The organism is Paenibacillus sp. FSL K6-1318, from assembly GCF_037976905.1.
Classification (GTDB): Bacteria; Bacillota; Bacilli; order Paenibacillales; family Paenibacillaceae; genus Paenibacillus; species Paenibacillus amylolyticus_A.
Window position 1 is genome coordinate 1 of sequence record NZ_CP150270.1, and the last position, 115,343, is coordinate 115,343.

Consider the following 115,343-nt stretch of genomic DNA (forward strand, 5'->3'; position numbering starts at 1 on the left):
GTGGACAGCCATACTTCTGATTTATGGCAGCAAATTTTATCAATCATACAAAACAAACTCAGCAAACCCAGCTTTGACACCTGGTTCAAAGCAACCAAAGCCACAAAGCTGAATGACCGTTCAATCGTCATTTCCGCACCAACCACATTTGCCGTCGAATGGCTGGAGAGCCGTTACACCAAATTGGTTGGCTCGACGGTATACGAGCTACTTGGCAAACAAGTCGATGTGAAATTTGTCATCGAAGAGAACAAGCCTGCTGAACCGGACCCGCAACTGCCGGCGCCAACGCCTACAGTCGTACAGGAAGAAGCGGTACTCAGCATGCTGAATCCGAAATATACGTTCGATACATTTGTCATCGGGCCGGGCAACCGTTTTGCCCATGCCGCATCGCTGGCGGTCGCTGAAGCGCCCGCCAAAGCTTACAATCCACTCTTTCTGTATGGAGGAGTAGGTCTCGGTAAAACTCACTTGATGCATGCGATCGGACATTATGTTCTGGAGCATGATCCGGGCAGCAAAGTCGTTTATTTGTCGTCTGAGAAATTCACGAACGAATTCATTAACTCGATCCGTGACAACCGCGGGGAGAGCTTCCGTAACAAATACCGGAGCGTCGACATTCTGCTCATTGATGATATTCAGTTCTTGGCGGGAAAAGAATCGACACAAGAGGAATTTTTCCATACGTTTAATGCGCTGCATGAGGAACGGAAGCAGATCATCATCTCCAGCGACAGACCACCGAAGGAAATTCCGACATTGGAAGAACGACTTCGTTCTCGCTTTGAATGGGGGTTAATTACGGATATCCAGCCTCCAGATTTGGAGACACGGATCGCTATTCTGCGGAAAAAGGCACGTGCGGAAAACTTGGATATTCCGAATGAAGCGATGATGTACATTGCCAACCAGATTGACACCAACATCCGAGAACTGGAAGGCGCCCTGATTCGCGTCGTTGCTTATTCTTCGCTGACTAATCAAGATGTAACCACTCATCTGGCAGCTGAAGCACTGAAGGATATTATTCCTTCCAGTCGTCCCAAAATGATCACTATTCATGACATCCAACAAAAGGTCGGCGAGTACTATAGCCTTAAGCTTGAAGATTTCAAAGCACGGAAACGGACCAAGGCAGTTGCTTTCCCAAGACAGATTGCCATGTATCTCTCTCGTGAACTGACAGACTTTTCTCTGCCCAAAATCGGGGAAGCATTCGGAGGACGAGATCACACCACTGTCATTCACGCTCACGAAAAAATCTCCCAAGCGATTAAAAACGATCAGGATCTCTATAAAGTTATCAACAACTTAACCGAAAAAATTAAGAATCCAACCTGAACAAGTCCCAAGCCTATGCACAACGTATACACATGTGGATAGGCTTGGGTGTACGGGTTTATACCCACTTATCCACATATTCAGTGCCCCTATTACTATTATTACTAAAAAGATCTTAAAGATATCATCTCCAAAATAGCCATTTCGGAGCTTAGCCTTCGGCCTTTGAAAAACACCTTTCAACACCCCAACACCCAAAAAATCAGCTAGGAGTGAAACCATGAAAATCAGCATAATGAAAAACTACTTAAACGATTCCATACAGCAAGTATCCAAAGCGATCTCGAGCCGTACAACGATTCCGATTCTGAGCGGTATCAAATTCGACGTGAATCATCAAGGTATAACGTTGACTGCAAGCGACACCGATATATCCATTCAATCCTTCATCCCGCTTGAAGATGGAGATAAAAGCGTGGTTCAGGTAGAACAACCGGGCAGTGTAGTTTTGCCAGCCAAGTTTTTCGTGGAGATCATCAAGAAGCTGCCATCCCAAGAAGTGCACATGGAAGTCAAAGAGAACTTCAACACCTTTATCTCTGCAGGTGCTACCGAGATTCAACTGGTAGGTCTTGATCCGGAAGAATTCCCGGTACTGCCGAGCATCGAAGAAAACCAAACCGTCTCCATTCCAGGAGATTTGCTGAAAAATATGATCAAACAAACGGTCTTCTCCATTTCCACACATGAGACAACGCCAATCCTTACAGGCGTACTCTGGAGTTTGGGTGACAACGAATTGAAATTTGTGGCAACAGACCGTCACCGTCTTGCTACTCGATCAGCAATGCTGGATAATGCAGAAGGTATCCGCTTCAACAACGTGGTCATTTCCGGTAAAACGCTGAACGAGCTCAGCAAAATTGTTCCGGATCAAAATACCCTTGTGGATATCGTTGTTGCAGATAACCAGGTCCTGTTCAAAATTGACCGTGTATTGTTCTACTCTCGTATTCTGGACGGAACATATCCGGATACTTCTAGAATTATTCCAACGTCATACAAAACAGAACTCGTTTTAGATACAAAAAAATTAAGTGAATCCATTGACCGGGCTTATTTGCTGTCGCGTGAAGAGAAAACAAACATCGTGCGTATGCAAACGATGGATTCGGGAACAGTCGAAATTTCCTCAAGCTCTTCCGAGCTAGGTAAAGTAAGAGAAGAAATCGAACCTGCCGAGTTTACAGGAGATCCGTTAAAAATCTCGTTCAACTCCAAATATATGCTGGATGTGCTGAAAGTTGTTGAAAGTGAGCAGCTGATGATCGCTTTTACAGGTGTCATGAGTCCAATCATCTTGAAACCGCTGGATGACAGTCACAGCCTTTACGTCATATTGCCATACCGGACGACCAACTAACGAAAGGAAGATCACAGTGAACCAAGTTACGATTCGAACGGAATATATTAAGCTTGATCAATTTTTGAAACTGGCTGATTGCATCCCAACCGGAGGTATGGCCAAAGCTTTGCTTCAGGAAGGACTTGTACGTGTGAACAAAGAGCCTGAGGAACGCCGGGGACGTAAGTTATACCCTGGGGATATCGTTGAAGTGGACGGAGAAGGCACATTCGAAGTTGCCGCAGAATAAGAAGACCAGTTCGATCCTGCTGCCTCCTGACGGACGGGATAAAAGGGAGGTTACCGCGTGTTTGTGAACAGCATTGATCTGCAGAATTTCCGCAATTATGAACATCTGAGACTGGACTCTTTTGGTCCTGTAAACTTGTTGATCGGGCAAAATGCTCAAGGCAAGACCAATCTTGCAGAGGCGATTTTTGTACTTGCACTCACCAAGAGCCACCGTACCTCCCGTGACAAGGAGTTAATCCGTTTTGGTGAGGAACGTGCCAGACTTGCAGCAGAAGTCGACAAAAAGTACGGATCGGTCAAGCTTGAACTGTCTTTGTCACAACAAGGCAAAAAAGCGAAGATTAACGGACTGGAGCAGCGCAAGTTAAGTGATTTTGTCGGCGCGCTTAATGTCGTGATGTTTGCACCGGAAGATCTGGAGATCGTAAAAGGCACACCGGGGGTCCGCCGCCGGTTTCTTGACATGGAGATCGGACAGGTTGCACCAGGCTACCTGTATCATCTGCAGCAATATCAAAAAGTGCTCGTCCAACGAAACAATTTGCTCAAGCAGCTATGGGGACAAGGGGCATCGGCCCAGACCATGCTTGAGGTATGGAACGAACAACTGGTTGAGCATGGTGTTAAAATCGTCAAAAAAAGGAAACAATTCATAAAGAAACTGCAAAAATGGGCAGAAACGATTCATCAAGGGATCACCGGAGGCGGAGAAGTCTTGCGGCTGGCCTACCTTCCTTCCTTCAGCGAAGCCGCTGAAGAAGATGAAGCTGTCTTAATGGACCAATTTATGATAAAATTATCACAAATGAAAGAGCAGGAGATTCGCCGAGGCACAACCCTTAGTGGGCCGCATCGGGATGACCTGTCCTTTTTCATTAACGATCGGGAAGTACAAACATATGGCTCGCAGGGGCAGCAGCGCACAACGGCGTTGTCCCTTAAACTTGCGGAAATTGAACTGATTCACGAAGAAATCGGAGAATATCCGGTCCTGCTGCTCGACGACGTCCTGTCCGAACTGGATCCTTTTCGCCAGACACAGCTGATCGAAACGTTCCAGAGCAAGGTGCAAACCTTTATTACGGCTACGGGGATCGAGAGCCTGAACGTTGACAAGCTCAAAGATGCCAGTATTTATCACGTTCATGCCGGACAGGTTGAACGCTAAGGAGTGAGGGCTTATGTACATTCATCTGGGCGGTGAGAAGATTATCCGTTCTTCCGAATTGGTCGCTATTTTTGATATATCGATTGAAAAATCCTCAAAGATCTCCAAGCAGTATGTCACGCATGCCGAACAGGAAAAAACAGTGGAACACATCGGCGAAGAGGAAGCCAAGTCCATTGTGGTGACCAAAAACATTGTGTACTACTCGCCTATTTCCTCAGCCACGCTGAAGAAGCGGGCTCACATTTTCCCTGATCTTTAGCATTGGCTTGGCATAAAAGGTGTGTCTTTTGCTGCTTGTCTTTATGTGGACAGCTGGCTGAAATGAACGACGTTGCCTATTTCAGCAAACATTCTTAGTTAACGCATATTTACGATATTGAATCTATAGAAGTAGGTGAAAGGCATGTCTATGAATCAACCGTCATATGATGCGAATGAAATTCAGGTCCTTGAAGGATTGGAAGCCGTACGGAAGCGTCCGGGGATGTATATCGGTTCCACCAGTTCCAAGGGCCTGCATCATCTGGTCTGGGAAGTAGTGGACAACAGTATCGACGAAGCGCTTGCAGGTTACTGTGACCACATTGAGGTCAGTATCCATGAAGATAACAGCGTAACTGTAGTCGATAACGGACGGGGTATTCCTGTCGGCGAACATGCCAAAATGAAACGTCCTGCACTTGAGGTAGTTATGACTGTACTCCACGCAGGGGGGAAATTTGGCGGCGGCGGATATAAAGTATCCGGTGGTTTGCATGGTGTTGGTGTGTCCGTTGTAAATGCTCTCTCTGAAAAAGTGGTTGTAACGGTTAAACGTGAGGGACATATCTACCAACAGGAATATCGTCGTGGAGCTCCACAGTATGACCTGAAAGTGATCGGTACAACCGACGAAACAGGAACAACGGTTAGGTTCCATCCAGACCCTGAAATTTTCACAGAAACGAGAGTTTATGAATATGACATCTTGCTTGCCCGTATTCGTGAGCTGGCGTTCCTGAACAAGGGTATTGGTCTTACTTTGACGGATGAGCGTACAGGTGCAACCAACTCGTTCTTGTACGAAGGCGGCATTATCGAATACGTCTCCTTCCTCAACCAGAAGCGCGAAGTATTGCATGAAAATCCAATTTACGTTGAAGGTTCCAGAGATAACATCCAGGTGGAAGTTGCCCTGCAATACAATGACAACTATACCGAGAACATCTATTCCTTCGCGAACAATATCAACACGCATGAGGGCGGAACGCATGAATCAGGCTTCAAGAGTGCCCTTACACGGATCATCAATGACTACGCCCGCAAGGCGGGAGTAATCAAGGACAGCACCGGTAACCTTTCTGGAGATGACGTGCGTGAAGGTTTGACGGCTATTATTTCGGTCAAGATTCCGGAACCGCAATTTGAAGGACAGACGAAGACCAAGCTTGGTAACAGTGAAGTGCGTGGTATTGTCGAATCCTTGTTTGCCGAGAAGCTGCAGGAGTTCCTGGAAGAGAATCCTTCCGTATCCCGTCGCATTTTGGAAAAAGGTCTGCAAGCAGCACGTGCCCGGGAAGCGGCCCGTAAAGCACGGGAACTGACACGTCGTAAAGGTGCACTGGAAGTAAGCTCACTTCCAGGTAAACTGGCCGACTGTTCATCCAAGGATGCTTCAATCAGCGAATTGTACATCGTCGAAGGTGACTCTGCGGGCGGATCAGCGAAGCAAGGTCGGGATCGTCATTTCCAAGCGATTTTGCCGCTCCGTGGTAAGATTCTGAACGTGGAAAAAGCTCGTCTGGACCGGATCTTGGGTAATGCGGAGATTAGAGCAATTATTACGGCGATGGGTACAGGTATTGGTGATGACTTTGATATTGCCAAAGCCCGTTATCATAAAATCATTTTGATGACCGATGCCGACGTCGATGGTGCTCATATCCGAACACTGTTGCTGACATTCCTGTATCGGTATATGCGCAAAATCATTGAGGCAGGCTATGTGTACATTGCGCAGCCGCCATTGTTCAAGATTGAGCGTAACAAAGTGATTCGCTATGCTGGTTCCGAGAAAGAACGCGATGAAATTATTGCAACGCTCGGTGAAAATGCGAAATTCAACGTTCAGCGTTACAAAGGTCTCGGTGAGATGAATGCCGGACAATTGTGGGAAACGACGATGGATCCGGAGAGCCGGACCATGATGCAAGTATCGATCAACGATGCGATACTTGCTGATGCCATGTTCGACACCCTCATGGGGGATAACGTTGAACCGCGTCGTGACTTTATCCAGGAAAATGCGAAATACGTGAAAAACCTCGACATTTAACGATATTCGAAGAGGCGCCTGAGAGGGCGCCTTTTTATATTATTGGAATTATCGAAGAGGGAGACTAATAGACTCCCGTATTGGTTTTTATCGACGTACACGTCTTTTGGTAGCTGAGGCCTGTGCTTTAGGGGATGGACGAGAGCTTTTGCTCTTTTTGGAGGGTAGACGACCGTAGGCAATCGCATAACGTTTGATCTTCCGGTAGGTCTCCTTGTCCGGTAGTAAGCCAAAAGCATAAATGCCTGGCAGTGTATTGACTTCAAGAATCCAGGGGCGTCCTTCTTCGTCTAGTGCAATATCTATACCAATCTCCTTGAGCCTTGGAAATGATGTTTGCAATTGCACGGCAGTATGAATGCCTAATCGGTACAGCTCATGGCGAAGCTTCTTGAAGCCATCCTGATGCAGATGGGGGAGTACGAGTTCTTCGAACGTGGCCAATCGTCCACCACCATGGATGTTGGTGATGATTTTGCCCGGGGCGGCAACCCGTCCCAGTACACCTGTTGTCTCCCAGTTGTGTTGCAGATTTTTCTGGGTCAACACGCGCAAGTCAAAAGGCAAACCTTCATGCTTCATCAGCGGGATCCCTTGTTGAATGATATAGTTACGTTTCTGTATACGATCATTCAGTGCCCGTTCGAGATCGTCCAGGGAATGAAATGACCTTTCCTCTGTTCCATATTTGAGTTGATATGTTGTTGTGAGTTGGGTAGCTCTGGAGGTAACAACACTTGCTTCGGTATCTTCAGATAGGTTCCGATCATTGTGTTCTTCGGTAACCTCTGCATCTGTGGTGGAATCTTCGGAATAAAACACAGGTTGGTACATACGGGTGGTTTTCACCCGCATAACTCCATTGCCGTAAGTGCCACGGTCCGGTTTGATATAGTTCGACTCGAATAATTCAGTCATTCGTTCCAGGGTTTGACGGCTATATTTTCGGGTCACAGGGATATATTCATTCACATTGCGACTGCGTTGTAACACAGCTGTTTTGGCCCATTTGCTGGAGACACGCTGGATACCCAAGATTCATCAGTCCTTTCATGTTTTGCTCAGTTCTCAAGAGGGGAAGACACGGAGAAATCGAAGGACAAGAGACGATTTCAGTGGTATAATAGAGAAATATGGCGTTTTGTGCGATGAGCTGCACAATTTGCAGTTTGATCGTAGAACGGGAACGGCTTTAGCCTCGGTGGGCACAGTACATATGCCGCTTTTTCTAGCATTGTATGTGCAATTGGGGAGGAAGGCAGGGCGAATCCCCAGAGACGCAGAAGTTCCCGGAAGAAAGGCTATTGCCCAGCGGACGTTTAATTGTGTAACTTTTGTGAAAGTAATATAATAAAGAGTAGCGTTCTTGCGCGGTTTTAGCCTTGTTAGGCTTTTCACATATAATCAATTTTTTTAGCATGACGGAATGGAACGTTTGTTTAGGACAAGAAGGAGGTCCAGCATGGCGGAAGAAATGAACTCGCAGATTACAGATCGGGATATTGGCGTCGAGATGCGTGAATCGTTTATGGATTATGCGATGAGCATCATTGTTAGCCGTGCCTTACCTGACGTGCGTGATGGATTGAAGCCGGTTCACCGGCGTATACTGTACGCAATGTCAGAGCTCGGCATGACACCCGATAAACCACATAAAAAATCAGCCAGAATCGTCGGCGAAGTTATCGGTAAGTATCACCCGCACGGTGACTCTGCTGTTTACGAGACGATGGTACGGATGGCACAGGATTTCTCCCTGCGTTATATGCACGTAGATGGACATGGTAACTTTGGATCGGTCGATGGCGATATGGCAGCAGCGATGCGTTATACCGAAGCTCGTCTGTCCAAGATTGCAATGGAAATGCTCAGAGATATCAACAAGGATACGATTGACTTCCAGCCGAACTATGACGGTGAAGAACATGAACCAATCGTTCTGCCTGCTCGTTTCCCCAACTTGCTTGTCAATGGGGTCGGCGGGATCGCGGTAGGTATGGCGACCAATATTCCTCCTCATAATCTGGGAGAGGTCATTGACGGCGTACAGGCCATGATTCAAAATCCGGATATTACATCCATGGAACTGATGGATTACATTCAAGGGCCAGATTTCCCAACGTCCGGTTACATTTTGGGACGCTCCGGCATTCGTCAAGCGTATCAGACCGGACGTGGTTCAGTAACGATGCGGGCCAAAACCAACATCGAAGAAAATAACAATAAAGCGAGAATTATCGTTACAGAGCTCCCTTATCAGGTGAACAAGGCGAGACTCGTTGAGAAAATCGCTGAGTTGGTACGTGATAAAAAGATTGATGGCATTACAGACCTTCGTGATGAGTCTGACCGTAACGGTATGCGGGTTGTAATTGAGCTTCGCAGAGACGTGAATCCGGGGGTTGTTCTGAACAACTTGTACAAACATACATCGATGCAATCCACTTTCGGAATTAACATGCTTGCGATTGTAAATAAAGAGCCTAAAATCCTGAACTTGCGTGAAGTGTTGTATCACTATCTGCAGCATCAGATTGAGGTTATTCGCAGACGTACGCAGTTTGAACTGAAGAAGGCTGAAGCTCGTGCACACATTTTGGAAGGCTTGCGCATTGCGCTGGATCATATCGATGAGATTATTACGTTGATTCGTTCATCCAGTAATGCAGATGCAGCCAGAGAAGGTTTGATTGAGCGTTTCTCACTCAGTCATGATCAGGCTCAAGCGATTCTCGATATGCGTTTGCAACGCCTCACAGGTCTGGAACGCGAACGTATTGAAAACGAGTATAACGAACTGATGGTCAAAATCAGAGAGTATCGTGAAATCTTGGCCAATGAGCATCTGGTGCTTGAGATTATCAGTACGGAGCTGCAAGAGATTCGCGACCGCTTTAGCGATGATCGCCGTACAGAGATCACAGTAGGTGAAGAGAGCATTCTGGATGAGGACCTGATTCCACGTGAAGAGGTTATTATCACGATTACCCATACAGGCTACGTAAAACGTCTGCCGGTATCCACATACCGCAGCCAGAAGCGTGGTGGACGTGGCGTTGTAGGGATGGACACCAAAGATACCGACTTTGTTGAGCATCTATTTGTGACCAACTCTCACAATTACCTCATGTTCTTCACTGACAAAGGTAAAGTGTATCGTCTCAAAGCTTACGAGATTCCAGAGCTTGGACGTACCGCACGGGGAACACCAATTATCAACCTGATCCAGATCGAGCAGGGTGAATCGGTTAATGCCGTGATTCCAGTTCAGGAATTTGAAAGTGACAGATACTTGTTCTTTGCTACCCGTCAAGGGGTTGTGAAGAAGACGCCACTTGAGGATTACACCAATATCCGCAAAGGCGGTCTGATCGGTATTTCCTTGCGTGATGATGATATCCTGATTGATGTTAAGCTGACCGATGGACAGCAAGAGATCATAATGGGTACAGCTCACGGGATGTCTATTCGATTCTCGGAAGGAAATGTACGTTCCATGGGACGTAGTGCAACCGGGGTTAAAGGGATCACATTGGATGAACAGGATGCCGTTATTGGCATGGATGTAGTCGATAAAGAGCTTGATGTTCTGATCGTTACAGCCAAAGGTTATGGTAAACGTACACCTGTCAGTGATTATCGGATGCAGACTCGTGGTGGTAAAGGGATCAAAACCATCAATGTCACAGAGAAGAACGGCGCTGTAGTCAGCCTCAAAATGGTTAAAACCGAAGAGGATCTGATGATTATCACGTCTAGCGGTACTTTGATCCGGATGAGCATGGAAGGCATATCCACCATGGGTCGATATACGCAAGGTGTGAAGCTGATTCATATTCGTGATGAGGATTCGGTGGCCACAGTCAGCCGAATTGATAAGAATGAAGAAGAACCAGACGACGAATTGCTTGAAGGCTCGGAAGGCGGGGAGACCCAAACTCCGGCAGTAAGCCTGGAAGAAGATACTGTTGCTGACGCGGAAGCTGATGCTGAAGTTGAGGGCGACGATTCCGGTTCGGAAGCATAAGAATAGAATTTCAGAAAACCAATCTCTTGGAGATTGGGAAAGATTAAGAGGGCTCCCACTGGGGGCCCTTTTGTTGTATAAAGGAACCATCACTTTGATTAATCAGAATCTGGGATGTACAGCCTGATTTTTGAGTAATATAATGGGAAATATCATGAAAAAACCGGGACTATGGTCTTGTTTTGTTATTAACATAGAAGAACGATGAGTGAGGGGAATAAACATGGGATTAATCACCCTGTCAGAAGTCAAACCAGGACTCAAACTTGGAAGTGATGTGCAAACGCTTCGCGGCAACGTTCTGCTTCAGAAGGGCAAAGTCATTTTACCCAAGGATATGGAAGTACTCAAAGCCTTTATGATTCACCAGGTAGATATTGAACAAGAAAGAATGGTATCGGGCAGTACAGGCACCAAAGGTGCATCTGGGTCCGCAGGAAGTACAACAAATGAGAATAATGGTGAACGGGCAGGGAAGACAGGGAACGTCACCACAGCTCCTGTAGTAACGTCTCTACAGGATGAGTATGAGAAGATGGTCGGACTAACCAAAAATGCATTTCTGTCCTCTCTGGCGGCTGAATTGCCTGTATATGAGTTGCGTACACAGTTGGAGGCTGTGTTTGTACATCTCAAACAATATAATGTGCTCACCTTCAGTCCACGAGTAATGCAAGAACATGATTATGTATATCACCATGCTGTACTGAGCGCGATCACATCGTATCAATTGGCCCAATGGATGGATCTCCCCTCTAAGGACTGGATGCAGGTTGCTTTTGCAGGCCTGTTCCATGATATTGGTAACAATAAAGTAGATCCGCAGATTCTCCATAAGCCATCCACATTGACGGCAGCAGAGCAGGAAGAGATCCGCCAGCATACCAAATACGGTTATCAGGTGCTTAAACAGGCAAAAGCCATTAATGAGGGGGCTAGACTTGCAGCCTTGCAACATCACGAAAAAGTGGATGGATCGGGCTACCCATTGCAGCTTAGCGGAACGCAGATTCATATTTACGCCAAGATTGTAGCTATCGCTGATATTTTCCACGCCATGACGTTAGAGAAGATCTATCGCAAGGCACAATCACCGTATCTGGTCCTGGAACAGATCCAGAGTGAAGCGTTCGGGAAATTAGATCCTGCAATTGTAAGTGTATTTGTTCAACGGTCGACCCAGATCCATAATGGCATCCGGGTAAAACTCAGCAATAACCAAATTGGAGAGATCGTATTCTCTGATCGGGATCATCCTACGCGGCCTATGGTGTCAGTAGAAGGAACCATCATTAACTTAATGCAGCAACGGCAACTTCACATTCAAGAGGTTATCGGTTAATTATAGATATTAGAGAAACTTGATGAGAGGGTCTTTCTTTTATAGAGAGGCCTTTTTATGTGAATTAAGTGTAGTCATGTAGATATATCACGATGATTATAGAAAAATTAATAATTAAATAAAAAAAGACTTGCAATCAAAATCTGTACATGGTATATTCTAATTCCGGCCAAGAAAACACGGTTTACACGGTGCGGCAAGCGAAACAAATAAGCTTCGAAAGAAACTTAAAAAAAGAGCTTGCAAAGTTGGTTTGGATGTGATAAGATATAAAAGTTGCTGAAGAGAACAGCATTCGGTAACGAAACAAGTTTGATCTTTGAAAACTGAACAACGAGTGAGTAACGATCTTGCTTGCAAGATCGACGCTGAGAAATTGGTACAAGTCTTCGGACTGTATGATTTCGAAGCAAAAAAAGAGATTTTTAATCTCGTCAGATTCAAAATGAGCTTATCGCTCTTTTCAAATACTGAGATGATTTTCATAGCGTTTAACCGCGCTACTGAAATTCATCTTTATTGGAGAGTTTGATCCTGGCTCAGGACGAACGCTGGCGGCATGCCTAATACATGCAAGTCGAGCGGACTTGAAGAGAAGCTTGCTTCTCTGATGGTTAGCGGCGGACGGGTGAGTAACACGTAGGCAACCTGCCCTCAAGTTTGGGACAACTACCGGAAACGGTAGCTAATACCGAATAGTTGTTTTCTTCGCCTGAAGAGAACTGGAAAGACGGAGCAATCTGTCACTTGGGGATGGGCCTGCGGCGCATTAGCTAGTTGGTGAGGTAACGGCTCACCAAGGCGACGATGCGTAGCCGACCTGAGAGGGTGATCGGCCACACTGGGACTGAGACACGGCCCAGACTCCTACGGGAGGCAGCAGTAGGGAATCTTCCGCAATGGGCGAAAGCCTGACGGAGCAATGCCGCGTGAGTGATGAAGGTTTTCGGATCGTAAAGCTCTGTTGCCAGGGAAGAACGCTTGGGAGAGTAACTGCTCTCAAGGTGACGGTACCTGAGAAGAAAGCCCCGGCTAACTACGTGCCAGCAGCCGCGGTAATACGTAGGGGGCAAGCGTTGTCCGGAATTATTGGGCGTAAAGCGCGCGCAGGCGGTCATTTAAGTCTGGTGTTTAATCCCGGGGCTCAACCCCGGATCGCACTGGAAACTGGGTGACTTGAGTGCAGAAGAGGAGAGTGGAATTCCACGTGTAGCGGTGAAATGCGTAGATATGTGGAGGAACACCAGTGGCGAAGGCGACTCTCTGGGCTGTAACTGACGCTGAGGCGCGAAAGCGTGGGGAGCAAACAGGATTAGATACCCTGGTAGTCCACGCCGTAAACGATGAGTGCTAGGTGTTAGGGGTTTCGATACCCTTGGTGCCGAAGTTAACACATTAAGCACTCCGCCTGGGGAGTACGGTCGCAAGACTGAAACTCAAAGGAATTGACGGGGACCCGCACAAGCAGTGGAGTATGTGGTTTAATTCGAAGCAACGCGAAGAACCTTACCAGGTCTTGACATCCCTCTGATCGGTACAGAGATGTATCTTTCCTTCGGGACAGAGGAGACAGGTGGTGCATGGTTGTCGTCAGCTCGTGTCGTGAGATGTTGGGTTAAGTCCCGCAACGAGCGCAACCCTTATATTTAGTTGCCAGCACTTCGGGTGGGCACTCTAGATAGACTGCCGGTGACAAACCGGAGGAAGGTGGGGATGACGTCAAATCATCATGCCCCTTATGACCTGGGCTACACACGTACTACAATGGCCGGTACAACGGGCTGCGAAATCGCGAGATGGAGCCAATCCCAACAAAGCCGGTCTCAGTTCGGATTGCAGGCTGCAACTCGCCTGCATGAAGTCGGAATTGCTAGTAATCGCGGATCAGCATGCCGCGGTGAATACGTTCCCGGGTCTTGTACACACCGCCCGTCACACCACGAGAGTTTATAACACCCGAAGTCGGTGGGGTAACCGCAAGGAGCCAGCCGCCGAAGGTGGGATAGATGATTGGGGTGAAGTCGTAACAAGGTAGCCGTATCGGAAGGTGCGGCTGGATCACCTCCTTTCTATGGAGAATCGTTTCCTGCAACGGAAACATTCAAATAAGCAGGTTTTAAGAACCTGCACCAGCGATTCATTTTGGTCCATCACTTCGGTGTGGATGAAATGAAGAGCACAACACTCACTCGTTGCTCAGTTTTGAGAGCTCAAACTCTCAAACAGCTTGCTTTTGCATGGAGCTTGTTCTTTGAAAACTAGATATCGAAACGAAACAAACGCGAATTAGAACATTCCTTTTAGCTAAACTTGTGTTAATCAAGTTTAAATAAAACGGTAGATTGCTATTGCTCAATATGAGCAATTGGTTAAGCTACTAAGAGCACACGGAGGATGCCTAGGCGCTAGGAGCCGATGAAGGACGTGGCGAACAACGAAACTGCCTCGGGGAGCTGTAAGCAAGCTTTGATCCGGGGGTGTCCGAATGGGGAAACCCAGCTGGGGTAATTTCCAGTTACACCTAACTGAATACATAGGTTAGTGTGAGGCATACCAGGGGAACTGAAACATCTAAGTACCCTGAGGAAGAGAAAACAATAGTGATTCCGTCAGTAGCGGCGAGCGAACGCGGAGAAGCCCAAACCAGAGAGCTTGCTCTTTGGGGTTGTGGGACGTCTCACATGGAGTTACAAAGGAACCGGTTAAGCGAAGAGGTCTGGAAAGGCCCGCCAAAGAAGGTAAAAGCCCTGTAGTTGAAAGTCTGTTCCCTCCGAGACGGATCCCGAGTAGTGCGGGGCACGTGAAACCCCGTATGAATCCGGCAGGACCATCTGCCAAGGCTAAATACTTCCTAGCGACCGATAGTGAAGCAGTACCGTGAGGGAAAGGTGAAAAGCACCCCGGAAGGGGAGTGAAATAGAACCTGAAACCGTGTGCTTACAAAAAGTCAGAGCCCGTTTTAGGGGTGATGGCGTGCCTTTTGTAGAATGAACCGGCGAGTTACGTTCCCGTGCAAGGTTAAGGTGAAGAGCCGGAGCCGCAGCGAAAGCGAGTCTGAATAGGGCGACTTAGTACGTGGACGTAGACCCGAAACCGGGTGATCTACCCCTGTCCAGGGTGAAGGTGCGGTAACACGCACTGGAGGCCCGAACCCACGCATGTTGAAAAATGCGGGGATGAGGTGGGGGTAGCGGAGAAATTCCAATCGAACTCGGAGATAGCTGGTTCTCCCCGAAATAGCTTTAGGGCTAGCCTCGGAAAACAGAGTCGTGGAGGTAGAGCACTGATTGGGTGCGGGGCCCGCAAGGGTTACCAAGCTCAGTCAAACTCCGAATGCCATAGACTTACTTCCGGGAGTCAGACAGTGAGTGCTAAGATCCATTGTCAAAAGGGAAACAGCCCAGACCATCAGCTAAGGTCCCCAAGTGTGTGTTAAGTGGGAAAGGATGTGGAGTTGCACAGACAACCAGGATGTTGGCTTAGAAGCAGCCACCATTGAAAGAGTGCGTAATAGCTCACTGGTCGAGTGACTCTGCGCCGAAAATGTAACGGGGCTAAACACACCACCGAAGCTATGGCTTGATGCTTTGCATCAGGGGTAGGGGAGCGTTGTATAAGGGTTGAAGGTGTACCGTAAGGAGCGCTGGACATTATACAAGTGAGAATGCCGGTATGAGTAACGAAAAGATCAGTGAGAATCTGATCCGCCGAAAGCCTAAGGGTTCCTGAGGAAGGCTCGTCCGCTCAGGGTAAGTCGGGACCTAAGGCGAGGCCGAAAGGCGTAGTCGAAGGACAACAGGTCGAAATTCCTGTACCACCGTAAGCCGTTATGAGCAATGGGGGGACGCAGTAGGGTAGTGACGCAGACTGATGGATGTCTGTCCAAGCAGTAAGGCTGATGTGTAGGCAAATCCGCACATCATTAAGGCTGAGCTGTGATGGGGAGTGAAAATTACAGTAGCGAAGGTCATGATCTCACACTGCCAAGAAAAGCCTCTAGCCAGGTGATGGTGCCCGTACCGCAAACCGACACAGGTAGGCGAGAAGAGTATTCTAAGGCGCGCGGAAGAACTCTCGTTAAGGAACTCGGCAAAATGACCCCGTAACTTCGGGAGAAGGGGTGCCCCGGTAGTGTGAATAGCACGAGGGGGCCGCAGTGAAAAGGCCCAAGCGACTGTTTAGCAAAAACACAGGTCTGTGCGAAGCCGTAAGGCGAAGTATACGGGCTGACGCCTGCCCGGTGCTGGAAGGTTAAGGGGAGTGGTTAGGGAGCAATCCCGAAGCTGTGAACCGAAGCCCCAGTAAACGGCGGCCGTAACTATAACGGTCCTAAGGTAGCGAAATTCCTTGTCAGGTAAATTCTGACCCGCACGAATGGCGTAACGACTTGGGCGCTGTCTCAACGAGAGATCCGGTGAAATTTTAATACCTGTGAAGATGCAGGTTACCCGCGACAAGACGGAAAGACCCCATGGAGCTTTACTGCAGCTTGATATTGAATTTGGGTACGATCTGTACAGGATAGGTGGGAGCCTTTGAAGTGGGAGCGCAAGCTTCCATGGAGGCAACGTTGGGATACCACCCTGATCGTATCTAGGTTCTAACCTGGTACCGTAATCCGGTGCGGGGACAGTGTCAGGTGGGCAGTTTGACTGGGGCGGTCGCCTCCTAAAGAGTAACGGAGGCGCCCAAAGGTTCCCTCAGAATGGTTGGAAATCATTCGAAGAGTGCAAAGGCATAAGGGAGCTTGACTGCGAGACCTACAAGTCGAGCAGGGACGAAAGTCGGGCTTAGTGATCCGGTGGTACCGCATGGAAGGGCCATCGCTCAACGGATAAAAGCTACCCTGGGGATAACAGGCTTATCTCCCCCAAGAGTCCACATCGACGGGGAGGTTTGGCACCTCGATGTCGGCTCATCGCATCCTGGGGCTGAAGTAGGTCCCAAGGGTTGGGCTGTTCGCCCATTAAAGCGGTACGCGAGCTGGGTTCAGAACGTCGTGAGACAGTTCGGTCCCTATCTGTCGTGGGCGTAGGAAATTTGAGAGGAGCTGTCCTTAGTACGAGAGGACCGGGATGGACGTACCGCTGGTGTACCAGTTGTTCCGCCAGGAGCACCGCTGGGTAGCTATGTACGGACGGGATAAACGCTGAAAGCATCTAAGCGTGAAGCCCCCCTCAAGATGAGATTTCCCAGTATGTAAGACCCCTTGAAGACGACGAGGTAGATAGGCTGGGGGTGGAAGTGCAGCAATGCATGGAGCTGACCAGTACTAATCGGTCGAGGGCTTATCCAATAGCAAGTGATAATTCGCGTGTTTCGTTTCGAATCTAGTTTTCAGAGAACAACACTCTGGGCATGGAGATTTAGTTCATTCATGGACTGATATTTTCTTGCAGAGATTTCGAGAAGCTTAGCTTCGAAAAATCATGTTTGGTGGCGATGGCGGAGGGGTTCCACACGTACCCATCCCGAACACGACCGTTAAGCCCTCTAGCGCCGATGGTACTTGGACCGCAGGGTCCTGGGAGAGTAGGATGCCGCCAAGCAATTAACCACTGCCGATGTTATTCGGTGGTGGTTTTTATTTGTTTATAAGAATTAAATCTAATGATTAGAAGCTCTGATATGATCGATAGTGGAAGGTAACATTTTTGTTACGGATAACAGCGGTAAAACCAGTATAATAGGACTATGTTAAATATGCTAAAAGTACCTGACCACAGAGCTGGAATGTGCAGCTGTGAAAAGGAGGGTGTGTGTGTTAAGTTGGCGGAGACTTGGACTACAATCATTTCTGTTGCTTTGTCTGACTGTTGTTCTGGCAGGATGCGGTGAAGCTTCAGGAGCTGTATGGACTTCATATGAAGGTGCGGTTAACGAGAAGAGTTTTCCGGTACCTAAAGTAGCGAATAAATCTGACCAGTCCGAAAACAATTCGGATATGGATTATGTTCGATATACGCTGTCTGGTATTAGTGAAAGCACTAGCTTGCCTGAGGTATATCTAGACGAGATTAAAAGCTGGGGTTGGACAGAGAGGCAAGCCAAGGGTACATCCAATGAATCCAGTACCTTGCGTGTATTTGCAAAGGAAGGGCATACTGTGCATTTAGCGGTACATGATGGTTCCTTTACACTAATGGTTCCTAGAAATGATGCTACTCAAACGACAGTTAAATCATTGGCTGAAGACGATTGAGCTGTTACGGGTAAGGTTGGATATGATTAATTAACGCTGTGATGTTCCTTATATAGTAAAGCTCCCGTGTACTTGATCGGGGGCTTTTTGTTATTTGCGAAGTAGGCTTTAGTAGTGATGGGAGAAACGATCGCTCGCGTAAAGCGCAGGAGAGGGTATGAAAGTTACAGAGAAAGTGTATTAGAACATATGGAACAGGGATAGGCGGTATGTGTGTTTGAACTATAGGGGATTGCGAGCTTTAAAAAGTAGAGGTGTAGAGATATAAAGTTCTATAAAAGCATTGTGAGTTAATGAATGACTGGTGGGACGGCTTAACTAGAAAGATGGATAGAGCTGAGACTGAGTGAGAGATCGCTCAATGCGTAAGTTCTACGAAACAAATGGGGTTATGAGATATGTAACAACAGGCGAAAAAGAGATAATTAATGGAGCCTGGCGTGGGGATAACTCATTTAACTATACCCATGCTGTGGATAATGGATGAGAAAGGACGACAAATAAAGGTTATCCACAGTGGATAACCTTTATTTGAGCAAGTGAAGCTGAGTTAAATGTACGATACGACGACCCTGTTTTGTATCAGAATATCCAAAGAACTCAGCCATTATGTATTACAGGTAATTGAGGTACATGTTCTACTGATGAATGAAGGGCAATTATTGCAGATAGTATGAGACATCTTGTTCATTCAATTTGATGAGTCCATCTTTGCGCTCGCGGGAGAGAACCATGACAACATATAAGCGAGGGCCCAGCAACCACAGATGCCAGAAGATCAGCGAGAGGGTGAAGGACAATGGCGACCATATCAAACATACTGTAATGATACATAGCCCAATCCAGCTCATGTTTAGATGTACCCGTACAAACATACGGAAACTGAAATGCTGATCAGGGATGTAACCTAACCAGGGCATACGCAGATTCCAGCGCCAGCGTTTGGCATAAGAGGTACGGACCAGAAGTAATATGGTTCTGGCGATGACATAATGAATCCAGATGGTAATTGGGCCTGCCAGTACAAAAAAGAAGAGGCCAGTCCAGGAGAATGCGAGTAGATTGAATAAGAGCATGATGACCGGCAGACACAGATAGCTATAAATGACACTGCGGGCGATAGCCTTTTTTTTCAGAAGCCGGTATTGATAAAATGTTGCCTTATTCTCCGGTTCGGCGATCATACGATTATATATCCTCCTTCGGATTCACGTTTGTGTGGGGTAGTTATTCGTTTTATATACGTGTAAAAGGGAATGAATCATGTATGTATATATGAACCTTGTATCTCACGCCATGACGATTGTACAAGATATTGAGATTCAACGGAGCTTATCTCAGTATACTCCCGAATGCACGGACTGTCAGGCTTTGATATCGTTATCATGTATTATATATCGGCTGAGAATCGAAGTTTTTTTAAGGAAATTGAATATAAGTTTGAGACAGACCAAGGGATACGTGATTTAGAGGGAAATACGATGGAATGCAGGATAACGGTGCAGACATAAGCAGGTGAATGTTCTTTTAACAAAAATGAATGTATTTTTCGGTACAGACACCCACGAGGGGGTGGGCGAATATATATATTTTATAGAAAGAAAGCACTATGAAAATGTTTAAAATAATAGAAACTGTGCAATACTGATAGTAAACGTAAAACAAGGTGGGATGGTTCATGGAAGAACATGCCGAACACACATGTATTATCTGCGAGCAAAGAAAAAGAGAAGGCATTTTTATTGTATCTGAATTCATATGTGACACTTGTGAAGCAGAAATGGTTCATACCGATGCGCAGGATGCCAAGTACAATTATTTTATCAATCAGATGAAACAGATTTGGGTACAAAAGAACGCATAATCAATGTTGCCATAGAAGTAGAAGCTAAACATCGCATTGCAATGATGCTGATGTGTATAGAGGCCCAATGGGCCTTTTTCTGTTTTTATGAGGAGAGATTGTCTTGTCTGCCATCCAAGGAAGGCGTATGCTGATATAATGATATGGGAAATTTGCAGTAACGCGTGTGAAAATGGGGAAGAAGGGCGTTGCTTAGATTAGAATGCATTTTGGAACACATCAAGCGCACATTATATATGTACAGGATGGTACTTCATGGATCATAAAAATAAATCAAGTCGAGCCCCTTTATATGAAGCGTTGCTTGCATATCGTGATTCGAAGCAGCGTTCTTTTCATGTTCCTGGGCATAAGAATGGACAAGCTTACCGACATTTGGTGGAAGAAGCAGAAACGGGACAACCTCCTATTAAGGATATCGTTAATGAGGAACACCAGCAAAACGGAGAGACTCAGAGGGATGTAGGAAAGAATGCTAACCATAGGGTAGAGCGTTTCAGTTCGGTGGATGAACATGGGGCTGATCTGGAGAGTGGGAAACGTTCTGGCGATGAAGGGGCTTGTTCGGAAATAGAACTGGTACCGGTGCGTTCATTTCTGGAGATGATGGAGATCGATGTTACGGAGATTACGGGCACCGACGATTTGCATCATCCTGAAGGTGTGATCCAGGAAGCGCAGGAGCTTGCGGCAGATTGTTTTGGTGCCGAGGAAAGTTTCTTTCTTGTGGGAGGCAGTACGGCAGGTAATCTGTCCTTATTGCTCACTGTGTGTGATGAGCCGAACAGTATTGTACTAGTACAGCGGAATGTACACAAATCCGTTATTCACGGGTTAATGCTGGCAGGCGCAAGAGCTGTCTTTCTGGAGCCATGGGTTGATTCTGTGTCTGGACTTGCGGTCATGCCGTCGGTAGAGACGGTTGAGGCTGCTGTCCAGTCCTATCCTGAGGCAAAGGGAGTACTGGTCACTTTGCCCAATTATTACGGCATGGGCGCTGATCTGACGCCCATAGCCGAGGTATGCCACGCTGCTGGCATGCCATTGCTCGTGGATGAAGCGCATGGCGCGCATTATGGGCAGCATCCGGAGCTGCCTGTCTCTGCACTGTCTTGCGGAGCAGACGGTGTCGTGCAGTCGACGCATAAGATGCTGACGGCCTTCACCATGGGTGCCATGCTGCACATTCAGGGGCCGAGGTTAAATCGGTCCCTGTTAAGGCAGCGCCTGGCCATGGTGCAAAGCTCAAGCCCATCATACCCCGTGATGGCTTCGCTCGATCTGGCGCGCCGCCTGCTGCATGTGCAGGGCGCGAACACCTTCACGGCGGGGCTCGCCGCCGTGGATGCCTTTAAGCGCGGCCTCGCGGAGCTGCCGCGCTTCCAGTTGCTGCAGCCTGCACAGCCGCTGCAGCAAGAACCGCCAGCCGGAACAGCGAAGCCGGCTGGCATGTCCGTGTCCGCTGCGCAGCAGACACGGGAAGGCCTGACCGCGGCGGCAATGCCAGCTGCCGCGGGGTATACCGCTCAGGACCCATTCAAGGCCGTCATCTATGACGGCACAGGGGTGCTGAGCGGTTATGGGCTACAGCAGCTGCTGGAAGCATGCGGCTGTGTGCCTGAGATGAGCGACGAACGGTACGTCGTCTTGCTCTTCAGCCTGGGCTCAACGGTGCAAGATGCTCAGCACCTGTTGCAGGCTTTACACCACATCAGCTCTGCCAATGGGCATGAGCAGATCCAATCCAATGCAGAGCGAGCGCAACAGCTTACGAAAGGTTCCGCGCAATATATTTCCACGTGGAACAATTTACAAGAAAACACTCGCTACTCAGAACCGATCTCCTTTACACTACAACCGATTGTGGAGACGGATACGATCAATGTCCCGATAGAAGAAAGTGCAGGCTGTCGATCAGCTGAGATGGTTGTTCCATATCCTCCAGGGATTCCGATTGTATATCCGGGTGAACGCCTAAGTCCATCGATGGTGGCACGTATACAACTTCTGCGGGGTGAAGGAGCAAAGTTTCACGGAGTATCAGATGCATCTCTACAGGTATTGAAGGTCATGAAGGATTGAAAGGAACATATGGAATCTTTGAATGCACACGCCAATAGGTAGTCTATATGACCAATACTATAGTGATACTGGACCCTACACATGTGTGGGTCTTTTGGCCATTAACCCACTTGCTATATCAGTGAACGAATCATTTACAAGTAACAGCGATGGGAAGATTATTCTGTCATCGTAGTGTCTATGTAAATAATCTCTAGTTTAACTTATACAGATAGACATAAGAAAGAAGGGACCACTTTGGGTATTCCGCTAAAAAAATATACAGGAATAGTCCTGCAAGTTTTGTTGATGTACGGTTTTTATTGGATTGGAAACTTGATTCAAGCTTTATTACATTTGCCCTTAACAGGCAGTATTGTGGGCATGCTGGTATTGTTTATTGCCATTCAACTGGGATGGATCAAAATGAGTTGGGGAGAAGAAGGGTCAACGTGGCTTCAATCGCATCTGCAATTGTTGTTCATCCCACCCACTGTAGGCATTATTAATCATTTTGATTTTTTTAGAGCCAACACATTGTTATTGGTCCTAGGTTTGATCGTTAGCACATTAATTACATGTCTGATATCTGCCAAATTGAGTGAGTGGCTCATGACATGGAGATCGTCTCATGCAGGTAAAAAGGAGGCGATCCCTTGTCAGCATTCATCCTCGGAATTGGAATGATCGCGCTAACCATTGCTGTATATATTCCAGCCACTCGTCTATATAAAAGGCTAAAATGGCCGATACTTATGCCTGTACTTACAACGACTGCCATCCTGATCCTGATCTTGGTGATTTCCGGTATAAAGCTGGATACCTACATGCTGGGTGGGAAATGGATACAGGAGCTTTTGGGCCCAGCAGTCGTTTCTCTCGCTTTTCCTTTGTCCAGACATCTGCATGTGCTGAAGAAAAATATCATTCCAATTGTGGGTGGAACGATCGGAGGCAGTATTACAGGTATTGCCACAGGCGCTTTAATCGCCATTCTGCTCGGGTATCCTAAAGAGATGGTCATCGCTTTATTGCCAAAATCCGTGACAACTCCTGTGGCTATTCAACTTGCAGATCAGGTTGGAGGCAACGCCTCATTTACATCGCTGTTTGTGATGATTGCAGGTTTCTCGGGGATATTACTAGGGCCGATGCTGTTGAAATGGGCCAAGATTCGCAGTGAACATGCCTATGGAATTGGACTGGGTTCAGCTTCTCATGCCCTCGGCATGGCAAGGTCTTTCGAATATGGAGAGAATGCGGTAGCCCTCAGCTCAGTATCCATGATTGTCAGTGCTATTGCCGGATCCATCATGCTTCCATTATGGGTATGGATCATCTACGGTTGAACGCTTTACTTTGTTGTTCATCTTGGAGTAAATGCTGACCTATAGTATTATAGAAAGAAAACAAGCTTGTATTATTTTTGTGTTATTATTACGTACCAGTATAGCTGTAGCTATACACCTCTGGGCGGGGTATATCATATCCTGTAGCAAGAGGGTCTAAGCATATTTGTTAATGCAGCAATAGATGCAATTATCGACATAGAAAGCAGGGAAGCATATGCAGGGCAGAGGTAAATTCATTACGCTGGAAGGGGGAGAGGGGTCCGGTAAAACGACGATGATCGGTAGAATAGGTTCTTATTTTGAAGAACGGGGTATACCTTACGTAGTTACGCGAGAGCCTGGCGGGATTGAGATTGCCGAGAAAATACGTTCCATTATCCTGGACCCTCTTCATACGGCAATGGATGCTCGAACCGAAGCGCTATTGTATGCAGCTGCACGCAGCCAGCATCTGGCGGAGAAGGTAGAGCCTGCACTGCGAGCTGGAAAAGCAGTCATCTGTGACCGATTTGTCGATAGCAGTCTGGTCTATCAAGGATACGCCCGTGGACTCGGGATAGAGAATGTATGGGCCATTAATCGCTTTGCAATTGGTGATCTCATGCCGAATGTTACTTTATATCTGGACATTGAGCCTGAAGTGGGTCTTGCTCGCATCGACGCTCATGATGGTCGTGAAGTAAACCGTCTGGATCTGGAGAACCTGGAGTTTCACCGTAAAGTGCGAGAGGGTTACTTCCTATTAAAAGAGCAGTTCCCGGAACGAATCAGAGTTATCGATGCATCCATGAAGCAGGAGGATGTCTTGGCAGCAATGATTTTGTCGCTGGAGACAGGGATTTTGAAGGATTTTGACGAGTAATTGTCTAATATATAGACAGGGCATTTAGTAAAGGTGCTTATTCTGAAGGAGGTTATGCAGGATGAAACTGATTGTTGCGATTATACAGGATAAAGACAGCAACCGATTATCCAGCGCATTGGTCAAAGCAAACTTTCGGGCAACCAAGTTGGCCAGTACGGGTGGATTTTTGAAGGCAGGCAACACGACGTTTATGATCGGTGTCGATGATGGTCAAGTCGAGTCCGTAATGAACGTCATTCGCAGCAGCTGTAAGGTTCGTGAACAGCTCGTGACTCCGGTCACACCGATGAGTGGAACAACCGACTCTTACCTGCCGCTACCTGTTGAAGTTCAAGTAGGTGGAGCGACTGTATTTGTTCTCCCGGTAGATCGCTTCGAACATTTCTAATTAAACCTTTTGCATGGATCCCATGAGGATCTTTCATGATCGATAGCATGTTCGAAACGATGGATGCAGGAAGATTTAAACAGAGTTCGTGCGTGCCGCTGATGGAACGCCTTTCTTGATCAGAAGAATAGGCACACTCTTTCCGGATGAGCATTTCCTGGCTGGGGAATGCTCATCCGGAAAGAGGTTGACTATAAACAAACAAGTCCTTGATGGTAACGTGTATCTACCATTATATATAGAGTGTGATCAGCATATATAAAAGCCTCATCCTCACGCACAGGCGCAACGCGCACTGTGCTGATGGGCGATTGGCTAACTATGATAGAAAGCGGGCGTATCCATGAAAATCAATCCTGGATTCAGACCGATTCAGAGCGGGATCAGTTCTACTGATTCAGGCTCCAAACCGGTTCAATCCAAAAATTTCTCTGATATGATGAACCACCAGGGGGAACGAGCCTCACAAGCTGAACTGAATCGCCGGTTTAGTGAAATCCAGCTTCAGGGCGATCGCTTGGCACGTTCCATGACGATTCGTGAACTGAAGGCGTATAAGCAACTTGTGAAAAGGTTCCTGGAAGAGACCGTTCGTCGCGGTGTATCCATGAAAGAGACAAGGGGTTGGGATCGTCGCGGCAGAGGTAAGCGGTACAAGTTGATTGATGAAATTGACTCCGCTCTGTTATCCATGGCTGATGAACTGCTGGATACAGAAGAAGGAAAAATCTCTCTATTACAACAAGTAGGCGAAATTCGGGGGATGCTTATTAATTTAAGCTTCTGAGGAGGAAGTATGTCCTTTCAACAAATTATGGGTCAACAAGCGGCCAAGCAAATGTTACAGAGCAGTTTGAGACGTCAGGCCATAAGCCATGCGTATTTGTTTAGCGGGCCATCGGGTAGCGGGCAACGGAAGACGGCAATTACCTTTGCCAAGGCAATATTCTGTACAGAGCTTGAAGATGACGCGTGCGGGCAGTGTCTTGAATGTCGTAAGGTGGAACATGGTAACCATCCGGATCTAACCATGCTTGCACCAGATGGAAATAACATTAAAATAGATCAAATCCGGGATCTGCAGCGTATCTTTTCATATCGATCCGAGGCTGGCCATCCCAAAGTATATATTATAGAACAAGCCGAGAAAATGACGGTGCAGGCAGCGAATAGTTTGCTGAAGTTTCTAGAGGAACCGCAGGTTCCAGCAGTCGGCATCCTGATTACAGATAATGGACAGGCCATGTTGCCTACGATCCGTTCACGCTCCCAATTGGTGCCGTTCAGTGCACTGAATCCGGAGGAGATGTTGCAATCTCTGATTGAAGAAGGGCACCCTGCCAATCTGGCTCGCTCTGCCGTCCATTTAGCGTCAGGATTGGAAGCATGTAGAGAAATTCTCCAGCAGAATTGGTTTGCAGAAATTAGAAACGTAATGTTACAATTAGGGAAGGAGTCCCTGGGTAGAGGAAGTACATCATTGATCTCTGCACAGCAGAAGCTTTTTAAAACCGGACTCTCTGAACACCTGGACATGTTACTAAGTTTGTTCCATCTATGGTTTAGGGACATGCTGTATGTTCAGTACGATAGGCATGAACATATCGTTTTTATAGATCAGTTAGACATGCTATCTCAGTTGGCACATACCCGCAGCACAGAGCAGTGGGTTTCCTATATGGATATGGCCGCGGCATGCAGAAAAAAATTGCGTTTCAACGTCAATGGCCAGCTTTGTCTGGAGCAATTTTTGATCGGTTTGGCATAAGACTGGGAGAGGGCAAAGTTAGCTCCAATCATATGCAAACGGTTATAACTTCGGCCGGGTTCCCTAAGAAGACAGGGCTTCAGACGAAGTGGGGTTGGCTTACAAGGGGGTTAATTTTTTGTACAGTGTAGTGGGTGTCCGTTTCAAAAAAGCGGGCAAAATTTATTACTTCGATCCCCTGGACCTTCCCATTGAGAAAGAAAACTGCGTTATCGTGGAGACAGCGCGGGGGGTTGAGTACGGTAAGGTTGTCGTAGGTAAGAAGGAAGTGGGCGAGTCCGATGTGGTGTTGCCGCTGAAGAAAGTCATCCGCGTTGCGGGCGAGACAGATGCCCGTGTGGTTGATGAGAACAAGCGTGCAGCCAAAGAAGCATTCGGTACTTGTTTAAATAAAATCAAAGACCATGGCCTCAAAATGAAGCTGGTCGATGTGGAATTTACGTTTGATCGCAATAAAATCATATTTTATTTTACAGCTGAAGGAAGAGTCGATTTCCGGGAGCTGGTCAAGGATCTGGCAAGTATTTTCCGGACACGAATCGAGCTGAGACAGATTGGTGTACGTGATGAAGCGAAGATGCTTGGTGGAATCGGACCTTGCGGCCGCGTGTTGTGTTGTTCTTCCTGGCTGGGAGACTTTGAGCCGGTATCAATCAAGATGGCTAAAGATCAGAGCCTGTCACTGAATCCGACGAAAATTTCAGGGTTGTGCGGAAGACTCATGTGCTGTCTGAAATTTGAGCATGATAACTATGAAAGTGTGAGAGAAGAACTTCCGGCTGTAGGCAAATTGGTCGTCACCTCATTGGGTGAAGGAAAAGTTGTCGGAATTAATGCCGGTAGCCGCACAGTCCATGTTCAACTGTTCGACATCAGTAAAGTCAAAGAACTTCCGCTGGATGACGTCGTTATCAAGTAAACCATAAAGGTTGCTTCGGGGTGGAAACTTGGAAAAGAAAAATCTGTTTACGCACATTCATGAAATGGAAACCCAATTGGGTCAGTTGCACGGTGATTTAGGAGAGTTAAAAATGATTGTGAAGGAGCTGCTTGAGGATAATCAGCGGCTTACCATCGAGAATGAGCAGTTACGCAAGCTGCTCAAGCGTGAGGCTCCGGCAGACCTGCCGATTTCCTCAGCACTCGCTCCCGTAGCTAGACCAGCAGGTCCGGCTACAGGTGAAGATGTTGTGGGTGAAGGGTATGATAACCTGGCCCGGTTGTATCACGAAGGCTTCCATATCTGCAACGTCTATTATGGACATCTGCGGACGGAAGGCGATTGTCTGTTCTGCCTGTCTTTTTTGAATAAATGAAGTGGCCGTAGGGATCCCCTACGGTTTTTTTTCAAGGTTACAAACCTAAACTTAACGAGCATGAGATATAGAGTACCGGAGGATGAGCGTAACATATGAAAGCAAATGAAGTAGTGTTACATGAGTCAGAGCGGATTGATGATCTGCTCTCTCATGATCTGAGAATCATTCAAAGTGATGAAGTATTCAGTTTTTCAATGGATGCGGTATTGTTGGCTCGGTTTGCTTCCGTACCCAAACGGGGACGTGTACTTGATTTGTGTACAGGTAATGGGGTAGTTCCCATTCTGCTTACAACGCGTACGCAGGCTAGTCTGGAAGGGATCGAAATTCAGCCACGTTTGGCTGATATGGCGCGTCGCAGCGTGCAATTAAATGAACTGGACGAGTCGATTATGATTCGTGAAGGTGATTTGCGAGAACTGGTGAAAGAAACGGGTCACGCTGTCTATGATGCAATAACGGTTAATCCCCCATACATGCCTCTGAATGGCAGTGATCTCAAGATGAATACACACCAGGCAATGGCACGTCATGAGATCGGATGTACGCTGGAAGAAGTAATCCAGGCTTGCAGTCGACTTGTACGTAATGGAGGCAAAGTATCGATGGTTCACCGTCCGCAGCGCCTTGCAGAGATTATCTCGCTCATGCGTGAGTATAAGCTGGAGCCAAAACGGATTCGGATGGTACATCCCCGTGCTCATCTGGAAGCCAACATGGTATTAATTGAAGGCATGAAAGATGGTAAACCCGAAGTAAGGATGCTTCCTCCACTCATTGTCTACAATGAAGAGGGGAAATACTGCGAAGAGATTATGGATATTTACTATGGTCAGCAACATGCTGAGCGCACAACGAAGGGAGGACTTTAGATGACTTTGCATATTCAGAAAAGCTATGCGGAGCAGCCTGAAGGCTCGGGCAAGCTATATCTGGTTGGAACACCTATTGGTAATCTGGAGGATATGACCTTCCGGGCGATCAAGACATTGCAGAGCTGTGACATCATTGCAGCAGAAGATACACGCCAGACTCGAAAGCTGCTTACCCATTTTGAAATTACACCGTCCATGTTGTTTAGTTATCACGAGCATAATAAGGGAGCAAGTGGCCCTGAACTGATACGCTATATAATAGAAGGAAAAAATCTGGCACTGGTCAGTGATGCCGGTCTGCCGGCTATTTCGGACCCTGGTTCCGACCTTGTACAGCTTGCGCTGGAAGCCGGAATAACGGTCATTCCCATCCCTGGACCCAATGCTGCGTTGTCTGCTCTGATCGTGTCCGGATTACCGACGGAGCGTTTTACATTCGGCGGTTTTTTGCCGCGGGAGAAAAAGGACATGCGAAAAGTGCTGGAGGCTTTTGACGAATCCAACGGGACTTTGTTATTTTATGAATCACCTCACCGTATTCGAAAAACATTAGTCCACCTCGAAGAAATTTTGGGTGACCGCTCGATTGTCCTGGCTCGTGAACTAACCAAGCGTCATGAGGAGTTCGCAAGGGGCAGTGTGAAGGAATGCATAGACTGGCTTGAAGAGCACCCACCTCTTGGCGAGTACTGTTTGCTGGTAGAAGGCATTAAGGAAGAGGAGCGCAAGGCTGAGCGCGAAGCATGGTGGCAGCTCATGTCGCTTGCGGATCATGTCAGCCATTATGAGGGTGAAGGACATAACCGCAAAGAGGCGATGAAAAAAACGGCAAACGATCGTGGTCTGACGAAGCGGGATGTCTATAATGCGTTAATCGAGTAGCTAATCTAACCAAATATCTTCTGTAATGGGGAACATAACCTGAAAAGAACCTTATACCCAACCTTAGTGGAATCTTAAAAAGCAGAGCGGTTCAAAAAAACTCCAAATAAAATTTACCGCTCTCTCCCAGTTGGCGTGTGACAGACCCATTTTGGTTAATGGAATCCATAACAGGACAAAAAAATACCTTCCACGGTGGGGTTCACACCGGGAAGGCCATTAAGGAATATTAAAAAGGTTAGAAATAACAATTTAGATAAGTCCAGTATACCTGGTTTTTCTTATTTTGTCACAGGTGCAGGGATTTCGGAAATACATTCGTTACAAACAATTTTACCTTTGAAGTAAGTAACGTTCTCTGCATTACCACAGAAGATACAAGCAGGCTCGTATTTTTTCAACATGATGCGCTCGCCGTCAACATAGATTTCCAGAGCATCTTTTTCACCAATACCGAGCGTACGGCGCAATTCAATTGGAATAACTACCCGTCCCAGTTCGTCCACTTTTCTTACAATACCTGTTGATTTCATCATTATAATCAGTGCTCCTCTCAGCTAACTATCATTGTCATTATTCGACATTATTTTATGTTTTATGATACTCATCATACCAACGATTCCCAAAACAGTCAACCTTAAAATTAGCTTAAAATTAAGGCTGTTTTTCACAAGGTTACTGGTGGTAAGGGATTGAAAGCCGTTTTTCGTATTTAAACATCAATGTCAGCTTTGTCGATTTGGAAAACGACAAAACTACGTTATTCGACAAAGTTCGTCATGTCGTGTCGAATCTTTGATGAATTGTAGAGATCAAAGCGTTAATATAAGAGAAATTAAAGGAGTGAGTCGATATGGAACAACGTTTAACGGAAGAGAAAGTGTTTAAAGATCCGGTACATAATTATATTCACGTGCAAGATCCAGTTATATGGGAGTTAATTAACACCCCCGAGTTTCAGCGTTTACGTCGGATTCGGCAGTTGGGAACTTCTTACCTTACCTTTCATGGGGCAGAGCATAGTCGTTTCTCACATTCATTAGGTGTTTATGAGATTACGCGCAAGATCATTTCTCAATTTGAAAGAAGTCATTATTCGGATTGGCCGAAGGAAGAAAAGATTGTAGCTCTGTGCGCGGCTTTACTTCATGATCTTGGGCATGGGCCATTCTCTCACTCCATCGAGGAAGCTTTTGACATGAATCACGAAGATTGGACTTGTCGCATCATTACAGGTGATACCGAAGTAGGGGCGATCTTAAGACGGTATGCTCCTGATTTTCCTGAGAAAGTGGCTTCTGTAATTCAAAAAACGTATGAGCAGCCGATTGTGGTCAATCTGGTGACCAGTCCTCTTGATGCGGACCGAATGGATTATTTGCTCAGGGATGCTTATTTTACAGGAGTAAATTACGGAACAATCGACCTTGATCGTATCCTTCGCATGCTGCGCCCTTATCATGGACGGATTGTAGTCAAAGATTCAGGCATGCATGCTGTAGAGGATTACTTAATGTCTCGGTATCAGATGTATTGGCAGATTTACTTTCATCCGGTAACCCGCAGTTCCGAAATCATATTGCGACAAATATTCAAGCGAGCGAAAACACTGATACAGGAAGGGTTTCAATTCCGCTTCATGATCGATCCACTACCTCAATTATTTGAAGGAGAACTTTCGGTAGAGGAATATTTACAGTTGGATGAAGCTTTGATTCAGACGGCATTTACGCAGTGGCGCAAGGAGGACGATGCTGTTCTGAGTGAGTTATGCGAACGTTTTATGGATCGCAAGTTATATAAGTATGTAGAGCTTGAACAGACCGACTTGACAATGATGGAAGAGATTCGGGAAGCTTTTGTTCAGGCAGGTCTCAATCCCGAATATGATCTTGAAATTGATTTTCCGTCGGATAATCCGTATGATGTGTTTCGTCCGGATGAATCCACGGATAAGCAGATTCTTCTGCTCGATCGACAGGACAAGTTACATGAGTTGTCAGAGGTATCCGACATTGTCCGTTCCATCAGTGGGCTGCATCGGGGAAAACATCATTTGTATTACCCGCAAAACAAGGTGGATGCGATTATTCACGAATTACCGTCTCATATACGCCCCTATTTCTTGTAATGATGAAGATAAAACTTGGTGAAGAATTTCGATATCAAAACACTTTCTAAAAGAGCTATTTTTCATGATACAGTAATCTGCTTTAATGGGGAGTATATGTAGATCGACATAATTTTGTAAAAGAAAGTAGGTTGAGTCATCATAAATAGCGATATATAGATCTAAATATCCATGTATCTTCTATATATTGTAGTTTGTGAAGAAATGAGTGTAATGATGGGCAATCCACGGATTTTTAAAATTTTCTTTACGAAGCAATAAAATATTGGATTTTCTAAATTAAATTTCCAAGAGAAGATAGTCGTTAGTTCGACATGAAGGGAGATACAAACATGATGCTGTTCGACACACATACACATCTGGATGCACCACAATTCGACGAGGACCGCGAGGACATGATCCAGCGTGCTGTAGACGCCGGGGTTGGTCGCATGATCAACATTGGCTTTAACCGGGAAACCATTCCAACGACAATGAAACTGGCTGAAACGTATGACTTTATATATGCAGCTGTAGGGTGGCATCCGGTAGATGCGATCACGATGCAGGAGGGCGATCTGGAGTGGATTGCATCTTTATGCAAGCATGAAAAAGTAGTTGCGATCGGTGAGATCGGATTGGATTATCACTGGGATACTTCACCGAAGGAAGTACAACATCGCGTATTACGACAACAGATTGCATTGGCTCGTGAAGTGAACATGCCAATTGTCATCCATAATCGGGATGCGCACGAGGATATTATAAGAATTTTGCGTGAAGAGAAGGCGGGCGAGGTTGGTGGTGTGATGCACTCGTTCTCCGGTAGCTGGGAAACCGCGAAAAGTTGTCTCGATATGGGCTTCCATCTGTCCTTCGGAGGTCCAATCACATTCAAAAATGCAAAGCAGCCAAAAGAGGTGCTAGCGAAGGTTCCTATGGACCGATTTTTCATTGAAACAGATGCTCCATATTTAACACCTCACCCTTATCGTGGAAAACGAAATGAGACAGCGCATGTACGTCTGGTTGCAGAGGCAGCTGCGGAAATTAAAGGCATTTCGGTAGAGGAAATTGCTGCAATAACAACCAAAAATGCCATGGAACGATTTGGTATTCGTTAAAAAAACGAGTAAATCAGGTGAAAAAGGCAGGTAAGCAGAGGTAATTTGCCCTTTGATCCAAATAAATCAAGAATATTACAATATTTTAACCAAATATTCAGAAAAACGTACTTGATCAACGCTTTACAACATGCATCAAAACAGGATATCATCTTTTCAGTGAATTGTTGTGCGGAAAATTGGACAGATGTTCGGGGGATGAACAAAGGGACACTTTCCGAGGAAGCAACATTACTTTCATGAATCAGTCTCGCTGAGTCTCCGTTAACGGAGAGCGGGGGAACCAATAGGGCTTAAACATCGGTGTATTTGGCCGATGCGCAACGTTCGCTGACCCAAAAGCAGCGAAGGGAACTGCGAAGCCGTATTTGATTTCTTCTTTGGGTCTCGGGGTGAATTCAAGGGCGTCCGCCATGAGCGGGTGACCCAAGATAGGGCGGCTCTCTTTCGCCCGAACCCGACAGCTAACCTCGCAAGCGGAAAAAGAGAGGCAACCTCGTGCATGAATTTCCGATATTCAGAATCATTCGGAAGCCACGAAAGAGTTCCTCTTACACTCTTTCTTTGGCTTTTTTGTTTTTGAATAAAAGAAATGTTGTCATCATACGGTAGGTATTCAGGAGGATGACATCATGTTGCGAAGATTGATTCATGGTGCAGAACCGGATTATGTAGGTCCGATCTGTGTTCTGTAGAAAATTTGGTATAGTCACGTCAAAGACATCATGCATTACTTTAGACGACGAGGCTATGAAGGAGGACGGAGAAGTGGGCACATTCCAACCAGAAGAGACCCATGAGTCACGATCATCCAGTAAGTCTTTCGCGTTGCGGTGGAAGCATGAGAACATGCGTCAAATGGCATTGATCGCGATTTTCTCAATTGCGCTTACAATCATGATCTTGTTAGTCGTTTACGGTCAGGCCGGGAAACAAATTTCACTGGTTATTGATGGCAAAGCTCAGGTGGTAGAGACTCGTACAGGAATGCTTCAGGAAATGCTGGAGGAGCAGTCAATCACAGTCAGCCCTCACGATAAGGTATCCATGTCCATGAACGGGGCGATTACAGATGGAGACCGAATTGTTATTGAGCGGGCCGTTCCAGTTAACATTACGGCAGACGGAGACACCAAGACTCTGTATACAACCGATTCATCGGTACAAGAGGCAATTCAAAAATCAGGTATTCAAGTTGCAAGTAATGACAAAGTGTATCCGGCGCTTGGAACTACAGTCAAAGCGGATATGAAAATCCGTGTAGTGCGGGTAACAAAGCGTACAGTGGATGTCGAACAACCGATCGCTTACAAAGTGATTAAAACGGCTGACCCTAGCTTGTACAAAGGGGATAACCGTGTTGTTGTAAACGGCAAAGAAGGCACACTTGTCCAGCATATCGAAAAGGTATTTCAGGATGGAGAATTAGTCTCCAAAAAAATGGTCGGCAAATCCGTCGCGAATAATCGTGTAGATAAAGTGATCGCTGTCGGCACCAAAGCAAAACCGGTCGTAAAAGAGCCTGTGATTCAGACCGTATCGGCTCAAACTTCAACAACCAAACAGGCAACAACAACGAACTCGAAGAAAACCTCTGCCTCGGGCAGCAAAGTGATTACCGTATCCGGAACTTCTTTTAAATACTCCAAAGTACTTAAAAATGTATCGATGACTGCCTACTCTTCCGAAGAGCCTGGCATTGGCACTAAAACAGCTTCCGGTACTCGTGTAACGGAAGGGCGCACCATTGCGGTTGATCCCAAAGTCATTCCAATTGGCTGGTGGGTATATATCGAAGGTCTGGGCTTCCGTCGTGCGGAAGATACAGGCGGTGCCATTAAAGGCAACAAAATTGATGTATATTATGACAGTGTGAAGCATGCCCTGAATTTTGGACGCAAGAAAGGCAAGACGGTCTACGTGATCGGTCCGGTGAAGCCGGAAGCGAACTAAAATCGTTTTACTTTGAAATGGGAATGCTATAAAATAGTTGCATGAATGATTCATGCGGAATATGCGGCGGAGGGGTCTGAAATTCAGTCTCCCCCGCCGTTTGGCAGAGAAGAGGATATTCCTCTTCTTTTTGCGTTAGAAAGGAAGAAATGGAACATGATAAAAGAAGTCATAGTGGTGGAAGGCCGTGACGATACGGTAGCCATTCGTCGGGCCGTGGAAGCCGATACAATTGAAACAGGTGGATCAGCCATCAACCAGCGCATTTTGAAGCGGATTGCGCTTGCTCAGGAGAGACGGGGAGTCATCGTACTGACAGATCCGGATCATGCCGGCGAACGCATTCGTAAAATTATTGCGAACAAGGTCCCTGGCTGCAAGCATGCCTTCATTCCAGAAGCGGATGCGACGCGCAAAGGGGACATTGGAGTGGAGAACGCCTCACCGGAGGCGATTCGGCACGCGCTGGAACGCGTACATACTTCATACGAAGGTGCTCCGAGCCTGATCGATTGGGAGGACCTGATCGCGGCAGGACTTATCGTGCATCCGCAGGCTGCCGCACGTCGTATGGAGATGGGCAATCTGCTGGGCATCGGATATTGTAACGGGAAGCAGTTCCACAAGCGTCTCAGTGTATTTCAGATTACACGGGAAGAGTTCTCTACAGCATTAGCGCAAATTGAACGTGAAGGATTGTGAGCATATGAAGGACATGGAAGAGACGATAGAAATTGCAACGCCCAAGCGAACCAAAGAGATTATTCAAAGACACGGATTCTCATTCAAGAAAAGTCTGGGTCAGAACTTTCTGATTGATCAAAATATACTGAACAAAATTGTTAATGCAGCCGATTTGGATGAGTCCAAGGGCGCGTTGGAGATTGGGCCGGGTATTGGAGCCCTTACGGAGCGTTTGGCTCGGGTAGCTGGTCCTGTCACAGCTGTAGAGATTGATCAGCGCTTGATCCCAATCCTGGGAGAAGTGATGCAGCCTTATTCGAATGTACGTGTTCATCATGGGGATGTGCTGAAGCTTGATCTGGCTGAGTTGTTTAATACGGATTTTGCATCCGTGGACAAAGTTAGTGTCGTGGCTAACCTGCCTTACTATGTAACGACCCCAATCATGATGAAACTGCTGGAAGAGAAGCTGCCAGTAGACAGCATCGTTGTCATGATTCAAAAAGAAGTGGCTGAACGCATGGCTGCTGCACCTGGATCGAAAGACTACGGCAGTCTGAGCATCGCGGTTCAGTACTACAGTATGCCGGAGCTTGTGTGTATTGTGCCTCCTACGGTCTTCATTCCGCAACCTAATGTGGAGTCGGCTGTTATTAAGCTGAAGGTGCGTGAGCAACCGCCCGTGGAGATCCCTGATGAAGCACACTACTTCGAAGTGGTACAGGCTTCTTTTGCCCAGCGGAGAAAAACAATCTCGAACAACCTGAAAGCACGTTTCTTCACGAAGGAGAACCGGGAACAGGCAGACATTCTGCTGGAGCAGGCAGGTATTCAACCGTCCCGACGCGGAGAGACGTTAAGTCTGCAGGAGTACGCTACACTCAGCACCGTGATGTGGGAAGCAGGGATACGCGCCGCGCTGTAAAATTCGAATGAACCAAACCGGGTCTCTGCCCATACGATGGGGTAGAGGTGATTACGTTGATGAATATCGGAGACTTGGTCGTTCGGAAGTCATACGGCGGCGATGTGACTTTTCGGGTGGAAGGCCTCCAGTTGGATGCTGCGGTCATTAAAGGGACTGAGTTCCGGCTGATTGCCGATTCCCCGGTGGACGATTTGATACAGGTTCCCTACGAACCACAAAGCGCCAAGACCAGACAGGCGCATATTAAGGCACATCAGACCCTGTCCCGCCTGCAGCAGAATCGTATGGAACAGGCTGAACGGAATCGTGAAGGTCTGGTTCAGGATTGGTCTGCGCAGCAGGAACCGGCTTATTTTGAAATGCCTGGTAAGGTGCTTCATCTGGACGGAGATCCGAATTATTTGAAAAAAAGTATGGATCTCTATGAGCAACTTCGTGTTCCCGCAGAGGGACAATATGTCCATGAATCGGCAATGGCAGATACCTTATACCGTTTATTACCCAAAGTACGTCCGGATATCGTGGTCATTACGGGTCATGATGGGGTACTTAAGACACGTCAGCCCTACGACTTATATAGTCTTGGTAGCTACAAGAACTCGCAAAATTTTGTGTCGGCCATTCAGGTGGCCAGACAATACGAACGCCATCTGGACGCACTCACCATTGTGGCAGGAGCCTGTCAGTCCCATTTTGAGGCACTGCTGCGTGCTGGAGCGAACTTTGCCAGTTCTCCGGGCAGAATTCTCATTCATGCACTTGATCCGGTCTATGTGGCAGCCAAGGCTTCCTTCACATCTGTTAGGGATACCGTCAACATGAACGATGTCCTGCACAATACCATCAGTGGTAGCCAGGGTGTGGGTGGTGTGGAGACACGCGGGAGTTACCGGGTAGGTCTGCCGGGATTGAATGATTTATCAACGCTAAAAGTTAACCCATCGGCAGTCTGATGTAGGCCATTTAAAGTCCCAATTTGGGGCTTTTTTTGTTTGCAAAAAAATTCATTGACAACAACTTTTTGATGCTGATATAATAATTAGTTTTGATTTGACAATGACTGTAAAATCCGGTATAATGGACAAGAAAAGAGGTGGTCGTCGACAATGGCTAAAAACACGCTGTTGGATATCAAACGCAATCTCGACGCACATATAGGTCAGAAAATTATGTTGCGGGCTAATGGTGGCCGCCGTAAGACCATTGAGCGTACGGGTGTATTGGAAGAAACGTACCCTTCTGTTTTTATCGTTAAGCTTGATGAGGAGCAAGAAACCTTCAAGCGAGTATCTTATAGTTATGCGGATATACTTACGGAATCGGTGGAAGTCATGGTCTTTGACCCGGGCAGCCAGACGCATAGCTCCTACATGGAGACGTAAGTATCGTTTTACAGGCGATTCGCCCCACAAGGCGGATCGCTTTTTTGTTTTTACTAAACCCCCAATTCGCCTCCAAAGGTAAACGATACATACGCAGGAATGAGCGAGGAACGGTCGCGGCATACTACTTGGACAGGTGAAGGAACAGTTTCCTAAAGCAAATGCAGGAGCTGAACCTGGCCTGATGCTAAAATGTCCAAAACGTGAACGAACTCATCACATCATGAAATTACTTTGGAGGAGGATGGTTCATGAGTCGGAGAAGAAGAAGTGTCATGTCAGAGGATCTGAAGAATGAGCTGGCAAAAGACCTGGGTTTCTATGATACGGTGCAACAGGAAGGCTGGGGCGGAATTAAAGCCAAGGATGCAGGAAACATGGTGAAAAGAGCCATTCAACTGGCTGAGCAGGCTGCGCGCAAATCTTAATCCGGTTCAAGCAGACTGAAAAGCGGGGAAATCCGTCAGGAATAACCCCGCTTTTTCCCCTTAGATGCGGAATAGAAATGACTTGACAGCCCCATTTTGATATAATATGTTAAGTTGTCTTAGGGAAAAGGTGAGGACGGGTGAACGCCTTGAAAATTTACGAAAAAGCGCCTGCTAAAATTAATTTGATGCTGGACGTTTTACATAAAAGAAGCGATGGATTCCATGAAGTTGAAATGATCATGACCATGGTCGATCTGGCTGATCGACTGGAAATGTCGGAGCTGCCGCGAGATACCATTTTCATCTCCAGTCAGGCTGGATATATTCCGCTGGACGAGAAGAATCTGGCCTTCCAGGCAGCCAGGCTCATTAAGGAGCGCTATAACGTGCGTACCGGCGTCCATATTCATCTGGATAAAAAGATTCCGGTTGCAGCGGGACTTGCTGGTGGCAGCAGTGATGCAGCAGCAGCGCTGCGTGGATTGAACCGTCTGTGGCGGCTGAATATACCGGATCACGAACTTCAGGAGCTTGGAGCTGAACTCGGTTCGGATGTTCCATTCTGTATCACAGGAGGGACTGCACTCGCTACAGGGCGTGGTGAGAAATTGACTCCCATACCTAATCCGCCGCAATGCTGGGTGATTCTGGCCAAGCCTCCGATCAATGTGTCTACAGCCGATGTCTACGGACGGTTCCGCAGTGACAAGATTGTTCGTCATCCGAGTGCGTCCAAAATGGAGCAGGCTATTCGTAATCAATCATTTACGGAAGTGTGCAACCAGATGGGCAATGTGCTTGAGGATGTAACGTTGAAGCTGTATCCGGAAGTTCAGCATCTGAAGGATGCCATGATTCGGCTGGGTGCAGATGGCGTGTTAATGTCCGGCAGTGGTCCAACGGTATTCGGTCTGGTCTCCAAAGAATCCAAGGTTGCCCGGATCTACAATGGTCTGCGCGGCTTCTGCAAAGAAGTATACGCTGTACGTATGTTGACGTAAAATTCGCTTTTATAATGTACAAACACGTATAAAGGTGGTATATTTTTAAATAATTATTCGGATTTGGATGTTTCCGTGATCGTGAGGATGGATCTCTGTGAAGAAGTTAAAACGAAGCGCAAGGCTGGTTGAAATGACGCAATACTTATTGTCCAGACCGCATACGGTTATTCCGTTGACCACATTTGCCGAACGCTATGGAGCCGCGAAGTCTTCGATTAGTGAAGATTTGGCGATTATCAAGGAAGTGTTCGAAGAAGGTGGGTCAGGAGAACTGCATACACTGGCTGGAGCAGCCGGCGGAGTAAGATGGATTCCGAAGGTGTCTCGAGAACTGGCACTGGCATTTGCGGAGCGACTGTCGACCCAGCTCGCGCAGCCTGATCGGATCTTGCCTGGAGAATACCTGTACATGTCCGATCTGCTTGGACAACCCGCATTGATGAATGAAGCCGGCAAGATCTTTGCAACGGCCTTTGGCAATATGAATATTGATGTGGTTATGACGGTAGAAACCAAGGGAATCCCACTGGCTTATGCGACCGGAGCCCAGCTCAACCTGCCTGTCGTGCTCGTACGCAGGGACCATCAGGCTACAGAAGGATCGGCCGTAAGTATCAATTATGTATCCGGGTCCCATAAAAGTCTGCATACCATGTCCTTGTCTCGCCGGGCGATGCGTGAGCATTCCAGAGTACTCATTGTGGATGACTTCATGAAGGCTGGGGGTACGGTGCAAGGAATGATCGATCTTTTGGCCGAGTTTAATGCTACGGTAGCCGGGGTAGGGGTACTGGTGGAATCTGGTTCTGTAGATTCAGAGGAACGCCTGCTAACGGATTACGTCTCTCTGGCGAAGCTGACAGCGGTTGATGCCAAGAGCAGACACATTTCCGTCAAGCCTGGCAACTATTTCGACCTGTAGAAAGATGACGAATTTTGTGTCGGTAAAGGTTCTTTTCCATCGACCTGGCACTAACGTTGTCGAATTGTGTATTAAATAAAAAAATTCCTGAAATTAGGAAATTTTTGTGGTTATAAAAAGAAGGAGTTCGTATAGGCTGTGTGGAATTATACACCAAGTTCTGATGGAAAAAGGTGGTGAACACACACATGCAAATTACGGATGTCAGACTCCGCCGTGTTAACTCGGAGGGGAGAATGAAGGCTATCGCATCCATTACCATCGATAACGAATTCGTCGTTCATGACATTCGTGTCATTGATGGTAACAACGGAATGTTTGTTGCTATGCCGAGCAAGCGTACTCCTGACGGAGAGTTCCGTGATATCGCCCACCCGATCTCTTCCGGTACTCGTGAGAAGATTCAGGCAGCAGTTTTGACTGAATACGATCGTGCAGCAACTGAGGAAGAAGTTATTGAAGAAGGTGCCTGAGAACATTATTGGGGTTCGAAGGAAAAGAGAGCCATGTCTTATGGCTCTCTTTTCTTTTTGACCGGAATAAGATATATTCAGTATTGAGTTTATTAGCAGAGAACAAAAAGCGCATCGTGCGCTTGGTGGCAGGGCGGCATCTTAGGAATCATTGGGATTCGGTTAAGCTCGCAGGTACACGGCGTATACATATAGGTCACGATTCGTTGGTGTCCGCGTTGTTACGTGTGATTACAGAGACAGCAGGCGATGAACAGGACCGGCTTGAAGCCGGCTGAACGATACTCATTGGATATAGATCAGCAATGCAATTCAATGGGATTTTCAGAACAGGAGGTCGTTAATTTTGAAACGAATGGCAATCGTTCTTGCCGCAGGGCAAGGGAAACGAATGAAATCAAAATTGTACAAAGTACTGCATCCCGTATGCGGTAAACCTATGGTTGGACATGTGCTGGATGCAGCACTCAGCGCAGGCGTTGAACGCAGTGTAGTGGTAGTCGGTCATGGTGCCGAAGCGGTGCAGTCATTTTTGGGTTCCAGAGCGGAGTATGCACTTCAGGCGGAACAACTGGGTACAGGTCATGCAGTGAAGCAGGTTAAGTCCTTGCTTGGCGGTGAAACTGGATCTACGATTGTGGTCTGCGGAGATACACCACTTGTGACCAGTGAGACGTTGGAAGGTCTGATGAAGCTGCATGAGAGCAGCGGAGCAGCAGCCACAGTTCTTACGGCTCAGTTGGACAATCCCAAAGGCTATGGCCGCGTCATTCGCGGAGAAGATGGGTCTGTACAACGGATTGTGGAACAAAAGGATTGCACAGAGCAGGAAGATGCTGTGAATGAGATTAACACGGGCACATACTGTTTTGATAATGCAAAATTGTTCGCAGCCCTGGAAAAAGTGACGAACCAGAACGCTCAGGGAGAGTATTATCTCACAGACGTGGTTGGCATTTTCCGCAATGATGGAGAAGTCGTTGAGGCTTATATGTCAGATGACATCGCAGAATCCATCGGGGTTAACGACCGACTCGCGCTTTCACAAGCCGAAGCCTTCATGCGTGAACGTCTCGCCGTACGCCATATGTTGAACGGTGTTACGATCATTGATCCGTCATCGACATATATCGGAGCGGATGTTACGATTGGATCAGATACAGTTTTGTATCCGGGGACGATCCTCAAAGGCACAACTTCCATTGGTGAAGCATGTCATATTGGTCCTCAGGCAGATGTGGAAGACAGTGTTATTCAGGACGGAGTTACGATTAAACATTCGGTGTTGTCCAATGCCGAAGTTGGTTCTGATGCAACAGTAGGTCCATATGCTAATTTGCGTCCTGGGACTAAACTGGGTCGCAACGTAAAAATTGGTGACTTTGTCGAAGTGAAAAATGCTACAATTGATGAAGGTTCCAAAGTATCTCATCTCAGCTATATTGGGGATGCCAAAGTAGGGAAAAACGTAAATGTTGGATGCGGGGCAATAACTGTCAATTATGATGGTTATAATAAAGCTGTGACAACGATTGAAGATGATGCTTTTGTAGGCAGCAACGTCAATCTGATTGCACCGATTACGGTAGGAAAAGGCGCTTATGTGGTTGCTGGCTCTACCGTTACCCATTCCGTTCCCGAGAATGATCTGGCCATTGCTCGTCCACGTCAGGAGAATAAACCTGGTTATGCGGAGAAGATTCGCGGACGTGCCAAAGCCAAGAAACAAAATGCCAAACCCCAATAAGGGGTTTTGATAACAAGATTGCCTCCCGAAGACCGGGAGGTGCCGACATGTCGCAGACGCTTATTGATTCCAATGAACCAGCACGGAGGGTTTTTATTTTATGACTTATTTTGATTCGAAATTAAAAATATTTACTTGCAATTCTAACCCCAAGCTCGCCCATCAAATTGCTGATTATATCGGGATTCCCATGGGTGAATCTCACACAACCAGCTTCAGTGATGGCGAGATTCAAGTGAAACTCTCCGAGAGTGTTCGGGGTTGTCACGTCTACATCGTGCAGTCCACTTGCTTGCCGGTTAATGACAACCTGATGGAAATGCTCGTTATGATTGATGCACTTAAACGGGCATCTGCCAAGACGATTAACGTCGTTATTCCTTACTATGGCTATGCAAGACAGGATCGCAAGGCACGTTCACGTGACCCAATTACGGCGAAACTGGTTGCCAACCTGATCGAAAAAGCGGGTGCAACCCGTGTTATCGCGATGGACTTGCATGCAATGCAGATTCAGGGATTCTTCGACATTCCGGTCGACCATTTGCTCGGCGTACCGATTCTGGCTCAATATTTCCGGTCGAAACAGATCGAAAATCCAGTTGTCGTGTCACCTGACCACGGTGGCGTAGTCCGCGCACGTAAACTGGCTGATTTCCTGAATGCACCTCTTGCGATTATCGACAAACGTCGTCCTGAGCCGAATGTGAGTGAAGTGATGAACATTATCGGTAACATCGAGGGTAAAACAGCCATTCTGATCGATGACATTATTGACACGGCGGGAACGATTGTACTGGGAGCGAATGCTCTGATGGAAGGCGGCGTGAAAGAAGTATACGCGTGCTGTACTCACCCGGTATTGTCCGGACCTGCGATGGAACGTTTGGAGAATGCACCATTGAAGGAAGTCATCGTAACGGATACCATTCCAATTACGCATGCTAATCCGACAAGCAAACTCAAAGTGTTGTCTGTAGCGCCTTTGCTCGGAGAAGCAATTATCCGGGTTCATGAGGAATTGTCAATCAGCAAGCTGTTTGAAATTGAATAAGGATGTCTGCATAAAGTAGTAGAGGGGTTACGTTTTCCGGTTCAATGGAAAATGTAACCCCTGTCGGCGTGCCGTTTTATTAAAGGTGAAACAGACGCTGGTCAGTCCATATAAGTTTGAACTACTCATTTACACAATAACGGAGAGGGCAGAAAAGATCTGAAGAAGCGAAGTTAAAAGCTTTCTGAAAGAAAGCTGCTTCGGAAGCATATGCCTTCGACTTAACAGCGATCGGAAGATGTTTCTGCACGCGCAGTGATCCAGTGTAAAATGGTTCGTTCATCTTATATGGTTAATACCCGGGGCGGGAGATAAATCGGAAACGACGCCGATGAAAGAGCGTGTCGGCAATCTCGACGAATTGATTATCGAAACGAGTGATGAGACCAATCTCAATATGGGTGTCGCGGTCGTATACCTGTACAGGTACGTGATATTCGAGATGATAGATAAAATCGCTATGTTGAGTCAGTTGTCCGTTGTCTTCGCGCAAAACCCGCTCACCTTCCTGGGTTGATAAAATATTAACTGTGAATACTACAGTAAATCGATCTTTACTTTCCTGATATTATATGAAATATAACATTCGAAGTCTATGCCTCACCTCAGGCTAATCCGAAGGAGGGAACAAGATGAAGTGGATTGTCGGACTTGGAAATCCAGGCTCGAACTATGCCAAAACCCGTCATAATATCGGTTTTATGGCACTGGATCGGTTGGCTGATCGTCATAGTATCTCCATTACACAGAGTAAATGTAAGGCGCTGATTGGAGAAGGCAACATTGGCGGTGTGAAAACAGTGCTGATCAAACCCATGACCTTTATGAACTTGTCTGGTGAATCGGTTCGAGCGTATATGGATTTTTATAAAGTTAGTCTTGAAGATCTGATTGTTGTGTACGACGACATGGATACAGAGATTGGCAAAGTCAGATTGCGTTACCAAGGCAGTGCAGGCGGACATAATGGCATCAAGTCCATTATTCAGCATACCGGTACACAGCAGTTTAACCGGGTACGCATGGGAATATCCCGGCCTGAACCAGGACATGCCATTGTCGATTATGTACTGTCGACATTTATGAAGAAAGAAAAAGAAGCCCTTGATCAGACCATTGAGCAAACGTGTGATGCCCTGGAGCATAGCTTGACTCATACGTTCGAACAAACAATGGCGAAGTTTAACGGTTAATTCTGTAAGACATACTGGTAAAATGATCAAAAAGACGGGTTCGATTCAGCCATACTGGACATACTGGACGTATAAACCATGTTCAGGAGGCATAAACATGTCAGTGAATTACGTATGTCGGCATTGCCGTACCTTTATTGGACGAATCGATTCTGCCCGGATAACGGAAGTAGAGCTTGGCTTTCATTTCTTGACCCCCGACGAGCGGAGGGATATAATAGCGTATAATTCAGGTGGTGACATTACCGTTCGGATTACATGTGATTACTGTAAGGAGGCCCTGGAGCACAATCCGGAGCTTAGTCTGCTCGCGAGTCCGCTTCAGTAGACATCGCCTGTAACAGGATCGAATGACAGTTGAGGGCGGTTGCGTAATAACGCTCCACCTTTTATAGCCTTGGCAGCCTGCTGAGGCTTCTTTTCAGTTGGAATGAAAGCCAGCGCTATCTCGAAATCAGGCTTAGCCACATCAACAGATGTGGCAATGTTGCGAGTAATCCTTTATGATGAAACAGGACAAAAAGGAATTTGTATCCATTTTAATAGTGATGTTACGCGTATGCGTGAGATAATCAAGTAAGTTATAAGAGAGGTGCCCCTTTTGTTACAAGCACTTATACAGGCTTTTTCCAAAGATCCGGACTTCGGGTCCATTACAGCCGGAATCAAGTCCGGCATGAAGGAACAATTGGTTTCAGGTCTATCCGGCTCGGCGCGTCAGATTATGCTGGCTGCTCTGCATCAGGAAATGAACCGACCATTGCTCGTAGTAACACACAATATGTTTTCAGCTCAAAAAATTGCAGAAGATTTACAGGAAGCGCTTTCACCTGATCAGGTGTTGATCTATCCTGCCAACGAACTTGTCGCTGCTGAAGCTGCTGTTTCCAGCCCGGAAACATTGGGTCAGCGTATTGATGTGTTGGTCCGCTGCGCCCAGGGATTCAGGGGCGTTGTTGTTATTCCCTTTTCTGGCGTAAGACGTTATGTCCCGCTTCCTGAAGTGATGGCCAATGCTCGAATTTTGATTAAACAGGGCAACACACTTCAACTGGACTCCTTCCTGCTGGAGATGGTTAAGCTCGGATATGAGCGTGTAGAGCGCGTAGAATCTCGTGGTGAGATGAGTGTACGCGGAGGTATCATCGATTTCTATCCGGTTACTTCATCGATCGCATATCGAGTGGAGTTATTTGATGATGAGATCGACTCCATTCGGACGTTCGACCCAGCGGATCAGCGTTCAATTGAACGGATTGAAGAAATTACGGTTTTGCCATGCAAGGAATTAATTGCAGATCGTGAGCGGATGGAAAAGGCTGCCGATGCAGCTGCCATTTTGCTCGAGCAACAGCTGGAGAAAATGACGGACCGGCAGGCGAAGCTGCGTCTTCGTGAAGAAATTCACCGGGAGATCGAGCTTTTGCGGGAACACGTGTATTTCTCCGAAATGTACAAATATATTTCTCCGCTCTATCCGGAGAACAAAACGATCTACGACTATATGCCAGAAGATACCCTGCTGGTTCTTGATGAGCCTGCCAGACTATCGGAGACATCGAAACAGCTGGACCGTGATGAATCAGAGTGGAATCTGCATTTGATGCAAAACGGAAAAACACTTCCGGATCTTCCATTATCCGCAGACGGTGATGAACTCTTGTATGAGCGTCCATTCCAGACGCTGTTTATGTCGATCTTTTTGCGTCAGGTTCCACACACCCAACCACAGAACATTCTGAACTTCATCAGTCGTGGTATGCAGGATTTCCATGGACAGATGAACGTACTGAAGGCAGAGATGGAGCGTTGGCAGAAGGCTGGAGTTCAAGTGCTGATGCTGGCGAACGGTGAGGAACGATTGGATCGGATGCGCCGGGTACTGATGGACTATGATATTCCAGAGCCAGAGATGATGATTGGTAACTTGCAAACCGGATTTGAAATGCCGTCGATTCATTTGGCTGTCGTGACTGAGGGCGAGATGTTCTCGCAAAAACAGCGTAAAGTACGCAAACCAATTCGGAATGTAGACAACGCGGAACGGATCAAATCCTATAGTGAGCTAAAAGTGGGCGATTATGTCGTTCACCAAAACCACGGGATTGGTAAGTACCTCGGGATTGGTACCCTTGAGGTTGGCGGTATTCATAAAGACTACATGCATATTCTCTATGCGGGTGGAGACAAACTGTCTGTACCTATTGAACAGATCGATCTGATTCAGAAGTATGTAGGTTCAGAAGAGAAAGAACCTAAAATATACAAGCTGGGCGGCAATGAGTGGACACGAGTTAAAAATAAAGTCCGCACATCCGTACAGGATATTGCTGATGATCTGATCAAGCTGTATGCAGAGCGTCAGACGTCCAAAGGATTTGGATTCGACAAGGATTCTGCAGAACAGCAGGAGTTTGAGGACATGTTCCCTTACGATGAGACACGTGATCAGGTGCGTGCGATCGAAGAAATCAAGAAGGACATGGAACAAAACCGTCCGATGGACCGTTTATTGTGTGGGGATGTTGGTTACGGCAAAACCGAGGTGGCTATTCGTGCTGCGTTCAAAGCAGCTATTGAAGGCAAACAGGTGGCTGTACTCGTGCCGACAACGATTTTGGCACAGCAGCATTTTGAGACGTTCCGTGAGCGGTTCTCCGGTTACCCGTTCAACATTCATGTGCTTAGCCGTTTCCGCTCGCGTAAAGAGCAGAATGAAACAGCCAAAGGCATCAAGGCAGGTACAGTGGATATTGTTATCGGGACGCATCGCCTGCTGTCGCAGGATCTGGTGTTCAAGGACCTGGGACTGCTCATTGTCGACGAAGAACAGCGTTTCGGAGTAACTCATAAGGAAAAACTGAAGAAGCTAAAAACCAATGTGGACGTGCTGACGCTGACGGCAACGCCGATTCCGCGTACGCTTCATATGTCCATGCTGGGTGTGCGTGATCTGTCCGTTATTGAGACTCCGCCAGAGAATCGTTTCCCGGTGCAGACTTATGTGGTTGAACACAGTCAGGCGCTTGTCCGCGAAGCGATTGAGCGTGAGCTTGCCCGTGGAGGTCAGGTGTATTACCTCTACAACCGTGTTCAAGGAATTCAGGAGATGGCAGCTGAAATTTCTGAACTTGTGCCTGAAGCCAAGGTTGGTGTGGGTCATGGTCAGATGTCGGAGACAGAGCTGGAGAAGACGATTCTGGACTTCCTGGATGGTGAATATGACGTGCTTGTGAGCACAAGTATCATCGAGACCGGGGTAGATATTCCGAACGTAAATACGCTGATTGTACATGATGCGGATAAAATGGGGCTTTCCCAGCTGTATCAGCTGCGCGGACGGGTGGGTCGTTCCAACCGTATTGCGTATGCGTACTTTACGTACCAACGGGATAAAGTGCTTACTGAAGTTGCCGAAAAACGTCTGCAATCGATCAAAGAATTCACTGAACTGGGTTCGGGATTCAAAATCGCCATGCGTGACTTGTCGATCCGTGGTGCGGGAAATCTGCTAGGAGCAGAGCAGCATGGCTTCATTGCTTCCGTCGGGTTCGATCTGTATTCCCAGATGCTCGCAGAGGAGATCAACAAACGCAAAGTTACGATGCTTGGCGAGGAGCCGGTACCTTCCGACCAGTGGAACACAACCTTGGATCTCAGTATCGATGCTTACTTGCCGTCCGATTATATTTATGACAGTATTCAGAAGATTGAGATCTATAAAAAAGTGGCGGTCATTGCTTCCTTCGACGATGCGATGGAGCTGGAAGACGAATTGGTTGACCGATTCGGTGATCTTCCGGAGGCCGTCATTAACTTGCTGGCTGTTGCGCGGATGAAAGTATACGGCAAAATCTACGGTATTGAGTCCATTTCCCAACGTGGTGAGGACATTACCGTGAAGTTCTATGAAGGCCGTGAACATGCCTTTGAACTATCGAAAATCGCGCACATTGGAAATCAGTTCGAAAGACGTGTACAATTTGAACAAGGACCCCATATGCTGATTCACGCTAAAGGCAAGGGGCTTGGGGATAAGCAACTGATGGAGCTGGTAGAGAAAATTCTGGAGTCCATGAAGACTGCTTTTAAATCAAAGGGGGAACTAAAAGATGTTACCAAAGTATAAAAAAGTAGGAAAAGTACTGTCTGTGAGCATGGTCGCAGTACTATCCTTATCATTGCTTGCTGCATGCGGCAAGAAGGAAGAAGCGAAAGCACCGGAATCGACAGATACGAGTGCTGTAGTCGCTACGTATGATGGTGGTACCATTACAGCCAATGAATTCGATATGGAACAACGCGTTATGAAATTCCTGTATCCGGAATATGCACAAATGATGGATATGGACGATTTCAAGGAGTACCTGGTGAAACAGGAAGTTGCTTATGAATACCTGAGTGGCAAAGCAAGTGAAGAAGCCAAAACAGCGGGTGCCAAAACAGCAACTGAGCAATTCGATAAAATGAAAGCTTCTGTTCAGGCAGATCAATGGACTGAGATGCTGAAAGCTCAGAACCTGACTGACCAGAACATCAAGGATTATATGACACGCATCATGACGGTAATCAAAGACAAGGAAACTGGCGTTACGGAAGATGCGATTAAGGCTGAGTTTGAGAAAAACAAAGATCAGTTCACAACGGCTTCCGTTCGTCACGTGCTGATTAACTTCACAGATCCAAAAACGCAAAAAGAGCGTAAAAAAGAAGATGCACTGAAAATTGCAAAAGAAGTAAAAACCAAGTTGGATGGCGGAGCTGATTTTGCTGAAATTGCAAAAGAATATTCCGAAGATCCAGGTTCTGCTGAAAAAGGTGGACTGTATGAAGAAACACCTGTGGGCAGCTGGGTAGAAGCATTTAAGGAAGCTGCAAAAACGTTGCCACTGAACAAAATCAGTGATCCGGTTGAAACGGAGTACGGTTACCACATCATGAAAGTGGAAGCTCGTACAGAAGCAGACTTCACTAAATTGACGGCTGAGCAAAAAGAAAGTCTGAAGAGCCAATTGGCAGCTGCTGAGATCGATACGTTCATGCAAAATGAATTGGACAAAATCGTAAAAGAAGTTAATCTGCCAAAAACAGAAAAAGCTGAAGAAGGTACGACTGAAGGCACAACAGGTACAGGAACTGAAGGAGAGCAAACAACCGAACCAAAAACGGATGACTCCACAGGTACAGATACCAAGACTGACCAAGGTACGACTGGAACAGATAAAGATGCAACGACAGACGAAGGTACAAGCAGTAAGTAGTATGGCTGTGTTAGCATACGTTCAGGGGTAAATCTGCCCGAATGAATGCCTTGTTCAACAGTAAATATGGACAACCATACAGAGAAGCAAGGGGAGGACTTAGGACCTCCTTCTTGCTTCTTCTTGTATATATTCAAGCCGTATGGGTATATGGTCGCCTTCTTCGAAAGTTACACAACTATATTCTCCGATGTATGTATAAGGAAATGGGAACAGATGAATACTATGGTCAAGATATCACACTAAACGTTCTGGGACTTTCCTCTACCCATTAAGGAACAGTAGTTGAAAAATCTTCTCGAGAAAGTGGGGCAACATGTGAAATGAAAGCTACTGGTATTGTCCGCCGTATAGATGACCTTGGTCGTGTGGTCATTCCAAAAGAAATCCGCCGTACGTTACGTATTCGTGAAGGGGATCCACTGGAAATTTTCGTGGACCGTGATGGAGAAGTTATTCTTAAAAAATATTCGCCGATTGGCGAGCTTGGTGATTTTGCCAAAGAATATGCAGAATCCCTGTATGAGAGTACAGGACATGTAACGATGATCTCTGACCGGGATACCATTATCACGGTGGCAGGGGGCTCCAAGAAAGAGTATTTGGACAAGCAGGTAGGTCAACTGTTGGAGGGCTGTATGGAAAACAGAAAGACCATTTTGGAAACAAACAACGGTTCTTATGAGCTTAGCAAAGATCATGACGAGACGTTATCCTCTTTTGTTATTGCGCCGATTATCTCGGGTGGTGACCCCATCGGAACGGTTATCCTTTTCAATAAGGATGAATCGGTGAAGATGTCTCAGATGGAAGTGAAGATGTCTGAGACGGCTGCTGGTTTCCTTGGCAAGCAAATGGAACAATAGACAGCAGATCAACTCCTGGTGCCCTGATTTGGGCATACGGGAGTTTTTTGCTTTTTAAGGGGCAAGGAGAGTTGATTCGGGATGATTGTCATGGGGGAGGGTTAGTCTGTGCGCCTTCAGGCAGGTATAATAACAAGGTATGCTTAATTGAACGCAGGGACATACGCAGGAGGGAATTATGAAACAGCCGTCTACAGGCTCAAGGCTGCTACAGGGTGCATTTGTACTTGGGCTTGCCGCCATTATCTCTAAAATCATTGGTGCTTTTCAGAAGATTCCGCTGCAGAATCTGGGGGGAGACGGTGTATTTGGCATTTACAATACGGTGTATCCGTTATATATGCTCATTATCACGCTTGCTGCTGCAGGACTGCCGCTGGCCGTATCCAAATTCGTAGCAGAGCAGAATGCACTGGGAAGACCAGACGAGAGCAGAAGAATTATTCGACTATCTTCCCTATTGCTCGGGGGAATTGGAATTATAATGGCACTCTTGATGTATGCAGGTGCGCCGCTGATCGCCGAGCTGATCGGCAATCGACATGTGGTTCCATCGATTCGCGCAGCTTCATGGGCGTTATTGTTCGTCCCGGTGATGACAGGGCTGCGTGGATATTTTCAGGGGTTACAGCAGATGGTCCCAACAGCGGTATCACAAGTGGTGGAGCAGACGATACGTGTCACCGTCATGATTGTTTTGCTTCTCTGGCTGATGAGGCGGGATGCTTCGCTTGAAAGTATCGCTGCTGGTGCCATGATGGGCTCCGTTGCCGGCGGAATGGTTGGGCTGCTAGTCATGTTAGGGTACATGGTCCGACATCGGCGAGAAGACAGGGAAGTGGTCACCGGACAATTGAATTCGGAATGGAGCAGAAGAGGTGAGGAGGTTGGAGCAGACAGGCATGAGCGTCAGGAGCATAGGCCGGTTACGCTGCAAAAGAAAACGGCGAGTGCTATACATCCCGCTCTGGGAGAACGGTCACGATCCAACGGGGAATGGATCAGGACGCTGCTCATGTATGCCATCCCTGTCTGTCTTGGGTCGCTGGCCGTACCGCTGATGAATCTGGTGGATACCTTCACTGTGCCCCGGCTGCTGCGGGGAGAAGGACTGGATGAGCTCCAGTCGATGGTTTCCTTCGGCATCTACAACCGTGGATTGCCGCTGGTTCAACTGGTGACGATGCTGGCTACGTCACTGTCTGTGTTATTTATTCCGGCGATGGCGGAAGCCCGGTTAAAGGGCGGGCCAGAAGCCGTCCGGCAGCAAGCAGGTCTCGCGCTGCGCTGGTTCTGGTTGATCGGCCTGGCGGCATCCGCGGGTCTTGCGGTGCTGGCGGAGCCGATTAACCGCATGCTGTACGGAGATGCCGCAGGCACGGAAGCACTGCGGTATATGGCGCTGACGGCTGCGGGCAGCACCGTCAGCATTATTGCGGCGGCGCTGCTGCAAGGCCTCGGCGCCGTGCGCGCACCTGCGTTCAGCATGTTGGCCGCCGCAGGCGTCAAGGCGCTGCTGAACGTCATGCTTGTGCCGGCGCTGGGCATCAGCGGCGCGGCCCTGGCAGGCGCAGTCGCCTACATGCTGGCGGCTGGCCTGAATGTGGCGCTGTTGGCGCGACTTGTCGCCCTGCGCCCTGCCCCTGGCGCCGTCCTGGCGAAGCCGGCGCTGGTGATCGCCGCCATGAGTCTGGCGGCGGTAGGCACGGCCTGGGCCGCCGAAGCCGTGCTCGGCGGCATGGGTATCGCGGCCGACCGCCGGCTGGCCGCGATGGGCGTGAGCCTGCTGGGCATTGCCGCAGGCTCTGCCGTGTTCTTGCTGGCGGCGGCCCGGACAGGGCTACTGACCGCCGCGGAGCTGGCGGTCGTGCCCAAGTTGGGGCCTCGCCTTGCCAAGCTGCTGCGCAGACTGCGTGTGCTGCGCTAGCTTCATGCTCAAGGTGCTTCTGCCTCCAGCACCCCGAATATGCAATTATAGGATATCGAATGATTCTGGTATAATACGTGTAATTAGTCCTGTTCAGGCACGATGATCATCATTGAGCCTGGACAGGACAGTCCGGATGGAGGTTTACGCAATGAGTGCAGCTTTGACCGTAGTGGGTCTTGGATCTGGAGATGCAGACCAACTGACCGTAGGTATTATCAAAAAAATGAAACATGCAGCTACGCTGTATGTACGCACCCTGGATCATCCCGTATTGAATGATCTGAAGCAAGAGGGGCTGGAGATGACATCATTTGATGCCATCTATGAGTCGAAGTCCTCCTTCCCCGAAGTATATGATGAGATCGCGAACCAACTGATAGAGGCCGCTCGCAAGGGCGAGGCCGGAACAGAGATTGTGTATGCCGTTCCGGGTCATCCCATGGTGGCAGAAGCAAGTGTACGTTTGCTCAAAGAACGTTGCCCACAGATGGGCATTTCACTGCGTGTTATGGGAGGAGAGAGCTTCCTGGACGAAGCCTTTATACGGCTTGGTTTCGACCCGATCGAAGGATTTCAACTCCTGGATGCCAGCAGCCTGAACACGGAACTGGTACAACCACAGCTACATACGTTGATCGGACAAGTCTACGATGTGTTCACTGCCTCGGATGTGAAGCTATGCCTGATGGAGGTTTACCCGGATGATTATCCGGTATTTGTGGGTCATGCGCTGGGTGTACAGGGTCAGGAGGTTATTCACAAGATTCCGCTACACGAACTGGACCGGATCGAAGGATACGGGAATCTGTCACTGATTTATGTACCGAAGAACACCGATGATGCCTTGCGTCGGCGATCCTTTGCGCGTTTGCATGAGATTGTGAACATTCTTCGCAGTCCAGGTGGCTGTCCATGGGATCAGGAGCAGACGCATCAGTCGATTCGCAAAAACCTGATTGAAGAGACCTATGAAGTCATTGAGACGATCGATGAGGATGACCCCGACCATATGAAAGAAGAGCTGGGTGATCTGTTGCTGCAGATTTTATTGCATTCCCAGATGGAAGAAGAAGTGGGCACATTTAATGTGTATGATGTCATCGAAGGTTTGAATGATAAGCTGATTTTCCGTCATCCGCATGTGTTTGGCGATAATCAGGCAGAAGATGCGAATGAAGCTCTTCAGAACTGGGAACAGATGAAGGCAGAGGAGAAGAAACGCAAGGGTCTGGATCAGCAGAAGGTTTCCGTGCTGGACGGCATACCGCGTGACTTGCCTGCATTGATGAAGGGATACAAGCTACAGAAGAAAGCAGCCAAAGTGGGCTTTGACTGGGATGATGTTGAAGGTGTATTTGCCAAGATCGAGGAAGAGCTGGCGGAATTGAAAGAAGCAGTGCAACAAGGTCAGTCTGCAGAAGAGCGGAAGCTTGAACTGGGAGATTTATTATTCGCAGCCGCGAACGTTGCAAGATTCATCGATACAGACCCGGAAGAGGCACTCGCTGCCACCAACCGCAAGTTCGTTGGGCGGTTCCAATACATTGAAGAGCGTTTGCGCGAACAGGGAAGAACACCAGCAGATAGCAATGTAGAAGAGATGGAGCAATTCTGGCAGGATGCGAAGAAGGCAGGATTATAAGGGGTTCAATTTTCTGGAAAATACCGATAAACCTTATTCCATCATGCTATGCAGTGTGTTATGATATACGAACATGTGTTCATCTGTGTAAACTGGAGTTGGTGTTTAGCGACGGATGGTTTCGGGTACTGGTCTTAGACTGTCCCCTGCGGATCATCGACAAAAAGCTAAAAAAAGTCGCGGACCAAGGCAGGATTTCAGATGCCAAGCCAGAATACATGTGTAGTAACCTTACGCGAAACCAGTGGCAATCGAAGGATTGTCAGGGATCGCAGATACTTTTTTTTCAATTTGGGAGGCTTTTAAAAATGAACAAAACAGATCTGATTAACAACATTTCAACCAAAAGTGGTTTGACTAAAAAAGACGTTGAGTCCGTATTGAATGGCTTTTTGGGAGAAATTACAGATGCACTTGCCAGCGGAGACAAAGTACAATTGATCGGCTTTGGCACTTTTGAGACCCGCAAACGTTCCGGTCGTACCGGACGTAACCCACAAACAGGGAATGAAATCGTGATTCCTGAGTCCACTGTTCCTGCATTCAAAGCAGGCAACAAACTTAAAGAAGCCGTAAAATAATGCGTCTTGATAAATTCCTGAAGGTCTCCCGGTTAATCAAACGCCGTACTGTGGCCAAGGACGTCTCTGAACAGGGGCGTGTTCTGGTGAACGGACGTGAAGCAAAGCCCAGCGCCGCTGTTAAGGTAGGCGATGAGCTGACGGTTCAGTTCGGTCAGAAACTGGTCACTGTGAAGGTGGAACGAATTGCTGAGAGCACCAAGAAGGATGAGGCGAGCAGCCTCTACACCTTGGTTAAGGAAGAGCCGATCGCCAAGGATAACGGGATGAACTGGTAACAGTACACCTGGTATGATTGAACATTCATTCAATGCAAGTTGAATCGAAACGTCCTCCTGTAACCGGGAAGGGCGTTTTTGTTTTATTAGATGCCGTGTTATTTGTTCAACAACGCTGGTTCTATTCCAACCTCCTCATCCATAAGCTAGGTGTAAGAAGGAGGGGTACATGCCATGGTTGAGCACGGTAAGGCCAAACAGCATCATCTGAGCATGCAGAATCGGAAACTGCTGGATCTGACAGGTGTCTCCAATGTGGAGAGCTTCGACAGTGAGGAATTTTTGCTGCAGACTGAACTTGGGCATCTGACCATCCGAGGGCACAATTTACATATCAAAAACCTGAGCCTGGAGGAAGGTCTGTTATCCATTGAAGGCACAGTCAGTTCACTCCAATATCTGGACCCCGGTTCCCAGTCCAAAAACAGTAAAGGCCTGTTTGGCAAGATGTTCCGATGAGTCCGGATACTCAATGGATCACATTGATGTGGATGCTTACTTCGGGGGTCGTGATGGGAATGGCCTACGACAGTTACCGGGTACTGTCCGGACAGCTGCGGTTTCCGAGATGGAGCATCCACACACTCGATCTGTTGTACTGGGTTGCTTCCGCGCTGTTCGTTTTTCGGATGCTCTACGCCGGAAACCACGGACAGCTGCGGTTTTATGTCTTTTTGGGGCTGATTATAGGGGTTTGCTTCTATTTTTGGCTTTTAAGTGTTACAACCCAGCGTTTTGTGGTAATGTTAATTAAACTCGCAAGAACGCTGATTCATTGGTGTGGACGTATCCTTAACATCCTGATCGTTATGCCGGCTAAGGGGATTTATAAGTTAATTCGCGTATTATTCGGTTTTGTAATTGCGATACTATTATTCCTGGGCAGGCTGGTGCTGCAATGTTTGGTACCTTTCGGCAAGTTGTTCCGCTGGATGTTTAGGCCGCTCCTGAAATATTGGGTAACGCCGCATTGGATGATCCGTGTGGGTACAAGAATTGCAGCGATGTGGAAACGCTGGTTTTAAGGAGGTCCGTAATGGGTAAAACACCTGTGGGCAGATCAAAGGCTCCAACTAACCAAGGAAAATCTGCCGGTGCACGAAGGCGCCTCATGCTTTGGATGACGTTTATGATTGTATTTGTAATATGGGCAGGATATACATTCCTTGTGCAGAATGCACAAATTTCGGACAAGAGTTCTCATCTGGCTACTCAGCAAGCTTCAAAGGAAGATACGTTGAAGAAGCTGGAACAGTTGAAGTACGAAGTCAGCCGGTTGAATGACCCCGAATACATAGGACAGCTGGCACGGAAAAAAGGATATTATCTTCCTGAGGAAACGCCGATCCAGGTTGAAGAGTCAGGGAACTGATGGAATTCGGTCCATTACCGAGCTAGGTTTGTTATCCGTGTGTCTGAAGCCGTTAAACCGGAAAAAATAGGCTCTCTGATGGGGTAGTGTTCAGTTGACCTTGGTTTACGGCATAAGGTATAATTACATTAGCGTAGCATTGATTTTGGCATTCAAAAAATCGGGTTGTATATTTTTAAGGGAGGATCATTTTATTCTATGGCAATTGAAGTGGGCACCAAGTTAGAGGGCAAGGTGACAGGAATCACGCATTTTGGAGCATTTGTGGATCTGTCAGGAGGTGTCACGGGTCTCGTTCACATCTCGGAAATCGCCGACAATTACGTCAAAGATGTCAACGACCACCTGAAGCTGAATGACCTCGTTACAGTAAAGGTTATCAACGTTGACAAGGATGGCAAGATCGGACTTTCCATTAAGCAAGCTGTTGACAAACCGGTTGAGCAACAAACACAATCCAGACCCCCGAGAGCTCCTAGACCGGAACGCAGTGGAGGAGATCGCGAACGATTCAGCGGCGGAGGCCCAAGTGGTGGCCAAGGTCGTGGTGGCGGCGGCGGTGGATTTAACCGTGGTGACCGCGGAGGCCGTTCTTTCAAGCCCGCAGCAGGCAAACCTTCATTTGAGGATAAAATGTCACGCTTCCTGAAAGATAGTGAAGAGCGGATCTCTTCGCTTAAGAAGAACACAGAAGGCAAACGCGGTGGCCGTGGAGCCAAGCGTGTGTAATCTGTCTCAACCTGATCTAAACATATAAGAAAAACCGTTAGCCTGTGGGCTAACGGTTTTTTTGCGTTTACGTTCAACTTTCACAGATAAGTAGTCGAATAGCTTTTTTTGTAAGGTGAAGCTCCATATCCCCAGTTTTTCTGCACGGCAAAATGGAACCATAAGAACATTTGTCGTCTACCATTTTTTACCGACAGGTTTCCGTGGCATTCCACAGCTATCCTGCTCAAATGATGGCGAGGCCAAACCAACTCCGGTTCAAAATCAGACATTCCGCTTGTCGGAAACAGGTAGGAGAATGAATGAAATCACAATAAGGCCGGGGGTTTCGTACCACCGCGCCAGCCTCGTTTCTTTTGTCGTAAACTTTTTGGACCCTGCCCACCTATTCTGACAAACTACGTCTTCTAATCTATCTATAATCAGAACCATCGAGAACGAAACACGAAAATTCAAATTAATCGAATGGGGTGCCTTGAGGATGATGGAAAAGTGGAATGTCATTCAATTTCCGGGAATGAAAGCAGGTAAAGGAGGTACGGAAGCTCGGGAGGAGCTGTCGGTACGTCTGAAACAATGGCTTGGCTCCCGCAAGGCTGTCCAGATGGTTGCTTCCCGCAAATGGGTACTGCTGCTTACGTTTATGGGGTTCCTGCTCGGAAAGGCAATGATCCTGAATGAGTTATCTCCCTTTGCCATTGCTTACTTCGCCGTAATTGCTTTCATGCGCAGGGATTACATCATTCCGGTAGGCGCCGCTCTACTCGCAGGTAGTCTCTTCGCACCGTTTCCAGTACCGCTCATTGTTGCATCGGAGATCGCCATCTTTTATCTGCTCTTCCGCGGTCTTGAGTCATATGATCGTGCTGAATTATCTTATGCACCAACGATGGTGTTTACCACTACATTTATGGTCAAGTTATTCGCCGTCGTGATTGGACCATCCTTCAGCTGGTACGCCATGCTGATGCTCACGATGGATTCGGTACTAAGCTTCGTGCTCACCCTTGTTTTTATACAAGCCATACCGATCTTCACCTACCGCAAAAAAAAGTTCAACCTAAAGAACGAGGAGATCCTCTGCCTGATCATATTGCTCGCTTCCGTTATGACGGGAGCCGTAGGTTGGACAATTCAGTCCTTGTCCGTCGAGCATATGCTCTCCCGTTATCTCATTCTAATCTTTGCGCTGGTGGGCGGAGCCCCCCTCGGAGCCTCGGTTGGGGTCATTACCGGCTTGATTCTGAGTCTGGCTGACATGTCAGCGGTGTATCAGATGAGCCTGCTTGCTTTTGCCGGGATGCTCGCAGGTATGCTTCGAGAGGGTAAACGTGCGGCGGTTGCATTGGGCATGCTGCTGGGTTCGTCCATTCTATCCATATATCTGGGGGGACCGGGCGATGTGATGAACTCATTATGGGAGACGTGTGCAGCTATCGTACTATTCATGTTAACACCTAAAAGCCTGATGACGGCGATATCCAAATATGTACCGGGTACGCAGGATCATACCAAATCGCAGCATGAGTATGCCAAACGGATACGGGATATTACGGCAGAACGGGTAACCCGGTTCTCACAGGTATTCCGTCAATTGTCACGTAGCTTTGATCAGATGTCCGGTGCAGGGGAGCAGGTACAGAAAGAAGGTGGAATGGACCATTTCATGAATGCGGTTGCCGAGGGCACATGTGCAAGCTGCTTCAAGCGTACACAATGCTGGGATGCGAAGTTTATTCAAACCTACAAATATATGACGGACGTGATGAGTACTATTGAAGGAAACCCGGAGATCTCAGGCAAGCAAATTCCAGTCGACTGGAACAGGGTGTGTGCGAAACCGGAAGAGGTCCTTGAAGTCATGCGTGCCCAGTATGGACTGCATCAACATAACATGCAATGGAAGCGTCAAATTATCGATAGCCGGCAGCTGGTTGCAGAGCAATTGTCCGGTGTATCTCAGGTCATGGAGGACCTGGCCAAAGAAATTCAGCGGGAAAGTGATGAGATGGTACAGCAGGAGGAGCAGATTCGGGACGCACTGGAGTCATTGGGCTTGTCCATTCACTCCATTGAGATCATTAATCTGGAAGCGGGCAATGTAGAGATTGAGATTGTACATGCATATACACGTGGATTCGATGAGTGCCGGAAAATGATTGCTCCGCTGATCTCGGATGTACTGGACGAGCATATTGCCGTCTTGCATGAGACCATGACCGATCCTCGTCAGGGACTGGCAACCGTCACGTTTGGTTCAGCCAAAACGTTCGAGGTAACCACCGGTGTTGCTGCTGCTGCCAAAGGGGGAGATGTGATGTCAGGCGACAGCTTTAGTACGGTTGAATTAGGCAATGGTACATTCGCGGTGGCGCTCAGTGATGGAATGGGCAATGGGGAACGGGCGCGCATGGAGAGCAGCGCAGCTCTCAATATTCTGGAACAGTTGCTACAGTCCGGCATGGACGAGAAACTGGCGATCAAATCGGTGAACTCCGTTCTGATGTTGCGCTCCCCTGAAGAGATGTATGCCACAGTGGATATGGCGCTGATTGATGAGTATACGGCGGAGACCACGTTTATGAAAATCGGATCAACACCAAGTTTTATCAAACGTGGACAGGAGGTTATTCAAGTTTCAGCCAGTAATTTGCCAATCGGTATTATTAAGGATATCGAAGTGGACCTGGTGACGGTACAGCTGCAACCGGGGGATATCCTCATTATGATGACGGATGGCATCTATGATGCACCGGGGTATGCGGTGAACAAAGAGCTATGGATGAAGCGGCTCATTCAAGAGATTGATACAGATGATCCGCAAGATTTGGCCGATTGCCTGCTTGAGAGTGTTATCAGATATCAGCAGCATGAAATTTTGGATGATATGACCGTCGTTGTTGGAAAAGTAGAGCATTTCCGCCCTGAATGGGCCACACTGCGTGTGCCTGGCATCAACCGGATGGAGCGTCCACGGACCGTCAGTTAATTGCATATTCTTCTGTTTGAAGTCTCTTCATTCTGGCAATGCTAGTCATAGAGTTGGAGAGTAACGAATAACGGAGGGATATCGGATGAAGCAAATCTTATTGATCACCGACGGTTGTTCCAATGTAGGACCAAGTCCGGTGCTGGCAGCGGCCGAAGCGCAGGAAGAGGGGATTACGGTTAATGTAGTAGGTGTGATTGATTATGGAACCATTGGTGAGCTGGGTAGCCGGGAGATTGAGGATATTGCCAGAGCCGGAGGTGGAATCAGCCAAATTGTAGGTACACGTCAGCTTGCCCATACGATGCAGATGATGACAAGGAAAACGGTGGTTCAGACCATTCAGCAGGCGGTTAATAGAGAGTTAACACAAATTTTGGGAGAGAAGGAGCCCAAAACGGTAACGGATCTGGAGCCTGCTCAACGCGCCCGGGTCGTGGAAGTGATGGATGATATGGCTGAAACTACAGCCTTACAGGTGATATTGTTAATAGACGTCAGTGCCAGCATGAAGCCCAAACTGGCTGCGGTAGAAGAAGGCATTCGTGATTTAATGTTGAGTTTGCAGGCGCGTATAGGTCAAAGCAAGCTTTCCGTATTTCATTTTCCCGGACGACACAGTGGAGAAGATGCGGTAATGGATATTGACTGGACAACGGATCCAGGCCGTGTTCGGTCCTTGTTTGGAAGGTTGCAGATGAAGGGTGCAACGCCGACAGGTCCTGCAATTCAGAAGGTGATTGATTTTTACCGTTATGGTACACTGGAGGAACAGCAGGAAATAGAAGGGAACTATCGCATTGAAAGAGAAGGGATGCTCGGTGACAACGTTGTCTGACGCCTCTTTCCCGCCAGGAACCGTGGTTACAGGGAAATGGAATCGCAGTCGTTACACGATTCGGAAGCTACTGGGCAAAGGAGCCAATGGCATCGTTTTTCTGGTCCAACGGGGCGAAAATGGCAAACACTACGCGCTTAAAATGGGATTTGACCCGGTAGATCTGCAATCGGAAGTCAATGTGCTCAAATCTTTTCAACTACAGCGTAATCATGAGGCCCTTCGGCAGAGCGGCATTCCTTCCTATCTTAAAGATGTGGATGATTATGCCGTTCGTGGCCGGGATATTCCTTTTTATGTGATGCGTTACGTTCGAGGTGAGGCTCTCCATCACTTCATTCGGCGTCAGGGGACAGACTGGACACTTCTGGTTGGACTTAGACTCTTGCAGAAGCTGGCGCAATTGCATCAGGCTGGATGGGTGTTTGGCGATCTCAAACCTCAGAATGTGCTGGTATCCGATTATGGGCAGGTGGAATTGATCGACTACGGCGGAGTTACGTCTATTGGTCGAAGCGTCAAACAGTTCACTGAATGGTATGATCGAGGTTTCTGGAATGCAGGTAGTCGAACAGCAGATGGTACCTATGATGTATTTGCTTTTGCATTATTGTTGATCCATGTACTTGAAGCAGACGCGCTCAAGGCACTGGCAGCCGAAGGGTTGCCGCAACTGCGAAGTGTGAATCAGCTTGTAGCGCTGGTGGAGCGCAGTGAACGACTGGGTCCTTTTCGCAACTGGACGATTCAGGCCTTGCGAGGTCAGTTTCGTGATGCAGGCCATGCGGCACAAGGATGGAAGGAAATGATGGCACGCCCCACGCCTCTTCGCCGTCGTTCCAACAGTACAACACCGCGCTGGCTTAAGAACGCATTTGCTGTATCTGTGATATTACTTATTGGGGTGCTCATCTATGCACTACGTTTCTGATCTGTGAGGGTGCATATACATAACGCAAGGAATGAGGAACAGGTATGGAGGCTTTACGCTGGAACATGCTGGTGAATAACGTGCTGGATGCAGCGGAAGAGCATCAGTTATGGGTTCCCGGGGATCGGATTGTCGTCGCAGTATCGGGCGGGCCGGACTCGGTGGCTTTTTTGCATATCATGCACGAGATCAGCAAGCGGCATGTGCCACTTGAATTGATCTGTGCCCACGTGCATCATGGCTTCCGGAGTGAATCTGATGATGAAGCGGAGAAAATGATGGAACTGGCACAGCAGCTTGGTATTGCTTTTGAATGGATCAAGGCCGATGTTCCTTCATATATGGAGCTGACGGGTCAAGGGCCACAGGAAGCGGCACGCAACAAGCGATATGCCTTTCTACATGAAGTGGCTGCCAAATATAATGCGGCAAGCATCGCTTTGGCACATCATGCCGATGATCAGGCAGAGACGGTCATGCTTCATTTGCTTCGTGGAACCGGCTTGTCGGGACTCGCGGGAATGAAGTTTAAAAGACGAGAAAAAAATGTGGAACTTATTCGTCCATGCCTTCGTATAAACAAGACAGACCTTGTAGAAGCTTGTAATACCCAGGGTTTTATGTATTTCAATGATGAGAGCAACGCCTTGCGTAAATATCGGCGTAATGCCATTCGCTTGGATGTGCTTCCTTTTTTGGGGCAGTATAATGGACAACTCACGCCGTCATTGAATCGGCTTGCCGAAATTGTGGGTGATGAAGACGATTTCATGGAGCAGAGTGCATATGACACATACAGGTGTCTAGTGCAGGTGAACGGCGGAAGGCAAACCTTTGAGGTGCCTTCCTTCTTGAAGTTACATGTCGCTTTACAACGAAGGTTGATTAAACTAATATTGAATTATCTGCCTTTGGACAGTGATTTTGTCGACTTTACCCGTATAGAAACCATTCGACGCAAGGTCATGGAGACCCATGTGACGACCTGGAGCCTGGATATAGGACAGACACTCGCCTGCACTCGGGAGTATAATCTGATTTCTTTTGGCATACGGACAGACGTACAGGATCAATCTTACGAGTATCGTCTTGCGCAATGGAGTGGAACTTATGAGCTTTCACTCACCCAAATTAACCGGTATATTCGGTTGATGCCGGTGAGTCCCGAGGACTATCATGTACCAGAATCGGCGGATCAAGCCGCGTTTGATGCGGATCAACTGCTTATGCCGCTGGTTGTGCGTTCACGGTTACCTGGAGATACCATGAAAGTGATGGGATTAAACGGAAGCAAAAAGGTGAAAAATATTTTCATCGATGAGAAAATCCCCCCATCTGTCCGTCCACGTATTCCTGTGGTATGTGATGGAGCAGGTCATATCATCTGGTTACCGGGTGTTCGACGGTCCAATGTGGCTCCTGTCAGGGATGGCACTTCCGCAATCCTGTACATGACTGTAGGCGATTCAGCGATTCAGGGGTAGTGGTTATGGTTCAGGTAAGGCTTTCATAGTATAACTTAGGGGGTTCGCACAGTTGCAGAACGACATTCAGGAAGTATTGATCAGTGAAGAAGAAATTCAGAGTAAAGTCAAGGAATTAGGCGCAACACTAAGTGCCGAATATGCAAATCGCAATCCTTTGGTCATTTGTGTGCTCAAGGGTGCGTTTATATTTATGGCTGATTTGGTTAAAAACATAACGGTACCTGTTGAAATGGATTTTATGGCGGTATCCAGTTATGGCGCTTCCACCAAGTCATCAGGTGTTGTCAAAATCATTAAGGATCTGGATGTATCCGTTGAAGGACGGGAAGTCCTGATTGTCGAAGATATTATCGACAGCGGACTTACACTCAGCTACCTGATTGAACTGCTAGAGAACCGCGGCGCTGAATCGGTGCGTGTGGTTACGCTGTTCGACAAGCCTTCAGGCCGTAAAGTGGAGCTGGAAGCTCATTACACAGGCTTTGACATTCCTGACGCGTTCATCGTTGGTTACGGTTTGGATTTTGCCGAGAAGTACCGGAACCTGCCCTATATCGGGATTTTGAAGCCGGAAGTCTACAGTAGCTAATATCCTGCCCGACCCAAGCCTTGAGCTGTTCTTGGCTTCTGTTGAGAAGCCATGTCGGGCTATGTTAAAATAATTAAAGTGTCTCGAGAGGAGGTAGGGGATGAATCGGTTCATCCGGAATTCTGGTTTTTATTTGATTCTTTTTTTAGTTGTGGTGGGGATAGTCCAGTTCGTCAGCAATGGCGGCGAAGCCACCGATAATCCTAGATATGATCAGTTGCGCACAGCGATCAAAGCCAACAATGTCTCTGAATTGACGGTTCAATTTAACGGTCAAACGTACCTCGTGACCGGTCAATACAAGAAGGCACCTGATGGCGCCAAATCAGAAAATTTCTCAACGTATATTCCTCCTACGGATGAGGCAATTAGTGAACTTGTAGCTGCAAGTGAAACTAACAATTTCCAATATCATCAGGAGCCAATGAAAGGTGACAGCATCTGGTTGACGTTGCTGACTTCCTTTATTCCTTTGATCATTATGTTCCTGCTGTTCTTCTTCCTGTTTAATCAGGCTCAAGGCGGCGGCGGTAAAGTAATGAACTTTGGTAAAAGCCGTGCTCGTCTCTATAACGAAGAGAAGAAGCGGGTTACATTTGAAGATGTTGCGGGTGCTGACGAAGAGAAACAGGAACTTGTTGAGGTTGTAGACTTCCTTAAGGATCCTCGTAAATTTGCGGCAGTAGGTGCACGGATTCCTAAGGGCGTATTGCTCGTAGGTCCTCCAGGTACTGGTAAAACGTTGCTCGCTCGTGCCGTTGCCGGTGAAGCGGGTGTACCATTCTTCAGTATTTCAGGTTCCGACTTCGTTGAAATGTTTGTTGGTGTCGGTGCATCACGTGTACGTGATTTGTTCGAAAATGCGAAGAAAAATGCGCCATGTATCATCTTTATCGATGAGATTGATGCTGTAGGACGTCAGCGTGGTGCTGGTCTTGGTGGTGGTCACGATGAACGTGAGCAAACACTCAACCAGTTGCTCGTTGAAATGGACGGTTTCGGAGCTAACGAAGGTATTATCATCGTAGCTGCAACGAACCGTGCAGATATTTTGGACCCTGCCTTGCTGCGTCCAGGACGTTTTGACCGTCAAATTACGGTTGACCGCCCTGATGTAAGAGGTCGTGAAGCTGTCCTGAAAGTACATTCCCGTAATAAACCACTGACCAAAGATGTGAAGATGGATATTATCGCAAAGCGTACAACAGGCTTCTCTGGTGCAGATTTGGAAAACCTCTTGAACGAAGCGGCATTGCTTGCAGCGCGTCGTAACCGTAAAGATATTTCCATGAAAGAAGTTGACGAAGCGATTGACCGTGTCATCGTCGGTACGGAGAAGAAAAGCCGTGTCATCAGTGATCGCGAGAAACGAATCGTTGCTTATCACGAAGCAGGTCATACCATTGTAGGATACTTCCTCGAACATGCTGATATGGTACATAAAGTGACCATTATTCCGCGCGGACGTGCGGGTGGATATGTAATCATGTTGCCAAAAGAAGACCGTATGCTGGTTACCAAGCAAGAATTGTTGGATAAAGTAACCGGACTCCTCGGAGGTCGTGTAGCTGAAGAATTGTTCATCGGAGAAATTGGCACTGGTGCATACAGTGACTTCCAGCAAGCGACAGGGATTGTTCGCAGCATGGTTATGGAATACGGTATGAGTGAGAAATTGGGACCTATGCAATTCGGAAGTTCACAAGGACAGGTATTCCTTGGTCGGGATATCGGTCATGAACAGAATTACTCAGATTCCATTGCTTACGAGATTGATCAGGAAATGCAACGCTTTATCAATGAATGTTATGAGAAATGTAAGGACTTGCTTGTTAAACATTCAAAAGAGATGCATCTGATCGCTCAAACTTTGCTTGAGGTAGAGACTTTGGAAATGGATCAGATCAAGCAATTGATCGAAACAGGTTCTTTGACGCCAAAAGCAGAGAATGACAATGATGGTGAAGGTACGCCAACTGAAGGCGGAGAGCCAATCATCGACAACATCGGTGATGTGCGTGTTCGCATTCAAGGTAAAGATGAAACGCCTGAGCCACCAGCTGGAGATATTCCGAACGAAGCACCGAATCTGGAAAAGGGTAATAACAATAACCCGGATGATGGCGGAACGAAGCCAACGTCTTAATGTATATTACATCTGGCTAGAATAGCAGGTGAAATCAAGAGAGCCCTCGGGCTCTCTTTTTTTTGTCCATTATTTTAAAAACGGATAGATAAAGATAAACGGGAGTTAGATGGCGAACCAGTTAGCAAACGGGTGGTTACGGCGCGGTTCTGGGCCTTTTTCATTTATTGACAGAGTCGTGAACGTTGTGTAAATTAGTTGTTAAACCGCTTGTGATTCGTTTCTCAAGCGAACATAACGACTTAGGTTAGCCCTACGAAACAGCGCATGACGCTGTCCCGATAAAGGAGAGGATCACAGGTGGAAGCTCTGGCTTTAGAGCGCAAGGCTGAGATGAACCGCGAGCTGCGTGAGCGGCTTATGGAGTTGAAGAAGGAACGTAATGCCATTATTCTTGCCCATTATTACCAACGTGACGAGGTACAGGAGGTTGCTGACTTCCGTGGAGATTCGTTTCTATTAGCCCAGAAGGCAGCACAAACAGATGCAGATGTGATCGTATTCTGTGGTGTTCACTTTATGGGTGAAAGCGCTAAAATTCTGGCACCCAACAAAACAGTTATTATCCCGGATGAGCGTGCAGGTTGCCCAATGGCAGATATGGTGAATGTGGATGGACTACGCAAATTGAAAGCACAACACCCTAATGCCAAGGTGGTTACGTATATCAACTCCTCGGCTGAAATCAAAGCAGAGACCGACATCTGTTGTACATCGGCGAATGCGGTCCGGGTTATTCAATCGGTGGATTCCGACGAAATTATCTGGGTACCGGATAAAAATCTGGGACACTATGTGCAGCAGCATACAGACAAGAAAATGATTATCTGGGAAGGCTACTGCAACACGCATGATATGCTCACAGTCAAAGATGTGGTGGAGATGAGAGCCAAGCATCCGAATGCAGAGTTTGTTGTCCATCCAGAGTGCCGCCCTGAAGTTGTAGAGATGGGTGATTTTGTAGGCAGTACAACAGCCATTCTGGAGTATTGCAAAAATTCATCAGCGAAGGAATTTATCGTTGGTACCGAAGATGGTACCGGATATCAGCTTCGTCTGGATAGTCCGGATAAACAGTTTCATTTTGCGACCAAGTTCCTCGTATGTCCCAACATGAAGGTGAACAACTTGAAGAAACTGGTGAAATGCCTGGAAACGATGAAGCCGCAAATCTATGTGCCACCGGCCGTTGCCGACAAAGCCAGAGAATCACTAGAGCGCATGTTGTTGGTGAAGTAGGATGCGCTACTCTTGCTCCAAGACAGGTGAATAACATGATACCGCAATATTTAGTTGATTTTGATCTGTCTGCGCTACCCATGGTAGAGACGGATGTACTGGTTATAGGCTCAGGAATTGCTGGTTTGTTCACCGCCATTAAGGCAAGTGAGCAACAACGCGTATTAATGATCACGAAGAAGTCATTACTTGAAAGTAACACCAGGTATGCGCAGGGAGGCATCGCTGCGGTTATTGCTGAAGATGATTCGCCTGCTTACCACTCGCAGGACACACTTGTAGCAGGAGCGGGCTTGTGCCGCTCCGAGGCGGTAGAAGTATTGGTGAATGAGGGTCCGGACGGAGTGAAGGAACTGATTCGTTTGGGTACGTTGTTTGACCTGGAGAACGGCGAGTTGGCGTTGACGCAGGAAGGTGCGCATAGCCACCGCCGTATTTTGCATGCCAACGGGGATGCAACGGGATATGAGATTGTACGTGCGCTTGCAGTCGAAGTGAATGAACACCCCGGAATTGAAGTATGGGATGAGCATTTTGTTATTGATCTGATTACGGATCGAGATCGAGGGGAATGCATCGGCGCTCTGATACAGAAGGATGATGGATCGAAGGTGTTTGTGAAGGCACAGGCAACCGTTCTCTGCTCTGGTGGGGCAGGGCAACTGTACCGATACACGACGAATCCGGATGTAGCTACTGCCGATGGTGTAGCCATGGCATACCGGGCTGGGGCTATCGTTCGTGACATGGAATTTATCCAGTTCCACCCCACATCTCTTTGTTATCCGGGGGCACCACGGTTTCTTGTGTCAGAAGCCGTACGCGGCGAAGGGGCATATTTACGCAATGTGAAGGGCGAACGCTTCATGGATCGATACCATGCCCAGCTTGAACTGGCACCACGTGATATCGTGGCACGAGCGATTGTTAGCGAGATGGAGTCTACCAACAGTACTTTTGTGTATCTTGACATTACACACGAACAGCCAGAAATGATCAAGCATCGATTCCCTACCATATATGAGACTTGTATGCGTTATGGATTGGATATGACAACGGACTGGATTCCCGTTGCACCTGCTGCCCATTACATGATGGGCGGAGTGAAAACGGATCTTAGCGGAGAGAGCAGCATCTCCCGGTTATTCGCTTGTGGTGAGGTATCTTCTACAGGAGTGCATGGAGCTAACCGTCTGGCAAGCAATTCCTTGTCAGAAGCGATTGTATTTGGCCGGAGAATTGTTGATCGCATTCATTCTCTTCCTCCGCTTGGTTCATTACAAGTAAGAGGAACTGCGACTGCATCTGTGGATATGACTAGCAAGATCATGAAAGAGCAAAAGCCAATATCGGAAAGACGCTTACGACTACAGAAAATGATGGTTCGTCAGGTAGGCTTGCGTCGGAATGGTGAGAACCTGCAGAAGGCTATGGACAAGCTGCAACAGGAATTGCAATTTTTTGACCAGACACTTGCCCATAAGGAAGAGCTGGAGTATGCCAACCTTCTGACCTGTGCCTGGTTAGTCACTAGCGGAGCATTACACCGCGAGGAGAGTCGGGGAGCTCACTATCGAGAGGACTTCCCGGCACGTGACGATATCGTGTGGCAGAAGCATAGTCTGCAGCAGCGAGAACAAGCGATTGTGGAGGAATTAATGTCATGATACTGAACGGATACAATGATGGGCTTATCGAATCAATCAAAAACTGGCTTCGGGAAGATGTTGGTGCAGGTGACGTTACAACGAGTGTAACGATCCCAGCAGGAAACCAATCCAAAGCCATTATACATGCCAAAGACAATGGTATTATTGCAGGCATGACCGTAGCCGAACTCGTATTTCAGGTAGTCGATCCTGGTCTTGTATTTACACCGAAGGTAACTGACGGAGACAAGGTTACGCATGGCACGATTCTGGCTGAGGTAGAGGGAAGTACACACTCACTGCTTACGGGGGAACGACTGGCACTTAACTTGCTGCAGCGTATGTCGGGAATTGCTACGCGTACGCGTACCTATGTGGATGTTCTGGATGGTCTTGAGACCAGGCTGGTGGATACACGTAAGACAACGCCCGGTCACAGGTTACTTGAGAAATACGCGGTACGCGTGGGTGGCGGAGCGAATCATCGATTTGGACTCTACGACGCCGTTATGATCAAGGATAACCACATCAAGGGCGCAGGCGGAATTACCGAAGCGGTACAGCGTGCACGAACAAGTATTCCACATACGATGACGATTGAAGTGGAGACGGAGAATCTGGAGCAGGTGAGAGAAGCCTTGCAAGCCGGGGCAGATATCATTATGCTGGATAACATGCATCCAGATCGGATGCGTGAAGCGGTTGATCTCATTCGTGAGCAGGCCCCGCATGTGAAGGTTGAAGCATCAGGTAACGTCTCTCTCCAGACCATTCGTGGAATTGCAGAGAGCGGTGTGGATGTAATTTCGGTTGGCAGGTTAACCTATTCTTTAGAGAGCCTGGATATCAGCCTGGATTTAAATGAAAAGAAAGAGGGGTGAACCTCTTTGATTCTAGTTGTAGACGTGGGGAACAGCAATATGGTGCTCGGCGTATATCAAGGCCGGGAGTTGCTGCACCACTTTCGTCTGAGTACATCACGTCAGTCAACAGTGGATGAATACGGCGTATTGATTTATAATTTATTTCATATGTCCGGCATCAGGGCAAGCGACATCGAAGGTGTAATCATCTCATCTGTGGTTCCGCCACTGGTGAATGTGATCGAAGCGATGTGTGAGAAATATGTGGGCAAAAAACCGTTACTCGTTGGGCCTGGTATCAAAACCGGCCTGAACCTGCGATACGAGAATCCACGTGAAGTGGGTGCAGATCGCATTGTTAATGCAGTGGCAGCCGTTGAGAAGTATGGCGGCCCTCTCGTCGTGGTCGATTTCGGTACTGCAACGACCTTTGACTGTATTGACGACAAAGGTCATTACCTGGGGGGAGCCATTGTACCTGGAATTCACATTGCCACCGAAGCGCTCTACGAGCGGGCATCCAAGCTGCCTCGTATTGAGCTGGAGAAACCCAAGAAGGTCATTGGGCGTAATACTATTCATGCGATGCAAGCGGGCATTATCTATGGCTATGCAGGACAGGTAGATGGTATTGTAGAGCGCATTCGCGAAGAAATGGGAGCTAAGCCCAGAGTCATTGCAACGGGTGGTCTCGCTACACTAATCGCGGAAGAAACCCGTAGTATAGAGGAAGTTGATCCGCTGCTTACGCTTGAAGGGCTGCGTATTATATATGAGCGGAACCGGGAAAGGTGAGCATAGAGACGGCATACAGCGGGCTGAGATTACAGCTTAAGTGTTGTGCCGTTTTTTCTGTGTTACTACTATTATGGCGATACGCCAAAGGAGGCTGAATGACTTGGAAAACAACAACAAGCATGACCGGTTAATTCGTGGTACAGCAATGAATGGAAAGGTAAGAGCCTTTGCTGTCCAGACGACACAACTGGTTGAGGAACTACGCAGAAGACATGATACGTTTCCCACGGCTACAGCTGCCATGGGGCGTACGGTTACAACAGCAGCTATTATGGGTGCGATGCTCAAAGGTGATGAGAAGCTAACGATACAAGTCAACGGTGATGGCCCCATTGGACAGATTGTAGCTGATGCCAATGCGAAAGGTGAGGTGCGGGGTTATGTTTCTAATCCGCATGTACATCTGCCAAGCAATAGTGTGGGAAAACTGGACGTTGCAGGCGCAGTTGGAACCGAAGGCTTCATCAACATAACGAAGGATTTGGGATTGAAAGAGCCATACCGTGGCAGTGTGCCTATTATTTCAGGAGAACTGGGCGAAGACTTTACGTACTATTTTGCCCAATCGGAGCAGACTCCTTCTGCTGTAGGCGTTGGTGTGCTCGTCGATACGGATAATTCCGTTATTGTCGCAGGCGGATTCATTATGCAGCTGTTACCGGGATTGACAGATCAAGAGATCACAGCGATCGAAAATGCCATTGGTACGTTGCCACCAGTGACAACGTTGCTGGATCAGGGACTTGAACTGGAAGAGTTGCTTCGCCGGTTACTGCCGGATGTACAGGTGATGGAAGGATTGGATATTCAATTCAGCTGTGAGTGTTCACGTGAGCGGGTAGAGAAGACGCTAATCAGCCTGGGCCAAACGGAGATGGAGCAATTAATTGAAGAAGAGGGCCGTGCTGAAGTAGTTTGCCAATTCTGTAATGAAGCTTATGACTTTAACAAAGAACAACTTGAGACCATCCTAGAGCAAGCCAAGAACTGATCTATGCGGGGACGGGAAGCGGAATGACAAGACAGGAAAAAGGGTTGTGGACAGCTGTAATTGTCTTGACGCTGGGCATGCTGGTTATGGGAACGGTGATGGCTATGCATGGTCTCAGACAGGGCAAAGACGAGGCAGATGCATCCCATGATGCCAATACGGAAGAAGGAAGCACCGTAGCGACGATCAACGGAGAAGTCATCACGGACAAAGAGTGGACCGATGCGCTGAAACGACGTTACGGCAGTGAGTTATTACTCCAGATGCTAAACCGTAAAGCAGTATATGCCGAAGCAATTGAACGCAAGCTGATCGTCACTCCCCAAGAGATTGCAAGAGAACTTGCGGCCGCGATGGATGGGTACGATTCAGAGAAATCGTATTTTGAAGAAATGAAGTCCCAGTTAGGTTTGTCGAAACAGGAGCTTGAGTTGGAAGCTGGCTATAGGCTGCTGCTTGAGAAAATCGCAACGATCGGCATACAGATCAAGGATGCGGAGATTGAGCATTACTGGACTGAACACCGTGAGGATTACGTTTCCCCCGAGAAATATGACTTGTCCATCCTCGTAGTGAAGGAAGAAGAAGAGGCGGATTCCTTACTGGATGCGTTGGAGAAGGGGGAAGACTTTGAAGAAGCTGCTCGCAGTCAATCGACGGACAGCTTCTCTCGTGATGCTGGTGGCAGGCTGGGATGGATTGAGCGGAATGATCCATTCCAGTCAGAAGAAATCCTTCAACTCGCTGCCGGGCTGGATGTAGGCGATATCGCTGGTCCACTTCAAGTGGAAGAAGGCTATGCTATTATCAGACTTAATGATAAAGAAGAACGCCAGGTGCAGTCCGCCGAAGAGGTCCGTGAGGAGATTCGAATGCAACTGGCTTTGAGTCAGGCTGATCCGTTGCCGCAGGTAGAGCAAATGCTGCGTAACAAGTATGAAGCCGTGATCCTGTCCGAGATTCCTGCCTCCTGAATGGATGGAAAAGATTGTCTCGTACTGCTGCATCTTGATAAAAATACTCTGTCTGCGGTCTTAGGGCCGAAGGCAGAGTATTTTTTTTGAGTACTCATATTGACAATAAGGGTTAACGTTGATAAGATGAAAATAATAAATACCTACTCGTTTACTCGGATATAAAGATTTATTTGTGAACAAAGAAACTTTCGGAAACCTCCGCCCTGTCTAGAAATCTTAACAGTAAGGGATAGGATCAACAGGATTTCCGCAGTTCTTCTATAACATCCAGAGGCTATCGGCCGCACAGTATAGGTTAACAGGACTCAAGTTTTATTCATCCACTAAGGAGGGCATTCATATGGCTAAAGTAGTTAATAACGTAACAGAACTCATCGGAGGTACTCCGCTTGTTCGTCTGAACCGTATCGTACCTGAAGGCAGTGCTGAAGTATTCGTGAAGCTGGAGTACCAGAATCCAGGTTCAAGCGTGAAAGACCGTATCGCAATTAGCATTGTTGAAGAAGCGGAAAAAGAAGGCAAGCTGAAACCAGGTGATACCATTATCGAAGCAACAAGTGGTAACACAGGAATCGGGCTCGCGATGGTGGCTGCAGCCAAAGGCTACAAGTCCGTTATTGTAATGCCTGAGACGATGAGCTTGGAGCGTCGTAACTTGCTTCGTGCGTATGGTGCTGAGCTTGTGCTCACACCGGGAGCTGAAGGTATGAATGGTGCTGTTAAAAAAGCCGAAGAACTGCTGAAGGAAAACCCATCCTATTTCATGGCTGAGCAATTTAAAAATAAAGCTAACGTGAAGATCCACCGTGAAACGACTGGCCCTGAGATTGTTGACGCAATCCAATCTGTGGGCGGTACGTTGGATGCTTTCATTGCGGGAATTGGTACAGGTGGAACAATTACAGGAACAGGTGAAGTGCTGAAAGAAGCTTTCCCTGGTGTTAAAATTGTTGCAGTTGAGCCAGCAGCTTCGCCAATTCTGGCAGGCGGCAAACCAGGACCTCATAAGATTCAAGGGATTGGTGCCAACTTTATTCCTGAGATTCTGGATCAGGAAATCTATGATGAAATCATTCACATTGAGAATGATGATGCATTCGAGACAGCTCGTCAGGTAGCGAAGGAAGAGGGCATTCTGTCCGGTATTTCTTCCGGTGCGGCTATCCGTGCAGGTCTTCAGGTTGCGAAACAGTTGGGTGAAGGCAAACGCGTTGTCGTGATCGTGCCAAGTAACGGCGAACGTTACCTCAGCACACCGCTCTACAACTTCGAAGCCTAAGCCTACAAATGACAAAACCAATCCTCCTTGCCCGTATGACGGGTATGGAGGATTTTTGGCGTAATGCTTTTAAAAGGGGCGGCGCTTTAGTATACTATCAGACAATAGAACTAGCGACAGATGGAGGGCGGCAAACCGCAATGACACACCTGATGACAACATACGCCGACTGGACGGAGTGGGCTGGACAAGGCTGGACCATGATGCCCTATATCACGAAGTCGGATGAGGGACCGTATCATGGCGGTTTACCGTTATCGTGGGAGGCAGCCTGGCAGCAGGCGTCACCATACGCAATTGTGCTGGAGAATGGCAAAGGCGGAAGATATACATTTCTGGGGCTAGACCCCGTATCTGTTATTTCCGGCAAGGGTCAAGAAGCGGTTATTCATGATGTGACGCAAGGAACCACCTCGACAGACAGCGGTAAGCCGCTTGATGTATTGAAGAGATGGACAGCACCTTATAGCGCACCTAAAGTTACTGGGTCCCCAGACTTTGGGGGAGGCTACGCAGGTTATCTCAGCTATGATGTAGCAAGATCGTTGGAGAAGCTTCCAGCTTTGGCTGAAGATAACCCGGCTCTGCCGGATTATTGGTGGATGCGTTTTGAAGAAATATGGGCGTACGACCATCAGCAACAGGCGCTTTTCTGCATGGTTCATCTGGCTATAGAGCCTAATCAGAACGAAACCGATATCCGTGGTCTATATGCAGTGGCCGAAGCACGAGCGACAGCGATGCAGCAACGATGGCTTCATATTATGGGGTTTGCACAGGCCGAAGAACAACAGCAGGCACTTGAACGCCGCAATAGGCAGGTCAATCGTACCCCGCAGCCTGAAGATGCGGAAAAGGAATCCGAAGGGTGGGAAACCTCCTTTCCACAGGAAGACTTTGAACAGGCTGTACGCACGGTGCAGGAATATATCAGGCAGGGTGATGTGTTCCAGGTGAATCTGTCCTTGAGACAGGAAAAGCGGCTTCATTCAAGCGCTGAGCATATTTATGAATGGCTGCGTCTTGTGAATCCATCACCGTATATGGGTATGCTGCGTAGTCCAGACTTCCAACTGGTAAGCGGATCTCCCGAACTTCTGGTCAAAGTGGAGAATGGCAAAGTCAGTGCACGTCCTATCGCAGGGACCCGAAGAAGGGGTCGTAATGAAGCAGAGGATAAAGCTATGGCAGATGAACTGCTCAGCAGTGAGAAGGAACGGGCGGAGCATATTATGCTCGTTGATCTGGAACGTAATGATATTGGACGGATTGCGGCCTATGGTTCGGTTCATGTGCCTGAATTGATGACCATCGAGAAGTATTCCCATGTCATGCATCTCGTTTCCCAAGTGGAAGGCAGGCTGGCAGAAGGGTTATCCGTATTTGATGTGATTGCTGCGACATTCCCGGGTGGGACGATTACAGGAGCGCCCAAAGTGCGCACCATGGAGATTATTGAGGAGCTTGAGCCTGTGCGACGGGGGCCTTATACGGGTTCCATTGGGTGGATGGATTACAGTGGAAATATGGAGTTGAACATCGTCATTCGTACGCTTGCCATTAAGGATGGTATTGGTTATGTACAAGCCGGTGCAGGTATTGTCATTGATTCCGATCCATATCGGGAATACAAGGAATGCCGCAACAAGGCAAGAGCGATGATGAGAGCTGTGAACTACAGCGAAGAGGCGGAAGCGGACAGAGCCGTCGAACAAAAACAAGCGAAACGAACGGAAGCTGTTAAACTAAACTAAAATAAAACGAAGCAACCGTCACTTGCGTTGACGGAAGATGAGGAGGAGCAGGCATATGATACTGGTTATCGATAATTACGATTCCTTCACGTACAACCTGGTTCAATATCTGGGTGAACTGGGTGAGACGGTGGAAGTTCGCCGCAACGATGAGATTGATTTGGCAGGCATAGAGGCATTGGCGCCTGATCATATTCTGATTTCTCCGGGTCCTTGCACTCCGAATGAAGCGGGCATTAGCCTGGCGGTCATCGATCACTTCAAGGGAAGCATTCCGATCTTTGGTGTGTGTCTGGGACATCAGTCCATTGGACAAGCGTTTGGCGGTAATGTCATTCGTGCGGAGCGCATGATGCACGGCAAAACATCCGAGATGCACCATAATGGAACATCTGTATTTGCCGGATTACCTTCCCCATTCACAGCTACCCGTTATCACTCCCTGATTGTGGAACGCAGCAGCTTGCCTGATTGCCTGGAGATTACAGCGGAGACAGCTGAAGGTGAGATTATGGGTCTGCGCCACAAAGAATATGCGATTGAAGGGGTTCAATTCCACCCGGAATCCATTATTACAGACCACGGTCACCAGATGCTTCGCAACTTCCTGTCCCAACAGGTGAAGGTATAACATGCAATATGCCGCGATAAACGGAGAGTTGGTTCATATGGCGGCAGCCGTGGTTCCTGTAACGGATCACGGCTTTTTGTACGGACTGGGATTGTTTGAGACATTTCGGACGTATCAGGGGGGCCCTTATCTGCTGGAACGGCATCTGGAGCGGATGGCTTCAGGGTGTGAAGAACTGGGCATTCCTTTTACAACGACTGCGGCAGAGGTGACAGATTGGATTCAACGCTTGATGGATGCGAACGGACTTCAGGATGCGTATGTGCGTTATACGGTATCAGCGGGTGAAGCGCCGCTAGGCTTACCTTCTGGTGATTATTTGAAGCCGAATCATATTGTACTGGCAAAAGCATTACCTGAATCCTCTCCCTCTTTATATGAGAGCGGTAAAATGCTTCAACGGTTGTCTACACCTCGCAACACGCCTGAAGGAGAAGTGCGGTTCAAGTCGCTGCATTACATGAACAGCATTCTGGCGAAACGGGAGCTGAACCGCTACGGGCAGTATGTGCAGGGGGCAGAAGGGCTACAATTAACCCGAGATGGTCATGTCGCTGAGGGTATTGTCAGCAATGTATTCTGGGTACGGGAAAATGTACTCTACACGCCAGCGCTCTCAACCGGCATTCTGCCGGGCATCACGAGAGCTGTGGTACTTGAGATCGCCATGCAGCAAGGAATCCCCTGCATAGAAACGCTAGCGGCTTGGGAGGATCTTTTGCAAGCCGATGAAATATTTTTAACCGGCTCGGTGGCAGAGCTGGTTCCGGTTACAACTCTGCGGGATCAGGACGGAGCCGAAACGATAATCAGCAAAGGACATATAGGCCCGGTTACAGCAGTCCTTCTGGGTATGTACCGGCAGAAAGCGGGGTATACTTCATGACACTTACACCTGTCATCTATGAACGGAACTATGCATGGGGGCCAGCTGAGTTGAAGCTGGGGTCAAGAACACAGATCATGGGCATTCTTAACGTTACGCCTGACTCGTTCTCGGATGGTGGACGTTATACCAACGTGGAGCGGGCGGTGGCCCATGCCAAACAGATGATGGAGGACGGGGCGGACCTGATTGATATTGGTGGGGAGTCCACCAGACCTGGTTCAGCAGTCGTTAATGCCGATGAAGAGCTCAGCCGGATCATTCCGGTTATCGAAGCATTACATCAGCAAGCCCCGCACATTCCAATATCGGTGGACACATATAAGGCTGATGTTGCACGTCAGGCTATTCTAGCGGGTGCCCATATCATTAATGATGTGTGGGGTGCCAAGGCAGACCCGGATATGGCCCGCACGGCAGCAGAGCTGGGATGTCCCATCATTCTGATGCATAATCGGCAGGAGAGAGATTATACCGATTATCTGAGTGATGTCGTGAGCGATTTGCAGGAGAGCATACAGATTGCGTTAACAGCCGGAGTGAAAGCAGATCAGATTATCCTGGACCCCGGCATTGGTTTTGTGAAGGATCTGAAGGAAAATCTGGCGCTCATGTCATCGCTCGGTTTGCTCAATGAAATGGGGTATCCCGTTCTGCTAGCCACCTCACGCAAAAGATTCATCCAGAACACCCTGGATGTCACTGCGGATGACGCGCTGGAAGGAACGGCTGCGACCGTTGCATTCGGCATTGCCCAAGGCTGCCAGATGGTTCGGGTTCATGATGTGAAGCCGATTCGGCGGACGGCAGACATGTGTGATGCCATGTTATATGCTTCTCCGGGTATACGGAGGAAATAATACTGGCGGGTCCAAGTGACCCGTCCAGTGGAAGAACAGCGTTTTTCAAAGGCAAAGCGAAGGGATAACTTCAAATAGATTAGGATTTCAATATATATAGAGGGCAGGCGGATCGTATGGATAGAATGGTCATGCATCGAATGGAGTATTACGGATATCACGGTGTATTTGCCGAGGAGCGGAAGCTAGGGGCACGTTATTATATTGATCTGGAGATTGATATGGACCTGAGTGAGGCTGGACGTAACGATGATCTGACCAAAACGATCAACTACGCGGAGATCCATGAGCTGGTAAAACAGATTGTTGAGAATAAATCATTCCAGTTAATTGAAGCTTTGGGCGAACATATTGCATCTTCTTTACTAGACACTTATACTATTATCAATGCATTGACAGTCAAGGTGACGAAGCCACATCCGCCATTTGATATTCATTTTGAGGGCGTAACGGTAGAGCTTCGCCGCACAAGAAAGTGAGAACCGATCATGATTGCACATTCGACCTCTGAATCTTCAGAGGCTTATATTGCTTTAGGGGCCAATTTGGGTGACCGCGAACAGACGCTGCTTGAAGCATTGTCCTTGCTGGATGAACACCCTCATATATCCGTTCTGCGCTGTTCTGCGCTATATGAGACGGAACCTGTAGGATATGTAGATCAGCCTGCTTTTCTGAATATGGCAGTCGCCGTACAGGCGATGCTGACACCTGAGCAGTTGCTCACGGAATTATTGGATATCGAGAACCGACTCGGTCGTGTTCGTGATATTCGCTGGGGACCGCGCACTGTTGATCTGGATCTGCTCTGGATGCACGGTGAGACGCGAGATACCGAATTGCTACAATTGCCTCATCCCCGTATGGGCGAACGGGCTTTTGTGCTGGTACCGCTGTCGGATATCGTACCGGAGGGCGAGGAATCAGGTCTATATACCTTTGTACACTCATCGTTGTCTGTACTGGATGGAAAGGATGGAATACAGCTTTGGAAAACATGCAATTGGCCAATCGAATCCGGGCATTCCGGAAGCTGAAAGGTTTAACACAACATGAACTTGCTGCCGAGACCGGCATCTCGCTGGCCATTCTGGGAACTATTGAGCGGGGAAACCGTAAGGTAACACAGCAAGAGTTGGATCGAATTGCCGGAGTGCTGGCGATCAGTATCGAGGAGCTGCAGGGCAAGTAAGACCGTTTTGATTCGTCAAGCTACAACAACAGAGACATCGATCGATCTTTATATCGTGATATATACAGAATTAAAAAAGGAGTGGAACGACTACCGTGCTTAACATTGGTGGCATTGAAATGAAAAACCAGGTCGTACTTGCGCCGATGGCTGGCGTATGTAATCCGGCTTTTCGTTTGATCGCAAAAGAATTCGGAACAGGCCTCGTATGCGCGGAGATGGTGAGTGGCAAAGCCATCGTCCATGGTAATCAGCGTACACGCGAGATGTTGTTTGTAGATGAGCGTGAGAAACCGCTGAGCCTTCAGATTTTTGGGGGAGATCGTGATTCCCTTGTAGAAGCAGCCAAAATCGTGGACAAAGAAACGAATGCAGACATCATCGACATTAACATGGGATGCCCCGTGCCAAAAGTGACGAAATGTGATGCAGGTGCACGTTGGTTGCTTGATCCGAACAAAATCTATGAGATGGTATCCGCTGTCGTGGACGCGGTCGAGAAGCCGGTGACGGTCAAGATGCGTATCGGCTGGGATAACGAGCATATCTTCGCGGTTGAGAATGCGCTCGCGGTTGAACGTGCGGGTGGACAGGCGGTAAGTGTGCACGGCCGTACGCGTGAGCAACTCTATACAGGCACAGCTGACTGGTCACACATCAAAGATGTAAAAGAGGCTGTCTCTATTCCCGTGATCGGCAATGGTGATGTCCATACTCCAGAGGATGCACGCCGTATGCTCGATGAAACGGGCTGTGACGGAGTTATGATTGGTCGTGCCGCCCTGGGTAACCCATGGATGCTGTATCGCACCATTCAATATTTAAGCACGGGTACATTGCTTCCTGACCCGAATGGTGAAGAGAAGATCCGTGTTGCCATCCTGCATATGGATCGCCTGATCGCACTGAAGAACGAGACGGTTGCCGTACGCGAGATGCGTAAACATCTGGCTTGGTATTTGAAAGGCTTGAAAGGATCTGCCCGCATCAAGGATGTTATTATGGAAGGAACCAAGCGGGATGAGATGGTACAGATTCTGGAGAACTTTGTGGGTCAGTTGAAAAGCGAAGGTAATTTGGAGTCAGAACCGGTAATTGCCGGAAATGCATCTTAATTAAGACTGTAAAACGTTTACAGCTATAGAGGACGTAACATTGACTTTTCGAGATCGTTCCCCTATACTTTCACAGTATAAATTCGCCATGTGCGTTAATTAAAGGCTAGTCATCAGGAGGAATATTCTATTTCTCTGGAGAACTTCATATAGTTTTGAAGATGTATGCGGGCGGAGCTATGTAATTAGAACTGATTCCGTTGCCGTACAATCCAAATTATTCCCATGACAGGAGAATCGGTTGAGATGAGCGACAAGGAAGTTATCCTTACACCAGAGGGACTTAAGAAGCTGGAAGAAGAACTGGAAACATTGAAATCAGTGAAGCGCCGCGAAGTGGCTGAACGGATTAAGGTAGCCATCGGGTATGGAGATATCAGTGAGAACTCTGAATACGAGGATGCCAAGAACGAACAGGCTTTCATTGAAGGTCGTATTATTACTTTGGAGAAAATGCTTCGGAACGCACGCATTATTAACAGTGATGAGATTGACACCGATGTCGTGAGTGTAGGTGCAACAGTTACTGTGGAAGATTTGGAATTCGGTGATATCACAGAATATACAATTGTAGGTTCTGCTGAATCTAACCCGCTTCAGAACAAGATCTCAAACGAAAGCCCTGTTGGTAAAGCGATCCTGGGCAAGAAAAACGGTACAGTTGTTGATGTAAGTGTGCCTGCTGGCGTAATTCAATATAAAATTATAGACATTAAAAAGCTATAGCAACGAAGCAGTTGGGCACGGTAAACAAAAGCTTCCTTAGGGAAGCTTTTTCAACATTTGAGGAATAGCGTCCTCTCGCGATGCCTGCAATGTAAATAAGGAGATGAATACAGATCATGACGGATGAAGTCTTGAATCAGGAAACCGAACTTAGCGAGCTTTTACAAATTCGCCGTGACAAATTGGACGAGCTCCGCAAATTGGGAATCGACCCTTTTGGCCAAAAATACGTACGTACCGAAGAAGCCGGCTCCATTCTGAAGAAGTATGAAGAACTGACCAAGGAAGAGCTGGAAGAGAAGCACATCGAAGTCAGTATTGCCGGACGGATTATGGCGAAGCGGGGAATGGGTAAGGCAAGCTTCGCACATATTCAGGACCTGAGCGGCAGAATCCAGATCTATGTTCGTCAGGATACCGTGCCTGAAGACAAGTATGCGGCATTCAGCCTGCTGGACCTTGGCGATATCGTTGGGGTAACAGGCGTGATCTTTAAGACCAAAACAGGTGAAACTTCTGTCAAAGTTAAAGATCTTGAAGTGCTGTCCAAATCGCTCTATCCGCTTCCGGATAAATTCCATGGTCTCACGGACGTTGAGTTGCGTTACCGCCAGCGTTACGTTGACCTGATTATGAGCCCGGACGTACAACAGACTTTCATCACACGTTCCAAAATCATTCAATCGATGCGTCGTTACCTGGATTCCCTTGGATATCTAGAAGTGGAAACACCTACGTTGCATACCATTGCCGGGGGAGCCGCAGCACGTCCGTTCATCACGCATCACAACGCGCTGGATATGGAACTGTACATGCGGATCGCGATTGAGCTTCACCTGAAACGTCTGATTGTTGGCGGACTGGAGAAGGTGTATGAGATCGGCCGTGTATATCGTAACGAAGGTATGTCCACACGTCACAATCCGGAGTTCACGATGATTGAATTGTATGAGGCATATGCTGACTACAAAGATATCATGCATTTGACGGAAAATCTGGTTGCTCATATCGCGCAAGAAGTACTGGGCACGCAAGTGATTCAGTATGGAGATTATGAAGTGGATCTTAAACCGCAGTGGCGCCGTGTTACGATGGTGGATGCAGTTAAGGAAGTTGTGGGCGTAGACTTCTCTGTACACATGACGGATGAGGAAGCACACAGCTTGGCGAAGGAGCATAAGGTTCCGGTTGAGAAGCATATGACATTCGGTCATATTCTGAACGCATTCTTCGAAGAGTTTGTAGAAGAGACGTTGATTCAACCGACATTCATTATGGGACATCCTCTTGAAATTTCACCGCTGGCGAAGAAAAACGATGTGGACCCACGCTTCACGGATCGCTTCGAGTTGTTCATCGTTGGACGCGAGCATGCCAATGCCTTCACAGAGCTGAATGATCCAATCGATCAGCGTCAGCGTTTTGAAGCTCAGATGCTGGAGAAAGAACATGGGAACGACGAGGCTCATGAGATGGATGACGACTTCATCCGTGCGCTCGAATATGGTATGCCGCCAACAGGCGGACTGGGAATCGGGATCGATCGTCTGATCATGCTGCTTACCAACTCACCGTCGATTCGTGACGTACTGCTCTTCCCGCACATGCGTCCTCGTACACAAGATTAAATAAGGAACGTAGTATACGTTCATAATAGAAGAGGAACCTGCCGTTCAGCATCATGCTGGGGCAAGTTCCTCTTTAGGTTTACATAGGCGCTAAAACGGAAGCTTGTCAGTAGGTCTTCCTGTTCATATTGCGCGACTAAGGGAGCACAGCTTCTTGCATTTGTTTAGATTAACCTGTTCGTATTTTGTTAAAAGAGGTGCCCTTCATGAAGTTCAGGCTTCACTTTGCCCAATTCTTATCACCCCCGTTAATCCTGGTCGGCGGATTTCTGCTTATTATTGCGATTGGAACGGTGCTTCTCATGTTGCCCATCTCCAACCAAAGCGGTGAGCATCTGGCGTTTATTGATGCTCTCTTTACATCAACTTCTGCCGCATGTGTGACTGGACTAGTCGTTGTGGATGTTGGGACGACGTTTAACTTGTTTGGTCAGATCGTCATTATGGTGTTGATGCAGCTCGGTGGACTCGGCTTCATGACCATGGCTACCCTCTTTGCGCTAGTATTGGGCAAGCGAATCTCGCTCAAAGACAGGCTGTTGCTCAAAGAAGCCATTAATGCAGACAGTATGGAAGGGATTGTACGCATTATCCGCAAGGTGTTAATTTTCTCCTTTACCATTGAAGGGGTGGCTGCTGTCATACTGGCGCTACGCTGGGCAACGGAGATGCCCTTTGGCCAGGCCGTATACTATGGAATATTCCACTCCGTTTCATTGTTTAATAATGGCGGCTTTGATTTGTTCGGCAACAGCTTTCAATACTACACTGGAGATTGGATATTCAATCTGACCGCTTCTGTGCTCGTTGTCTCTGGTGGACTCGGTTTTGTTGTATTGAATGATCTGTTTGAGTATCGCAAACGCCATCGTCTATCCCTGCAGTCCAAACTGGTGCTGTCTGTATCGGGGGCTTTGATTGGTATAGGAGCGATTGTGCTGTTTGTTTTCGAATTCACCAATGGACACACACTGGCTTCACTCACCTGGAGCGAGAAGATCTATGCGTCCTTCTTCCAGTCTGTCTCTACACGTTCGTCCGGAACAAGTACCATCGATATCACGGAGATGAGGCAAGCTACCCAATTCTTCTTCATCCTGCTGATGTTTATCGGGGCTTCCCCAGGTTCAACCGGGGGCGGAATCAAGACGACTACATTCCTGATCATGATCGGTGCAGTGTATGCCATGATTCGGGGGAATAAGGATATCGTATTTTTCCGCCAACGTGTCCCGAAGGAGTTGCTTATGCGGGCGTTGACCATTATTATGGTTTCGCTGATCATATTCATGATCGTGGTGATGCTTCTGCTTACGACAGAGGATGCACCATTCCTTTCACTGATGTTTGAAGCTGCATCGGCAATTGGTACTGTGGGGCTTTCGGTGGGAGTAACTGATGAGTTGACCAATTGGGGAAAAATTATTATTACCTTTACCATGTTTGTAGGTCGGATTGGGCCATTAACCATCGCGTATGCCCTTCGTCCGCGCAAAGAGAAAAAACTGTATCGTCATCCGGAGGGCCGGATCATTATCGGATAAAAAGAAAAACCGTCAGACATTCAGAACTAACTCCTGTGATCGTAACAGGCTTTAGTCACAACGAATGTACTGCGGTTTTTTTGTTTAACGACACAAGGAAGCAAGATGCAAGGTGAGAACATCGTCCATGAGCTTGGCATTCATCTGATCGGGTCTAAGCACAGCATGTATACCCAAGCCATCCACCAGTGCATACAATCTCTCGATCTCCAGTTCTTTGTCCAGATCAGGTCTGGAGAGATCGAGCTTCATCAGGTAAGTGATAACAGAGCCTACAGCTTGTCTGAGTTCATCATACACTGTATCGGCAAGTTCCTTGAGCGTAGAATCCGTTTTGGATCTGGCTGTAAAAGCGTACCACACCTCCATTTCGGCCAGTTTTTCTTCCGTGTTTGGTAAGAATTCGAGCAATAGGGATTTCATATTGTCCATCGGAGAGCCAGTGAAGGACATTTGTTGGACTCGATGGGATACCCGTTCGGATACCAGATTCATAGCATATAGTAAGAGTTCCGACTGTGTAGAAAAGTAGTGACGCATCGAACCGACCGAAATTCCTGCTTCTTCAGCGATATTCCGAACAGAGGCCTGTTCCATACCATCTCTTCGTATAATACGCCAAGCTGCTTCGGCCACGAGCACGCGTTGTTTAACATGATCAACAATTTTAGGCATAGAAAGATTATATCACTGTTGATTATTATAATACAAATGTGCTAAATTGTATTTGATACAAACGTATTATAAAAGGAGGGGAAGATAAGTGATTGGTTATTTCATTATAGGGTGTGAGATTGCCTTCTGGGTGTTTGTGTTTGCGGGTTTGAGTGTCAGGTATCTTCTTGGTATGAAAAGATTAGGCATCGGTTTGTTGATGGCAACACCTATTGTCGATCTGCTATTGTTGGTAGCTACAGTGATGGATCTTCAGCGCGGGGCTACAGCGGGCGTGATTCATGGTATTGCCGCAGTGTATATAGGGGTAAGTATTGCTTATGGTCATCAGATGATCGCTTGGGCAGATCGATACTTCCTATATTGGTTCAAAGGCGGAGAGAATCCTCGTAGTAGCAAGTTATATGGCAAAGAACATGCAAGTCGCGAGCGTAGTGGATGGTTTAGACATCTTTTGGCTTGGGCTATAGGCAGCGCATTTCTATTCGCCATGATATGGTGGATTGGTGATGCTGAACGGACAGCCGTCTTCTATAATTTGATTAAGGTGTGGGGAACCATACTCTGTATCGATTTTCTGATAAGCTTTAGCTATAGTTTATGGCCCCGAAAGGTTCCAGTCCGAAATGTTAAACAATAAAAGAACAAATGGACGTGCATACAAATAGGCTAAATTGGGAGAATACCACATGTACGTCCAAATGAGATCATCTAGATCAGTAGTTTAAATTGAAAAAAAGACTTGCAATCGAAATCTGTACATGGTATATTCTAATTCCGGCCAAGAAAACACGGTTTACACGGTGCGGCAAGCGAAACAAATAAGCTTCGAAAGAAACTTAAAAAAAAGAGCTTGCAAAGTTGGTTCGGATGTGATAAGATATAAAAGTTGCTGAAGAGAACGACATTCTGTAACGAAACAAGTTTGATCTTTGAAAACTGAACAACGAGTGAGTAACGATCTTGCTTGCAAGATCGACGCTAAGAAATTGGTACAAGTCTTCGGACTGTATGATTTCAAAGCAAAAAAAGAGATTTTTAATCTCGTCAGATTCAAAATGAGCTTATCGCTCTTTTCAATACTTTATTGGAGAGTTTGATCCTGGCTCAGGACGAACGCTGGCGGCATGCCTAATACATGCAAGTCGAGCGGAGTTGATAGGAAGCTTGCTTCCTTGATACTTAGCGGCGGACGGGTGAGTAACACGTAGGCAACCTGCCCTCAAGTTTGGGACAACTACCGGAAACGGTAGCTAATACCGAATAGTTGTTTTCTTCGCCTGAAGAGAACTGGAAAGACGGAGCAATCTGTCACTTGGGGATGGGCCTGCGGCGCATTAGCTAGTTGGTGAGGTAACGGCTCACCAAGGCGACGATGCGTAGCCGACCTGAGAGGGTGATCGGCCACACTGGGACTGAGACACGGCCCAGACTCCTACGGGAGGCAGCAGTAGGGAATCTTCCGCAATGGGCGAAAGCCTGACGGAGCAATGCCGCGTGAGTGATGAAGGTTTTCGGATCGTAAAGCTCTGTTGCCAGGGAAGAACGCTTGGGAGAGTAACTGCTCTCAAGGTGACGGTACCTGAGAAGAAAGCCCCGGCTAACTACGTGCCAGCAGCCGCGGTAATACGTAGGGGGCAAGCGTTGTCCGGAATTATTGGGCGTAAAGCGCGCGCAGGCGGTCATTTAAGTCTGGTGTTTAATCCCGGGGCTCAACCCCGGATCGCACTGGAAACTGGGTGACTTGAGTGCAGAAGAGGAGAGTGGAATTCCACGTGTAGCGGTGAAATGCGTAGATATGTGGAGGAACACCAGTGGCGAAGGCGACTCTCTGGGCTGTAACTGACGCTGAGGCGCGAAAGCGTGGGGAGCAAACAGGATTAGATACCCTGGTAGTCCACGCCGTAAACGATGAGTGCTAGGTGTTAGGGGTTTCGATACCCTTGGTGCCGAAGTTAACACATTAAGCACTCCGCCTGGGGAGTACGGTCGCAAGACTGAAACTCAAAGGAATTGACGGGGACCCGCACAAGCAGTGGAGTATGTGGTTTAATTCGAAGCAACGCGAAGAACCTTACCAGGTCTTGACATCCCTCTGATCGGTACAGAGATGTATCTTTCCTTCGGGACAGAGGAGACAGGTGGTGCATGGTTGTCGTCAGCTCGTGTCGTGAGATGTTGGGTTAAGTCCCGCAACGAGCGCAACCCTTATATTTAGTTGCCAGCATTTCGGATGGGCACTCTAGATAGACTGCCGGTGACAAACCGGAGGAAGGTGGGGATGACGTCAAATCATCATGCCCCTTATGACCTGGGCTACACACGTACTACAATGGCCGGTACAACGGGCTGCGAAATCGCGAGATGGAGCCAATCCCAACAAAGCCGGTCTCAGTTCGGATTGCAGGCTGCAACTCGCCTGCATGAAGTCGGAATTGCTAGTAATCGCGGATCAGCATGCCGCGGTGAATACGTTCCCGGGTCTTGTACACACCGCCCGTCACACCACGAGAGTTTATAACACCCGAAGTCGGTGGGGTAACCGCAAGGAGCCAGCCGCCGAAGGTGGGATAGATGATTGGGGTGAAGTCGTAACAAGGTAGCCGTATCGGAAGGTGCGGCTGGATCACCTCCTTTCTATGGAGAATCGTTTCCTGCAACGGAAACATTCAAATAAGCAGGTTCTGAGAACCTGCAACAGCGACTCATTTTGGTCCATCACTTCGGTGTGGATGAAATGAAGAGCACAACACTCACTCGTTGCTCAGTTTTGAGAGCTCAAACTCTCAAACAGCTTGCTTTTGCATGGAGCTTGTTCTTTGAAAACTAGATATCGAAACGAAACAAACGCGAATTAGAACATTCCTTTTAGCTAAACTTGTGTTAATCAAGTTTAAATAAAACGGTAGATTGCTATTGCTCAATATGAGCAATTGGTTAAGCTACTAAGAGCACACGGAGGATGCCTAGGCGCTAGGAGCCGATGAAGGACGTGGCGAACAACGAAACTGCCTCGGGGAGCTGTAAGCAAGCTTTGATCCGGGGGTGTCCGAATGGGGAAACCCAGCTGGGGTAATTTCCAGTTACTCATAACTGAATACATAGGTTATGTAGAGGCATACCAGGGGAACTGAAACATCTAAGTACCCTGAGGAAGAGAAAACAATAGTGATTCCGTCAGTAGCGGCGAGCGAACGCGGAGAAGCCCAAACCAGAGAGCTTGCTCTTTGGGGTTGTGGGACGTCTCACATGGAGTTACAAAGGAACCGGTTAAGCGAAGAGGTCTGGAAAGGCCCGCCAAAGAAGGTAAAAGCCCTGTAGTTGAAAGTCTGTTCCCTCCGAGACGGATCCCGAGTAGTGCGGGGCACGTGAAACCCCGTATGAATCCGGCAGGACCATCTGCCAAGGCTAAATACTTCCTAGCGACCGATAGTGAAGCAGTACCGTGAGGGAAAGGTGAAAAGCACCCCGGAAGGGGAGTGAAATAGAACCTGAAACCGTGTGCTTACAAAAAGTCAGAGCCCGTTTTAGGGGTGATGGCGTGCCTTTTGTAGAATGAACCGGCGAGTTACGTTCCCGTGCAAGGTTAAGGTGAAGAGCCGGAGCCGCAGCGAAAGCGAGTCTGAATAGGGCGACTTAGTACGTGGACGTAGACCCGAAACCGGGTGATCTACCCCTGTCCAGGGTGAAGGTGCGGTAACACGCACTGGAGGCCCGAACCCACGCATGTTGAAAAATGCGGGGATGAGGTGGGGGTAGCGGAGAAATTCCAATCGAACTCGGAGATAGCTGGTTCTCCCCGAAATAGCTTTAGGGCTAGCCTCGGAAAACAGAGTCGTGGAGGTAGAGCACTGATTGGGTGCGGGGCCCGCAAGGGTTACCAAGCTCAGTCAAACTCCGAATGCCATAGACTTACTTCCGGGAGTCAGACAGTGAGTGCTAAGATCCATTGTCAAAAGGGAAACAGCCCAGACCATCAGCTAAGGTCCCCAAGTGTGTGTTAAGTGGGAAAGGATGTGGAGTTGCACAGACAACCAGGATGTTGGCTTAGAAGCAGCCACCATTGAAAGAGTGCGTAATAGCTCACTGGTCGAGTGACTCTGCGCCGAAAATGTAACGGGGCTAAACACACCACCGAAGCTATGGCTTGATGCTTTGCATCAGGGGTAGGGGAGCGTTGTATAAGGGTTGAAGGTGTACCGTAAGGAGCGCTGGACATTATACAAGTGAGAATGCCGGTATGAGTAACGAAAAGATCAGTGAGAATCTGATCCGCCGAAAGCCTAAGGGTTCCTGAGGAAGGCTCGTCCGCTCAGGGTAAGTCGGGACCTAAGGCGAGGCCGAAAGGCGTAGTCGAAGGACAACAGGTCGAAATTCCTGTACCACCGTAAGCCGTTATGAGCAATGGGGGGACGCAGTAGGGTAGTGACGCAGACTGATGGATGTCTGTCCAAGCAGTAAGGCTGATGTGTAGGCAAATCCGCACATCATTAAGGCTGAGCTGTGATGGGGAGTGAAAATTACAGTAGCGAAGGTCATGATCTCACACTGCCAAGAAAAGCCTCTAGCCAGGTGATGGTGCCCGTACCGCAAACCGACACAGGTAGGCGAGAAGAGTATTCTAAGGCGCGCGGAAGAACTCTCGTTAAGGAACTCGGCAAAATGACCCCGTAACTTCGGGAGAAGGGGTGCCCCGGTAGTGTGAATAGCACGAGGGGGCCGCAGTGAAAAGGCCCAAGCGACTGTTTAGCAAAAACACAGGTCTGTGCGAAGCCGTAAGGCGAAGTATACGGGCTGACGCCTGCCCGGTGCTGGAAGGTTAAGGGGAGTGGTTAGGGAGCAATCCCGAAGCTGTGAACCGAAGCCCCAGTAAACGGCGGCCGTAACTATAACGGTCCTAAGGTAGCGAAATTCCTTGTCAGGTAAATTCTGACCCGCACGAATGGCGTAACGACTTGGGCGCTGTCTCAACGAGAGATCCGGTGAAATTTTAATACCTGTGAAGATGCAGGTTACCCGCGACAAGACGGAAAGACCCCATGGAGCTTTACTGCAGCTTGATATTGAATTTGGGTACGATCTGTACAGGATAGGTGGGAGCCTTTGAAGTGGGAGCGCAAGCTTCCATGGAGGCAACGTTGGGATACCACCCTGATCGTATCTAGGTTCTAACCTGGTACCGTAATCCGGTGCGGGGACAGTGTCAGGTGGGCAGTTTGACTGGGGCGGTCGCCTCCTAAAGAGTAACGGAGGCGCCCAAAGGTTCCCTCAGAATGGTTGGAAATCATTCGAAGAGTGCAAAGGCATAAGGGAGCTTGACTGCGAGACCTACAAGTCGAGCAGGGACGAAAGTCGGGCTTAGTGATCCGGTGGTACCGCATGGAAGGGCCATCGCTCAACGGATAAAAGCTACCCTGGGGATAACAGGCTTATCTCCCCCAAGAGTCCACATCGACGGGGAGGTTTGGCACCTCGATGTCGGCTCATCGCATCCTGGGGCTGAAGTAGGTCCCAAGGGTTGGGCTGTTCGCCCATTAAAGCGGTACGCGAGCTGGGTTCAGAACGTCGTGAGACAGTTCGGTCCCTATCTGTCGTGGGCGTAGGAAATTTGAGAGGAGCTGTCCTTAGTACGAGAGGACCGGGATGGACGTACCGCTGGTGTACCAGTTGTTCCGCCAGGAGCACCGCTGGGTAGCTATGTACGGACGGGATAAACGCTGAAAGCATCTAAGCGTGAAGCCCCCCTCAAGATGAGATTTCCCAGTATGTAAGACCCCTTGAAGACGACGAGGTAGATAGGCTGGGGGTGGAAGTGCAGCAATGCATGGAGCTGACCAGTACTAATCGGTCGAGGGCTTATCCAATTAGCAAGTGATAACTCGCGTGTTTCGTTTCGAATCTAGTTTTCAGAGAACAATACTCTGAAATGTAAGCTACGCGTTTGGTGGCGATGGCGGAGGGGTTCCACACGTACCCATCCCGAACACGACCGTTAAGCCCTCTAGCGCCGATGGTACTTGGACCGCAGGGTCCTGGGAGAGTAGGACGCCGCCAAGCAATTAACCACTGCCGATGTTATTCGGTGGTGGTTTTTATTTTGTTTATAAATGGATAGTTGAAGTTCAATAAATAGCCTAGAATCATCATCAGTTTTATAGCCTATTTGCATCAAACGCCCACGTGAATAGCCTGGTTTCTATGTATATAAAAGGTAAACGTCGCTCAATATGAGTAGGCGTTTTTTTGTTATAATGATTAGACTTGTCCGCATGAGAAAAACAGTTGTATTCATCAGACAACACACCTGATATAACCAAGTACTTTTCCTTGACAGTCTAAATATCGCTTTGCTAAGATGGCAATAATAAATTTTTCAGAAAACGTATTTTCGGCGTAAAATACAGCCTGGAATCTTCGGGTTTTGGACCGTAAAGCTGAGCAAACATAAGGAGGAACACCTGCGTGTGGGAAGATAAATTTGGTAAAGAAGGCTTCACCTTTGATGATGTATTGCTAGTGCCACGGAAATCCGAGACACTGCCTAAAGAAGTAGACGTTTCCGTTCGACTGAGCGATAGCGTAAAATTGAATATTCCTTTGATTAGTGCAGGTATGGATACTGTTACTGAAGCAACACTTGCCATTGCCATTGCCCGTGAAGGCGGCATTGGAATTATCCATAAAAATATGTCTGTTGAGCAGCAAGCGGAAGAAGTGGACCGTGTTAAGCGTTCAGAGAGCGGCGTTATCACTAATCCATTTTCACTGACAGCAGATCATTTGGTATCTGATGCAGAAGAGGTTATGGCGAAATACCGGATCTCTGGTGTGCCAATTATTGAAGGAGATCAGAAGCTGGTCGGTATTTTGACGAACCGTGATTTGCGTTTCATCCATGATTACGGCATTAAAATTAGCGAAGTTATGACTCGTGAGAACCTGGTTACAGCTCCCGTAGGCACTACACTGCAAGAAGCTGAGGGCATCCTTCAAAAACACAAGATTGAAAAACTTCCATTGGTTGATGAGACGAACACCCTTAAAGGTCTCATTACCATTAAAGATATTGAAAAAGCGATTCAATTTCCGAAAGCAGCCAAAGATGCACAAGGTCGTCTGTTGGTTGGCGCGGCAATTGGTATCTCCAAAGATACGTTCGAACGTGCAGATGCTTTGGTTCAAGCCGGTGTAGACCTTATTACTGTAGACTCGGCTCATGGACACCACATCAACATTATTGAAGCGGTTCGTCAGCTTCGTGAACGTTTCCCTAGCTTGACCATCGTTGCAGGTAACGTGGCTACAGGTGAAGCAACTCGTGACCTGATCGAAGCAGGAGCTTCTGTAGTCAAAGTGGGTATTGGTCCAGGTTCAATCTGTACGACTCGTGTCATTGCAGGTATTGGTGTTCCTCAAGTTACAGCTGTATACGATTGTGCTACTGTAGCTCGTGAGTATGGTGTACCAATCATTGCTGACGGCGGTATTAAATACTCTGGTGAGATCACGAAGGCTATTGCAGCAGGCGCTCATGCGGTTATGTTGGGAAGTTTGTTTGCAGGTACGGAAGAGAGCCCGGGTGAATCCGAGATTTATCAAGGTCGTCGTTTCAAAGTATACCGTGGTATGGGTTCCCTTAGTGCGATGAAACAAGGTAGTAAAGACCGCTATTTCCAGGATGATGACAAGAAACTGGTTCCGGAAGGAATCGAGGGTCGTGTCGCTTATAAAGGTCCATTGTCTGATACGATCCACCAACTGATTGGTGGTCTGCGTTCAGGTATGGGATACTGTGGTACGAGCAACCTGGAGCAGCTTCGGAACGACACTGGCTTTATTCGCATTACAGGTGCGGGTCTGCGTGAAAGTCATCCGCATGATGTACAGATTACAAAAGAAGCACCTAACTACTCGTTGTAATCTGAAGAGAGTTAATCATTTCCAGGACAGGCTCGGTGATTTTCACCGGGTCTGTCTTTTTTTGCAGATACCCCTGTGATAGAATAGAACAAGCGGTGACGATCCAAGGTTGGATTAAGGCGTTGCGGCGGTTATTTGACGTGAATCTATGAATATGGTTTTGAAAAAGCAAATGGAGTGCCAGTAAAGGCTGGCAGCTAAACAGAAGCGCGGACGTCCTTTTACATAAGCATTCGCAAAATGCGGACTAAGTGACAATCGATAACGAACTTTAGGAGCAATGATATTGCTCGTTCGATATAGCGCATATGCCACACATCTCATACATCATTGCACAGGTTGGGGAACAAGAAAATTGCAGCTTAAGCTGCACTGAAGCATTTAACCATGCTTTGGATCGAAGGGAGTATTCATCATTGAAAGCCAAACACATGAATAAAAAGAAACGCCAAATGCTCAAAAAGAGCGTAGCCTCGGTAATGCTAATTAACATGCTTTGCTTGTCTGCAGTAATGCCAGTCATGGCTGCTGCGGACACCTCCGGTCAGGTTCTGACTGCTGCGGCAACAACAACGAAGACGGAGAAAGCTGTACAGGTGCCTGGGGTAGACTCGCTTGGGCTTGAGGTTAGATCAGCCGTCCTTATGGAAGCCTCAACTGGACAGATTCTGCTCAATGTCGATGCGGATAAAGCGATGCCGCCTGCAAGTATGACCAAGATGATGACAGAGTACATTGTCGCTGAACAAGTCAAACAAGGTAAATTCGGCTGGGATGATATCGTAACTGTTAAAAAGAATGCTGCACAAAGTGTCGGATCACGTATCTTCTTGGCGGAAGGGGATCAGCACACAGTCAAGGATCTTTATATTGCTATGGCTGTTGGCTCTGCCAATGATGCTACGGTAGCTTTGGCTGAGTATGTTGCAGGTTCGGAAGAAGCTTTCGTGAAAATGATGAATGATGAAGCGAAGCGTATGGGTATGAAAGATACGTTCTTCATTAACTCTTCAGGTCTGGATCGAGCAGATATGCCTGCTGACTTCCGTCCAGCTGAAGAAAAGGAAACAGTGATGTCCGCACTGGATGCTGCAATTCTGTGCCGTTACATCATTATGGATCACCCGGACTACACAGAATTTACAACCATTCAATCCTACAAATTCCGTCCTAATGATAAAGCGCCGATTATCAACTACAACTGGATGCTGGAAGCGAATAAAAATATAACCAACTTCAAAAGCTATGCCTATGAAGGTCTGGACGGAATGAAAACAGGCCATACCACGAACGCAGGTAATAACTTTACAGGTACAGCGGAACGTAACGGTATGCGTCTCATCAGTGTTGTTATGGGCACAGATTCGGAATCTGCACGTTTCAGAGAAACCAAAAAGGTACTGGACTTTGGATTTAACAACTTTGAAGTAAAACAGGCTGTCGCAGGCAAGACCAAAGTGACGGGCTGGGAAGCTGTACCTTTGAAAAAAGGTAAAGAAACGACCGTTCCTGTCGTAACAGATAATGCGGTAAGTTTCGTTGTTCCCAAAGGTACTCAAAACCTGGATGTGACGTTCAAAGCCAATGTAACTGAGGCTGACCAGCTGGTAGCACCAATTAAGGCAGGTACAAAGGTTGGTACGGTAACGTACACGTATAAAGCAGAGGGAATTGAGCCTCAGGAAAAAACAGTGAACTTGATTACTGCGGAAGAGGCCGATAAAGGTGGATGGTTCCGTCTGTTCTTCCGTGCTGTAAAGGATTTCTTCGTCGATCTCTTTGACGGAATCAAAAACCTGTTCTAACCCTTAGCAAACTTCATGAAAAGAGTATGATCATGATTTTGATGTTTGTGTGATCAAATCATTGACAAAATACAAGTTATTCCGACCGGATGGATTGTATATTTACAATTTTTCCGGTAAAATATCAAGTTAGAATTCACGTATGATGAAGCGAAAAAGTCCAATGTTCGTTTAACCATATGCAAGATCGTGGCTGGTCAGGAGAAGGAGAATGATCATATGAAGATCGGTGTTTTAGCACTTCAAGGAGCTGTCACAGAGCATATTCGGAGCATTGAACGTGCTGGAGCAGAAGGTGTGGCTATCAAACAGGTTCAGCAATTGGAGGACTTGGATGGTCTTATCCTTCCTGGCGGCGAAAGCACGACAATCGGTAAACTGATGCGCAAGTATGGGTTTATGGATGCCATTCGAGCGTTTGCAGCTGAGGGCAAACCGGTATTTGGTACCTGTGCAGGTTTGATCGTTATGGCTAAACATATTGCAGGGCAAGAAGAAGCTCATTTGGAGTTAATGGATATGACTGTATCCCGAAATGCATTTGGACGGCAGAGAGAAAGCTTTGAAACAGACTTGCCAGTCAAAGGCATTGAGGAAACGGTAAGGGCTGTATTTATCCGAGCGCCCTTGATCGAAAGTGTCGGAGACCAGGTGGAGGTTCTCTCCACATACAAGGATGAGATTGTTACTGCTCGTCAGGGGCATTTGTTGGCTTGCTCCTACCATCCGGAGTTGACGGATGACTATCGTCTGCATACTTATTTTGTAGACATGGCCAGATCCTATAAACACACGGTAGACTCTAAATAATGCATGATGTACAACCTATGATCTCCCGGTCATCGGATCACTCCCCCAGAAGCCTTGTAAGGCCGCAGGTTGGCAGTTGCATCTGAACGGATGCCTGATGTTGCCTGTATCTGCTTCATAGCGGGAATCGCAGCGGAGGATGACACCGGGGCATAGGTTGTTTTTTAGGTTACAGGATCCGATAAGTATTATAGTAAGGTATATACATTAGAGTTTTGAGAATGGATTTAACATAAACATAAGGCTTCACGTTGTGAGGTTATTTAGGAGGGTTATATCGTGCTTGATGTGAAAATATTGCGGAATGAGTATGCACGTGTAGAAGAAGCATTGACTAAACGGGGCAAATCGCTGGATCTTGTCGCTGGATTTACCGAGATGGATACCAAGCGTCGGGAATTGCTTCAAGAGAGTGAAACACTGAAGAGCCGTCGAAATACGGTCTCCGCAGAAGTTGCCAGACTGAAGAAGAATCGTGAGAATGCTGATGATCTGATTGTGGAGATGCGTGAAGTCTCTGATCGAATCAAAGCTATGGACGAAGAAGTTCGTGAATTGGAAGTGAAGATCAATGATCTCACAATGGCGATCCCGAACATTCCTAACGAGAGCGTACCCGTTGGAGCTTCTGAAGAGGACAATGTTGAGATTCGTCGTTGGGAAGAGCCTAAGTCATTTGCTTTTGCGCCAAAAGCACACTGGGAAATTGCACAGGATCTCGATATCCTTGATTTTGAAGCGGCTGCCAAAGTAACAGGTTCCCGTTTTACCTTTTATAAAGGTCTGGGTGCACGTCTGGAACGTGCATTGATTAACTTCATGATGGATCTGCACAGCGATCAACATGGATATGAAGAGATTCTGCCTCCATACATCGTTAATCGGGATAGCTTGTTTGGAACCGGTCAACTGCCTAAGTTCGAAGAAGATCTGTTCAAGTTGAAAGATACTGAATATTATCTGATTCCTACTGCTGAAGTTCCGGTAACGAACTACCATCGCGAAGAGATTCTGAATGTAGATCAATTGCCTAAGCATTTTGTGGCATACAGCTCTTGTTTCCGCTCTGAAGCCGGTTCGGCTGGACGGGATACACGTGGATTGATTCGTCAGCACCAGTTTAATAAGGTAGAGCTTCTCAAGCTCTCTACTCCGGAAACTTCATATGAAGAGCTGGAGCAAATGACTCAAAATGCGGAGCGTGTGCTTCAATTGTTGGGCTTGCCGTATCGCGTCCTGACATTGTGCACTGCAGATATGGGCTTCACTTCAGCTAAAACGTATGATATTGAAGTATGGTTGCCTGAGAGCAATACCTATCGTGAGATTTCTTCCTGCTCCAACTGTGAGGACTTCCAGGCACGTCGTGCCAATATTCGTTTCCGTAGAGATGCAAAAGCCAAACCGGAATTTGTTCATACATTGAACGGGTCAGGATTGGCCGTTGGACGGACGGTAGCCGCTATTCTGGAGAACTATCAACAGGAAGATGGTACGGTTGTCATTCCTGAAGCATTGCGTCCTTATATGGGCGGTACAAGTGTGATTGCACGTCGCTCTTAAGTAACAGTAAGCTAACCATTCTCATCAAGGGAATACAAATTCAATCCGTCATTTTGGAATGACGGATTGGAGTGTTTTGTATAACGGAGGTGGTTGTCTGATAAGGATCTTCGATTTTGATATAAAAAAGCTTGCATTATATTATCGGAATGTGGTATGATAATTTTCGTGGCAAGTTTATAAAAGTTAATTTCCCTGGAGAGGTACCGAAGCGGTCATAACGGGGCGGTCTTGAAAACCGTTAGGGGGCAACTCCACGTGGGTTCGAATCCCACCCTCTCCGCCATATTACACTTATAACAAGGATTTGAGCGATTTCGCTCAGGTCCTTTTTTGCGTTTTATGCATGCGACAAGCCTTAACTTACAGGTTAGTGGCCGATGTATACGTTGCCCAGTACAATGCTATATTTCAATAAGATTGTTATGTATAAAAACATCTTTATCGCCGCACTTTATAGGAGTGGAGGTGGTAAGATGAACCGCGAGTTAAACATCGATCAGACAGAGCTTGTAGGGGCCTGGCAAGAACGTTTGCCCGAAGTCCTGAATGTTGGCGATCAGGCTCAAGTGATGGCTGATGAAGCCGATCAACAGGCTATTCGGATACACATTGCGACAGCAGGTCACGAGATGTACTCTTTTGATTTCAAATGTGCATATGTCGATTCACGTGAAGTCAGCGTACAGCTGATTGATGTGGAACGGGATGGAAGAACGACGGATGAGCGTACAGAACCGATTCAGGATCTGGCTCACGATTATACACGGCACATTCACGAATGCGCTCAGTCGTTACAGTCCAAGACGAGACAATAGCCTGATTTCTGAAGGAGTGAACTTCAATTGACGAAAGCCAAAGCGGGAGTGGACAAAAACCTGCAAAATGTAGTCGATGATCTGGAGCAGCCAGCTGTAAACAGTCATCATGCCCAGCAAATTCAGCAAGATATTAATGATCGCCGTCATCAGGATGCACTGAATCATGATAAAACGGAAGATAGGGACCCATCCCATTCCTAACAATGATGAGGGGGCAACATTATGAGCAAACCAAAAACAATTCCTGTACCGGAAGCGCAAGCATCCGAACAGCATCGTCATTCATCCAAACGCTCTTCCATGCAGGAACCACTATCCGGTTCCAAAAAAGTGAAAAATCAAAATCATGTGGATCATCTGAATCCCCAAGGTTAATAGAAGAAACAGATTCACGCAAAAGCCCCTTGTTACCTAACAGGGGGTTTTTGCGTATTCATACATATATAAAGACAGGCACATGCATAATCCCAAACCTTACATAGGTCTTTGTAGCCATTTTAAAGAGGAAAGATCACATTTTTCCCAAATTAGGTTTCAGTATCTGGTGATATGGTATATCATTGATATTGAATTACTTTTTTTGGGGTTATCACGAGAGGAGAGAAACAAATGACTAAACGTATGGGGGCGCTTCTTCTTACGTTGCTGTTGACCGTATCTATGGCCTTGACAGCATGTAGCAGCAAGCAGGAACCAAAAGAGGCATTGAAGACGGCTGCGGCCAATGCTTCCAAACTGACTTCGTATGAAATGAGTTCTAACTTCACTATTAATGAATTGAGCTATAAACCTGGAGATGCTTCACAAACTGATCCGACCATGGCTCAATTTATGAGCATGCTGAAGGACGCTCAGTTGAATGTAACAGGTGTATACCAAAGTGAGCCAATGCAGACAGAGATGACTCTTGGCATTGAACTTAAAGGCGACATGGGTATGACCTTTAACATTCCAATGGTGATGACGGCTGAGAAACTCTATGTGAAAGTGCCGAATATTCCGTTCTTCCCGATTCCGGAAAACATTGTTGGCAAATTCTTGGAACTTGACCTGAAAGAACTGGCTGAGCAAGAGGGGACTGAATGGAACCCTGATGCTATGGACGCAGCCAAAACGCAAAAGCTGAGCAACGAAGTAATGGACGCAGTGCTGAGCGAATACGATCAAGCTAAATTCTTCAAAAACCTAGACACCAAAGATGCACAACTTCCTGAAGGTGTAGATGCTAAGCAGGTTGTACAATTCTCGGTGAATAATGACAATGTTAAAGAAGCGGTTACTGTACTGGTAACGAAAGCTATGCCTAAAGTATTGGATATTCTGTCCAAAGAGGAATATCGTGAAATGCTGCAAATGGATCAGGCTGATATCGACAAAGCTAAAGAAGATTTGAAAATCACTGAGGCAGATCAGGCTGAAATGGCTAAAGACTTGGATAAATTGAAAGATGTTCTGACAATTAACCAATTCAACATCGATTTCGCATTGGATAAAAACGACTTCCCGGTATATCAAAAGATGGTCGCTGATGTGCTGATCAAGCCGGAAGATACGAAAGACGAAGTGAAACTGGCATTTACCGGTTCCAATACGTACACTAAGATTAACGAAAAAGCAGCATTCAAAATCAACATCCCTACTGGCGATGACGTAATTACCATGCAAGAGTTCGAAGAACTGATGAACGCTTCGTACGGATACTAATCTCGTCGAGTCAGTCCAAAGATAAACCGTTTGTTATTCAAGTGAAGGATGATCTCCTTCCGCTTGGGTACAGGCGGTTTTTTTTATATAAAATTAGAGTCTATACAATGAATGGGACGGAAGATAAACTATTTATAAATGACAGGAGATCAGGGGGGAGTACTCGATGATAACACCGGATGAAGAACAGCTTGCTTATGAATTCATTGAGCATCCTGTTCATGTATGTGGGATTTATCGTACTGTATTGCGTGCAGACATGATTTACGATGGGCACCGGGAGAAACGAACAGAAAAAAGTGCTTTGCTGCTGGTGTTACACGGACAAGCAGCGTTTCATTTTACGAATACGGATGGTACGAAATATCTTTATCATATGCAACCAGGCAAGGCGTTTATCGGGGGTAAGAATATGCATCTGGAGATCCATGTCGGAGACAGGAACTTTGAGTATGTATTAGTTCATTATTTACCGGCAATGCAAAAGGAAGAGGGACTTCATTCGTTTCATACCGATCAGGTCTATGAGCTGCAGATGAGCTTGAATGATTCAGAGTCCCGAGTTCAAGGGGAATTGATGCTTGCTCTTCTTAACGTTGCCTCGAATCCGGGGTACATAAACCAATTGGAGAAACAGACCCTATTTTATCAACTGCTCATCTCGGTATTACGTGGAGCGAGAAGTTCGAGGAATACATCAAGTGGTGCATGGATAGATTCAGCTCAGGAATTCATTCAGCATCAGTATGCTGAACCACTGACGCTTGAAGGTGTTGCTGCTCAATTCGATATGAAACCGAAATACTTTTCACATATGTTTCAAAAATATACGGGGATGGGTCCAATGCGTTATCTGATGCAGTATCGTCTGAATCGTGCACAGGAGCTGCTGGAGATCGGAAGTTACACCGTGAAAGAGGTATCTGCAAAGGTAGGTTATGCGGACCCCTACTACTTCAGTCGGGTGTATAAATTGCATAAGGGCTGCGCTCCATCCGAAGTGAGAAAGATTATGGGACATGGAAAGAATCCATCCTGAATCGGACAGTGTCCATTGTACAGGCGGATATCACTGATATAATTGATAATGATAATTGTTATCACAAATTCGCTGAAGTAATTGGAGGAGCACTAGAGATGCATAGAACAAGATATAAGGGTTGGGTCATGCTTGTTGCAGTATTGAGTTTAGTTTTACTATTGGCTGCCTGCTCGTCGGGTGAAAAAAAATCGGAGCAAACGACAAGTCAGACGGAGCAAAGTGCTACCCGTACAGGTGAGAATTCCGGCTCATCATCTGAATCCGCAGATGAATTGTCTGATAACTATCCACGTACGGTACAGACTGCTCGGGGAGACATGGAAATCAAACAACAACCCAAAAAGATAGCTTTGGCTCATTGGGGATTGAGTGATGATCTGCTCGTATTTGATCTGGATTCCGTGGCTATCACGCTTCCTTTTACAGAAGATCAATCGTTATTGAAAAGTGACTTGTACAAACCTTATGTTGAAAACAAAAACACGATTGATATCGTGGGTGAGAATACACAAGTGAATCTGGAGGCATTACTTGCTTATGAACCGGATTTGATTATTGCTGGCAATGAGACGAACAAGGACATTCTGGAGCAACTCGATCAGATCGCACCCACTGTTGTACTGGATGAGACCAAGCAGGATGTATTTAAGGAATGGCGTAAAGTCATTACAGATCTGGGGCAGATTTTGGGACAGGAAGAAACGGCTGTACAGTATATTAATGATTTTGATCAAAAACTTGCAGATGGCAAAAGCGAGCTTCAATCTATCGAAGGAACAGTTGCATTCATGCAGGTTCGTGAAAAACAGGCTTATCTTCAAGGTGCCGACTATATCACGGAATATTATGATGGTCTGGGACTAACGCCTCCGTCCACAGAGGCTGGAGAGCTTACATTGGAAGGGATTGCGAAGCTCGACCCGGATTATCTATTTTTGGGGTATTTCAATATGGAAGATCCATCTCTGTCTGCTGTAACGGATGAATGGGAGAAAAGCGCTGTCTGGAAAGGACTCAAGGCAGTGAAGAATGGGCATGTTTATAAGATAAATGGACAGGTCGCCTTTGGTTTTGGACCGGTAAGTAAGTCTTACGGCGTAGAGCAAATAACGAATAGTTTGAAAGCCCAATAAAAAAAGTGTCATACTAATAAAACCGCACTCTTCCCTAACTAGTAGGGTAGTGCGGTTTCGTATTTTGAATTTGTATATTGTTGAATTGGAAATGTAGACGGTTGTGAGGATAAGCTTTTCTTATTAGTTTGCAAGTTCGTCCAAGTCTTCAGCAAGTACAGCATAGATCTGATGATCCTGATATTTGCCGTTGATCTTGAGATATTTGCGAGCAGTACCTTCAACCTGAAATCCGTTCTTCTCAAGTACTCGCTGTGAACCTTTGTTGGTGGGTAATACTGCAGCCTGAATCCGATTTAACTTCAGCGCACGGAAGCCATAAGCTACGGCCAGTTTAACTGCTGCTGTCATTCGTCCGCCGCCCTGATAATCCGGATGGATAAAGTAACCTATATCAGCATAATTGGCAACGCCCAATACAACATTGTTGATACTTACTTGTCCAATCAGCAGGCTATCTTTAATGGTATAGATTCCAAATTGATATCCTGTACCTTCTTCTGCTGCTTTGACCCGATCCTCAATCCGCCGAGTCTGAGCATCCAGTGTATAAAAATCATTCTCTCGCACGGGTTCCACAGCTTGATAGGGGACACGTGTGACCTGAATCAGGTCCAGATAGGATTGAGTATCCTGGGATGTGAGCAACCGAAGGCTTATGCCATTGGCTGTATCATAGAGTGTTAGTGCCATTGCAGCACACTTCCTTTCCAATTGAAATGTTCGTAGTGCTATATGAATTGAACTAAAGAATATTACACTTGCCACTCCGATGACAGAACAACCTTCCGATCGCTGTTATCCCCCGATTTTTCGATTCTATATTATAGAGGTGGAAATCTGGGGATAAAGGCGAACGCGTTGCTTCTTCAGGTCATTTCTGTCCTCTACGTTCTCGTGTAAATGTTTAGTTTCAATTTATATAGTTTATTTTTATTTTTTACGCAAACGTCTGAAAAATTGAGTCAGCATCGTGGAGCATTCAGGTTGAAGAATATCCGCAATAACTTCGGTACGATGGTTAAAACGAGGCTCTTGCAGCAGGTTCATCAGTGTACCTGCACAGCCGGCCTTGGGATCAGCTGTACCATAGATAACGCGTGGAACTCTGGATTGTACAATGGCACCTGCGCACATCGGACAAGGTTCCAGTGTGACGTACAGAGAACAGTCCAACAAACGCCAAGCTCCAATGGTCTCGCTGGCCTGACGGATAGCCACCATCTCTGCATGGGCGGTGGAATCCAGCGTAGTTTCACGCAGGTTGTATCCTCGACCAATGATTTGGTTGTTTTGTACGATTACAGCTCCGATCGGAACTTCCCCAAGAGCCTCCGCTTTGTAGGCCTCGGCAATAGCCTCCCGCATCCAGTGCTCATGCTGAGCTTCCTCAGATAATTGCGCAAGATCAGTCTGGAGAGAATGGTCAGTCATTACAATATAACTCCTTCCAAAATCGTTTATTCAGCGAACAAGCATTCGGGTTGTTAACATGTTGTGTATAGAATTGTGGATAAGCATGTAGTTGCTCACATAGTTATAAACAAACTATCCACAAGCCTGTGGATTTGTGGATAAATATAGTGATTAATTTCATTGTAGAGTTCAAAAAGGCAAGAAACAACGAATTTCGAGCTTTTCAGCCAAGCGGTAACTTTTGGACAAGGGTCAATTATCCTTTTCAAAAAGACATACAAGCGTTATGATGGATATAGGTTTTGCCATATATCGCCAGAGGGTACAAGCCGAGAGGTGAACAAAAAAACTTGTCTATTAAAACGAAATTATCCATGATTATGTCGTGCTCAGTGCTCGTTATTTTAGTGTTGAATATCGCACTGAGTTATTATACTACAGAAGAGAATCTGAGGCAGGACAGTGAAACCAAGATGGTGCTCACTGCGAAGCAGATTGCAATTGCTGTCGAACAGAATCAATACAGTTCGGATTATGTAAAAAGACAGATTGGAAACAATCTGTGGCTTGCTGCTGTCATGGCGGCGGAAGAATTGGACCCGGATATTAATAATATCACAAATGAAGAACTTGTACGCTTGAGCCAAAAGGTCGGCGTTTCGCATATTTCGTTAATGGAGCAGACGGATGATGATATTGTGGTTAGCCGCTCCTCCGATCCGAGAGAGCTCGGGCTGTCCACCAAATCCATGACCTATTGGTATCAGGCATTTAAGCAGTTGTTTGAAAAACAACAGGTGACGATTCCCCAAGGGCAGAAGTTGGAACATTTCTGGTCAGATGGATTCGAGTATTCGACGTCCAGTCCTTCGGATATCGATATCTGGGGTTACTACCATGATGGAAAGAGAAACTACATAATCAATCCCTTCTATAATAATACGGAAGTTGATGACTATGTGAAAATCTCTAGTCCGGATGAGATTTTGAATAAAATTCGTGAGGTCAATCCCTCCATTCTGGAGATTACAGGCATCAATCCATTAACTTTCGGCAGCCCCAACATGGGTGATGACGGAAGAGATTCGAACTTTAGCAAGTTGAATAACAGACCGATTCGTTTCGGCACATACCAATATGGTTCTACGGAAGAGGACCACCGTGCTGTAGTGCGCGCCATTCGAACAGGGCAGAATGTATCTTTTGTCAGTGAAACGCACGAACAGAAGGTATTGAAGAGTTTTATTCCCATTTTCACACCCAATCAGTCTTCCTATGTCATCAGTATTGTCATGGACTATAAGCAAATATCCTCCATGGTATCTGAGCAGCTGGTGAGCCATGCCTCAATATCTTTGGTTTTGCTGGAGATTGTGATCTTTGGCAGCTATTTGCTCGCAGGTTATATTACGCGCCCGATCCAATCCATACTGGGCAAAGTGAATGATGTAGCCGATGGACACTTTGACTTCCGTCTGAAAGTCCGGAGGAAGGATGAACTTGGCCAACTGGCCAATCGGATTAATGCCATGATTCGCAATCTGGGCCATTATACGAGCCGTCTGAAACAGATGTATGAAGAGAATCGCGCGGTGAAAGAGCATCTGGAGTCCATTATCAATCAGACAGCGGATGCCATTCACATTACGGATCTTGAAGGGAAAGTGCTGCGGGTTAACCGGGCATTTGAACAATTATATGGCTTTCGAAGTCGTGAGGTGGAAGGTCGTAACTTGAAGATCATCCCGCCAGAGGCAGAAGAAGAAATGAAACGTCAGCATGCCCAACTCGTTGAGGGGATGTCCATTACGTCCAACGAAACCACCTGGATGAAGAAAGACGGGACCCGAGTAGAGGTCAGTGTCAGTACGGCCCCGGTACGAGACGAGGCTGGCGAGATTACCGCGCTCATTAGTGTCTCCAGAGATATTACAAGTCGTAATCGTATGGAAGAGCTGCTCAGACGCTCTGAAAAGCTTACAACCGTGGGTCAGCTTGCAGCAGGTGTGGCGCATGAGATTCGTAATCCGTTAACCACGCTGCGCGGGTTCTTGCAGTTACAGCAAGAGAGCAATAAGCTGAATCATCGTCATCTGGATCTGATGTTATCGGAGCTGGATCGCATCAACCTTATTGTTGGTGAATTTCTGATTCTCGCCAAACCGCAGGCGGTTCATTTTCAGAATCGGGATATTCGTTTTATTCTCGGCGATGTCATCTCGTTACTGGATAGTCAGGCGCATCTGCATGGTGTAGAATTTGTACTGCGTGCCTCATCCGATTCGGCTATGGTACACTGTGAAGAGAACCAATTGAAGCAGGTATTCATCAATTTGCTGAAAAATGGTATGGAGGCCATGCCAAATGGAGGTAGCATCCATATCAAGCTCAAGCATGATGAACAGCTCAACCGCGTCAGAATTGAGATCAGGGATGAAGGGATCGGTATCCCGGAAGAGATGATGCCCAAGCTCGGGGAGCCTTTCTTTACGAATAAAGAGTCTGGAACAGGACTTGGCCTGATGGTCAGTCAGCGCATTATTCAATCACATAAGGGCATGATGGATATTAAAAGCGTCTTGAACAAGGGAACAACGGTTATTATTGAACTGCCTGCATCCGAGCAACAACCGGAAGTGATTGAGGCAGATCAGGTAACGGATGACACACTTACAGATGAAGAGAAATAGATGAGGTGAGATTACCTTTTGCGTATTAATAAATTTATTAGTGAAACAGGTTATTGCTCCCGGCGTGAAGCCGACAAGTTGGTGGATAGCGGGAAGGTCACGATTAATGGAGTTAAGGCTGAACTGGGCAGTCAGGCAGAAGAAGGCGACGATGTACGAATCAATGGCAAGCCGATCAAGGAAAAGAGAAAACACGTATATATCGCGCTGAATAAACCGATTGGGATCACAAGCACAACCGAGCAGCATATTCAGGGCAATATCGTTGATTTTGTCGGGCACGATGAACGTATTTTTCCAATTGGTCGCCTGGATAAGGACTCGGAAGGTTTGATCCTGATGACCAATGATGGGGATATCGTTAACCGGATTCTTAGAGCAGAAGGACGCCATGAGAAAGAGTATATCGTCACTGTTGATCGAGCTGTAACGCCGAGTTTCCTTAGAGGCATGAGCACTGGGGTGAAGATCCTGGGCGAAATGACACTGCCATGTACAGTGACCCGGATGACGGATCGTGTATTCCGTATTATCCTGACCGAAGGAAAGAACCGCCAGATTCGGCGTATGTGTAGTGCCTTTGGATATGAGGTTCGTAAGCTGAAGCGGGTTCGGATCATGAACATCCATCTTGGAGAAATGGCAACAGGTGCATGGAGAGAGCTTACTGCCGCCGAAAAAGCGGAGCTGGGCGGACTGTTGGATTATTCACTGGAATAGTCGATTCGACTCTAAACAATTAATTTAACTAATTGAAGCTCTGCTTTCCATAATGGAGAGCAGGGCTTTTTGACGCAGGGTCACAGAAGACAGGTGACTCATCCGAAATAATGTGAACATATGTAGAGATAAACCAAGTATCAGCCATATATAAACCAAAAAGACCGTTCTCCTTGTACCTGGAGAACGGTCTTTGGTTAATGAATCGCTGCAGGCTTCTAGTTTCCTTCGCCCACGGCTTTTACATTTGTATTGTTACTTTGATACTTCCGAATGATCGAAACCTCTACGCGGCGATTCTGTGCCCGTCCGGTATTGGTGTCATTGCTGGCAATTGGGTGATACTCTCCATAACCACTTGGTGTGAATTTGGAAGGGTCCAATTGCGAGTTTAGCAACAGGATTTTCAGGAAGTTGAGCGCACGATCTGCGCTTAGATCCCAGTTATCCTTATATTGGTTGTTCGAAATGGGAATATTATCGGTATGACCGGATACAACCACTTCATATTCAGGGAACTCCTGTAGCATGCTTGAAATTGCTTTGGCCAGGGATCGTGATTCAGGCTTCACATCTGCTCGGCCTGAGGAGAACAGGGCGTTATCACTGATGGTGATCTTCAATTCAGACTGATTCAGCTTGGTGTTCAGCTGGTCTGAAAGTCCGTTCTTCGAGATATACTGGTCAAGCCGTTTCTTGAGCTTCTCCAGATCTTCTTGTTCTTTTTGAGCCATCTGTGCATCCGTAATCTGAGCTGGTGTTTTCTTGGTGATTTCTGTAGGTTCCTGTTTGTTCTTACCCAGATCGGCACCAGGCGTATCCGGATTCATGGACGAATGGTCCAGAATTCCGGAACCTCCATTTAATGCACTGTTTAGTGCGGAAGCCATCTGCTCGAACTTGGCTGCATCGATTGAACTCATACCGAACAATACAATAAACAGAGCGAGCAACAAGGTCATCAAGTCGGAATAGGGAAGCAACCAGCTCTCGTCTATATGCTCTTCATGTGGTTCGTGCTTCTTAGCCTTTTTCACCTGATGAGCCCTCCTTCTCTTCCAGTTGTTTACGTTCGGAAGGTGTCAGGAATACAGATAATTTCTGATTGATGGCAATGGTGGAAACACCGGATTGAATCGAGAGCAGACCCTCAACCATCATGAGCTTAATTTCCATCTCTTGCTTGGACATCCGCTTCAACTTGTTGGACATTGGATGCCACAGTACATAACCTGTGAAGATACCCAAGAGGGTAGCGATGAATGCTGCAGCAATCGCTTGAGAGAGCTTATCCATATCGCTAAGGTCTGCAAGGGCTGCGATCAAACCAACTACGGCTCCGAGAACGCCAAGTGTTGGAGCATACATACCTGCTTGGGAGAAGATTAGTGCACCACTGCGGTGACGTTCCTCTGTAGTGTGAATATTTTCCATTAAAACATCGCTAACAAAGTCTTGATCGTTCCCGTCGATAATCATTCGCATGCCGCTGCGAAGGAAATGATCGTCAATATCTTCTACTTTTGATTCCAGTGCAAGCAAACCTTCACGACGGGTAGTGGAAGCCCAGTCCATAAACGTGCCGATTAGGGATACGCGATCGATCAATTTTTGCTGTTTGAACAAAACTCCGAAGAGCTTCGGAATTCTCTTGACTTCTGACATAGGGAATGCCATAAAAATACTTGCTGCGGTACCAACAAATATAATCATGTAGGCTGCTGGGTTGTTGACCAGATTAATTACGGGAGCATGCTTTAACATCATACCGATTACAAGTGAAGCGAGTCCCAAAACAAGTCCAATAATTGTTGAAATGTTCATCATACACCTCATCCATGAGATAAAATTGAATCCATTCAAGCGGCTATATTCGGGCTTCCGGACGAACGTTGGCCGCAATTCGTTTAATGCTTGGCACTCTTTTTGATTGCCAAAACAGTTAAAACGGTCATGTATAGTATTTATCGACCAATAGGCCTTTTTTTTTAAGGGTTATTTTCAGGTATAATAAGATCAAATCCGCTCCTTAGGGGCCGAATAGGAGTGAAAAGCCAATGGGCGTAAAGCATGGACGGGATTATGAAGGAATTTTGACAGATTTGACAACGGCAATCGGACGCATACCGGATCGGTATGTTTTCTTTGAAATGGACGCGGAAGAGTGGGAGAGACTCGGGGCACCTGAGCAACTTGAAGTGGACGAGGCGTTGGCGGAGGATCTGTTCTATGCGCTGGGTGAGGAGTCTGTCATTCCGGTTGGAAGTGGAGTGGTCATCCATGATAAGGAACAACACCGCATTCATATTTTGATTGGGGAAGAAGAGTTAACGTTTGTGCCACTAATTTAGTATGTGTACATGCCATTTTCGGAGGGGATGAATGGAGAGGAGATTCTCTTCAAAGCCTTACGGTTATTGGTTCTATGGCATGTAGTTGATTGGATTTTGCAGCTTGTCCATGGTAAGATGTTAGTCGTGAAATGGGCCAACCGCATGGCGGTGAGTCTGGCCTTTGAGGTTGCTGTGAATCGCACCGAAGGTCTCGATGGTTATACGGACGCACGTCGTCTGTAAGGTACCATCCTATGGGGAGGAAGATAACGCATGGTTTTTTCGCAAGAGGAAGTCGAAGCTCATCTGGGGAGGCTGGAAGGCTGGGAACTGGAAGAGGGACGGTGGATTGTACGTAAATTCGTGTTTTCCAACTACATGAAAGGGATTGCATTTGTGGATGAGGTCGCTGCGATCTCGGAAGCATTCAATCATCATCCTTTTATTACGATTGATTATACAACGGTTACGCTGCGTCTCACGTCATGGGATGCGGGTGGTATTACATCTGTAGATATCAAGGAAGCAGGACAATATAACGAAGCTTATGACAAAATGAGGTCCGAATAACGAGATTGGTTATTATGGCGCGGCCGGAAGTGAGTGAACCATACATGTCAGACTATAATCAGAAACAACCTCTTATTGCTGTCGTAGGCAGTCTCAATATGGATCTCGTGGTGAAGACAGATACGATTCCGGAAGAGGGAGAGACGGTGAGCGGTGAGGAGCTGCATTATCTCGCTGGTGGCAAAGGCGCAAACCAAGCTGTTGCCGCTGCGCGTCTGGGTGGACAGACCGCGATGATTGGTGCGGTGGGGTCGGACGGTTTTGGCGAACGTCTGCTGCACAGTCTGACGGAAAGTGGTGCAGATGCCTCGCAGGTTCGCATATTGGAAGACACGGTTACAGGGACGGCATCCATTTGGCTCTCTCGGGGAGATAACCGGATTATTGTTATTCCTGGCGCGAATGGACAAGTGGTACCTGAGATGCTGGAAGAGGCGGATACGGTAAAAAGCCTGACTGCAGCCGCAGCGGTGCTGCTGCAGCTGGAGATCCCGCTGCCAGCGGTCACCCGCGCCGCCCAACTGGCGGCTGAAGGCAGCGCACTGGTGGTGCTCAACCCGGCTCCAGCGGTGCCGGGTCTGCCCCAGGAGCTCCTGCGGTGCGTCGACGTAGTCACGCCGAACCGCAGTGAGCTTGCCGTGCTTACCGGCCGGGATCATCTCCGGCCGGAAGACCTGGATGCGGCGGTCGCAGAGCTCGCCGCATCCCTCGGGGCCGCTGTCGTCACGACGCTCGGCCCCGAGGGGGCTGTATACGCGGCGGCGCCTGGCGGCCGCGTACAAGCAGGGCGTGCCGGCACGTGCCGTGCGCCTGGCTACGCCGTAAGCGCCGTCGATACGACCGGCGCTGGCGATTGCTTCAACGGCGCGCTGGCAGTAGCCCTCGCGCGCGGTGAGACGTTGGACGCGGCCGTAGGCTTCGCCATGGGTGCGGCCGCATTATCCGTGACCAAGCTCGGCGCCCAGTCCGGGATGCCGTCCGCACGTGAAGTCGAGGCCTTTCTGGCTGAGCATGCGGCAGAGGCCTAATTAATGGCATAACAAAGAGGCTCTTATTCTCCCAACAGGGGATTAAGGGCCTCTTTGTTATGCGTGTGCAAAGATTATTTCTTCTCTGACAGCCACATGGCGATATTGGCAATCTCTTCATCCTGCAGTCTGCCCTTGAAGGCAGGCATGCCACCTTTACCTTTGACAATCGTGGAATAGATCTTCTCCAGATCGTCCTGGCTGCCGATGTTCGCCAGAGCAGGTCCTACGCCACCTTGCAACTGATCCCCGTGACAGGAAATACAATTGGCTTTGACCAGTGCCTCAGCCTGTCCTGCATCCATCGTCACTTCCGGCATGGTTGGTTTGGCTTCTTCAGCCACTTCCTCTTTCCCTGGAAGCGTAAACATTAAAACAATAGCTAAAGCGCATGCTGCAAAAAATACCCCGCTCATGATCCATTTGTGCATCCCTTATGTCCCCTCCAGAATGAAAGATCATCTAACCTGAAACTATCCATATCATTATAACGGAACCTGTAGTGACATCATAGCATTTTGTGGTAATTTTTTGAACTAATCACATAACAAGGGGCAGATTTGGTTGTTTTGCAATGGATTCTAGTCACGAGGCCCTTCATAAACCATGCAGTGAAAGGGCATTAAACCGCTTGGGGTCTGTCGTTCGTATGTATCCTGGGTGACAAATCCACTCTTCAAATAGACTTGAATGGCACGGGCATTCCAGGTGAGCACTTCCAGGTCGATCTCATTCGTCCGATTCCGGCGAATGGCTTCCTGCACAATGGCGGTGACAAAAGCTTTCCCTTGACCCTGACCACACAGCTCTGGATGCATGCCGAGGCCAATCCGGGTTACCCCTTGCAGTGGGAAGTATTGAGCGAATCCGCAGATGCGATCATGCTGATCTAGAACAATCGCATATTGTTCCTGCCGCAGCTGTGCATCTCCAAACTCCACTTCCAGTGCTTTCATCTGCTCCCAGGGTAGCCAGCTATAGATATTGTAAGGCGGATTATACTGCCAACTGCAGATAAGCTCCGCATGTTCTTCTTGCATGGGTACAACATGAAACGTTACAGGGGCTTCATTCATACATCTGCACGCTCCTCTCATTCATTACCAAACTCTCTGTCCACTCTACAAAAGAGCCGTTCATTTAGCAAGTCTCCCTTTCCGGGAAAAAAATGAAACAAAAGTTCCGGTAATTCCGTTTATATTATAACGGGATGGGTAAAAACATCATAAGGGCACGGACGAGCGAACGCAAAATGAACCTGTTGATTTCGCAGGATATACCTCGTGTGTAACTTGTAACGTAAACAGGGAATGAAGCACAAAAAAACCGCCGGATACATTCCTGCGGAGAATGTACCGGGCGGTTCTGTTATGCTTCTTGCTTCGTTCCAGTATGGTTAATGGTTACAGCATCATGTTGCTCAGCTTGTCCCTAGTCAAGGGCCAGTGATTCATATGCGTCCGTGCTCATAATCCGTTTAGCGCCAACATAACGATTGGCCCAATAGTTTTCACTCAATGCACTGATCGTAACACCTTTGGAAGAAGAGGAGTGTGCGAACTTTCCATCCCCTACAAAGATTCCTACATGAGATACGCCTTTACCTGTTGTATTGAAGAAAACCAGATCGCCAGCTCTCATCTCCATGCGGGATACGGAATCACCCATGTCGAATTGGGAACTCGATTGGCGTGCCAAATCAATACCCAATTTGTCGAATACATACCGTGTAAATCCGGAGCAGTCAAAGCCGTTAAGCGTTGTTCCCCCACTTTTGTATGTAGTTCCCATTGCTGAATCAATTACTTTGTCCATCTTTGAATCTGCGAATGCGCTGCCTGCACCAAGCGATAATGCGAATGTGAGGCTAAGTACAGCTGCGGTTAATTTCTTCTTTAACAAGAGATATACCCCTTCCAACGCCTGCGAGGTTAGCTTAAGGATTCGGTTGAAGGTCCCCTATGATCCCTCTGTAGCAAGATCAATTCACCCATAACTGGTTCCCCCGCTTCCCAGGTGCCAGGAATTTGGCTATGCTAGTTATGCACCTGCGAAATCAAGAAATGACGATTTAATTTTAAGTAGTTACAAATATGAATGTAAAGATTACAAAGTTGTTACTAAAAACTCACTGCGATTATTGTAACAGAGGAGTACCGCTTTGGCAACGTTTAGCAATAAAATTAGCAAAAAAAACCTCGACCTTTGACGGGGAAAGGTTGAGGTTTGCCTATTTATAAGTACATATCAGGCCATAAGTTTAACATGTGATGGTAACAATTTTTAAACTATCTGCTCTAACCTTTGGATGTTTTGGACTGCCATAACCGGAAATGGGCGCATATTTTCCACAGGCTCAATAGACATCTGGCCAGTGGATACGTCTGTTGTAGTATAAGTCCGGTGAGTCCTGTTAGTAACCATGAGGCTGAAGTGAATGCCCCGAAGACGAGCAGGTGAACTCCGCCCAGCAGCAGTGCAATGCCGATTACAGCGATGAGATGACGCAGTGCAATCCAGAGCGCCTTGAGTGTGCCGTGAGCGCCACCTTCCCCTTCTGGTGCCGAAACACCGAACTGCATGTAGAGCAGGGTGTGGTGAATAATCCAACCATATACGATCCAAGCAGCAACATAAGGTATGCCAGGCAAGAGTAATTGAAGGGAATGAAATCCATCCATTAGAATCGAGTACAGCTTTGGCACGAGCCAGTAGCCAGGCAGAAGCACCAATAATGTACGAATGGTGTGGAGCAGCAGCATCGGTTTCCACAGATTTTTAATCCCGCGGACGAATGGAATGCGCTCTTCTGTACTATTATAGTGCTGAAGCGAGTAGAGCAGTCCTGCCTGAATGAGGGGGCTGATTAACATCCGAAGCAGTAGCATGGCCCCCAGAATCCACAGATAACGATGAACCTCCGGATGGGTAGACAGGTTCAGTTGGCTTTCCATTTTGAACAAAAGCGTACTCAGCTCCCCGGCATCAGTATCCGGATAACGCAGGAGTAGTGGGACGACAGCCGATTGTATCATTCGATAGAGGAAATATCCCCATATAAGTTGATAAAGAAATAAAAGTGCTGCAATGAACATATGCTGACGGACGAGAAACCAGCCCTCACGTATTTTCGCTTTCACCGTTTCCACCTCACCATGACAGACTTCCGAATATGGCTTCTATTAGTTTGGTTACACTCATGCTCCAGCGGGACTTCGTCGGCTCATCCAGTCCGGCTTTCAGGAAATTGTTCATATGGCGGTTCTCCAGCACGATCGTGTAGAGGGGATCGGTCATGGCCCAGGACACGGGAGATGTGTGAGTTAATTTATAGGTGATGCGATCTTCTTTGCCATCCCATTGCTTGGTGAGGATATGTCCGTCTTCAAAAGCAATTCGAACAGGAACGGCGTTGTAATCACTACCTTTTTTCGCAATTGTTACGGATGACTCGTACAATGTTTGGCCGTCTTTCTGTACGGGTGTAACATGAATCTTCTCTACAGCAAAGTCAGCCATTCCGTTACCATAGACATATTGGTCAAAATAATCAGACCAGGAAGTACGGGTTTCTTGTTCCACAACTTTTTGAAAGTCAGTCGAAGTGGGATGTTTGAAACGGTACTTCTTCACATAGGTAGAGAGAATGCGTTCCATCTTTTTCGCACCGACTTGATGTTCAATACCGAGCAATACAAGCTTGCCACGTGTGTAGACATTGGCTGCATACTCGTTCTGGGAATCGAACTTCCAGGATTCTTGTGTTAAAGATGAAGGAGACGTAATCAGTCCCGATTGCACCGGCAGGTTCGGGATCAGTCCGTATTCCTGCTCCATCAGTTTGTCTTCTGCATAAGAGGTGAACCCCTCATCCAGCCAAGCTTCCTCGAATTCGTTGCTGGCAACCATGCCATAGAAGTATTGATGTCCAATCTCGTGGACTACGGTTCGTTCCAGGTCATAACCTGGCGTGGTGTCATCCGCTCCAAAGGCTGTGATTAGCGTGGGATATTCCATGCCGCCGGCACCATTCCCCGTTTTGGGTGGAACAACGATAGATAAGGTAGCGTAAGGATATGGACCAAACCATTTGCTATAATTGGATAGAGCGGCCTTCGCAGCGTAGAAATAACGTTCTTTCAGATCCTGATGAGCAGGGTCCAGATATAACTTGATTCGTACACCAGGAACGTTGGGTGCAGAGAAGGGCTCTTCGGCGTACACAAAATCGGGTGAGGCTGCCCAGGCGAAGTCATGCACATCATCAGCATAGAATTGATAGACTTTTTCTCCATTCTTCACTACAGCTTGCTGCGTTGGAAATCCGGTAGCAGCCACCTTGTATGTTTCAGGCACCCGAATACGCACACTATATATACCGAAGTCGGCGTAAAACTCCGAATTGCCGTGGTATTGGTGCAGATTCCAGCCTTCCGTTGTTCGTCCACGCCTGCCCACAGGTTCATAGGCACTTAGTTTGGGAAACCATTGACCTGCCATGACAAAATCATCAGCGGTTCCCATCCGGGCAAAAATCTTGGGCAGATTCACTTCGAATCGGGTGTGGAGCGTGATGCTTTCCCCGCCTTTGACGGGTTTGGGCAAGCGTACTTTAATGAGGGTGGTGTCCTTGATATTTCCGTCATCTGGCTGCACATACTGCATCCGGTGCAGCAGAGAGAGCCCGTCCTCCGTTTTCATTTCGGTAATATGCATGGAGCCATAGCCATTGGTAGGCATGACATCACCCCGAAGCTTTCCGCCGGATTCCTTCATAAAGGTGGTGTCAGCAGAAGAGAAGGCATTGGGGTACATATGAAAATAAAGCTCATTGACGGTTTTTTTGCCTGGATGTGTCCATGTAATCGTCTGAGTTCCTTCCAGTACGTTCCCTTCTGCCAGTTTTACATCCATGTGATATTCCACAATACGGTTGCTGTACACTTCGGCGGTAGGGGTCTGT

The 115,343-nt window shown here is 47.4% G+C and carries 103 protein-coding genes, 1 tRNA gene, 6 rRNA genes and 2 riboswitches (1 of these 112 running past the window's edge); of the genes, 97 read left to right on the forward strand and 13 right to left on the reverse strand.

Going from position 1 to position 115,343, the window contains the following annotated elements:
- The 6 genes from dnaA to gyrB all read left to right on the forward strand — a co-directional run bounded on the left by dnaA (window position 1) and on the right by gyrB (window position 6,429).
- Window positions 1-1,347, forward strand: a complete 1,347-nt coding sequence (gene dnaA, locus NYE45_RS00005; protein WP_036611990.1) for a chromosomal replication initiator protein DnaA — start codon at window positions 1-3, stop codon at window positions 1,345-1,347.
- A 220-nt stretch (window positions 1,348-1,567) separates the two neighbouring features.
- Window positions 1,568-2,710: a DNA polymerase III subunit beta gene (gene dnaN / locus NYE45_RS00010; RefSeq protein ID WP_340015140.1), complete on the forward strand. Its 1,143-nt coding sequence runs from the start codon at window positions 1,568-1,570 to the stop codon at window positions 2,708-2,710.
- Window positions 2,711-2,726: 16 nt separating this feature from the next.
- Window positions 2,727-2,942, forward strand: coding sequence for a S4 domain-containing protein YaaA (yaaA, locus tag NYE45_RS00015; protein WP_036611994.1), 216 nt, complete (start codon window positions 2,727-2,729; stop codon window positions 2,940-2,942).
- A 57-nt stretch (window positions 2,943-2,999) separates the two neighbouring features.
- Window positions 3,000-4,112 (forward strand): DNA replication/repair protein RecF, encoded by a 1,113-nt coding sequence (gene recF / locus NYE45_RS00020; protein ID WP_076216624.1) that lies wholly within the window; start codon window positions 3,000-3,002, stop codon window positions 4,110-4,112.
- Between the two features lie 13 nt (window positions 4,113-4,125).
- On the forward strand, window positions 4,126-4,374 hold the full coding sequence (locus NYE45_RS00025) for an extracellular matrix/biofilm biosynthesis regulator RemA family protein (RefSeq protein ID WP_017691405.1): 249 nt from the start codon (window positions 4,126-4,128) through the stop codon (window positions 4,372-4,374).
- 144 nt (window positions 4,375-4,518) lie between these two features.
- Window positions 4,519-6,429: a DNA topoisomerase (ATP-hydrolyzing) subunit B gene (gene gyrB / locus NYE45_RS00030; protein ID WP_062836512.1), complete on the forward strand. Its 1,911-nt coding sequence runs from the start codon at window positions 4,519-4,521 to the stop codon at window positions 6,427-6,429.
- An 87-nt stretch (window positions 6,430-6,516) separates the two neighbouring features.
- On the opposite strand, the gene NYE45_RS00035 is transcribed toward gyrB, so the two are convergent.
- Entirely contained in the window at window positions 6,517-7,464 is a 948-nt protein-coding gene (locus NYE45_RS00035) for a YheC/YheD family protein (protein WP_340015141.1), read from the reverse strand.
- Window positions 7,465-7,891: 427 nt separating this feature from the next.
- On the opposite strand from NYE45_RS00035, the gene gyrA reads away from it, so the two are divergent.
- The 6 genes from gyrA to NYE45_RS00065 all read left to right on the forward strand — a co-directional run bounded on the left by gyrA (window position 7,892) and on the right by NYE45_RS00065 (window position 18,000).
- Window positions 7,892-10,456 carry a DNA gyrase subunit A gene (gene gyrA / locus NYE45_RS00040; RefSeq protein ID WP_340015142.1) on the forward strand — a complete coding sequence of 855 codons (2,565 nt, stop codon included), beginning with the start codon at window positions 7,892-7,894 and terminating at the stop codon, window positions 10,454-10,456.
- Window positions 10,457-10,679: 223 nt separating this feature from the next.
- A complete protein-coding gene (locus tag NYE45_RS00045; protein ID WP_340015143.1) occupies window positions 10,680-11,798 on the forward strand; it encodes an HD-GYP domain-containing protein in 1,119 nt (372 codons plus the stop codon).
- Window positions 11,799-12,314: 516 nt separating this feature from the next.
- Window positions 12,315-13,867 (forward strand): 16S ribosomal RNA (locus tag NYE45_RS00050).
- A 298-nt stretch (window positions 13,868-14,165) separates the two neighbouring features.
- Window positions 14,166-17,094 (forward strand): 23S ribosomal RNA (locus NYE45_RS00055).
- Between the two features lie 136 nt (window positions 17,095-17,230).
- Window positions 17,231-17,347 (forward strand): 5S ribosomal RNA (gene rrf / locus NYE45_RS00060).
- The 16S, 23S and 5S rRNA genes sit together here, the layout of an rRNA operon.
- A 212-nt stretch (window positions 17,348-17,559) precedes the next feature.
- A complete protein-coding gene (locus tag NYE45_RS00065) occupies window positions 17,560-18,000 on the forward strand; it encodes a hypothetical protein (protein ID WP_082763048.1) in 441 nt (146 codons plus the stop codon).
- A 659-nt stretch (window positions 18,001-18,659) separates the two neighbouring features.
- On the opposite strand, the gene NYE45_RS00070 is transcribed toward NYE45_RS00065, so the two are convergent.
- The gene (locus NYE45_RS00070; protein WP_076216777.1) at window positions 18,660-19,184 is read right to left on the reverse strand and encodes a hypothetical protein; all 525 of its coding nucleotides are present in this window, start codon (window positions 19,182-19,184) and stop codon (window positions 18,660-18,662) included.
- 494 nt (window positions 19,185-19,678) lie between these two features.
- On the opposite strand from NYE45_RS00070, the gene NYE45_RS00075 reads away from it, so the two are divergent.
- From NYE45_RS00075 to rsmI, 12 genes are all read left to right on the forward strand, one after another.
- Complete coding sequence (locus NYE45_RS00075; protein WP_062838106.1) at window positions 19,679-19,864, forward strand: sigma factor G inhibitor Gin; 186 nt, start codon at window positions 19,679-19,681, stop codon at window positions 19,862-19,864.
- Window positions 19,865-20,119: 255 nt separating this feature from the next.
- The gene (locus tag NYE45_RS00080) at window positions 20,120-21,946 is read left to right on the forward strand and encodes an aminotransferase class I/II-fold pyridoxal phosphate-dependent enzyme (protein ID WP_340015144.1); all 1,827 of its coding nucleotides are present in this window, start codon (window positions 20,120-20,122) and stop codon (window positions 21,944-21,946) included.
- A 315-nt stretch (window positions 21,947-22,261) separates the two neighbouring features.
- Window positions 22,262-22,612: a CidA/LrgA family protein gene (locus NYE45_RS00085; protein WP_340015145.1), complete on the forward strand. Its 351-nt coding sequence runs from the start codon at window positions 22,262-22,264 to the stop codon at window positions 22,610-22,612.
- Complete coding sequence (locus NYE45_RS00090) at window positions 22,582-23,274, forward strand: LrgB family protein (RefSeq protein ID WP_340015147.1); 693 nt, start codon at window positions 22,582-22,584, stop codon at window positions 23,272-23,274. Before NYE45_RS00085 ends, NYE45_RS00090 begins: the two co-directional genes overlap by 31 nt.
- A gap of 217 nt (window positions 23,275-23,491) precedes the next feature.
- Window positions 23,492-24,139, forward strand: a complete 648-nt coding sequence (tmk, locus tag NYE45_RS00095) for a dTMP kinase (protein WP_340015148.1) — start codon at window positions 23,492-23,494, stop codon at window positions 24,137-24,139.
- A gap of 61 nt (window positions 24,140-24,200) precedes the next feature.
- Entirely contained in the window at window positions 24,201-24,530 is a 330-nt protein-coding gene (locus tag NYE45_RS00100) for a cyclic-di-AMP receptor (RefSeq protein WP_017691391.1), read from the forward strand.
- A gap of 343 nt (window positions 24,531-24,873) precedes the next feature.
- Entirely contained in the window at window positions 24,874-25,317 is a 444-nt protein-coding gene (locus NYE45_RS00105; RefSeq protein WP_017691389.1) for a YaaR family protein, read from the forward strand.
- 9 nt (window positions 25,318-25,326) lie between these two features.
- On the forward strand, window positions 25,327-26,298 hold the full coding sequence (gene holB, locus NYE45_RS00110; RefSeq protein ID WP_062838101.1) for a DNA polymerase III subunit delta': 972 nt from the start codon (window positions 25,327-25,329) through the stop codon (window positions 26,296-26,298).
- A gap of 118 nt (window positions 26,299-26,416) precedes the next feature.
- Window positions 26,417-27,217, forward strand: coding sequence for a stage 0 sporulation family protein (locus NYE45_RS00115; protein ID WP_053778939.1), 801 nt, complete (start codon window positions 26,417-26,419; stop codon window positions 27,215-27,217).
- Window positions 27,218-27,245: 28 nt separating this feature from the next.
- Window positions 27,246-27,614 (forward strand): DNA replication initiation control protein YabA, encoded by a 369-nt coding sequence (gene yabA / locus NYE45_RS00120; protein ID WP_017691386.1) that lies wholly within the window; start codon window positions 27,246-27,248, stop codon window positions 27,612-27,614.
- Between the two features lie 95 nt (window positions 27,615-27,709).
- Window positions 27,710-28,489, forward strand: coding sequence for a tRNA1(Val) (adenine(37)-N6)-methyltransferase (locus tag NYE45_RS00125; protein ID WP_264935575.1), 780 nt, complete (start codon window positions 27,710-27,712; stop codon window positions 28,487-28,489).
- Window positions 28,490-29,374: a 16S rRNA (cytidine(1402)-2'-O)-methyltransferase gene (gene rsmI / locus NYE45_RS00130; RefSeq protein WP_340015149.1), complete on the forward strand. Its 885-nt coding sequence runs from the start codon at window positions 28,490-28,492 to the stop codon at window positions 29,372-29,374.
- Between the two features lie 281 nt (window positions 29,375-29,655).
- On the opposite strand, the gene NYE45_RS00135 is transcribed toward rsmI, so the two are convergent.
- Window positions 29,656-29,910 (reverse strand): AbrB/MazE/SpoVT family DNA-binding domain-containing protein, encoded by a 255-nt coding sequence (locus tag NYE45_RS00135; RefSeq protein ID WP_024633700.1) that lies wholly within the window; start codon window positions 29,908-29,910, stop codon window positions 29,656-29,658.
- A 317-nt stretch (window positions 29,911-30,227) separates the two neighbouring features.
- Here NYE45_RS00135 and NYE45_RS00140 point away from each other — a divergent pair, with 317 nt between their 5' ends.
- From NYE45_RS00140 to NYE45_RS00395, 52 genes are all read left to right on the forward strand, one after another.
- A complete protein-coding gene (locus tag NYE45_RS00140; RefSeq protein ID WP_340015151.1) occupies window positions 30,228-31,505 on the forward strand; it encodes an HD domain-containing protein in 1,278 nt (425 codons plus the stop codon).
- 332 nt (window positions 31,506-31,837) lie between these two features.
- Window positions 31,838-32,608 (forward strand): TatD family hydrolase, encoded by a 771-nt coding sequence (locus tag NYE45_RS00145; protein WP_340017281.1) that lies wholly within the window; start codon window positions 31,838-31,840, stop codon window positions 32,606-32,608.
- A 241-nt stretch (window positions 32,609-32,849) separates the two neighbouring features.
- Window positions 32,850-33,103: riboswitch (cyclic di-AMP (ydaO/yuaA leader) on the forward strand.
- A 273-nt stretch (window positions 33,104-33,376) separates the two neighbouring features.
- Window positions 33,377-34,561 carry a 3D domain-containing protein gene (locus NYE45_RS00150; RefSeq protein ID WP_076334091.1) on the forward strand — a complete coding sequence of 395 codons (1,185 nt, stop codon included), beginning with the start codon at window positions 33,377-33,379 and terminating at the stop codon, window positions 34,559-34,561.
- 156 nt (window positions 34,562-34,717) lie between these two features.
- On the forward strand, window positions 34,718-35,263 hold the full coding sequence (rnmV, locus tag NYE45_RS00155; protein ID WP_062838096.1) for a ribonuclease M5: 546 nt from the start codon (window positions 34,718-34,720) through the stop codon (window positions 35,261-35,263).
- Between the two features lie 4 nt (window positions 35,264-35,267).
- Window positions 35,268-36,170 (forward strand): 16S rRNA (adenine(1518)-N(6)/adenine(1519)-N(6))-dimethyltransferase RsmA, encoded by a 903-nt coding sequence (rsmA, locus tag NYE45_RS00160; protein WP_340015152.1) that lies wholly within the window; start codon window positions 35,268-35,270, stop codon window positions 36,168-36,170.
- Between the two features lie 59 nt (window positions 36,171-36,229).
- Window positions 36,230-37,126, forward strand: coding sequence for a sporulation peptidase YabG (yabG, locus tag NYE45_RS00165; protein WP_062838095.1), 897 nt, complete (start codon window positions 36,230-36,232; stop codon window positions 37,124-37,126).
- Between the two features lie 153 nt (window positions 37,127-37,279).
- Window positions 37,280-37,555 carry a Veg family protein gene (locus tag NYE45_RS00170; protein WP_053778931.1) on the forward strand — a complete coding sequence of 92 codons (276 nt, stop codon included), beginning with the start codon at window positions 37,280-37,282 and terminating at the stop codon, window positions 37,553-37,555.
- Between the two features lie 251 nt (window positions 37,556-37,806).
- Window positions 37,807-37,983, forward strand: a complete 177-nt coding sequence (locus NYE45_RS00175) for a small, acid-soluble spore protein, alpha/beta type (protein WP_017691375.1) — start codon at window positions 37,807-37,809, stop codon at window positions 37,981-37,983.
- Window positions 37,984-38,132: 149 nt separating this feature from the next.
- Complete coding sequence (ispE, locus tag NYE45_RS00180; RefSeq protein ID WP_062838109.1) at window positions 38,133-38,987, forward strand: 4-(cytidine 5'-diphospho)-2-C-methyl-D-erythritol kinase; 855 nt, start codon at window positions 38,133-38,135, stop codon at window positions 38,985-38,987.
- Window positions 38,988-39,084: 97 nt separating this feature from the next.
- A complete protein-coding gene (gene purR / locus NYE45_RS00185; protein ID WP_062838094.1) occupies window positions 39,085-39,912 on the forward strand; it encodes a pur operon repressor in 828 nt (275 codons plus the stop codon).
- Window positions 39,913-40,100: 188 nt separating this feature from the next.
- Window positions 40,101-40,385, forward strand: coding sequence for a septation regulator SpoVG (spoVG, locus tag NYE45_RS00190; protein WP_017691372.1), 285 nt, complete (start codon window positions 40,101-40,103; stop codon window positions 40,383-40,385).
- Between the two features lie 83 nt (window positions 40,386-40,468).
- Window positions 40,469-40,663, forward strand: coding sequence for a hypothetical protein (locus NYE45_RS00195; protein WP_124118801.1), 195 nt, complete (start codon window positions 40,469-40,471; stop codon window positions 40,661-40,663).
- Window positions 40,664-40,731: 68 nt separating this feature from the next.
- On the forward strand, window positions 40,732-42,132 hold the full coding sequence (gene glmU / locus NYE45_RS00200) for a bifunctional UDP-N-acetylglucosamine diphosphorylase/glucosamine-1-phosphate N-acetyltransferase GlmU (RefSeq protein WP_340015153.1): 1,401 nt from the start codon (window positions 40,732-40,734) through the stop codon (window positions 42,130-42,132).
- 100 nt (window positions 42,133-42,232) lie between these two features.
- Window positions 42,233-43,186: a ribose-phosphate diphosphokinase gene (locus tag NYE45_RS00205; RefSeq protein WP_017691370.1), complete on the forward strand. Its 954-nt coding sequence runs from the start codon at window positions 42,233-42,235 to the stop codon at window positions 43,184-43,186.
- 331 nt (window positions 43,187-43,517) lie between these two features.
- Window positions 43,518-43,703, forward strand: a complete 186-nt coding sequence (locus NYE45_RS00210; protein ID WP_062838092.1) for a hypothetical protein — start codon at window positions 43,518-43,520, stop codon at window positions 43,701-43,703.
- Between the two features lie 115 nt (window positions 43,704-43,818).
- Window positions 43,819-44,379: an aminoacyl-tRNA hydrolase gene (gene pth / locus NYE45_RS00215; RefSeq protein WP_062838091.1), complete on the forward strand. Its 561-nt coding sequence runs from the start codon at window positions 43,819-43,821 to the stop codon at window positions 44,377-44,379.
- Between the two features lie 97 nt (window positions 44,380-44,476).
- Window positions 44,477-44,707 (forward strand): anti-sigma-F factor Fin family protein, encoded by a 231-nt coding sequence (locus NYE45_RS00220; RefSeq protein ID WP_017691368.1) that lies wholly within the window; start codon window positions 44,477-44,479, stop codon window positions 44,705-44,707.
- A 273-nt stretch (window positions 44,708-44,980) separates the two neighbouring features.
- Complete coding sequence (mfd, locus tag NYE45_RS00225; protein ID WP_340015154.1) at window positions 44,981-48,508, forward strand: transcription-repair coupling factor; 3,528 nt, start codon at window positions 44,981-44,983, stop codon at window positions 48,506-48,508.
- Window positions 48,492-49,640: a peptidylprolyl isomerase gene (locus tag NYE45_RS00230; RefSeq protein WP_062838089.1), complete on the forward strand. Its 1,149-nt coding sequence runs from the start codon at window positions 48,492-48,494 to the stop codon at window positions 49,638-49,640. Before mfd ends, NYE45_RS00230 begins: the two co-directional genes overlap by 17 nt.
- Window positions 49,641-49,963: 323 nt before the next feature.
- A complete protein-coding gene (gene spoVT, locus NYE45_RS00235) occupies window positions 49,964-50,506 on the forward strand; it encodes a stage V sporulation protein T (protein WP_036606123.1) in 543 nt (180 codons plus the stop codon).
- Window positions 50,507-50,684: 178 nt separating this feature from the next.
- Complete coding sequence (locus tag NYE45_RS00240) at window positions 50,685-52,433, forward strand: polysaccharide biosynthesis protein (protein ID WP_340015155.1); 1,749 nt, start codon at window positions 50,685-50,687, stop codon at window positions 52,431-52,433.
- Between the two features lie 151 nt (window positions 52,434-52,584).
- Window positions 52,585-54,078: a nucleoside triphosphate pyrophosphohydrolase gene (gene mazG, locus NYE45_RS00245; protein WP_340015156.1), complete on the forward strand. Its 1,494-nt coding sequence runs from the start codon at window positions 52,585-52,587 to the stop codon at window positions 54,076-54,078.
- Window positions 54,079-54,386: 308 nt separating this feature from the next.
- A complete protein-coding gene (locus NYE45_RS00250; RefSeq protein WP_017691362.1) occupies window positions 54,387-54,659 on the forward strand; it encodes an HU family DNA-binding protein in 273 nt (90 codons plus the stop codon).
- Complete coding sequence (locus NYE45_RS00255) at window positions 54,659-54,937, forward strand: RNA-binding S4 domain-containing protein (RefSeq protein ID WP_036606120.1); 279 nt, start codon at window positions 54,659-54,661, stop codon at window positions 54,935-54,937. Before NYE45_RS00250 ends, NYE45_RS00255 begins: the two co-directional genes overlap by 1 nt.
- A gap of 174 nt (window positions 54,938-55,111) precedes the next feature.
- The gene (gene yabP / locus NYE45_RS00260) at window positions 55,112-55,396 is read left to right on the forward strand and encodes a sporulation protein YabP (RefSeq protein WP_056697424.1); all 285 of its coding nucleotides are present in this window, start codon (window positions 55,112-55,114) and stop codon (window positions 55,394-55,396) included.
- Complete coding sequence (gene yabQ / locus NYE45_RS00265) at window positions 55,393-55,962, forward strand: spore cortex biosynthesis protein YabQ (RefSeq protein ID WP_340015157.1); 570 nt, start codon at window positions 55,393-55,395, stop codon at window positions 55,960-55,962. Before yabP ends, yabQ begins: the two co-directional genes overlap by 4 nt.
- An 11-nt stretch (window positions 55,963-55,973) precedes the next feature.
- Window positions 55,974-56,309, forward strand: coding sequence for a septum formation initiator family protein (locus tag NYE45_RS00270; RefSeq protein ID WP_062838085.1), 336 nt, complete (start codon window positions 55,974-55,976; stop codon window positions 56,307-56,309).
- Window positions 56,310-56,507: 198 nt separating this feature from the next.
- Entirely contained in the window at window positions 56,508-57,038 is a 531-nt protein-coding gene (locus tag NYE45_RS00275) for a S1 domain-containing RNA-binding protein (RefSeq protein WP_017691357.1), read from the forward strand.
- 481 nt (window positions 57,039-57,519) lie between these two features.
- Window positions 57,520-60,027 carry a stage II sporulation protein E gene (gene spoIIE / locus NYE45_RS00280; protein ID WP_340015158.1) on the forward strand — a complete coding sequence of 836 codons (2,508 nt, stop codon included), beginning with the start codon at window positions 57,520-57,522 and terminating at the stop codon, window positions 60,025-60,027.
- An 85-nt stretch (window positions 60,028-60,112) separates the two neighbouring features.
- Entirely contained in the window at window positions 60,113-60,865 is a 753-nt protein-coding gene (locus NYE45_RS00285) for a VWA domain-containing protein (RefSeq protein WP_315939736.1), read from the forward strand.
- Complete coding sequence (locus tag NYE45_RS00290) at window positions 60,849-61,796, forward strand: protein kinase (protein ID WP_062838083.1); 948 nt, start codon at window positions 60,849-60,851, stop codon at window positions 61,794-61,796. The genes NYE45_RS00285 and NYE45_RS00290 overlap by 17 nt, the downstream gene beginning before the upstream one ends.
- 44 nt (window positions 61,797-61,840) lie before the next feature.
- Window positions 61,841-63,280 carry a tRNA lysidine(34) synthetase TilS gene (gene tilS / locus NYE45_RS00295; RefSeq protein ID WP_076334100.1) on the forward strand — a complete coding sequence of 480 codons (1,440 nt, stop codon included), beginning with the start codon at window positions 61,841-61,843 and terminating at the stop codon, window positions 63,278-63,280.
- A 52-nt stretch (window positions 63,281-63,332) separates the two neighbouring features.
- A complete protein-coding gene (hpt, locus tag NYE45_RS00300) occupies window positions 63,333-63,872 on the forward strand; it encodes a hypoxanthine phosphoribosyltransferase (protein ID WP_017691352.1) in 540 nt (179 codons plus the stop codon).
- 100 nt (window positions 63,873-63,972) lie between these two features.
- Window positions 63,973-66,018 carry an ATP-dependent zinc metalloprotease FtsH gene (gene ftsH, locus NYE45_RS00305; protein WP_062838081.1) on the forward strand — a complete coding sequence of 682 codons (2,046 nt, stop codon included), beginning with the start codon at window positions 63,973-63,975 and terminating at the stop codon, window positions 66,016-66,018.
- 300 nt (window positions 66,019-66,318) lie between these two features.
- On the forward strand, window positions 66,319-67,257 hold the full coding sequence (gene nadA / locus NYE45_RS00310) for a quinolinate synthase NadA (RefSeq protein ID WP_017691350.1): 939 nt from the start codon (window positions 66,319-66,321) through the stop codon (window positions 67,255-67,257).
- A gap of 35 nt (window positions 67,258-67,292) precedes the next feature.
- Complete coding sequence (gene nadB / locus NYE45_RS00315) at window positions 67,293-68,924, forward strand: L-aspartate oxidase (protein WP_340017282.1); 1,632 nt, start codon at window positions 67,293-67,295, stop codon at window positions 68,922-68,924.
- A complete protein-coding gene (nadC, locus tag NYE45_RS00320) occupies window positions 68,921-69,787 on the forward strand; it encodes a carboxylating nicotinate-nucleotide diphosphorylase (RefSeq protein ID WP_340015159.1) in 867 nt (288 codons plus the stop codon). The genes nadB and nadC overlap by 4 nt, the downstream gene beginning before the upstream one ends.
- Window positions 69,788-69,793: 6 nt before the next feature.
- Complete coding sequence (locus tag NYE45_RS00325; RefSeq protein ID WP_340015160.1) at window positions 69,794-70,564, forward strand: type III pantothenate kinase; 771 nt, start codon at window positions 69,794-69,796, stop codon at window positions 70,562-70,564.
- A gap of 73 nt (window positions 70,565-70,637) precedes the next feature.
- Window positions 70,638-71,558 (forward strand): Hsp33 family molecular chaperone HslO, encoded by a 921-nt coding sequence (hslO, locus tag NYE45_RS00330; protein ID WP_062838077.1) that lies wholly within the window; start codon window positions 70,638-70,640, stop codon window positions 71,556-71,558.
- 23 nt (window positions 71,559-71,581) lie between these two features.
- Window positions 71,582-72,532 (forward strand): peptidyl-prolyl cis-trans isomerase, encoded by a 951-nt coding sequence (locus NYE45_RS00335; RefSeq protein ID WP_340015161.1) that lies wholly within the window; start codon window positions 71,582-71,584, stop codon window positions 72,530-72,532.
- 343 nt (window positions 72,533-72,875) lie between these two features.
- Complete coding sequence (gene cysK / locus NYE45_RS00340; RefSeq protein ID WP_062838075.1) at window positions 72,876-73,814, forward strand: cysteine synthase A; 939 nt, start codon at window positions 72,876-72,878, stop codon at window positions 73,812-73,814.
- 140 nt (window positions 73,815-73,954) lie between these two features.
- Complete coding sequence (locus tag NYE45_RS00345) at window positions 73,955-75,568, forward strand: anthranilate synthase component I family protein (protein ID WP_340015162.1); 1,614 nt, start codon at window positions 73,955-73,957, stop codon at window positions 75,566-75,568.
- A 55-nt stretch (window positions 75,569-75,623) separates the two neighbouring features.
- Window positions 75,624-76,199, forward strand: a complete 576-nt coding sequence (gene pabA, locus NYE45_RS00350) for an aminodeoxychorismate/anthranilate synthase component II (protein ID WP_036606106.1) — start codon at window positions 75,624-75,626, stop codon at window positions 76,197-76,199.
- A gap of 1 nt (window position 76,200) precedes the next feature.
- Window positions 76,201-77,085 carry an aminotransferase class IV gene (locus NYE45_RS00355; protein ID WP_340015163.1) on the forward strand — a complete coding sequence of 295 codons (885 nt, stop codon included), beginning with the start codon at window positions 76,201-76,203 and terminating at the stop codon, window positions 77,083-77,085.
- The gene (gene folP, locus NYE45_RS00360; protein ID WP_340015165.1) at window positions 77,082-77,945 is read left to right on the forward strand and encodes a dihydropteroate synthase; all 864 of its coding nucleotides are present in this window, start codon (window positions 77,082-77,084) and stop codon (window positions 77,943-77,945) included. Before NYE45_RS00355 ends, folP begins: the two co-directional genes overlap by 4 nt.
- Window positions 77,946-78,061: 116 nt before the next feature.
- On the forward strand, window positions 78,062-78,424 hold the full coding sequence (gene folB, locus NYE45_RS00365; RefSeq protein WP_339238951.1) for a dihydroneopterin aldolase: 363 nt from the start codon (window positions 78,062-78,064) through the stop codon (window positions 78,422-78,424).
- A gap of 9 nt (window positions 78,425-78,433) precedes the next feature.
- Complete coding sequence (gene folK / locus NYE45_RS00370) at window positions 78,434-78,982, forward strand: 2-amino-4-hydroxy-6-hydroxymethyldihydropteridine diphosphokinase (protein WP_340015166.1); 549 nt, start codon at window positions 78,434-78,436, stop codon at window positions 78,980-78,982.
- The gene (locus NYE45_RS00375; RefSeq protein ID WP_254848000.1) at window positions 78,943-79,137 is read left to right on the forward strand and encodes a helix-turn-helix transcriptional regulator; all 195 of its coding nucleotides are present in this window, start codon (window positions 78,943-78,945) and stop codon (window positions 79,135-79,137) included. The genes folK and NYE45_RS00375 overlap by 40 nt, the downstream gene beginning before the upstream one ends.
- A 95-nt stretch (window positions 79,138-79,232) precedes the next feature.
- The gene (gene dusB / locus NYE45_RS00380) at window positions 79,233-80,252 is read left to right on the forward strand and encodes a tRNA dihydrouridine synthase DusB (RefSeq protein ID WP_340015169.1); all 1,020 of its coding nucleotides are present in this window, start codon (window positions 79,233-79,235) and stop codon (window positions 80,250-80,252) included.
- A gap of 246 nt (window positions 80,253-80,498) precedes the next feature.
- Window positions 80,499-80,978, forward strand: coding sequence for a transcription elongation factor GreA (gene greA / locus NYE45_RS00385; RefSeq protein ID WP_062838067.1), 480 nt, complete (start codon window positions 80,499-80,501; stop codon window positions 80,976-80,978).
- Between the two features lie 116 nt (window positions 80,979-81,094).
- Window positions 81,095-82,606: a lysine--tRNA ligase gene (gene lysS / locus NYE45_RS00390; protein ID WP_062838066.1), complete on the forward strand. Its 1,512-nt coding sequence runs from the start codon at window positions 81,095-81,097 to the stop codon at window positions 82,604-82,606.
- Between the two features lie 206 nt (window positions 82,607-82,812).
- A complete protein-coding gene (locus tag NYE45_RS00395) occupies window positions 82,813-84,150 on the forward strand; it encodes a TrkH family potassium uptake protein (RefSeq protein ID WP_340015171.1) in 1,338 nt (445 codons plus the stop codon).
- 84 nt (window positions 84,151-84,234) lie between these two features.
- Here the strand turns inward: NYE45_RS00395 and NYE45_RS00400 are convergent, their stop codons facing one another.
- Window positions 84,235-84,825 carry a TetR/AcrR family transcriptional regulator gene (locus NYE45_RS00400; RefSeq protein WP_340015173.1) on the reverse strand — a complete coding sequence of 197 codons (591 nt, stop codon included), beginning with the start codon at window positions 84,823-84,825 and terminating at the stop codon, window positions 84,235-84,237.
- Between the two features lie 88 nt (window positions 84,826-84,913).
- Here NYE45_RS00400 and NYE45_RS00405 point away from each other — a divergent pair, with 88 nt between their 5' ends.
- The 15 genes from NYE45_RS00405 to NYE45_RS00475 all read left to right on the forward strand — a co-directional run bounded on the left by NYE45_RS00405 (window position 84,914) and on the right by NYE45_RS00475 (window position 101,623).
- Window positions 84,914-85,465 carry a hypothetical protein gene (locus tag NYE45_RS00405; RefSeq protein ID WP_340015174.1) on the forward strand — a complete coding sequence of 184 codons (552 nt, stop codon included), beginning with the start codon at window positions 84,914-84,916 and terminating at the stop codon, window positions 85,463-85,465.
- Window positions 85,466-85,909: 444 nt separating this feature from the next.
- Window positions 85,910-87,462: ribosomal RNA gene (locus NYE45_RS00410) — 16S ribosomal RNA — on the forward strand.
- Between the two features lie 298 nt (window positions 87,463-87,760).
- Window positions 87,761-90,689: ribosomal RNA gene (locus tag NYE45_RS00415) — 23S ribosomal RNA — on the forward strand.
- 76 nt (window positions 90,690-90,765) lie between these two features.
- A 5S ribosomal RNA gene (gene rrf / locus NYE45_RS00420) occupies window positions 90,766-90,882 on the forward strand.
- 405 nt (window positions 90,883-91,287) lie between these two features.
- Window positions 91,288-92,745 carry an IMP dehydrogenase gene (guaB, locus tag NYE45_RS00425; RefSeq protein WP_145153749.1) on the forward strand — a complete coding sequence of 486 codons (1,458 nt, stop codon included), beginning with the start codon at window positions 91,288-91,290 and terminating at the stop codon, window positions 92,743-92,745.
- Window positions 92,746-93,161: 416 nt separating this feature from the next.
- On the forward strand, window positions 93,162-94,550 hold the full coding sequence (locus tag NYE45_RS00430; protein WP_340015175.1) for a D-alanyl-D-alanine carboxypeptidase family protein: 1,389 nt from the start codon (window positions 93,162-93,164) through the stop codon (window positions 94,548-94,550).
- A gap of 219 nt (window positions 94,551-94,769) precedes the next feature.
- Window positions 94,770-95,360: a pyridoxal 5'-phosphate synthase glutaminase subunit PdxT gene (pdxT, locus tag NYE45_RS00435; RefSeq protein WP_091039250.1), complete on the forward strand. Its 591-nt coding sequence runs from the start codon at window positions 94,770-94,772 to the stop codon at window positions 95,358-95,360.
- 279 nt (window positions 95,361-95,639) lie between these two features.
- On the forward strand, window positions 95,640-96,923 hold the full coding sequence (serS, locus tag NYE45_RS00440; RefSeq protein ID WP_340015176.1) for a serine--tRNA ligase: 1,284 nt from the start codon (window positions 95,640-95,642) through the stop codon (window positions 96,921-96,923).
- Between the two features lie 197 nt (window positions 96,924-97,120).
- A tRNA-Ser gene (locus tag NYE45_RS00445) sits at window positions 97,121-97,209 on the forward strand.
- Window positions 97,210-97,399: 190 nt separating this feature from the next.
- Window positions 97,400-97,741, forward strand: coding sequence for a hypothetical protein (locus NYE45_RS00450; RefSeq protein WP_340015177.1), 342 nt, complete (start codon window positions 97,400-97,402; stop codon window positions 97,739-97,741).
- A 27-nt stretch (window positions 97,742-97,768) separates the two neighbouring features.
- A complete protein-coding gene (locus tag NYE45_RS00455) occupies window positions 97,769-97,945 on the forward strand; it encodes a hypothetical protein (protein WP_017691325.1) in 177 nt (58 codons plus the stop codon).
- 21 nt (window positions 97,946-97,966) lie between these two features.
- Window positions 97,967-98,119, forward strand: coding sequence for a small acid-soluble spore protein P (locus tag NYE45_RS00460; RefSeq protein WP_036607296.1), 153 nt, complete (start codon window positions 97,967-97,969; stop codon window positions 98,117-98,119).
- 234 nt (window positions 98,120-98,353) lie between these two features.
- Window positions 98,354-99,448 (forward strand): hypothetical protein, encoded by a 1,095-nt coding sequence (locus tag NYE45_RS00465; RefSeq protein WP_264936035.1) that lies wholly within the window; start codon window positions 98,354-98,356, stop codon window positions 99,446-99,448.
- A 166-nt stretch (window positions 99,449-99,614) separates the two neighbouring features.
- Entirely contained in the window at window positions 99,615-100,487 is an 873-nt protein-coding gene (locus tag NYE45_RS00470) for an AraC family transcriptional regulator (RefSeq protein WP_340015178.1), read from the forward strand.
- Between the two features lie 98 nt (window positions 100,488-100,585).
- A complete protein-coding gene (locus NYE45_RS00475; protein WP_340015179.1) occupies window positions 100,586-101,623 on the forward strand; it encodes an ABC transporter substrate-binding protein in 1,038 nt (345 codons plus the stop codon).
- Between the two features lie 123 nt (window positions 101,624-101,746).
- Here NYE45_RS00475 and NYE45_RS00480 read toward each other — a convergent pair whose 3' ends face one another.
- Window positions 101,747-102,316: a GNAT family protein gene (locus tag NYE45_RS00480; protein WP_340015180.1), complete on the reverse strand. Its 570-nt coding sequence runs from the start codon at window positions 102,314-102,316 to the stop codon at window positions 101,747-101,749.
- 240 nt (window positions 102,317-102,556) lie between these two features.
- Window positions 102,557-103,057 carry a tRNA adenosine(34) deaminase TadA gene (gene tadA / locus NYE45_RS00485; RefSeq protein ID WP_264936039.1) on the reverse strand — a complete coding sequence of 167 codons (501 nt, stop codon included), beginning with the start codon at window positions 103,055-103,057 and terminating at the stop codon, window positions 102,557-102,559.
- Between the two features lie 332 nt (window positions 103,058-103,389).
- Here tadA and NYE45_RS00490 point away from each other — a divergent pair, with 332 nt between their 5' ends.
- Both NYE45_RS00490 and rluF read left to right on the forward strand, forming a co-directional pair.
- Window positions 103,390-105,729, forward strand: a complete 2,340-nt coding sequence (locus NYE45_RS00490; protein WP_340015181.1) for an ATP-binding protein — start codon at window positions 103,390-103,392, stop codon at window positions 105,727-105,729.
- A gap of 18 nt (window positions 105,730-105,747) precedes the next feature.
- The gene (gene rluF / locus NYE45_RS00495) at window positions 105,748-106,449 is read left to right on the forward strand and encodes a 23S rRNA pseudouridine(2604) synthase RluF (protein WP_145153770.1); all 702 of its coding nucleotides are present in this window, start codon (window positions 105,748-105,750) and stop codon (window positions 106,447-106,449) included.
- A 218-nt stretch (window positions 106,450-106,667) separates the two neighbouring features.
- On the opposite strand, the gene motB is transcribed toward rluF, so the two are convergent.
- Window positions 106,668-107,486 (reverse strand): flagellar motor protein MotB, encoded by an 819-nt coding sequence (motB, locus tag NYE45_RS00500; protein ID WP_340015182.1) that lies wholly within the window; start codon window positions 107,484-107,486, stop codon window positions 106,668-106,670.
- The gene (gene motA / locus NYE45_RS00505; protein ID WP_062838138.1) at window positions 107,473-108,273 is read right to left on the reverse strand and encodes a flagellar motor stator protein MotA; all 801 of its coding nucleotides are present in this window, start codon (window positions 108,271-108,273) and stop codon (window positions 107,473-107,475) included. The genes motB and motA overlap by 14 nt, the downstream gene beginning before the upstream one ends.
- A 233-nt stretch (window positions 108,274-108,506) precedes the next feature.
- On the opposite strand from motA, the gene NYE45_RS00510 reads away from it, so the two are divergent.
- Genes NYE45_RS00510 through rbsK form a run of 4 tightly spaced genes read left to right on the forward strand, consistent with a single transcriptional unit; the run spans window position 108,507 to window position 110,380 of the window.
- Window positions 108,507-108,800 (forward strand): hypothetical protein, encoded by a 294-nt coding sequence (locus NYE45_RS00510; RefSeq protein ID WP_062838137.1) that lies wholly within the window; start codon window positions 108,507-108,509, stop codon window positions 108,798-108,800.
- 3 nt (window positions 108,801-108,803) lie between these two features.
- Window positions 108,804-109,025: a hypothetical protein gene (locus tag NYE45_RS00515; protein WP_340015183.1), complete on the forward strand. Its 222-nt coding sequence runs from the start codon at window positions 108,804-108,806 to the stop codon at window positions 109,023-109,025.
- 30 nt (window positions 109,026-109,055) lie between these two features.
- Entirely contained in the window at window positions 109,056-109,352 is a 297-nt protein-coding gene (locus NYE45_RS00520) for a 4a-hydroxytetrahydrobiopterin dehydratase (protein WP_062838136.1), read from the forward strand.
- A gap of 44 nt (window positions 109,353-109,396) precedes the next feature.
- Window positions 109,397-110,380, forward strand: coding sequence for a ribokinase (gene rbsK, locus NYE45_RS00525; protein ID WP_340015184.1), 984 nt, complete (start codon window positions 109,397-109,399; stop codon window positions 110,378-110,380).
- Between the two features lie 74 nt (window positions 110,381-110,454).
- Here the strand turns inward: rbsK and NYE45_RS00530 are convergent, their stop codons facing one another.
- The 5 genes from NYE45_RS00530 to NYE45_RS00550 all read right to left on the reverse strand — a co-directional run.
- Complete coding sequence (locus NYE45_RS00530) at window positions 110,455-110,811, reverse strand: cytochrome c (RefSeq protein WP_062838135.1); 357 nt, start codon at window positions 110,809-110,811, stop codon at window positions 110,455-110,457.
- A gap of 150 nt (window positions 110,812-110,961) precedes the next feature.
- Window positions 110,962-111,456 carry a GNAT family N-acetyltransferase gene (locus tag NYE45_RS00535; RefSeq protein ID WP_340015185.1) on the reverse strand — a complete coding sequence of 165 codons (495 nt, stop codon included), beginning with the start codon at window positions 111,454-111,456 and terminating at the stop codon, window positions 110,962-110,964.
- A gap of 355 nt (window positions 111,457-111,811) precedes the next feature.
- Window positions 111,812-112,282: a C40 family peptidase gene (locus tag NYE45_RS00540; protein WP_062838133.1), complete on the reverse strand. Its 471-nt coding sequence runs from the start codon at window positions 112,280-112,282 to the stop codon at window positions 111,812-111,814.
- Between the two features lie 3 nt (window positions 112,283-112,285).
- Window positions 112,286-112,423: riboswitch (cyclic di-AMP (ydaO/yuaA leader) on the reverse strand.
- 254 nt (window positions 112,424-112,677) lie between these two features.
- A complete protein-coding gene (locus NYE45_RS00545) occupies window positions 112,678-113,520 on the reverse strand; it encodes a hypothetical protein (protein ID WP_339167976.1) in 843 nt (280 codons plus the stop codon).
- Window positions 113,521-113,530: 10 nt separating this feature from the next.
- Window positions 113,531-115,343 carry the 3' portion of a M1 family metallopeptidase gene (locus NYE45_RS00550; RefSeq protein WP_340015186.1) on the reverse strand. Its footprint extends 179 nt past the window's final position, so only the last 1,813 of its 1,992 coding nucleotides appear in the window; its start codon lies beyond the right edge, outside the window; its stop codon occupies window positions 113,531-113,533.

Bases quoted from the DNA above. Each gene is read 5' to 3' on its own strand.
- NYE45_RS00400 (WP_340015173.1), bottom strand. From the start codon at position 84,825: ATGCCTAAAATTGTTGATCATGTTAAACAACGCGTGCTCGTGGCCGAA.
- mazG (WP_340015156.1), top strand. From the start codon at position 52,585: ATGAGTGCAGCTTTGACCGTAGTGGGTCTTGGATCTGGAGATGCAGAC.
- NYE45_RS00255 (WP_036606120.1), top strand. From the start codon at position 54,659: ATGCGTCTTGATAAATTCCTGAAGGTCTCCCGGTTAATCAAACGCCGT.
- folK (WP_340015166.1), top strand. From the start codon at position 78,434: ATGATTGCACATTCGACCTCTGAATCTTCAGAGGCTTATATTGCTTTA.
- NYE45_RS00375 (WP_254848000.1), top strand. From the start codon at position 78,943: ATGCAATTGGCCAATCGAATCCGGGCATTCCGGAAGCTGAAAGGTTTA.
- NYE45_RS00465 (WP_264936035.1), top strand. From the start codon at position 98,354: ATGACTAAACGTATGGGGGCGCTTCTTCTTACGTTGCTGTTGACCGTA.
- folB (WP_339238951.1), top strand. From the start codon at position 78,062: ATGGATAGAATGGTCATGCATCGAATGGAGTATTACGGATATCACGGT.
- dnaN (WP_340015140.1), top strand. From the start codon at position 1,568: ATGAAAATCAGCATAATGAAAAACTACTTAAACGATTCCATACAGCAA.
- cysK (WP_062838075.1), top strand. From the start codon at position 72,876: ATGGCTAAAGTAGTTAATAACGTAACAGAACTCATCGGAGGTACTCCG.
- yabP (WP_056697424.1), top strand. From the start codon at position 55,112: ATGGTTGAGCACGGTAAGGCCAAACAGCATCATCTGAGCATGCAGAAT.
- NYE45_RS00395 (WP_340015171.1), top strand. From the start codon at position 82,813: ATGAAGTTCAGGCTTCACTTTGCCCAATTCTTATCACCCCCGTTAATC.
- NYE45_RS00075 (WP_062838106.1), top strand. From the start codon at position 19,679: ATGGAAGAACATGCCGAACACACATGTATTATCTGCGAGCAAAGAAAA.
- NYE45_RS00250 (WP_017691362.1), top strand. From the start codon at position 54,387: ATGAACAAAACAGATCTGATTAACAACATTTCAACCAAAAGTGGTTTG.
- spoIIE (WP_340015158.1), top strand. From the start codon at position 57,520: ATGATGGAAAAGTGGAATGTCATTCAATTTCCGGGAATGAAAGCAGGT.
- NYE45_RS00175 (WP_017691375.1), top strand. From the start codon at position 37,807: ATGAGTCGGAGAAGAAGAAGTGTCATGTCAGAGGATCTGAAGAATGAG.
- rbsK (WP_340015184.1), top strand. From the start codon at position 109,397: ATGTCAGACTATAATCAGAAACAACCTCTTATTGCTGTCGTAGGCAGT.
- tilS (WP_076334100.1), top strand. From the start codon at position 61,841: ATGGAGGCTTTACGCTGGAACATGCTGGTGAATAACGTGCTGGATGCA.
- NYE45_RS00460 (WP_036607296.1), top strand. From the start codon at position 97,967: ATGAGCAAACCAAAAACAATTCCTGTACCGGAAGCGCAAGCATCCGAA.
- NYE45_RS00355 (WP_340015163.1), top strand. From the start codon at position 76,201: ATGCAATATGCCGCGATAAACGGAGAGTTGGTTCATATGGCGGCAGCC.
- NYE45_RS00510 (WP_062838137.1), top strand. From the start codon at position 108,507: ATGGGCGTAAAGCATGGACGGGATTATGAAGGAATTTTGACAGATTTG.
- folP (WP_340015165.1), top strand. From the start codon at position 77,082: ATGACACTTACACCTGTCATCTATGAACGGAACTATGCATGGGGGCCA.
- rsmA (WP_340015152.1), top strand. From the start codon at position 35,268: ATGAAGGACATGGAAGAGACGATAGAAATTGCAACGCCCAAGCGAACC.
- nadC (WP_340015159.1), top strand. From the start codon at position 68,921: ATGATACTGAACGGATACAATGATGGGCTTATCGAATCAATCAAAAAC.
- NYE45_RS00070 (WP_076216777.1), bottom strand. From the start codon at position 19,184: ATGATCGCCGAACCGGAGAATAAGGCAACATTTTATCAATACCGGCTT.
- NYE45_RS00240 (WP_340015155.1), top strand. From the start codon at position 50,685: ATGAAACAGCCGTCTACAGGCTCAAGGCTGCTACAGGGTGCATTTGTA.
- NYE45_RS00170 (WP_053778931.1), top strand. From the start codon at position 37,280: ATGGCTAAAAACACGCTGTTGGATATCAAACGCAATCTCGACGCACAT.
- NYE45_RS00345 (WP_340015162.1), top strand. From the start codon at position 73,955: ATGACACACCTGATGACAACATACGCCGACTGGACGGAGTGGGCTGGA.
- NYE45_RS00530 (WP_062838135.1), bottom strand. From the start codon at position 110,811: ATGCACAAATGGATCATGAGCGGGGTATTTTTTGCAGCATGCGCTTTA.
- lysS (WP_062838066.1), top strand. From the start codon at position 81,095: ATGACGGATGAAGTCTTGAATCAGGAAACCGAACTTAGCGAGCTTTTA.
- NYE45_RS00025 (WP_017691405.1), top strand. From the start codon at position 4,126: ATGTACATTCATCTGGGCGGTGAGAAGATTATCCGTTCTTCCGAATTG.
- tmk (WP_340015148.1), top strand. From the start codon at position 23,492: ATGCAGGGCAGAGGTAAATTCATTACGCTGGAAGGGGGAGAGGGGTCC.
- spoVG (WP_017691372.1), top strand. From the start codon at position 40,101: ATGCAAATTACGGATGTCAGACTCCGCCGTGTTAACTCGGAGGGGAGA.
- NYE45_RS00335 (WP_340015161.1), top strand. From the start codon at position 71,582: ATGACAAGACAGGAAAAAGGGTTGTGGACAGCTGTAATTGTCTTGACG.
- NYE45_RS00100 (WP_017691391.1), top strand. From the start codon at position 24,201: ATGAAACTGATTGTTGCGATTATACAGGATAAAGACAGCAACCGATTA.
- NYE45_RS00480 (WP_340015180.1), bottom strand. From the start codon at position 102,316: ATGGCACTAACACTCTATGATACAGCCAATGGCATAAGCCTTCGGTTG.
- NYE45_RS00140 (WP_340015151.1), top strand. From the start codon at position 30,228: ATGGAACAACGTTTAACGGAAGAGAAAGTGTTTAAAGATCCGGTACAT.
- NYE45_RS00535 (WP_340015185.1), bottom strand. From the start codon at position 111,456: ATGAATGAAGCCCCTGTAACGTTTCATGTTGTACCCATGCAAGAAGAA.
- nadB (WP_340017282.1), top strand. From the start codon at position 67,293: ATGATACCGCAATATTTAGTTGATTTTGATCTGTCTGCGCTACCCATG.
- pdxT (WP_091039250.1), top strand. From the start codon at position 94,770: ATGAAGATCGGTGTTTTAGCACTTCAAGGAGCTGTCACAGAGCATATT.
- NYE45_RS00470 (WP_340015178.1), top strand. From the start codon at position 99,615: ATGATAACACCGGATGAAGAACAGCTTGCTTATGAATTCATTGAGCAT.
- tadA (WP_264936039.1), bottom strand. From the start codon at position 103,057: ATGACTGACCATTCTCTCCAGACTGATCTTGCGCAATTATCTGAGGAA.
- NYE45_RS00450 (WP_340015177.1), top strand. From the start codon at position 97,400: ATGAACCGCGAGTTAAACATCGATCAGACAGAGCTTGTAGGGGCCTGG.
- NYE45_RS00230 (WP_062838089.1), top strand. From the start codon at position 48,492: ATGTTACCAAAGTATAAAAAAGTAGGAAAAGTACTGTCTGTGAGCATG.
- yabQ (WP_340015157.1), top strand. From the start codon at position 55,393: ATGAGTCCGGATACTCAATGGATCACATTGATGTGGATGCTTACTTCG.
- pabA (WP_036606106.1), top strand. From the start codon at position 75,624: ATGATACTGGTTATCGATAATTACGATTCCTTCACGTACAACCTGGTT.
- NYE45_RS00045 (WP_340015143.1), top strand. From the start codon at position 10,680: ATGGGATTAATCACCCTGTCAGAAGTCAAACCAGGACTCAAACTTGGA.
- yabG (WP_062838095.1), top strand. From the start codon at position 36,230: ATGAATATCGGAGACTTGGTCGTTCGGAAGTCATACGGCGGCGATGTG.
- pth (WP_062838091.1), top strand. From the start codon at position 43,819: ATGAAGTGGATTGTCGGACTTGGAAATCCAGGCTCGAACTATGCCAAA.
- NYE45_RS00080 (WP_340015144.1), top strand. From the start codon at position 20,120: ATGGATCATAAAAATAAATCAAGTCGAGCCCCTTTATATGAAGCGTTG.
- NYE45_RS00220 (WP_017691368.1), top strand. From the start codon at position 44,477: ATGTCAGTGAATTACGTATGTCGGCATTGCCGTACCTTTATTGGACGA.
- NYE45_RS00285 (WP_315939736.1), top strand. From the start codon at position 60,113: ATGAAGCAAATCTTATTGATCACCGACGGTTGTTCCAATGTAGGACCA.
- rnmV (WP_062838096.1), top strand. From the start codon at position 34,718: ATGATAAAAGAAGTCATAGTGGTGGAAGGCCGTGACGATACGGTAGCC.
- hslO (WP_062838077.1), top strand. From the start codon at position 70,638: ATGGCGATACGCCAAAGGAGGCTGAATGACTTGGAAAACAACAACAAG.
- holB (WP_062838101.1), top strand. From the start codon at position 25,327: ATGTCCTTTCAACAAATTATGGGTCAACAAGCGGCCAAGCAAATGTTA.
- NYE45_RS00135 (WP_024633700.1), bottom strand. From the start codon at position 29,910: ATGATGAAATCAACAGGTATTGTAAGAAAAGTGGACGAACTGGGACGG.
- NYE45_RS00205 (WP_017691370.1), top strand. From the start codon at position 42,233: ATGACTTATTTTGATTCGAAATTAAAAATATTTACTTGCAATTCTAAC.
- gyrB (WP_062836512.1), top strand. From the start codon at position 4,519: ATGTCTATGAATCAACCGTCATATGATGCGAATGAAATTCAGGTCCTT.
- NYE45_RS00520 (WP_062838136.1), top strand. From the start codon at position 109,056: ATGGTTTTTTCGCAAGAGGAAGTCGAAGCTCATCTGGGGAGGCTGGAA.
- greA (WP_062838067.1), top strand. From the start codon at position 80,499: ATGAGCGACAAGGAAGTTATCCTTACACCAGAGGGACTTAAGAAGCTG.
- NYE45_RS00125 (WP_264935575.1), top strand. From the start codon at position 27,710: ATGAAAGCAAATGAAGTAGTGTTACATGAGTCAGAGCGGATTGATGAT.
- motA (WP_062838138.1), bottom strand. From the start codon at position 108,273: ATGAACATTTCAACAATTATTGGACTTGTTTTGGGACTCGCTTCACTT.
- NYE45_RS00270 (WP_062838085.1), top strand. From the start codon at position 55,974: ATGGGTAAAACACCTGTGGGCAGATCAAAGGCTCCAACTAACCAAGGA.
- rsmI (WP_340015149.1), top strand. From the start codon at position 28,490: ATGACTTTGCATATTCAGAAAAGCTATGCGGAGCAGCCTGAAGGCTCG.
- NYE45_RS00210 (WP_062838092.1), top strand. From the start codon at position 43,518: ATGAAAGAGCGTGTCGGCAATCTCGACGAATTGATTATCGAAACGAGT.
- NYE45_RS00475 (WP_340015179.1), top strand. From the start codon at position 100,586: ATGCATAGAACAAGATATAAGGGTTGGGTCATGCTTGTTGCAGTATTG.
- NYE45_RS00275 (WP_017691357.1), top strand. From the start codon at position 56,508: ATGGCAATTGAAGTGGGCACCAAGTTAGAGGGCAAGGTGACAGGAATC.
- ftsH (WP_062838081.1), top strand. From the start codon at position 63,973: ATGAATCGGTTCATCCGGAATTCTGGTTTTTATTTGATTCTTTTTTTA.
- spoVT (WP_036606123.1), top strand. From the start codon at position 49,964: ATGAAAGCTACTGGTATTGTCCGCCGTATAGATGACCTTGGTCGTGTG.
- NYE45_RS00105 (WP_017691389.1), top strand. From the start codon at position 24,874: ATGAAAATCAATCCTGGATTCAGACCGATTCAGAGCGGGATCAGTTCT.
- NYE45_RS00145 (WP_340017281.1), top strand. From the start codon at position 31,838: ATGATGCTGTTCGACACACATACACATCTGGATGCACCACAATTCGAC.
- gyrA (WP_340015142.1), top strand. From the start codon at position 7,892: ATGGCGGAAGAAATGAACTCGCAGATTACAGATCGGGATATTGGCGTC.